Consider the following 115343-nt stretch of genomic DNA (forward strand, 5'->3'; position numbering starts at 1 on the left):
TACTGACTGAAAAAGAATCTAGCTTTTCTCCTTCACCATTCAAAAAGCAAACTTTCATATCAAACGAACTTACATCTAGACCAACAAATAATCTCACGTAAGAGACCTCCTTTCGATTTAGAATCATTGCTTGGACGTCTCGAGATATCTCTAGTGTGTACGCCGACCAACAACCTCGTGTATAAGAGCTAGTCCTGAATCGAAAGCCGCCCTAGAGCTACTAACATCTAGGTTCGAGGATCAGGCTGCTCAGCCTGCGAGTAGGGAGCCCCGCGCGTTCACTGAGAAACACTCTTTTCGTGTGGTAAATCCACAGGGGAATGCAGAATTGTCCCAAATGATCCTAAGACCATTATCTAGAAATATCTTGAGACGTCCAAGTATTTTCTTTATTACTGGACTCTTATTAGAGAGTAAAACTAAGCCTGAGATAGGGCTTAAATATTAATATACGAGGGGAATTAGATGTATTTCAGCGAGTACTCGGTATGACATTAGCAAGTTTACCATTTTGGTTTTTATTATCTGGTTACGAAGTATCAACAGGCGGATTACCGTCAGGTAGCCAAGTTTTTCAATGTTTTATTGTAGCAGTTAGCTCTGGGTTAATCGCGACAGTATTATTTTTCTTTGCAACAGATCTTGTGAAAGATGATCCGCAAAAATTAGCAACAGTGGAAGCGACGCAGTCTGGTGAAGTTTTATTTGCGCTAGTAGGAGAGTTGATCTGGTTATCTGCACCAATTCCATCATCATTATCTTGGATTGGTATGAGTCTCGTTATTATTGGAATGATACTTCATAGTTATGTGGCTGTCGTTGTAAAAAAAGAAGAAAAAATAACGGCGTAATGAGATTAGCTCTTTTTATTAAGAGCTAGTCTTTTTTCATAGAAAGGGATGAAAGTATGAATTTACAGTGTGTTAAACAAATTGAGAAAGATTCAATATTAAATGTGCTACAATATGTCGTCGGTCCAAATGAAATAAGCTTAAAGAAGGCAGTAATATTTTATCAAAGTAATAAAGGGACTTTGTACAAATATGAAGAAAAAGCTTGTCTAGGTATTGAAATAATCGGAGAAACTAAAGCACGCATATGTCATATAGCAGTGGCTCCAGATTATCGTCAAAAAGGAATTGCACTGCAAATGATTAAAGAAGTGGTAAGGATATATCAATTGACTTATATAGAAGCGGAGACAGACGATGGGGCGGTAGAATTTTATAAAAGAATTGGTTTTCAAGTTAAAAGTTTAGGAGAAAAATATCCAGGGATAGAAAGATTTCATTGTTACATGGAAAAATAGTATAAAAATATGCATATGGAGTATAGTTTGAAAAAATAGGATTTACATTTTTCTTCATTTCAAAAAAACTCTCGCTCATCATTATCTACGATTTTAATAGAGTTTTGAGGCTTCAGTATAATAATATACATATTTTTGTAGTAATGAATATGATTAAGTTAAAAATTAAGAAAAATATGATAATATATTTATATAAAAGTTTAAATTTACGTGGCTAGTGGGGGAACCAATATGAAAATGAATGAAATAGTAGCAAGTACACAATTTCCAAATACAATCGAAACAATAACAAAAGATTTAAAAGCATTAGGAGTCGAAAAAGGAATGACAATTATCGTTCATTCATCACTAAGTTCTATCGGGTGGATATCTGGTGGTGCCGTTGCTGTAGTAGAAGCATTAATGAAAGTTGTTACGGAAGAAGGAACGATAATAATGCCAACGCAATCTTCGGATTTGTCCGATCCGAAACATTGGTCAAGACCACCTGTACCGGAAGACTGGTGGCAAATTATCCGAGATAACGTCCCAGCATTTGATTCACGTATAACCCCAACAAGGGGAATGGGTGAAATAGTTGAATGTTTTCGTACATATCCGAATGTAGTACGTAGTAATCATCCGTTAGGAAGTTTTGCTGCATGGGGAAAACATGCAGTAGAAATAACAATGAACCATTCGTTATCAATGAGCTTTGGAGAAGAATCTCCATTAAGAAAAATATATGATTTAGACGGGTACGTATTATTAATTGGTGTTGGATATGATTCCAATACGTCTGTTCATTTATCCGAGGTGCGTTCTGGTGCATGTGAGTTAATACAAGTAGGAGCACCTATTATAGAAAACGGTGAAAGAGTGTGGAAAGAGTTTGTTGAAATGGATTACGAATCTGAGAAGTTTGTAGAAATTGGTGTGGAGTTTGAGCGAAAAGGAACTGTAAAAAATGGGAAGATAGGGAATGCAACGTGTCGTCTAATGAAACAGCGTGATATAGTTGACTTTGGAACAGAATGGTTTCGTAAGAAAAATTAGTAAGGGATGGTTACAATGAAGGGGAAAAAGGTATTAATTACGAGCGGTGGTTGTCTAGAAAAATGGGATCAAGTACGCGGGCATACGAATATGGCCAAAGGTACAATCGGAAGGATAATCGCAGAAGAACTTCTAGCTAAAGGGGCACATGTTATATATTTACACGGTTATTTTGCGGAGAAACCGAGTGATGTACATAGAGGGTTAGAATTACATCCATTTGAAGGAATCGTTGATTTACAAGATAAAATGAAAAGTATCATATCACATGAAAAGGTTGATGCAGTCATTATGGCAGCGGCTGGATCAGATTGGATTGTAGAGAAAATTTGTGATCAAGATGGTAATGTTCTTAATATGAACGGAAAAATTTCAAGTGATATAGCACCGATTATTCACTTTCAAAAGGCTCCAAAGGTATTAAAACAAATAAAAGAATGGGACCCAGAAACAGTACTTGTTGGTTTTAAACTTGAAAGTGATTTAAATGAAGAAGAACTGTTTGAAAGAGCAAAAAATAGAATGAAAGAAGCAAGGGCGAATGTAATGATTGCGAATTCACCACATTCTTTATATTCGCGCGGGGCTGTGCATTATGTAATTGGACAGGATGGTAAAGGGAAGTTGTGTAATGGGAAAGATGAAACAGCGAAAGAAATTGTCAAAAGCTTAGAGGTATTATGTAATCGTGTCACTGCTTTTTAAAATTAAGTTTTTAGATGAGAATGAATCCGCATAGTAATAAGTAAGCGAAACTTTAATTGGTGGGAATTTTACTTTTACACGAATGTGAAGCGTATACCAATCAAGAGCTATACACAGAATAATTGGTGAGGAGTGGATTCTATGGAACATTTATTAAAGCAAGCTATTAAACTTAGAAATGAAAAGAAATATGCGCAGTCTAAAGAGATGCTTATAGGATTAACAAACTTTACAAAGGATGCAGAAGTACTGTATCAGTGTGCGTGGATACATGATGTAATGGGGCTAGAAACAGAAGCAGTTCCGTATTATGAGCAGGCAATCGCAAATGGACTTGATGGCGAATCGCTTTGCGGTGCTTATATTGGTTTAGGAAGTACATATCGTTGTATAGGGGAATATGAAAAGGCAATTACAGTATTAGAAGCTGGGGTGAAAAAATTCCCAGAGAACGCTCCAATGAAAGTATTTTTATCATTAGCAAAATATAACGTAAACGATCACGAATCAGCGATGAAATTATTACTTGAAACTGTCGTGAAAGTAGAGGAAGTAAAAGAATTTGAACGTGCCATTTCATTTTATAAAGACCATTTAAATGAGGTTTTTAAATAAAGGAGTGAACGTATGAAGGTTACACTATCACGAAGGCGAAAAGGTACTTGGATTGGACTCGTCTCTTTAATTATGCTATCAAACTATTTATTGTATGCCCTTCCAATTGTACCAGTTGCGCCGAAAGAAGTTGTGCTTGGGTCATTATTAGATTGCATGTTTGTCATTCCAATCATCACGTATTTCTTCATTATTCGAAAAAGATACTCGTTAACATATATAGTTCCTGTTGTAATAGCTGGTTATATTTTTGCAAGATTTATTATTCCAAGTGACTATTTACAAACTTTTTCATTCATCTCTTATATTATTGTTGCGGCTGAAATTGCATTTGTAGGTTTAGAATTATTCCTTCTCTATAAAATTGTTAGAGTGCTTCCTAAAATAATAAAAAAATATAAAGAATATAGAAGAGAAAATTATTCCTTTTCTTATGCAATTGATGCAGCGTTTGACGCTACTATGAAAAGAGGTAAGTTAATAGATGTCATTCTAACAGAGTGTAAGTTAATCTATTATGCGTTTTTATCGTGGCGTGAAAAAGTACCAACAGGTAAATCTGTATACTCATATCATAAAAAGACTGGTGCTATAGGTGTGTATATCATGATTATTCACGCAACAGCAATTGAAAGCATTGGTTTTCATTATTTACTACATCAGTGGAATCCAGTAATAGCATGGATTTTACTTATTTTAAATGTATACGCGATGATTTATTTTATAGCTGAAATACAAGCGATGCGCAAAAATCCACTTGTCGTAACAGAAGAACAAGTAATCATTCAAATCGGATTAGGAAAGAAAATTGTTATGCCATTTACACAAATTGATAATATTGCGTTCTACAAGGGTGAATTGCTAACGGCAAAAGAAGGGAGACAGGTATTGGATGCAACTGTTATGGAGTTCATAAAAGAACCTGCTACTTTTGAAATAACATTAAAAGAGCCAGTGAAAGCGCAGTTGTTATACGGCTTTTCTAAAACAGTAAGTCGTGTTTACTTAAATGTTGATGAAGAACGAAAATTTTATGATGCGGTTAAGGAAAAGTTAAAACATGAGTAATAGTACTGTTAGTTGCATAAAAACAAATGAGCTTCCGTTAGAAGTGAAAAAATATGAAACATGGATAGTGAAAAACTCTTTCTAAATAAGAAGGAGTTTTTATTATGTACTTGTATAAATCATTATATAAAAAACTATACACTTCTTTATTACTACATAAATGGATATAATTGAGGATAGAACTAGCATAAGGGGAAACAAAATAATGAATAAGTTACTTACATCGAAAATTGAAATTATAGAAAGAAAAATCCGGTATAACTCAACAATAGTAGATCACAATTGCTTATTACTTGAAAAGCAATCACAAAGTATCGTTTTATTTCACGAGGTGCAGTATTCATTTACAATGACTGCAAATGATACTAAGTTAATAATCCCAAAAGGGAGTTATACAATCGCATATTACTGGAAAGATCGTCCGTACAATTTATACGTATGGAGAGATATAAAAGGAAAGTATTTAGGTTCCTATTTTAATATCGTAAAAAACACACAAATAAAAGATGAAGTGGTTTCTTTTGAAGATTTAATCATCGATATTATGGTACTTCCAAATGGAGAATACTTCATATTGGATGAGGATGAATTACCAGAACCATTAGGAAATTTCGAAGGTGGTTATGTGAAGAAAGCTCTTTATGGATTAAAAGAAATCATTCAAAAAGAGCTGCCACCAATAGTTTTGGAGACAGCCAGGGTGCAGAGGAAATAAAATTTAATTACATAAATATTTTGAATGGGAATGAGTAGTCTCAAGTTATATGATCTAACTTTTTTAATAAATCTAAGGTTAGTAGCATATCTCTTGAGATTACTCTTTTTTTGTAGAAATTTCGTCGCTTAGTTATTAAATCGATTTTAAATTTATGAAATAATATTGACTGAATCAAGTTCAGTCGTTTATGATTGAATCAGATTCAGTCGTGGTGAAAACATTGTAGGAGATGACGTATGAAAAGAATATCAAAAGAACCAGATGTAAGACGCCAAGAGTTAATGGATATTGGTTTTGAACTATATATGAAAAATGGTATGAAAGGATTTGGCATAAAAGATGTTGTGAATCATGCAGGTGTAGCAACGGGCTTATTTTATTATTACTTCAAGTCTAAAGAGAATTTTGTTGATGAAGTTTTAAATGACTTTATTGTGAAAAATATGGAGTTAATTGAAGAAATACTTATTTCAAATGAACGGTCTGTCATGCAAAAGATGAAAGATTCACTAGATATATTTTGGACATTTATTGAAAAGTTAGCACCCTATAAAAATGTGAGTTCGTTTCAGACGGAACAACATTTTCAACTGGAACAGAAATTATTCGCACGTATGCAACCGTTAATTAGACAAGTAATTGAAGAGGGAGTGAAAACAGGGATTTTTTATACTGATAACTCATTATTAGCTTCTGGGTTTATTTTATACGGTCTTAGCAGTATTGCTCATTCAGAAGTAAAGTTGAATCTAGATACAAAACAAGAAATGGTTAATTTAGTATTAACTACACTACGATACAATCAAAAGGAAGGAGAGAGTATATGAAGATTATTATCGATGGAAATAATATCTCACAAGAGCAACTTATAAAATGGAAAAGAGAACGGATAAAAAAAGTATTATATATATTAGGACATAAAGAGTCTGAAATAAATGATACAGACGTCATGATAAAACAGCTAACGGAAATAAAGTTGCGATATACATACAATGAAATGTACGAAAAGTTGAAATCAAAACTTAGATTAAGTGCAATAGGTATGCGTATCTGTACTCTTTTATCTGGCGATAGACGAAAATTTTCAAAAACTAGTATTTATTTAGACGGGATTACAGCAGAAGAAGCCATACATGGAATTGATAGTTTGATGCTTGAACAATCACGTGAAAATAACAAAGTGAATTTATCTGCTTGTCCTGATCACTATGTACTAAGGCCCTTTGGGGAAAATGAATTAGAGGTTATCGAAACTACTGGTAATTCTCCGTTTCCAGTTCAATTTTTCATTGTTTTTGGTGACGAAACTGGATTGAAAACACCAAGAGATAAATCTTATCAATATCAATCAACAGGTGTTGCACGTATGAAAGATGGTACTACTATTGGTGGAGTTCGACATCAATTTAAAGATACTGATACAGGGATAGAAGTAAGTCTAGTTGTTGAGTTCCCAGCCCTTTGTCCTAATAGTCTAATTAAATCCCATCAAATGCATTTAGCGTGTGAGTTTTCTTATTGGTTACAGTGGATTAAAGATCAGAAAAAATAGTAAGTAAACGATATCGTTAAAATAAACAAAAGTAAAATGTTCAAACAAATCATATGTATGTTTTAATAAAACCTAGTTGACTTATCGGAAATATTTGTATAATATGTACTTAATTCCATAACGTATTGCTGATTGGAGAAACCGAAGGCATTTTATCTATTGATAAAATGCCTTTGGTTTTTTTATTGCATAAATACTGAATCTGTTCATTTATATGAATCATTTCAAGGAGGCGAAGAAGTGACTGTTTCAATTGATGGAGTATCAAAATATTTTTCGAAACAAACTGCTACGGTTCAAGTATTAGAGAATATTAATTTTCAATTAGAAAAAGGGGATTTCGTTACAGTAATTGGTCCGAGTGGTTGCGGAAAAAGTACATTACTAAAAATCATTGCAGGTTTAGACAGCGATTTTGAAGGTGAGATCACTATTGATAGGGAGCGTATAACAAAACCGAGTAAGAAGCAAGGATTTATATTTCAAGAGCATCGATTGTTTCCATGGCTTACAGTGGAAGAAAATATTGCAGCTGATTTGTCGTTAAAAGATAAGTATGTGAAAGATAAGGTGAGAGAATGGGGTGAAATCGTTCGGTTAGATGGCTTTGAAAAATCGTATCCGAAAGAAATTTCAGGCGGGATGTCACAACGTGTTGCGATAGCGAGAGCGTTATTAAGAGATCCAAATGTATTATTACTTGATGAACCTTTTGGAGCGCTGGATGCTTTTACTCGAAGTCATTTACAAGAAGTATTGCTAAATATTTGGGAGCAGAAGAAAACAACAATGATATTCGTTACACATGATATAGACGAAGCGATATATCTTTCAAACCGAATCATCATTATGAGTGCAAAACCAGGGAAAATACATAAAGTGATTGAAAATAATTTGCCTTATCCGCGAAATAAAACTTCTCAATCGTTCCAACAACTTCGAACGAAAGTATTACAGCAGTTTGAATATGGAGGGTTGATTCAAACAAGTATATAGGAAAAGGGTGATTTTATATGTATAAAAAATTTAAAATTCTTTCTTTTGCTTTAGCTATATCAGTATGTTTATTAGGATGTGAAAAAAGTACAGCAAGTAGTAAGAAAGAAGATGTAACAATACAAATTGGTATACAGCAAGGGTTAAGCCCGCTATTACTAGCAAAGAAAAAGGGGTGGTTTGAAGAGGAGTTTAAAAAAGAAGGAGTTAAAGTGAAATGGACAGAGTTCCAAAGTGGACCTCCTTATTTTGAAGCAATCGCATCAAACCGATTAGACTTTGGTGAAGTAGGGAATTCTCCAGTCATTTCAGCGCAAGCAGCAGGTATTGGATTTACCGAAATCGCCAATACAAGTTATGCAAGAAAAGGAACTGGAATTCTCGTTCAAAAAGATAGCAAAATTGCGAGTGTAAAAGAGTTAAAAGGTAAAAAAATTGCAGTAGCAAAAGGAAGTAGTGCCTTTAATTTATTGTATCGAGCACTTGATAAAGAAGGGATTGATGCAAAAGAGGTAAATGTCATTCAATTACAACCAGATGAAGCGCAGCCTGCATTCGAATCAGGATCAGTAGATGCATGGGCGATTTGGGACCCTTTCATATCATTACATACGTTAAATAAAGGTGCGAAGGTGATTGCAGACGGTGAAACATTAAATGTCTCTTCGCCAGAATTTTTAATTACGAGAACAAAATTTGCGAAAGAACATCCAGAATTAGTTGAGAAATTCCTCGAAGTTTATGAGAAAGCACGTGTATGGCAAGATGCTAACTTAGATGAAGCAATAAAAGTATATACTTCTGTAAAAAAGATAGATGCGGAGATCGGAAAAGAAGTGTTTAATCACGACAAACCAATTTTAGTTCCGGTAACGAAGGAAATAATAGCAGAACAACAAAAGACAGCGGATTTTCAATATAAGCTCGGTTCTATAAAGAAAGAAATTAAGGTGGAAAAAGTTGTAGATAATTCTTTCGTAGAAAAAGCATTGAAAGCGAAGTGAAAAGAGGTTTTGTAAAGTGGAAAATACGAAAGCTGTTATGAAACCAGCGAGTATAACGATTGAGAAAAACAGCGTTAAGAATGTGCGAAAGTTAAATGTAAAAGTTTTAGTAAGGGCGATTACTATACCGGTTATTATATTAATAATTTGGCAGTTAGCTGGCGTATTCGGTCTTGTTTCTAAAACAGTTTTACCAACACCATTAGATATTTTTCTAGCTTTCCAAGAGCTTATTAAAACAGGAGAGTTATTCGGCCATTTAAGTATTAGTGTATTCAGGGCTGCGGCTGGTTTCTTTATTGGTGGGGGCTTAGGAATCATTTTAGGAACGATTGTTGGATTTTCAACGAGAAGTGAGCAATATTTAGATCCATCTGTGCAAATGTTAAGAACTGTACCTCATCTAGCTGTTGCGCCACTTTTCGTATTATGGTTCGGTTTTGGTGAAACATCGAAAGTGTTATTAATTGCAGATGGTGCATTTTTTCCTTTATACGTAAACGCATTTTTAGGTATTAGAGGTGTGGATTCAAAGTTATTTGATGTTGCGAGAGTGTTAGAGTTTAGCAAAAGAAAACTAATTACGAAACTCATTTTACCATCTGCATTGCCTAACCTTTTACTAGGAGCAAGGTTATCGTTAGGTGTTGCATGGGTGAGTTTAGTAGTAGCAGAACTTATGGGATCTACAGAAGGTATTGGTTATATGATTATGGATGCAAGGCAATTTTCAAATACAGATATCGTATTTGTCGGCATAATTATCTTTGCATTTGTTGGGAAGTTTTCTGACTCTCTAGTACGTTTACTAGAAGTGAAGTTTTTAAGATGGCGAGATAATTTTAAAGGTGAGACTGGGAATTAACATATAAATTATTAGGGGTAATTTATATAGAATGTGTTAGTATACGTTTCAAAATAAATAAGGGGTGTGTAAAGGTATGGAATTATTATGGTTTATTCCGGCTTATGGAGATGGTCGATATTTAGGAACGACAAAACGAGGAAGAGCAGCTGAATATGGTTATTATAAGCAAGTTGCTGCGGCAGCTGATTATTTAGGATATACGGGTGTTTTACTTCCAACTGGTCAAGGATGTGAAGACCCTTGGGTGTTAGCTTCAGCTCTTGCTGCTGAAACAGAAAAACTAAAATTTTTAGTAGCAGTGAGGCCAGGACTAATGTCACCTACAGTTGCAGCGAGGATGGCATCTACATTTGATAGAATTTCAGATGGGAGATTGCTTATTAATGTAGTAGCTGGAGGAGATCCAGTTGAACTACAAGGAGATGGATTATATCTTGATCATGATGAAAGATATGAAGCAGCGGATGAATTTTTAAAAGTTTGGAAATCGACATTGCAAGGTAAAACGATCTCTTTAGAAGGAAAACATATTAAAGTTACAGATAGTAAAGTTGTATTCCCACCAGTTCAAACGCCATGTCCTCCTATATATTTCGGAGGATCATCAGCTGCTGGAAAAGAAGTAGCAGCTGAACATAGTGATGTATATTTAACGTGGGGAGAGCCGCCAGAGCAAGTGAAAGAGAAAATAGAAGAAGTAAGAAAACTTGCAGAAGAGAAGGGGCGTACAGTACGATTTGGCATTAGATTACACGTAATTGTAAGAGAGACAGAAGAAGAAGCATGGGAAGAGGCCGAACGTTTAATTCAATATGTGGATGATGAAACAATTGAGCTTGCTCAAAAGACATTTGCAAGATATGATTCGGTTGGTCAAAAACGGATGACACATTTAAATAAAGGTACGAGAGAGTCGTTAGAGATAAGCCCTAATTTATGGGCTGGAATCGGACTTGTAAGAGGTGGGGCAGGTACTGCACTTGTAGGCGATCCGCATACAGTAGCAGAAAGGATAAAAGAATATGAATCGTTAGGAATTGATACGTTTGTTTTATCAGGATATCCGCATTTAGAAGAAGCGTATGAAGTGGCAGAATTGTTATTCCCATTATTGAAAGACAAGAAGAAAGAAGAAAATAAAATTGTTGGTGAAATGATTGCTGATGCATATGCATTAAAAAGATAGTGAGAAATAAAGTTTCACTTATTTATTGCTTCATTTTGTTTACTGCCTGTTAATACGGGATAAAAAATCCGCAAGTTATTCGCTTGCGGGTTTTCATCGTAAATTATTAGAAAATATGGTAAAATTAAAGGGTAACTTAAGGTGCGGTTGGTTGTTCAATTATCACTTCTCCGAGTAGGAGGGGGGTGATAATACGTGAGTGAAATAGCGTTGCTACTGCAAGGTGGACTGTTTCTCGTTGCATTGTTAACGTTCGTCGTCGTTTTAATAGACAAGCTCAAAAAATAACAACCCACCTATGCCTATAGAATGTGGGTTGTTTTGTTTGTAAGAAACAAATAGGATAAATGAACAATCCAATCTGCTAAGTTACGTGGACTAGTGTGTAGCCGCACACTAGTCTTTTTTATTTATATACAATTTATAATTGGTTTATGTGATTGTATTGTTCTTTTCATACTCATTATAACACAGTGTCTTGTCATCAAGAAAGGAGACCGTATGTTCTGGTCACTATTATATAGTAGGTGCTTTTTCTTTAAACAGCCCATCCATATACTGTTTTAAACTTTGGACATAAAATTTCTGTGTATTCACATTATTTACACCGACAATGGGTGATGGAAGGTCAAATCTTTTTTCTGATAAATGAACGACAACATCAAAGATGTCAAACAAGCGAATGAAGCAAAACAGACCGTCTTTATCGCTAAGTAAAATAAAGTAATGATTTTCACTACTTGTATTTAGCGTATTCCATAAAGAACTTTTGCTTAAATCACGTACAATGCTTTTTTCTTTTAGTTCCACGAAATCTGCATTTGAGAGAATGGTAGAAATATCAATTGCATCTTGATCTTCAAAGTAGCCATCAACTGCTTGTACAGCGAATGTATAAGCCATTTTTAATATACTCATTTTATATTTACGGTTATCTAATAGTAATTCACGTTGAATAGAACTCGCTACTTTCGTTACACGTTCCTCTTTCCAAATTTCATTATGTAAGGAAATATCGTGCTTTTTACATAGTTTCATAATTAATGCATTAGAATAAAGAATTTCGTCGCTTACTTCGACAACATCAGTCTCAGCAGCCGCAAGTTCCTCACCGTGCTCATTCGTATAGAGTGGGGAATCAATTTGTCTTTTCATTTGTTCAATCTTAAATTGACTCAATTTATGCCTAATTAAAGGACGATCAATATTTGTTGTCATTTGTTCATGACAAGTATCACAAATTGAGTTTGTGAAATAATATCCACATAATATTTCTGGAATGACATATTGTTCACTAAGTTCTTTCGTATCTTTTCTGCAAATGATGCATTGTGTCATTTTTATCACCTTTACCTGCAAATTTGTATGTAATCTCATTGTAGTGTATTTATCGGTATTTTGGAATATTGTAAAGGAAAATATTATGTGAAATTCATACTTATTTTGGTACAATGAAGAGAAGTGCTAGTTTAAAGGAGGCCATTTTTTTGAAATCAAAAGTGCACTTTTGGACATTAGAAGTGCTAATGGTTGTAGGAATCATATTTATTTGCACAAAAATATCATTTTTATTTCAACCGATTGGTATCTTCATATCAACATTATTTTTCCCAATCTTAATCGCGCTTTTTTTATACTTCATATTTAATCCTGTATTAATCTTTTTGGAGAATAAAAAAGTACCTAGAAATTTAGCGATATTGCTGTTATATCTTTTTATCATAACATTAACTGCGGTTGGCGTTGGAGTAGTTGTTCCTACGATTTCACAACAGCTAATGGACTTAGTAAAAAATATGCCAGGCTACATAAAAGAGGGAAAAGTATACATACAAGAATTATCACATCATAGGTTGTTTGAATGGTTATCTACACAAAACTACGTTTCCATTGAAACAATTGAAAAAAATGCGATTGAATACTTAAAAGATATACCAAATACAATTACGTCGAGTGCAACGGCTTTATTTGGTATTATCACGAACGTTGCATTAGTTGTATTTACTGTACCGTTCATTTTATTTTACATGTTTAAAGATGGACATGCCTTTCCAGGAAAAGCGGTAAGTTTATTACCAGAGTCTTACCGTGAAGAGGGGCTTCGTATCATTAAGGAAACGAACGAAACATTATCTGCATATATTCAAGGGCAAGCGCTCGTTTGTATATTTGTAGGTGCGTTTACTTTTATCGGTTATTTAATTATCGATTTACCGTACGCTTTCGTTTTAGGAATTATCGCAGCATTTACAAACATCATTCCTAACTTAGGTCCATTTATCGGGGCAGCACCAGCTGTTATTGTAGGACTGTTCGTATCTCCGATGCAAGCCTTGTACGTAATTATTATCGTAACAATTGTACAACAGTTTGAAAGTAATATTATTTCACCACGTATTATGAGCTCGAAATTAAACATCCACCCATTAACAATTATTATCCTAATTTTAGGGGTAGGAAACTTTGCTGGAATCATCGGAATGATTTTAGCAGTACCAGTTTATGCAGTAACAAAAACAGTTGTTTCGAACTTAGTGAGATTGTTTAAGACGAAGAGAAGTAACCGAAAATAGTAAAAACTGAGGAAGATACACCGCTTTTTAAGTGGTGTATCTTTTGTTTGTAAATAAATAATTAAAAGCGGGTTGATTTGATTTTATTATATATTTTTTATACATCAAATTCAGTGATAAACTTGTGTGATATAAGCTCTATAAAACTATGTGGAATCCCTCTGAACTATCCAAATCATTTCCTTACAGCGTGCTATCAACATCATAATCGACTCCTTTCAATTCTATATAGTTAAACGATTAAAGGTGAGTGTAGTACTTGCTTCTACGATCTCGAATTTCATCAATAACTTGTTTATATTGTCTTTCTTGTTTTAATTCATTTTGAGATATTGTTTCTTTTTGAATCGTAATCGTTAAAAAGAAAAGGTGAAACTTCATATGTGAATTCCTCCTTTCGAATTGGAATTACAGATGACTACAGTAATGACTTTGTCTTTCTTTTACAGAATTCATAGCCTGATTAATTTGTCGTTCATGAAGCATTTCAGACTCGGAAAATTTATTTTTTTGAATGGTAATGGTTAAAAAGAATACTTTAAATTTCATAAATTAATTACCCCTTTATAAGTGATTTAGAAAAGACGAGTGTAATAAGAAGATTGACGCTCTTTTACTTCGTCCATAATATTTTGAATGTGTTGTTCACGTAAAATCTCTTTCTGTGAGAGCTTACGTTTTTGAATAGTGATTGTTAAAAAGAATGCTTTAAATTTCATGAATATATTACCCCTTTAAAATATATTTTTAATACATTTGAGTGTAGTATGAACTTTTAATGTCAGTTATTTTATCAGTCAGTTGTTTTAACTGTTGTTTACGATTGATTTCAGTTTCAGATAAAGTATTTTTTTGAAGTGCAGTCGTAAAAAAGAAAATATGAAAAGTCATAAATGAATTCCTCCTTTCGAAAAGGAATTACAGGTGATCACAGTAAAGTGCTTGGCGCTCCTTAACATCATTCATAGCTTTTTCAATTTGCTCATTATGAAGAATTTCATCTTTGGAAATTGTATTTCTTTGAATCGTAATACTTAAAAACAATACGCTAATAGTCATTGAATGTTGCTCCTTTCTTAGAAAAATAATGTAAGAGACTAAAAAATCGCGCAAAAAAACCACAGGAAGATACAGTTCTCCTATGGCTGGGCGTGAAAAAGCCACAGGAAAGTATACGACCTCCTGTGGCGAATTTATGAATTAAATGAAATAAAGTACGATTTTCAATTCTCCATTAGGGTGGTCGAATTCATATTTAATTGTCCAGAAAACACAGGTGCAGTTAACGCTAAAGTTAATGCATGTAATTGTAATTTCATCATTTCCTTCGACCTCCTTTTAGAATTTTTTTCTTACGTTAGTAAGTATATACAATTAATGGATAATTGTAAACATAAAAAATGAAAATTTTTAATTTTGATTAAAATGCGTATATTTAAAAAGGGATTTGAAAGTAAATATTGTAATTAACGAAATATCAATAAAAATGGGGGATGCTAAATGAAATATATGCATCATAACATGATCGTTATGCTAACAATTTTTTTATTCATTGCGGCTTGTTCTAACGGAGAAAGAATAAAAGATATATATGATGTTAGGTCAGATGATTTTAAGAAATATACTGGGACATACGTTGGTAATAATTCAGATGTGGTTGCAATTGTTAATCATTTACCCGGTGGTGGAACAGTTCAAAGTATAAGTTTAGAAAAGTTTGGCGGGAAAATAATAATCATGCTATATGAAAACTTCTCATTTGAGAAGTTTTTTTATTTTTATAGGTAAGCAAAACAAGTTGTTGAAGGGCAGGCTATCATAGAATATGATACATATTATAATGAGGAAAAGTTGAGGGGATAAAAATGCGTACAATTTTACTTTTTCTAAACAACATGTCCATCGATAAAATAGAGAACATTAGACATAAACATGATCCTTTAGTTGGATTAATTCCACCGCATATAACAATCGTATTCCCATTTGAAAGTTCGATTTCAAATGATGAGCTGAAATTACATATTATAAATGTATCAAAACCGATACAGAATATAGAAATTGAATTTACGAATCAAATTACAAGTGAAAGAGAATATTTGTTTTTACGAGTTGAAAAGGGGAAAGAACAAATAGAGGAACTACATAATATTCTATATACAGGACCTTTATTACAATTTTTGAAAGAAGACATTCCGTACATCCCGCATGTAACAGTCGGAAGAAAAGAAAGTGCCGAATTAGCTGCTGAAGTAGTGAAGGAGATTCCTAGTTTTCATGGGAAGTTAAATTGTTTGATTGATAGAATAAGCGTGGAGCGAATTGGAGAGAACGGGGAATCAATTATTGAATTTGAAGTGCCATTTCTAAAAAGCTGACAAAAGTCAGCTTTTTATTTCGTAGCATGAAGTAATGCACCAATTGCACCGCTATTACCACCATCTTGTAAAAAGATTGGTGTTTTATTTTGATATTCGGTGTAGCTACTAATAATATGTTGAAGTTGTACGTTATTACATAAAGTCGAACCAATATAAATAATATGTTCAATGTTTTTTGTTTCAGCGAATTGAAGGCTTAATGCAGTAACGACTTCACCGACAAGTCCTTGTACAGTAGCTAGTATATCGGAGCTACTATTATTTGATTCTGTAATGGCTGCTTTTCCGAAGTTACTAGCAGTTAAGTTATTATCGATAGGGGAAAGAATACCACCATAAATATCTCCAACCGTAATATCTAGTTCTTTTCTAGATCCTACTTTTGTTAGAGGTATTATATCTTCAAAATAATCTATATTTGTTAACAATTTTGAGAGTCCCATAATAGTCCCACCGCCAACTCCGGTTCCACCAGCGCGAATATATTGTTCATTATAAACATAATGGATAGAAGTACCTGTACCGATATTGGTTAAAATAAAATTGTTTATAGTATGTTGTTCTTCTTTTAATATGAATTGGACACCTGCAAGAGTAGCTTCAAATTCGCTTAGCTCTATTATTTTATATGAACCTGTAAGCAGTTGTTGCTGTAATAGTTTCGATTTACCACCCGTAATACATATTTGTTTTATGCCATTGTTGTTTTTAATCCAATCTATTATTTTATGTTGTTCATGCGAATAAAATTTTTCAAAAGTTAATAGCTTTTTTTGTTAAAATAAGCTATTTTCGTTAATGTGCCTCCAGCATCGATACCGATAGTACGTTCCATTTTCCTGCTCCTAACTACGTAATATATTTTCCTATTTACTTAATTGGTTGAGAATAGATATTTCCAACTGATATAAGGAACATTTTAATCTGCTTGATATATTAATAGTTTTTCTATAGTTGCAATAGGCTGGTCGTTTACAGTTGCAATACCTTTACCAAGAACAAAACCTCGGCGATTGCGCGTTAGCTCATAATGTAAATCAAGTTTATCACCGGAATATGCTTTTCCGTGGAATTCAATTCCATCTAAAGAGGAGAGGAATCCTAGTCTTTCAGAATCACTTGTATGTACAAATGCACTAAGCTGAGCAAGTGCTTCTACAATTAACATATGAGGCATATGTTTGTGACTATCATTTATAAACCATTCGTTATTTGTAATGAGTTTATATCCTGTAACGAATTCATCTTGTTTTACATTTGTTACTTTATCAATCATTAAAAATGGATAACGATGGGGAAGTGTGTCTTTAATATGCATATGAAAGTACCTCCAATTAATAATACCCCTGCTAAAGTTAAGCAGGGGAGTCGGAATTAATTTTTAACTAATTCATTTACTTTTTCAAGGACGAAAATGCCGCTATTTCTAATGTTTTCAACAACTTGTTGCAACACTTCTTTATCTTGAACGAGTGCAATACGTACGAAGCCTTCTCCGTGTGGTCCAAATGCATGACCAGGTGTAACAACGACATTCGCACGATCCATTAATGCATAAGCGAAGTCTAGAGAAGTCCACCCTTGTGGAATTTCTGCCCAGACAAACATACTACCAGCTGGCTTATCGACATTCCAGCCAAATGTTCGGAATCCATCGACTAAAGTATCTCTCCGTTCTTGATAAATATTGCGGTTTTTCTCACAAAATGCAGCGCCATTTCTTAGTGCTGCAGATGCCGCTTTTTGAATTGGTAAAAATACACCGTAATCGGTATTAGATTTAAATTGAGTAAGTGCACGAACAATTTCTTCGTTTCCAATCATATATCCAATACGGCTACCCGCTAAACTATAACTTTTTGACAAAGAATTGATTTCTACACCAACTTCTTTAGCACCAGGTACAGAGAGGAAGCTAATTGGCTTATTACCATCGAAATAAAATTCAGCATAAGCAAAATCATGGACAACGATAATATTATGCTTTTTCGCGAATGCGATTACTTCTTTAAAGAAATCTTCATGAGCCATTGCTGGAACGGGATTCCCTGGGAAGTTTAAAATCATCATCTTTGCTTGATCGGCAATTTCTTCAGGGATGACTTCTAAGTCTGGTAAGAAATCATTCTCTTTCTTTAAAGGCATGTAGTAAGATGTTGCACCAGCCATTTGAATACCTGTTTCATAAGCTGTATATCCTGGATCAGGAACTAATATAATATCACCTGGATTTGCATAAACCATAGGTAAATGAACGAGCCCGTCTTGTGAACCCATTAATAATAAAACTTCTTTATCCGCATTTAATAAAACGTTATGAGTGTTGTTGTAATATTCAGTTACAGCTTCGTGAAATTCTTGAATACCTGATAATGTATACCCGTAGCTCTCTTTCTCACTCGCTGTATGTACCATTGTTTCTCTTACAAAATCAGCGGGCGGCATATCAGGATTTCCGATGCTCAAATCAATCATGTTATGACCTGCTGCAATTTTTTCTTTTTTATAGGCTCCTAATTCACTAAATATAGAAGATTGGAATGCTTTCATTCTAGTTGCTAACGTGTAAGTCATCAAAACCCCTCCTAAAACAGTGCTTTCATTCTGCGTTTTTAATTATTCTGAAAACACATGTTTATATTTTATCATTTTTTTATGAAAATTAAAACGATTGACAAATTTAGAGGAAGGATTAGCCTATTTTGAAAAGTATCGATGTAAATAGCGTAGATGTGTTAATTGAAATGTCTATTATAGGATTCATTTTATATAACTTAAGGTATTTTCTAGTTTTTATTAAGTATATTTCTCATGTTTTGAATGAAAAAGAATACGAAAACAAGGGCTATTTTTGTGGCCGATTTCTAAAGTGAAATAACGCAGAAAATATTTTCTGCGTCTCCTCTGAAATGTAATCATTTCTTTTTATATGTGCATAATTTTTCGGCTGTCAAAAAGTATACATTTAATGTACCGTCGGCAACTTTTAAAGTTTGGTCCGATGTAAATGAATTACCATAATCAATGTGATATACATTAGAATTTTTGACAAATGAGCCTTTATATAAATCGTCTTTATTCTTTGTTGTCTGCATTTCTACTAAATTTTGCACAATTTCCTCTTTATTTTCTTTTTTGACAACTGTTTCAAATTTATAATATACAGGGCATTCACCTTTTTTATTGTCAACGACTTCCCAAGAACCGTATATATCGTTATTGCTGCATCCACTAAGTAGGATGATTAGTATAGGAATTGTAAGTAGAACCTTTTTCATTTTGTGCTCCTTTCTTTTAAATTTGAATAAACGTGCGAATACGATAGGGATATTATAATAAATAAAGTTTAAATTTTTTTAAAGAATTATTTAATTTCATATAAAAATTTAAGAGAAATTAAATAAGCATGAATCTAGTGTAAAGTCAGATTCATGCTAGTACTATAGCCTATGTTATGTCTTTTTTGAGGATAAATAAAGAGGAAAGCAGAATCACTATTCCATTTAATATATATACGCTTGCGATCATAAAGGATAACGTACCTGCGCCAAATCCTGCTTTATCGAATATAGAAGCAAATGTTGCGATAGTCAAAAAAATAATGGGAGTCAGTAGTAAAAATATGAAACCTGCCACGATTCTTTTTTTAAAACTATGTCCAGATAAGGAAATGGCTAAAAAGTTTAGGATGCTAAACAGAGCAATTGCAAAGAGCAGGACAATAAATACTTCGATGCCATCAGACATTTTACCACTCCTTTTATAAAGAGTACTTTTTATAATCTATTCGAAATAAAAGGGGGATACTCCTTTAGGTAATTTCAATAAACGTAATAAATAGGCGTATTATAACACAAAGAAGTATGGATTCAATATTAGACCCATACTTCTTTGTTTATTTTATAAATTTGCAGATTGCGAATGCTGTTTTTCATAATGTTTCTGCTTAGAAAGGGAAATAGAAATAATCAATAATGAAACGACTCCAAAGATGAGAACCATATATTGTAACCCAATTGTATCTAAGAAGAAGCCTGTGCCAAGTAAGACGATTTGGAACATAACCCTCTCAAACATATTACGGAATGAGAAGAGGCGACCGTGATAACTTTTTTCCACTTTCGTTTGGAAAATCGTCGACATAATAGGGAAGAAGCAGCCAACACTAAACCCAAACAAACCAAATGATGTAAGAGCCATCCATTTTATATCGCTAAAGAACAATGACAGATGTGCAAAAGCAGTACAAACTGCGAAGAAATATAGTAATTTTTCAGGTTTGAAATGATCAGATAGACGTTTAATTACGAAGGCACCTAACATAAATGCGACACCTTCAATTGTATATATGAACCCTTTAATCGTAGGATCATGTTGCATTTCGCTAATGTTAATAACCATTAAATTAAACCCAGCTATAAATAATAGAGGGATGATACTTAATATAAGTGCTGTAAAAGCAATAGGAATTCCTTTTAAAATACGAAATACTTCCATAAAGCTATTATCTTTTGCAGCTTGTTTACTTGGTGTTGTTGATTTCTTGTCTTCGAATTGTAGGAAGAAAGTCGAGAGGAATAATAAGGCGTATGCTGCCATTGAGAAGGCATACATGTACTGTAAACTCATCACAACTAAAAGAATTCCACCTAGTGAAGTGCCTGCAATACGAGCAATTGTACCAATATTCATATGTACACCGTTCATTTGTAATAACTCATGCTCACGTACGATGAGTGGAATTACAGATTGTAATGCAGGGAAATAAAATGCTGCTGAAATTTGAAGAGCAACCATAAATGCGATCATAAATGCGATACTTTCAAATTGAATAGCAAAAAACATGAAAATAACACTTAAAACTCGACCAAACCCAGCGTAAAGAAGAACTTTTTTCTTTTCATACTGATCGATGACACGGCCAGCCATAGGTCCAACTAGAACACCGGCTAATAGTCCGATAAATAATATAACTGATTTCATGAAATCAGAAGGGACATATTTTTGCATAAATTCAAGGTTGCCAAGAATACCAAGCCATAATCCTAGACCTGCAATAAACTCCCCAATTAAAACAATCCAAACGTTTTTATTACGCCACATAACATTAAAACCTCTCCGTCTTTTAAAATGAAAAACTCGTATATAAAACCTCCTTATTTATGTATTCTTTTCATACGAACTTTTTTAGAGTCAGAGTCTATATTACGTGTTTCATAATTGGATTTCAATCTTTTTGATTGGTCAAAAATTTGATGTGTTAATTGATGAAATAAGTGAATCAAAACGTAAAAAAATTATGATTAAAGCTAATAGAAAGTAAGGATACATATAAAAAAGCAAGAACGTATAACTACGCCTCGCTTTTCTCAAGTACAAAATTAAATATTAGATTCACTTAGCAACATTTACGCTCTTGTCCAATAGCTAAAGCGCTAAAAGATAGTGGGCCAACAACTTCTGCGCTTGCACCACTAGTAAGGTTTTCTACAGTTAATGAATATTCGTGTGTTCCACTGCTAACGTTTTGATCTATAGCTTGAAATGTTTGTACGTAGAATTGTTCAGAATCTGTAGATTCAATACCTACTTGCGCATTAAAAATTTCAATGTTATCACGGAAAATTCGGAATAAAACTTGTGAAGTCTCAGTTATACCTTCTACACCAATTGTAGCGATTAATTCTACTCGATTATTACGTGAATCTCTACTTGAAATTCTCAATTTCAAATTTGCTAAAATTGCTTTATTTGGAGAAGCTGGGATTGCAAAAGTTATTTCACCAGTTTTACTAATAGGTTGAGTAGCTTGGTAATCAATGATATGAGTCATATTCTTCACCTCCTCATATACTAGAATATGAAAATAGTGAAGAATTAGCTTGGACAAATACTAGATTATTTAATAGAGTCAACAACAATTATTGAAAAGAAGAAATTCACATAAAAGCACTAAGAATATATCACAATAAGATGATATGCTTCTTAATGCTTTTTGTAATTAAGCAGAGTATTCTTCTTTACGTACTTCAAAAAATTCATTACGTCGTAAGTAATTATAAATTTTCTCTGAAACCTCTTCTTCTTCAGACACCAAGAAACGATGATCAAAAGCGTAGAAAGATTGACCTTTAATTAATTTTACGTAATACATATTAAACGCCTCCTGACACTAGATTATTACTTGCTTCATATTTATGATGGCCTATATGTCTGCTAAAAATACTTGAAGTTTCAAAGGGGATAAGCAGAGGGATGAAAGAGCTTACAATTCTGTAAGGTTTATGTCACCTTTTTCGATAGTTTACATTCGCTAATTTCTTCTATACTACAAATAAGTTACATAAAATAAGGGGGTAAAAAGATGGATGAAGTAATTGGAGAAGTTGTAGCAGGTATTTGTGAGTTTGTAGTGGAAGTAACAGCGGATGCTATAGGAAATTTAGTTTCCGGAAATGATGAGGAAAAAGAAACATTATAATAATTTGTAAAAGAATAAAGTTGATCGAATTATAAAGGCTGATTTCTAAAGGGGATTCAGCTTTTTTATTTTTTACATTATATTAACTTAATTTGAATATTCATTTGTTATCATATTTAAGAAGCCTATATAAGGAGGTGAATAAACAAATATGTCGAATTCAGGGCCTGATTTATCTGTTTCTCGTTTGATTGTGGTAAATATAGAGGAAAAAGAATATCATTTTATTGTTCGTGAACATCCGATTGTAGGGAAATTTATATCGCTATTTGAAAATGGAAAAGAATATGGTTTAATAGATAAACAAATCGCTAATAAAGATAAATTTATTACATCGGAGCTTACTAAGTTAGATTATTTTAATATAGATGTTTTATATCTTACACCTGGGTGGATATGGATTGGTATGGATCAATTTGGTTTACATGCTCGTGAGGCTACTTATAACGAAGTAGATGTTATTATGAAGTTGAAAGAGGATTTATATTATATAGATATATATGAAGAAATAAAAATGTAGTAAATATTTAGTCAGGTTAGGGGGCAAGTTCCCGTAGCCTTTTTTTGTTTAATGAAATAACGTATAATCATATTATTTTGATTATACGGGAACGTGATGAGAAGTGAGATGAAAAGAGGATTTGAAAATACATGAAGAGAATTGTAATAATTATATGAGTCGTATATGTAAATAACAATAGAAAGAAGATGATAATATGAGTAAAGAAGAGCTTGTGAAAAAACAGTTTGGCAGTAATGCAGATAAATATGTAAATAGTAAAATACATGCTAAAGGACTGGATTTACAATATGTAGTTCAACAAGTTGAGTCTCGTCATAATAATCGTCTTCTTGATGTTGCTACTGGTGGCGGACATGTGGCAAATATGTTAGCACCCATGTTTGAAGAAGTAGTTGCACTTGATTTAACAGAACAGATGTTAGAAAAAGCAAAAGTTTTTATAAAGCAGAATGGGCATGAAAATGTATCTTTTGTAGCAGGAAACGCAGAGGATTTACCATTTGCAGACCATTTTTTTGATACAATCACATGCCGGATTGCAGCCCATCATTTTACGAATCCGGCTCAATTTATTTATGAAGTAAATCGTACATTGAAGGATAATGGATTATTCATCTTAACAGATAATGTTTCGCCAGAAAATAATGAATATGATACATTTTATAATTTTATAGAAAAAAAGCGAGACCCAAGTCATGAACGAGCTCTAAAAAAGACAGAATGGCTTACTTTATTAGAAAAAAACGGTTTGCAAATGCAGTCATGTCTTACTTTTGATAAGAAGTTTGATTTTGACTGGTGGTGTAATATGATGGATGTCCCTTTACAAAAGCGTGAAAAATTAACAGAATGTATGATGAAAGCACCAAACGAAATGAAGGGATATTTTAATATTCAATTTAAAAATAATAAAGTAGAATCGTTCTATACTGAAATGGCTATGTTTATATGTAAAAAAAGTACAACGTTAAAAAGATAAATGTGTTGCAGTCTTTCTGAAGTACGATATACTTAGTACAGAGAAACTGAGAATTGAGGAATAGTTATAATGATTCGTGTACGCATTGAAGGTTCTGAGGAAGAAATGCTTGAATTTATGGGGAAAATGCCAGACATTCCTGGATTTGAAAAGACACATATGAGAGAGCCGAGAAAAGGAAATAACCCGAAATACGATTCAAGTAAAAATGTACTTGCATATTTGTCTTATAAAAAGATTGAAGTCGCCAATAAATAGGCGACTTTTTTAGTTTGCGCTGTTTCACCGCCTTGTCTTTTTCACATAATAATAATAGTAGATTATGCTTAAGAGGGGTGAGAATAGTTAATAAGAAAATTATCTTTTTTGGAGATTTTGGTATTGATGACGCCGTAGCGTTAATTTATGCAAATAAAACATGTAAATTAGATATTCTAGGTATTGTTGCTGAGTACGGGAATGTATCACGAGATATCGTTACGGAAAATGTTTATTTTTTAGAAAGGTACTATGCTACACAAGTGAAAATTATTGAAGGTGCGAGTAGACCGATGACAGCTGAAGAGCCTTTGTTTTTCCCTGAAATCCACGGGGATCACGGTTTAGGTCCTATTATTCCACCTGAGATGAGAATTTGTAAACGAGAAAATTTTTGTGAATTAATCAAATTAATCGAACCTTGTCCAGAAGATATTATAATTGTGGCGACAGGGAGACTAACGACGCTTGCTACGTTATTTTTATTGTATCCAAATATAATGGATCGTATTTGTTCGTATTATATAATGGGCGGCGCTTTCCTATTTCCAGGTAATGTTACACCAGTATCTGAAGCGAATTTTTATGGTGATCCAATTGCAGCAAATATTGTTATGAAATATGCGAAAAACGCTAGCATATACCCGTTAAATGTAACACAGGGCGCGCTTATTACGCCTGAAATGGCCAATATAATAGATAAACAAGGAACTGGACAGGCGAAACTCATTAAACCAATGATTGATTTTTATTATGAGAATTTCTATAAAAAAGAATATCCGGGTATTGGTGGAAGTCCTATACACGATTTACTACCGTTTATCTCGTTTATAAATGACAGTATTTTCGAATATAAAAAATCGGCAGTGTGGATTAGTACGACAAATGATGTGACTAGGGGCCAAAGTGTAGCAGACTTTAGAAAAATAGCTGAGCCAACAAGGTTTGATGATCGGCCGATTCAAAGAATTGCTGTTGGTTTTAACTATGCAGCTTTTAAAGAAGAGTTTATGCGAACAATATTGAAGCCAGATTGTTCTTAATGTGTGTAATAACAAGTCGGATAAATCGTTAGTTCAAAAAAAGGTTTAATCTGTGTGTATTATTCTCAAAAATCTTAAAGTTGAACAACATGAATAACTTATGAAAAATGTCACATAACTAATGGTAAGCAATTGTTTCTAATTATATTTTGATTGGTGAAATGTAAAGGAGGTTATTATATGATTTGGTCTTTAATCGTCGGTGGTATATTAGGATGGCTTGCGAGCTTAATTACTGGAAAGGACGTACCTGGTGGTGTAATTGGTAATATTATTGCTGGTATTATCGGTTCTTGGGTTGGTTCGAAATTACTTGGTAGTTTTGGTCCAGTCATTGGCGGATATGCAATTATTCCAGCTTTAATCGGTGCGATTATTTTAATTTTCATCGTAAGCTTCTTATTACGAGCAATGCGAAAATGAATGTAAGGACTGTTTACATTTGTAAGCAGTCCTTTTTATATGTTATGCTAGTATTATACAATCAGGAGGTGTCAGCATTGAAATCATTTACAGTAAATTTCCATCAAGAAGATAATGCAAAAGCGACAACAGTACATAAATTAAGTGAAGAGGACTTCAATAAAGCAACTGAAAAAGGTACTCGTCATTTATTTGATTTAGATACAAACGTTGGCTTCTTCGTATTCTTTGATGCAGAAGATGCAGAAGGAAATGATCAATACTTAATGTTACAATATGAAGGGGATCATGAAGAACCAACTGCATGCTACGGATTTGATTTAAAACTATACTATCAATTTTTAGCACTATACTTAAACGATCTTGAATTCCAAGGCGAAACAGATGAGGAAGAGGAAGAATACGGTCCAATTCATCATTTAGCGCATTTACTTTATCATATTGTTGAAGATGGTAAATCAATCGAAGTGTAATATACATATTTGAAGCTGCTCTTTTTGGGCAGCTTTTTTATATGACATTGAAATGGTGTACTGTAAGCTAAATAAGGTGAAATTTTAATCAGTGGGGGTTTTGTTCATTCCCACTGATTATCAGCCCTCACCAATTTAGCTTTTACGGGCAGCAGGGCCCCCACCTAACTGCTTTGTTTCCGCTGAATTTTGAGGTGGGGATCTTACTGCCCGGCAAATAGCGGGATAAATTAATAATAGAAATTTATTTATTACTTTCATGTTAGCGTCTTAAAACACCTGTTATAATGATTGTAATTAAATTCTTGGAGGCTAATTCTATGCTTGTAGATGTAAAAGCTTTTATTAAAGCTGCAGGTTTAACATGTATTTCATCATTAAGTGGAGATAACACGTTTGCTTATAATTTTGAAACAGTAAAAAACACTATCGCTACATTTTTTAAGAAGCTAAGATTTACCGTTTAATTTCATTTCAACCAGTAGGAAAAGAGTAATCACTTCCTACTGGTTTTTTTGTTTCAAGGAGCTGTTGTGACAGTATAGATAGAGGATATTATCATTGAGAAGAGAAGGTTTAAAGAAGGAGATGAATACGATGATTAACAATATAATTCCAAGTTTTTTAAAATTATGGGAAAGTGACGATTTAGAATTAGAAGTCCTTAATTAATACTATACTTCGCATCCGGTTGATTATCGAAATGAATAAAATACAATAGGGGGTAAAAATGATGAAGGTATATTTGAAAATAGTTATGTTATTTCTTACTTTTACATGCACATTTGCATTAGCAGCATGTAAAGGGACAGACGAAAAAAAGGAAGCAAATCCAGCCTCGGAAAATAATAAAAATGAACAAAGCAATTCTTCAGAAGAAAAGAAAAATCTTGAAGCAAAACCAAGTAATGAAAAAACAATAAAACCATCAGCTGAGCAAGATTCGAAAGATAGAACACTTAATCAAAAATCAATTAACCACGTTAAAGATTTGTTTGAACTAGCAAAAGAAGGAAAGGTACCTAATGTGCCATTTGGAGCCCATACAGGGGATATTGAAGAAATTGAAAAAGCGTGGGGGAAAGCAAATAAAACCGAATATGCAGGGAATGGAATGTACGCAACTTTTACAAATAAAAATGTTGTTTTCGGATTTAATAAAGGGTCACAAGTTTTTGATGTACGCTCATATCATGCAGAACTAAAATTGATTACATTACAAGAAATTGAAAAAGCATTAGGAAAACCATCTTCAGTTAAAGAGAATGGTGAAGATAAAATATATGTATACAAAGTAAATAACCAGTATGAATTGAAATTTGTCATTCCAAAATCGACTGGTAAGGTCGATCATATTTCCGTATTTTCGCCAGAGGATAGTATTAATAAAATGGCAGGATAAGAAATTAAGTGATTTCAAAAACACCTCACTTTCTTGAAGTGAGGTGTTTTTAGTTGTAAACAAGGAACGTCTCCTGTCATATAAAACATACTTTCATATGCAAAATACTTCACTTTTGTTTTTTAATATTCATCCAATAAGAAATATTGATCTACTGAAAAAGTAGTAACCTATAAATTATGTGTAGGATGGTTCACGATTTTTTTACGTTCCAAACTTTGAACAAATAGCGCTTGAACAATACCTCCAACTAATAAGAAGCTAGCACAAATATAAAACAGTATACTTCCATTTAACTTACTTAATATAACTGCACCAATAATTGGTCCACACGTTCGAGATATATCCCAGTGTATACCATAAATTGAAAAATATAAACCACGTTTATCATGAGGTGCAATTTCTGAAACGAATCGTAATAAATGGTTTAGAGCAATACTTTCTCCAATGACTAAAAAGAGTAAGGTGAAGAATAACGACAATATCGTCGTTGAATAACTAAAGCCAACTGCAGCTATTGTATAGCAGGCGTAAGAAATAAGGATGATTTTCGCCATAGAAAATCGTTCAGACCATTTTACGAGGAAGATTTGTAGAATGATTTCCAAAATGGCTTTGCATGTTGAAATAAATGCGAGTATGAATACGAGATTAGGAAATACATGTTCTGCAAAAATACGATAATTCGTCTCAGTTTGTGCATAAAAAAAGCTAATAGGAAGTGTAGAAACCATAAGACCGAATATGGCGTAATGTTTAAAAGCAAATTGCTTTGGTGAACTTGCCTCAACTGTTTGTTTCGACTTACTTATAGGTGGAACAGTTTCTGGGAGCTGGGTCCAAACAACAACGGCATATATCGTAAGAGTTACACTTTGCACGATAAATAAATATTCTGGGTGAGTATTATAAAAATTTGCACCGATTAAAGGGCCGACTACGGATCCGATTGCTCCCATCGTTTGTAGGAGAGCAAAAATTTCTGCTTGCTGCTCTTGTTTTGTTAAATCAGCAATTTGTGCACGTTGAGCTGGAATATATAAGGAACGGCCAATACCATTAATGACATATAACAGTGCAAATATAAAAACGGATTGAGCGAAAACGAAACTACCGATTGCAACACCTTGTAGTAATAATCCGAGTAACATAATCTTTTTTCGGCCATATTTATCAGTAATTCCTCCAGCAATAAGTGTAAATAAAATGTCTGAAAGTGGCTGTAATCCGAAAATTAGCATAGTTATTATTACATTGCCGTTTAACATTTTATTGACGTAAATAATCATAATGAGAGCTAACATAGATTCAGTCGTTCGGGTTAATAATTCACCACACAATCTAATAAAAATAGGTTTATTGTAACGAAGTAAGAGATAATTCAATATTAATTCCTCCTTTCTATATTGAAATGATAAGATGAAAGGAGAGTTGGAAAAAGGGTAGAAACTATAGGGAGGATTTTTCACCTTTTAGGGGGAGTATGATGTTTATTTTAGATCAATACATTGAACTATGGATTGCTTATGGAAAAGGAAAAAAAGAGGGAGAACGATTGGAAGTAACAGTGCAAAATATATCTGGTACATTATTTTGTACAGAGCGCAATAGTAAATTAATTATAAAAAAATTAGATGAGTTAAATTGGATTAAGTGGTTTCCAGGTCGCGGCAGAGGAAATCGGTCTAAGTTAATATTTCAAAAGCACCCGATATCTTTAATTTTAGATAGAGGAAAAGAAATAACGAAAAAAGGGGATGTGAAAAGCGGAAGTATATTTGTGGAACGCTATAGCTCACATTTTCCATCGGTAAAGGGAGAATATCATTCCTGGGTGGATTCAATATTTGGTCATAAGGTTGAAATGACATCTGAAGGGAGAAGAGATGTACTCCGGTTGCAAGTACAAATGAATTTAGATATCACATTAGATCCTGTATACGCTACAATGCGCTCAGAATGCCATATGGTAAAACATATATTCGACACACTCGTGTATGTAGACGGTAATACAAACATTATAGAGCCAAGACTTGCATTTCACTGGGAATATAATGACGCTGAAAAAATATGGACGTTTTACTTACGAAAAGGAGTTCACTTTCATAATGGAAAACAACTTACTGCACATGATGTTATATACTCGTTGAATCGATTTATGAAGCTGGAAAATAATGCACACGCATGGATGTTACAACACGTTGAAAGTATCCGTTCAGTGGATGACTACGTTTTCGAAATTCAATTACATACAGAAAATCGAATGTTTTTACATATGCTAAGTGCAGAACAGTGTTCTATCGTGAATGAAGATGAAGCAGGAGGGTTAATTGGAACAGGGCCTTTTCAATTATATAAAAGTAATGAAAATCTGTTCATTTTAGAAGGACATCCTTTATATTTTCGTGAAAGACCTTTTTTAGATCGTATTGAGTTGTGGAATGTAGAACAAGGTGTAAGTACATACGATGTTTTAGTAAAGGCGCAGTATAAAGATAAAGAAAAACATAATAAAGAATTGTCTCGGCTTGAGTCGAACGTGACATATATAACATGTAATCTTACGAAAGAAGGACCAATGCAAGATGCGTTATTTCGGAAAGCGTTATATAACATCATTCATGGTTATACAATCGTTCAAGAACTCGGCGGAGAACGTGGAGAAGTGGCAAAGAAACTAATATTAGCAAATGAAAGCATAGTAGATATTGACGAAGATATCGAAAGTTTAATTAAAAGGAGTACTTATCATAGTGAAGTGCTACAACTCTACACATTTACAGGACGAGATCATGTTGAAGATGCACAATGGATACAAAAAGAGTGTGCGAAGTACGGGATTCGTGTAGAAAATAATTTTCTTGAGATAGAAGAGCTATTGGAAGTAAGTACGATACAAAAGGCCGATATGATGCATGATAGTGCCACAATAAGTGAACGAATAGAAGATAGTTTATTATATATGTTTCTTACAAAAAATAGTTTTATTCATGGACAAAGCAGCATGGACTTTCATGAAAAGTTGTCTCCTTATTTTAGACAAGAAGAATTAGAGAAAAGAGTTACACTGTTACGCGATATCGAGGATACTTTGTTACGTCAAATTCATATTATTCCTTTATATCGTAATAAACAAGAGGTAAGTACACATGAAAAAGTTCAAAATATAATGATTAATTCACAAGGTTGGATTGATTTTTATAATATTTGGTTTAAATCTTGATATATAAGGGCTTTTGCACATTTTCATAAGATGTGTAAGAGCCTTTTTGTATGTGAGAATAGGTTTGTTTTACACATTGTTACGCTACTTGTGATAAAAGTCTATTTACAGCGTAACAGTGTTATGTTACATTGTTATCAGGAAGGAGTGTTATACAGTTGAGTACAGATTTAATTTCAAAAAAAGATTTATTAGAACTAACTGGTATTTCATACGGACAGTTATATAGGTGGAAAAGAAAAAATTTAATTCCGGAAGATTGGTTTGTACGAAAATCAACGTTTACAGGTCAAGAGACATTTTTTCCGAAAGAAAAGATATTAGAGCGTATCGATAAAATCCAAACGATGAAAGAGGATTTATCACTTGATGAACTAGCTAACATGTTTTCACCGAGTGTGAGAGAAATTCTTTTAACAAAGGAAGACATTTTATGCAAGGGAATTGCATCAGAACCAGTTTTACAATTTTTCATAGAACAAACGAATAAAACAGCAGAGTTTCAATTTGTAGACATTCTTTATGTGTACATGTTAGAAGAATTACTACAATCAGGAGAGATTAGTTTAGAAGAAGGAAAAATGGTCTTGCAAGTTTTACGTGAAAATTATGAAGCAATGAAACATAAAACTTGTGACTTAATCATCGTCCGAAAGTTAGGGATTTCTACATGTTTATTAGTTTCAAACGTGGACGATTTAATTTTTGAAAAAGGCACCAAAATCGTTTTACGCGAAGCGATTATGAAATATACCGAAGCATTAAAAACTAAATTGTTGTAGTGGAGGAGAAAGTATGCGTACAGATAATTTGATTATAAATGGTTACGGTTCATCGAATGGCGGCGAGTTTCATAAAGTGCAATTAAACGGAAAAGGAACTGTGAATGGAAATGTTGAATGTGAGCAATTTGAATGTAACGGTTACGGTGCAGTTACTGGTGATTTGAAAAGTAGCAGTGCACGAATTAGCGGATCTGGTAAAGTTGATGGTACAGTTCATGCTGAAACGATGCGAATTGATGGAAAAGCAACAATTACGCAAAATGTAAAAGCAAACAGTTTGAAAATTGCAGGAAAAGGTACGATAGGTGGAAATGTCACTGGTGAAGAATTTAAAGTCAATGGTCAAGCTACAATTGACGGTAATTGTGAAGTGGATACTTTTTCTTCAGAAGGACAATTTACAATTGGTGGTTTATTAAGCGCAGATGAAATTAATATAAATATTCACGGTACATGTCGAGCGAAAGAAATTGGTGGTCAAACGATTAAAGTAAGACATAGATCAGGTACATTTAGTAGGTTATTTAAAACAGTGTTTGGCTTGCAGTTAGAAGCTGAACTATTAGAAGGTGACAATATCGATATTGATTATGCTCATATAAGAACGGTAAGAGGAAACAATGTTACAGTAGGAGCAAACTGTGAGATTGAACTGATTGAATATACCGGTGTTCTTACTGTTGATAAAAATGCAAATGTAAAAGAAATTAAGCAGGTTTAACGGAAGGGAGAAATCAGTATGGAACATCCACATAGTCTCACAGTAAATGGTTCTGGTAATTCAGCAGGCGGAGATTATAATAAAGTGAAGATTCGCGGTGAAGGAACAATTACCAATGATATGAGTTGCAATGAGTTTAAAACGTACGGAACGAGTGATGTACACGGTAATGTGAAAGTGAAAAACTATGTCGTGTATGGAGATAACGAAGTACAAGGAAATGTAGATGCGGAATATGTAAAAATATATGGTAATACACAAATTCATGGTGATGCTCATATTGAAAAAACAAAAGTTAGAGGTATGATAGATATTGAAGGAAAGTTTTCAGGTGATTTCGTAGATGTAAAAGGTGCTTTAAATGTAAAGGGAGATATTGAAGTAGAAGATTTATCATTAACTGGTGGTCTTGAAAGTGATGGATTACTTAATGCTGAAAATATTCAAATCTCACTTCGTTATGAAGGCAGTAAGGTAAGAGAAATTGGTGGTAAAAAGATTACTGTTCGTAAAAAAGCGAGATTTATTCCTTTTACTAGTCATGCTGGAAACCTCCAAACTTCGATTGTTGAAGGAGATGATATCTATTTAGAACATACGATTGCTGAAGTTGTAAGAGGCAACAACGTCACAATTGGTCCTGGATGTGAAATTAGTGTTGTAGAATATCATACTAGTTTTAATCAAAAAGGTAATGCAGTCGTAAAAGAACATAAACAAATATAAGTAGTATGAGGGAGAGCAAGAGATATGGTTGAGAAGAATAATAAGCTCGGCTTTGTTGTGGCGGGCTTATTGCTAGGTATTTTAATGGCATCGATGGATAATACCATTGTCGTAACGGCGATGGGAACAATCGTTGGTGACTTAGGAGGCCTCGAAAACTTTGTATGGGTCGTTTCTGCCTATATGGTCGCAGAAATGGCAGGCATGCCGATTTTCGGTAAGCTATCAGATATGTATGGTAGAAAGAGATTCTTTATTTTCGGTTTAATTGTCTTTATGATTGGTTCGGCACTTTGTGGTACTGCTGAAAATATTACACAGTTAGGTATTTATCGTGCCATTCAAGGTATTGGCGGCGGGGCATTAGTGCCAATCGCGTTTACTATCGTTTTTGATATTTTCCCACCTGAAAAACGCGGGAAAATGGGTGGTTTATTCGGAGCGGTATTTGGATTATCTAGTATTTTCGGGCCATTACTTGGCGCATATATTACCGATTACATTAGCTGGCACTGGGTATTTTATATTAACTTACCACTTGGCATTTTAGCACTTATTTTTATTACATTCTTTTATAAAGAATCACGCGTTCATAGAAAGCAAAAAATTGATTGGTTTGGCGCAATTACTTTAGTTGGTGCAGTAATTTGTTTAATGTTTGCTTTAGAACTAGGTGGACAAAAATATGATTGGGATTCTAGCTTTATTTTAAGCTTATTTGGTGGATTCGCCATTTTAATCATCGCATTCATTTTTATTGAACGAAAAGTAGAAGAACCAATTATTTCATTTGAGATGTTTAAGCAGCGCTTATTCGGAATGAGTACAATTATTGCTTTATGTTACGGTGCTGCATTTATGTCAGCAACTGTGTACATTCCGTTATTTATTCAAGGTGTATACGGTGGTACCGCAACAAACTCAGGATTATTACTTTTACCGATGATGTTAGGATCAGTCGTAACAGCGCAGTTAGGCGGATTTTTAACAACTAAACTTAGCTACCGAAACATTATGATTATTTCTGCGGTTATTATGCTAATTGGACTATTCTTATTAAGCACGTTAACACCAGAAACAAGTCGTGCATTATTAACAGTTTATATGATTATTATCGGATTTGGAGTCGGTTTCTCATTCTCTGTACTAAGTATGGCAGCTATTCACAACTTCGGTATGGAACAGCGCGGGTCTGCGACTTCAACGAGTAACTTCATTCGTTCGTTAGGAATGACACTAGGCATTACAATCTTCGGAATGATCCAAAGAACAGGTTTCCAAGATCAATTAGAAGAAGCATTTAAAGGGATGAGCGGGGGAATGAATACAAACGCTTTAGGGGATTCAAGAGCTATTCTATCAGAATCGGCAAGATCTCAAATCCCTCCGCAAATATTAGATAAGATTATTGACGCTCTTTCTAGTTCAATTGTTCAAACATTCATGTGGGCATTGGTACCAGCTGGATTAGCATTCATATTCATTTTCTTTATGGGAAATGAGCGCATGGTAATTAAGAAACAACAAACGAATAAAAAGAGTGAAACATCAAAAGCGTAATGAAAAAGCTCCTTTCTAATTGGAAAGGAGCTTTTTCGTATGTACGGTGTTAGATTAGCCTTCGATAATTTCGTATTCTTCGTCTGCAAGTAATAAAATTTGCGTTTTCTTGCCTTTGTTTTGAACTTCGATTACATCGTATGCGCCTAAGTCTCTTACTTTGCTTTGAGAAGCGTTAACCATAACTTCAATAGAATCAATTAAGATATCTTCTTCAATATATGATTCAGGCAATGCCATATCTTCAGTATCTAATACACACGCATATAGATTTTGTAAATTTTCAGCAGTTGGGTTTTGTTCCTCAACATCAATGATGTTTTTTACTGCTTCCATATTTTCCTCTTTTGCTTGGTATACTTTAATTTTAGCCATTGTTTTAATCTCCTTTATAACGTAATCGTAGAGGCTACACCTTATTATAACGTTTTTTTCATGAAAGATGAAATTGTTATATGTATTTATAGTAAAAATTATGTTTCCTTACTCAAAAATGGTGTGATTTCCATATAAATGTACGATTAGGTAACGATATTGCTACGTTAACGTTATATTGTCCAAGCTTTTCTTATTTTCTTCTCATATATATGTAGTAGCAATTCTATATAGAGAAGGGATGGAGTGTAAGTGGGGTGTGAACCGAAACGTGATTGTGGGTGTTGCCAAAATAGTATATGTGAGTTTTTACAGAGTCTAGAACCGTATACAAAAGTTGAAAGTATCATAATAGCAGGAAACGAAATTGCTGTATCTTATTTTCTTTCATTTAATAAGAAAACAGGTATCGTATCATTCGTACAAGAAGACAATGAGGTTATATTTGTCGATTGTTCAAAGATTGATGCAATTCGAATAGGGAAAGTATGTAGTTGCAAAACAAAAGTTAAATATATTGAAGAGGACTTTAGCTTGCTAGGAAATGTTTGCCCGCATTGTTTAACAGAGGGGAGTACAATCTTTTTCGATTTTAACAATCCTGAATTAAATGTGTCTTTCCAAGCAACAACAATTAATCCACCTAGATGTACTGAATTTACAGATGATCTCGGGAATGTAGTAAAGCAAATTACTATAGTAGGTGAGGCGAGAGTTTCTAGAGATTTTGTTCAAGTACCTGAACTGGTAGGTTTTCGATTACTTTTATCACATCCAGCTGGAGACCCTTTAAACTACGGATTATTATTTATTAATTTTCCTGATACGATTTTTATTTTTATATTGGCATCAAGCGGATACCTTTCCATTTCGAACTGTTTAAAAATAGAGGGCGGAACTGGTGATGCCGAAATAGAAGAGATGAAAAAAATGATAGAGGATGACGTTAACACGTACAAATCAGTTGTTAAATTGACTAAAGTATATAAGAACGGTGAGACGGAATCTTTTATTTATAAAAATGAGTTATAACACATGTATTTAAATGCACCCTCAAACTATTGTTGAGGGTTGTTACATAATTAATTATGTTGGTCCTTCAAACCGTTTGTTAACGGGTAAGAAATATATTTATTGTTGACTTATTTTATATGTTGATCATTTCATAGTTAGTAGATGTTATAATCATTTTATGTTTACTGATATTTTATAAATATTCGAAGTTTTAATTTAATAGTCAATTGCTTTTATGATGAACAGGTGGGTATGTATATGAATACGAATTATGGAGCGCTCATGAAAATGTTAAGAGTAGTTGATTCTAAAGAAGGCGGGAATGTAAATGATATATGAAGCGAATATACATACAAGAAAAAAACTAGTTTCTATGTTTGAGGATTTCAATAACGTTGTTTTACTTTCTTATTTACAAGGGCATATGGGTACTGCTTGGGTAAATGATCTTGAAAATCCAAAAGTAGCACAAGTTACGGTAGGGATTTTTACATTTTACGCTGGAGACCCAAATACGAAAGAAACAGAAGAGTTATTACGTAATATTCCAGAAAGAATTTTAGTTATCGTAAATAGTGAAGAGTGGAAACAACGCTTAGAAACATTCCATGAAAGAAAAATAGATAAGTTTTTACGTTATAAATTCAAACGAAATCCAGAAGTTTTTAATCGTTCAAAATTAAAATCTTTTATATCAGCACTTCCAAAAGAATATGAGTTAAGAAGAATAGACGAGCATATCGCAAATAGCCCTACATTACATAAGATATCTGAAGATTTCACAAGTCAATTTCATTCGGTAGAAGATTATATAAACCGTGGTATAGGTTATAGCATTTTATATAACGGAGAAGTTGTATGCGGTGCATCCTCGTATAGTATTTATAATGATGGGATTGAAATTGAAGTTGCGACTGATCACAATCATAGAAGAGAGGGCTTGGCAACTGTAGTAAGTGCAGCTCTTATATTGGATTGCTTAGAAAATGGAAAGTATCCAAACTGGGACGCAGCGAATACTACATCTGCTAAACTAGCAGAAAAGTTAGGATATGAATTTGATAAGGCATATGATACTTATTTTGTGGATAATAGATGAGTGAAGGAGTTACATACTAAAAAATAAATGCGCCCTAGTACGTAAGTCTAGGGCGCATTTATTAGTTGGTAAATATCTTCATAACAATCATATCATATTTTATCTTTTGAATGTTTGGAATTAAAGATATTTATGTGACTTTTTGAAAAAATAAAAGAGCAGCTAGCAAAAGCCAACTGCTCCTCTCTCAGGAGGAATGGAGAAATACAATCATATTATCTATAGTATTGACAGAACATAGAGTTTTAATCAAAGCCCGATTGGTGAGGGGTTTGATTAAAACTCCCACTGATTAAAGTTTCACTTTATTACATTTACAATTTAAATAGTAGAACGTGTTTATCGTAGTTCTCCAAACACCAATTATATTTTTTTAGAATAATTGGATGGACTGCTTCTGTCGTAGTATCGACTTCAGTATATCCATATTTCTTATAAAAGTTTTCTAATTCCTCAAAAGGAAGACAATATACATTTTGTATTTGTGATTTTTTCGCAGTTTCTACTAAAAATGAAACAAGCTCACCAGCTAATTGAAGCCCTCTAAATTGAGGCAGAATAAAAATCCCGCCCATTTCTAAAGTATCTTCATCTATTTGGACTAATCGGCCAACACCTGCATACTCGTTGTTATATGTAATAATTGCAACTTTATCTCTTTTTAAATCACTTCGTACAAATCCTATTGAGTCATATTGATTATTAACCCATTCTAAATCGTTAGATGTGGCCAATTGAATACTCATATACATCCTCCTTGGAAATACTAGCGCTTTCTTCATTATATAGAACATAACATACTATATCAAAGGAACCTTGAGGTAGCCCATTTGTTTAAGTTATTAGTTAAAAGTGTGGGGTTGCTGGCATTGAAATGATGGCTTCACCAAACATAGGATAATAATCTTGTGAATTTAGTGTTACATAGTCAAAATAAAAATTAGTTCATGCGTTCGGTAATGCACGATGGTTTAAGTGTAGAGAAGATCATAGGGGTATTTTAATTAGTAGCTACTGTATTCATTGAAGTTATTAAGGAAATGTCGTAATCCCTAGCCTTAGTGATACAAATCATATTATGGTTTAGTAAAAAAACTCTTCCTGAAAAAGAGGGGGATTAAAGATAAGAGCACTTCGAAAAGTGCCCTTCAGTAAACGACTACTTATTCTAAAAAGAAAGGATGCAATATATTATATGAAGTTTAGTGTATTTAAGTATGGGTCTTTTATATAAAAGTTTTATTTTGTTCCGAATAAAAAGGCGGTTGTTTCCGCAACCACCTTTCAGTAAAACAAAGCACTTTTTATGAAATAAATTATGGATGGTCCCTAAAAAAGGTTATAGGATATACCCACATTTTTATAACTAAAGTGACGAACTCAGGTTATAAGGAAGGAACAATTATATTGTATGAAATCTATTCTAGAGTAGTCACAAAGAAAGTTGTCTTCTTATTAGAAGGCAGCTTTTTTTATTAGAAAAAGAAGTAGAAGATTAAGTTACTTGTCCAAACAAATTTTAAAAAAATACATAAAATGCTATTAGTTAGTCAATATTTTAATATTGCTAATTTTTAAGACTAAAAGGGGTGATTTTATGTGTGAATGTGAAGTTTGTAGACGAAAGAAAAATCGGGATCCATTAAACCGGGAGTTTGAGCCGAAAAAACGAGTTCATGAGCCAAAAAAAGAGGATTGTGAGCCAAAAAAAGAAGATTGTGAGCCGAAAAAAGAAGATTGCGAATCATTAAATGATTATTCGTTTAGTAAAAATGCAAATTTTTTAGAGGCAGCTATACAAACAGATGAAATCGATCAAATTTCTGAGGAATATATTGAAATAGTTGATTCAGCAGATGTACAAGTTACTACTACAGATACAAAAGCCGCGCTATCTATCCAAGCGGCATTACAAGCAGCTATCGTAGTTGTAGTAAGTATTTCTATAGCAGATAGTGAAAAGGCAGATAAAATAACACAAGAATTATTTCAAAAATCAGCTATTAAACAAATTAATAGACAAAAAACATTTATTAAAAATTCTAGAAACGTAACCGTAACAACTACTGATACAGATATTGCAGTGAATATTCAAATTCTCCTTCAAATTTTATTAGCTTTATTAGTTAAACTAAACATTTTATAAAGTGTCTATCCTATTGATATTTAGCTATAAGTTTTCACTCTAAGTAAATGTTTTTTGTTGTAATACGTGGTACAAGCTTGGACTTTTTATTATGACTGAATTAATATTCAAGATTAATGGTAAAGCAAGTGTGGAAAACTACAAATAAAGATAAAATACATGATTTAACAGTAATGAAACTTATATTTATGTGAAGTGAAGGAAAGCTGTCTTCTTATTAGAAGTCAGCTTTTGATTTTATTAGCAAAAAGAAGTGAAAATAGAAGATTAAGTTACTTGTCCAAGCAATTTTTATTTCATTACATATAATGCTCGTAGATATTTAAAATTTTTATAGAAAATTGATTGGAGTGAATATTGTAAATGGATGATTTAAACAAATTTTCTTCCTTTAAGTTTGATAAGGATCAAAAGAATATAATTATAGACCTTTTACTCTCAGATATTTTTAATAGGCATGGGATAAATGAAGAAAAATTAAAAAATTTATCACCAGAAAAAAAGCAGCAAATTAAAAGTATTGTTTCTGAAATACAATCACAAGTTAATAATTATTTAGATTGAAAGGGGGTGAACGCATGGACAAAACATGTCATTCAGATGAAAATAAAAAGTGGAGTGCATTAGATTCCTCAAATCCTCATCCATCTTTTAAAAATGCTAGCGTTTCAGAAGCAGCTGCGCAAGAAAGTAAAACGTATCAAATTTCTGAAGAATCTATTACAATTGTAGATTCAGCAGATGTAGAAGTTACTACTACAGATACAAAAGCTGCTTTATCTATTCAAGCAGCATTACAAGCAGCTATCGTGGTTATAATAAGTATTTCTATAGCAGATAGTGAAAAAGCTGACCGTGTAGCACAAGAATTGTTTCAAAAATCATCTATTAAACAAATTAATAAACAAGAAACTGTTATTAGAAATTCTAGAAATGTTACAGTTACGACTACGGATACAGACATAGCAGTAAATGTTCAAATTCTTCTCCAAATTTTATTAGCTTTACTAGTAAAATTAAATATTTTATAAAATGTTTAACTTGTTTTTATCTAGTGATTCTTACAGGTGAATATTCACTGTTTTAATTATAGTACAGGCTATAAATATTTATCATAACTGGACTAATATTCAACATCACCAAAGTATGAATGTAAACAAACAATGTGATGGAAAATAAAGTTTGGTTATTTTATGAAAATGTAAAAGCCATTTCCTTTATTGGATTTGGCTTTTCAATTTTAAACAGTATGAATTTGAAAAGATTATATTAAGATAAAGAATTAAAATATAATGATACAAAATACTTATAAAATTATTCGTGTTTTAGAAAAATAATAAGAAAAAGGTGTTTAAAATAGAATCATTTTCATTAACAGTTCAAGTTTTGAAGAATAGTGCATACAATATAAAGTGTTTTCCTTTCTTCATTTAAGTTTTACGTATATAATTTAAAAGTACTATTTTTATTTTATTATTTTATATTTATAACAGAATAGAGGTTTAAAAATGGGTGTTAAAATCATTACGGATAGTGCGGCGGATTTACCAGTAGAATTGCTGCAAGCATATGATATTGATTTAATTCCACTCCGTGTATATGATGAAGCAGAAACAGAGTATTTAGATGGAGTAACATTAGAGTCAGTTACATTATTGCAAAAAATGAGAGAAGGCGCTGTTTATAGAACGTCATTGCCTTCACTTGAAACGTTCCAAGAAAAATTTGTTTCTTATGCAAAAGAAGGTAATCCTTGTATATATTTAGCTTTTTCATCTGAACTGTCTGGTACATATCAATCATCAGTTGTCATTAAAGAGGAAGTAAAAGAAACATATGCTAACTTAGATTTAGAAATTATTGATACGAAATGTGCTTCGCTTGGTCAAGGTCTTGTCGTTTTAGAAGCTGCTAAAATGGCAAAAGACGGCGCATCAAAAGAAGATATTTTAAAGCGTGTTGATTTTCTAATGAGCCATATGGAACATATCTTCACTGTAGCTGACTTACAGTACTTAGTGAGAGGTGGACGTTTAAGTAAAGTCGCAGGATTTATCGGTGGTTTACTAAACATTAAACCGATCTTAAACGTGGAAGAAGGAAAACTTGTACCACTTGAAAAGGTACGAGGGAAAAAGAAAGTATTAAGCCGTATTGTTGATATTATGGAAGAACGTGGTAAAGACCTTAAAGGTCAAACAATCGGTATGACTCACGGTGACGATTTAGAAACAGCGGAAGCATTAAAATCATTAATTACGGAAAGATTTGGCTGTGAAGTATTTATCGTAAATACAATTGGTGCAGCAATCGGTGCACATACAGGACCTGGCGTTATAACGTTATTTTTCTTAAATGAAGTAGAGTAAAGGATTGATCTTTTGATCAATCCTTTTTTATTTTTTAATCTGTGATAATCGGTCGATATGGTATTGATGAAGATAAAATCTTTGAAGTTTTCCTATATCAAATGCAATCTTGTAGAGGGATTATTTTTTATATGTGTAATGATACTTAATGGTAGAAGAAAAGAGTATAAATAAGAATATATTTATAGGAATTTAAATATTTGAAGATATCAAAATTTTTCCATTTCATATATAATTGTGTGTGGAGAAATATCTGTAACTATTTGTAAAAATAGGAGGCGGCTATAAAAATGCAAGAAAGTGCTAGATGGGATTTAAATCGCTTGTATTTGAATGAGGATATTCTATTTCCGATTTTGGAGTTGAAAGAGCAATATTTTGTAACAAAAGATGTAGAGATTCTTTCAAAGCTTATACAAGCTATTGAAAAAGCAGAATACTATTTGTACTGTCGATCGGTTGAAGAAAGTGTTCCATCTGACCTTACTAAATTGACCGTGAAAGTGAAGGAACTAAAAAGTGAATTACAGCAAGTAATAAAACATAATGAAGTGGAAACTTCAGATAATACTAAGTTAATAAAAGATGAACTTAATGCGTGGGAAAATATGTACATACAATTACGGGATAGGATAGAAATAGAGCACAATAATAAACTATTATCCTTTGGACAAGCAAATACTATTGCAATGAATAGTGATAATGAAAAGGAAAGATTAGAAGTATTCGATTCATTAACATGTGCTTTACATAAGGAAAAAGAAATCTTTGCTACTGTATTAAATCAAGTAGGGAGATTGCGTAATGCAAAGAGTAATGAAATAGAAGATAGAGAGATTTTAACACAATCTTTTCATGCGAATGGCATTTCAGAAACTGTATTATTCCAAATGTGGAATGTGACAGAAGAAAACCTTGATAAATTAGTAAGTGCTTTAAACGTGTATAAGAAAGGGAAAGCTTCGATTACATGGCATGAACTTATGACAGTAAAGGAAAGTAATGAGGTCATGATTCCTTTTTCAGTAGCAGTACAAAACGTTTATGATGCATGTAAGAATATTGATCAAGAATTAGCAGAATTTGCACGTAATGCGATAGAAAGTGGATGGATAGATGCTGAACCGAGAGAGAATAAACCACCAGGTGGGTTTTGTGCTCCATTTTTCAGTGAGAAAGAATCGAGAATCTCCATGCGTTATGATGGGAGTATAGATAGTGTAAGAGTGCTCGCTCATGAATTAGGACATGCTTGGCATTTTTATAATATGAGTTTTGAACAATCTACATCTTTTTTAGATGATTATTTGCCGATGAGTACGGCTGAATCAGCATCTATTTTCTTTGAAACGGTACTCTTAAATTATCTAATTGAAACAACGGATAGTAAAGATATGAAAAAGTCATTACTTAGCTGGAAAATAAGAAATAGTTTTAATTATGTAATGGCAATACGAGCATCGTATCAGTTTGAAAAAACATTTTATGAAAAATGTAAAGAGGGTCCATTAAGTGCTGATGAAATTGAGAAATTATCTATAATGGCACAAAAAGAAGCTTATGGAAAAGCTTTAAGTGAATACCAGCCGTTTGTATGGATGAAATATATTCAATTTTATATAGCAGATGTTCCTTTTTACAATTATCCATACACGTTTGGATATTTAGTAAGTTTTAGTTTATTAGAAATAGCTCAAGAAGGTAAAAGTACTTTTCATTCGAAATATAAAGAGTTCTTACGAGAAACAGGAAAGGCTCCAGTAGAGGAGCTTATGAAAAAACATTTTAAAATAGATATAAGAAATTATGAATTTTGGAATAAAGCTTTTATTCAAATTTCTAAAGACATTGATGAATATTTGCAGCTTATATAAGGGGAGAGTATAGTGGATCAACAGTTTATAAAAGGTATACCTTTTTCAACTTTAGAATATGCAAAAGCTATAAGTTTATTAAAAGGTTGGGTACATGAACAACAAGAGAAACCAAGGTTTGTAGTAACTGCAAATCCTGAAATTGTTATGTCTGCAAAGGAAAATACGGAAAAATCAAAGGAGTTTAAAAAGATGTTACTATCTGCGGATTTAATAACAGCGGATGGGATTGGTGTCATAATTGGCTCGAAAATATTAAAAGGAACTTTGAAAGAACGTGTTACTGGGGCGGATTTAACTCACGATTTAATAAAATATTGTAACGACAATGAATATCGTGTCTTTCTTTTTGGAGCTGCGCCAGAAAGTAATAAAAAGGCATTAGAAAAATTAAATGAGCAGTTCCCAGGAGCACAATTTAAAGGACAGCATGGATTTGTAAATGGTGAAGAAATAGAAGAAATAAAAATGAAAATTAAGCAATTCAAGCCGCATTTATTACTTGTAGGACTAGGTTCACCAAAACAAGAAGAGTTCATTTATGAAAACATACAAACATTAAACGTTCCGCTATCTATTGGTATCGGGGGAATGATTGATATAATATCTGGTACTGTAAAAAGAGCACCGAAAATAATGAGGGATACTGGAACTGAATGGCTGTATAGGTTACTCTCACAGCCGAAAAGATTAAAGAGACAACTTGTACTTCCGAAATTTTTATTGTCGGTTATGTCAGAGAGGATTAAAGGGATTAATTAATAAAGGGGACTACATACATGAACAGAATCGGCATTATCGGAGCAATGCAAATTGAAATAGATTTACTTTTAGAAAAGCTAGTAATACAAGAAGAACAGACAATAGCGGGAATGCCATTTTATATTGGAGAATTCATGGGAACAGAAGTAATTATTGCACGTTCTGGTGTAGGGAAAGTAAATGCAGCTGCATGTGCGCAAACATTAATTCATAAATTTAATGTAGACTCTATCATCAATACGGGCGTTGCTGGTGGATTACATCCAGATGTAAAAGTTGGTGATGTAGTTATTTCAACGAATGTTACCCATCATGATGTAAGTAAAAATCAAATGAAAAAATTATTCCCGTTTCAAGAGGAGTTTATTGCAAGTAAGGAATTGATAGAGTTAGCACGTAAAGCATGTAACAGTAATAGTTCAAATATTCAAGCTCACGAAGGAAGAATTGTAAGTGGTGAATGTTTTGTTGAAGATTCAAAGTTAAAGGCAAAATTAATAGATGAATACGCACCTCATTGTACAGAAATGGAAGGTGCAGCAATTGGACATGTTGCCTACATAAATGATATACCGTTTCTTGTTATACGATGTATTTCTGACAGTGCAGATGATGAAGCTCAAGTTTCTTATGATGATTTCGCGAAAACTGCTGCGAATTATTGCTCAGAAATTATTATTGAGATGCTTAAAAATATATCTGGTAAAACTATAGTCCAAAAGGAGAGATAGGAATGTTACAAGCATTAATTTTTGATATGGATGGAACATTATTTCAAACAGATAAAATTTTAGAATTATCGTTAGATGATACTTTTGATCACTTAAGATCACTTCAATTATGGGATACGGTAACACCGATTGAAAAATACCGTGAAATTATGGGTGTGCCGCTACCGAAAGTTTGGGAAGCTTTATTACCGGACCATTCTATTGAAATAAGAGAACAAACAGATGCATATTTTTTAGATAGACTAATTGAAAACATAAAAAGCGGAAAAGGCGCTTTATATCCAAATGTAAAAGAAATATTTACATATATAAAAGAAAATAATTGTTCAATTTACATTGCTAGTAATGGTTTGAAAGAATATTTACGAGCAATCGTAACGTATTATGCTTTAGACAAGTGGGTGACTGAAACGTTTAGTATTGAACAAATACAATCGCTAAATAAAGGTGACTTAGTTAAAAGTATTATGAACAAATATGATATAAAAGAGGCAGCGGTAGTTGGTGACCGGCTATCTGATATAAATGCAGCGAAAGACAACGGTTTACTTGCAGTTGGGTGCAATTTTGATTTTGCGCAAGAAGAGGAACTTGCTCAGGCTGATATAGTAATAGATGATTTAATAGAGTTAAAGCGGATACTGCCTGCTGTACAGAGATAAATAAAGTGTGTGCATTTTTTCCAAGTCCTATATGTCTTATTTTATGGAGGGAGTATGCTTAAAAATAATTTTAAAATTAGTAATATTCCTGCGGTTTTATGGGGAGAGAAGAGTGAAAAAGTTTTTATTGCAGTACATGGAAATATGTCAAATAAGGAAGATATAGTTATTCAAATATTAGCTGAAGAAGCCAATCAAAAAGGCTATCAAGTATTAAGTTTTGATTTACCTGAGCATGGAGAAAGAAAAAATGATAACACTCCTTGCAAAGTACAGTTTTGTGTTAGTGAATTATCTATAATTATGAACTACGCAAAAGTACATTGGAAAGAAATAAATGTGTTTGCATGTAGTATGGGAGCGTATTTTAGTCTTTTAGCTTATCAAAATGATGTGCTAGAAAAGGCATTATTTTTATCACCAGTAGTTAATATGGAACGAATTATCGAAAATATGATGAAATGGTTTAATGTAACACCGGAGCTTTTACAAAAAGAAATGACTATAGAGACACCTATTGGTCAAAAGTTATATTGGGATTATTTATGCTATGTAAAAGAGCATCCTATTAGTACATGGAATACAGATACATATATTATGTACGGAGCTAAGGATGAGCTGTGCGAATTTGAAACTATTAACTATTTTACAAAAAAACATCGTTGTGAATTAGAAGTTATGGAGACGGGTGAACATTACTTTCATACTGAAGAACAGTTGAAAATATTTGAACAGTGGTTACACAAGCATATCAATTAACAAATTATAATTTAACTTATACCTGCTAGAGAAGAATGGTGAATTTATAAACTGATATTATATTTGAGAGACATTATAAATGTATATGTATTCATTTAAGTAAACAGGTGCTTTAGTTCAATAAGAATTACACAACTTTAAAGAGCCTTACCACACACTAGATTGTAGCAAGGCTCTTATATTTTCATAATAAAATTAATTAACTGTATTATCGATTTACATATGAAGTGAAGTATATGCATACTATGAATTAAATAAAGTAACAACCATAAAAATGCTCAGAATAAATGATTCTCGAGCATTTTTATGTATTTTCGTACTTAGGGGGAATGGACTTGAAAGATATACATATTCAACAAATAGAAAATTTAATGGAATATGAATTCAGTCATCTCGTTCAAGACAGTGAAGAAGAAGGGTTTAATTTCCTTATAAGACTAATAAATGAATATAAACACAAAGTAAATGTATTCAATAAAACTGGAGAATGTTTATATGGTATTTTCCAAGGGGATATGTTAATCGGAGTTGGAGGTTTAAATAAAGATCCGTACACAAAAGACAATAAGATTGGGCGGTTGAGGAGATTTTATATTTCCAAGGATTATCGGCGTATAGGGTTAGGGAATTTATTATTAAATCAACTATTATGTCATGCGGAAAAGTATTTTGAAGTGATTGTTTTACATGCTGACACGAAGCAAGGGGATGTGTTTTATACTTCAAATGGATTTGTAAAAGGGGGATTATATAAGGGATCGAGTCACTACAAACTATTATAGAGATTGCTATCCAAAGAATAGCTACGGAAAGATATTTTCGTTGATAAATCGATATATTTTAAAAATCCCTGATATATATGAAGGTGCGACCCTTATATTAAAAACAACTTTTATAATTTCATTTACCAAATTGTTATTATAAAAAAGAGCACCTTAGCTTTTAAAATTTAGCTTATAAGGTGACTCCTTTTCATTCAATTACATTTTAACCTTCATTTGTTTCAATAATAATCCTGGTTTACCTTTTACATAATAAAAATGCGGATTATTTTCATCATCATAAAGCATAATATAAGGCTTTTCTTTTAGTGGGAGTAGTATAAGTATTTCGTCTATTGTAGTGTGTAACCATTGATTAGTAATAGAAACCGGCTTAGATAAAGGGATTTTTATCATATAGCCATCTTTTGGAACGACATTTAAGTTTTTAAATGGACCAGTAATTGATTTAGCGTATTGAACTGCTTCTTTTTGGATTACTGGATCTAAAGATTGTTTTTGAATGACCATTTCTTTTTGACAATCAAATACTTCAATTTGTTGATTTGTATTTGCGAACGCATTTGTTGATAATAGAAATAGAAGAAGAGAAATGACCCCGATTTTTTTTATCATAGTACAACACCTCACCATTACTATCCCCTCAAAAGCTTTAAATATTTTTCTGTCACATTCATGTAACAAAGATGTTGTATGATACAATTGGTTTTTGTTTAAAAGCAATGGAGGAAAAAATATGAAAGTTTTAATTGCAGATGACGAACAAGATATGTTAAGGATTTTAAAAGCTTATTTTGAAAAAGAAGGATTTGAAGTTTTTTTAGCAAAAGACGGGGAGGAAGCACTTCAAATATTTTATGATGAAAAAATTGATTTAGCTATTTTGGATTGGATGATGCCAAAACATAGTGGTATTACTGTCTGTCAGGAAATAAAAAAGAATTCAAGCGTAAAAGTATTAATGCTTACGGCGAAAAGTGAAAGTGAAGATGAATTAGCAGCGCTTCAAAGTGGGGCAGATGAGTACGTGAAAAAACCATTTCATCCAGGAGTACTAATTACGCGAGCGAAAAAACTTATTCAGCATGATGATATTATTCAAGTACAAGATGTAAAGATAAATTTCGCCAAAAATAAAGTATATAAAAATGATATAGAGTTAGAAATTACAAAAACAGAGCTCGAATTAATAAAATGCTTTTTAAATCATAAAGGAACAATTTTAACTCGTAAAAAATTGCTAGATATTGTCTGGGGATTTGACTATTTTGGAGAAGAGAGAACGGTTGATACACATGTAAGAAGGCTACGTAAAAAAATTGGAGAAAATATTATTAAGACGCATCGTGGGCTGGGTTATAGTTTGGAGGAACAAAGTGAATAAACTTGGGAAAAAGTTATTTTTAAGTATTTCTGCAACTGTTATTCTCATCTTTATGATTTCATTATTATTCATTAACAATCTCTTACCGAACTATAATATTTATAAAACACGTGAAAACTTAAATAAATTTACAACACAAATACAAAATACAACAGTGGAAAATATAGAGGATGTTATTCATACAATTGAAAGTGAAAATAACGTTACAATTGCGTATACGCCAATTAATCAGTCGGAAGATGCTATGAACGACGCGTTACGCATGCAACTTACGAAAAAGAAAGTAACGTTAAATAAGCTTTGGATTACGAAAGACGAAGTTATGAAAGTGAAGGCGGAAGGGCAATCGAATAAACTGTACGATCAAGGAAAGGTAAAAGCGAGTTTTTTTGCTAAATATATTGCGAAAGATGATACGATAATTTTAATTGGGACTTCTATTGCGAATTCAAATGAAATTATAAATACGTTAAATACATTTTACTTATATATCCTATGTTTCTCGCTCCTTCTTATTATTTTACTTGTGTGGATACTTTCAAAAATAATAACGACACCACTGAAAGAGTTAAGTGATGTGGCTCAGGATATTTCACATTTGCAGTTTAAAAGAACGAAAGTGAAAACGAATGATGAAATAGGAGAGTTGGCCAATAGTATTAATATCATGAGTGAAAAACTACATGAAGCACATCAAGACTTAACTGATCGTAATGAACATTTAAAACGATTTATGGGTGATGTAACGCATGAATTAAAGACACCGATCGCATTAGTAAAAGCATACTCTATGGGGATTAAAGATGGATTAGATGATGGGACTTATGTAGATACAATTATTAAACAAACAGATCAAATATCAAACTTAATTGAAGAACTATTACGATTTTCTAAACTAGAAAGAGATATTTTACAAAAAGAAGAATTCCCCATTGAACCACTGGTTCAGAGTATATTAGATAAGCATCAGATTGAACTGGATTCGAAAGAAATTAACTTGCAAGTAAATTGTAATGCGGGCGATACAATCGTTTATGCAGATTTAAATAAAATGAGAATGGTGTTTCAAAATTTAATTTCTAATGCGATAAAATATACAGCAAATCAAAACATAATAATTACATTAGAAGATAGAAATAAAAGTATATATTTCCAAATAAAAAATGGCATTCCTACGGATAAAATTAAGGATATCGAGAAAATTTGGGAGCCTTTTTATGTACTAGAATCTTCTCGTAGTAAAGAAAAATCAGGTACAGGATTAGGTTTAGCGATAGTGAAAAGTATTTTAGAAAGGCATGGTTTTGAATATGGAGTTTCCTCTATAGATGGAGAAATTCAATTTTATATAAATGTGAAAAAGGACTAATGAAAATATTAGTCCTTTTTGCAGCTTTAGAGATTAGCGATACAGGATGAATCACCATAATTTTCAAAATTGATGTATTAAATGGAGAATTAGCAAATGTTCTACTTTCATTAAATTCACGTGAAGTTCACAGGAAAACGTTATATTTACATAGTTATATTTGAATTTAATGAAGTGAGGTATTCAGATTTGAAAAGAAAGAAATTAGTAATTGGTAGCATTTTAATGGGTATGACGTTATCTTTATCTGCATGTGGTTCATCAGATAATATTGTAACGACAAAATCAGGAAGCATTTCAGAAAGTGATTTTAACAAAAAATTAAAAGAAAACTAAGGTAAACAGAATTTATCTGAAATGGTAGTAGAAAAAGTATTACATGATAAATATAAAGTTACGGATGAAGAGGTAACGAAACAACTAAAAGAATTAAAAGACAAGATGGGCGATAATTTTAATACATATATGGAATCCAATGGTGTGAAAAATGAAGATCAGTTGAAAGAGAAATTAAAGCTTACTTTTGCTTTTGAAAAAGCTATTAAAGCAACCGTAACGGAAAAAGATATTAAAGATCATTATAAGCCAAAGCTTCAAGTTAGCCATATTTTAGTAAAAGATGAAAAGACAGCAAAAGAAATTAAAGAAAAATTAAATAGTGGCGAAGATTTCGCGGCATTGGCTAAACAATATTCAGAGGATCCAGGTTCTAAAGAAAAAGGTGGGGAACTATCTGAATTTGGACCTGGTATGATGGTGAAAGAATTTGAGGATGCTGCGTATAAGTTAGAAGTTGGTCAATTGAGTGAACCTGTTAAATCTTCTTTCGGATATCATATTATTAAGCTAACGGATAAAAAAGAGCTTAAACCGTATGAGGAAGAGAAAGAGAATATTCGTAAAGAATTAGAACAGCAACGTATACAAGATCCTCAATTCCATCAACAAGTTACTAGAGAACTGCTTAAAAATGCAGATATAAAGGTATCTGATAAAGACTTGAAAGATACCTTTAAAGAGTTAGAAAAATAATAAATGGAATGTAAGGCAAGCGATAGAAATATCGGTTGTCTTTTTCTCTATTTATCCCGCTATTCGCCGGGCAGTAAGACCCCACCTCAAAATTCAGCGAAAGCAAAGAAGTGGCCCTGCTGATCGTAAACGCCCAATTGGTGAGGGCTGATTAAAGTTTCACTTTATAAAGAAGGAGGAAGTGGGAAAATACTTTCATACCTGCATTAAATTTTACTTAATAAGAAATCTTTGAGTTTCTCAACTTTTATATAAAATAAAACTGAATTTTCAGTTATTTTGTTATATAGTAAAAGAGAACGAATAAGGGGAGGGAACATTTTGAGTAAAAAGAAAATGGCAATTACACTGTCAGCAATGCTATCTGCAACAATTATACCTAGCTTTACTATGGATGTGCATGCAGAGAAGAAGGAAGAGACTAAAAGTACGAAAATTGAATTAGAAAATGGGATGACAAAACCGATTTATTCTCTCGATGAAGCTATTATCGAAAATTTATATGTAGAGACAGAAGTTGATAGTGATCGAGACGGTAAGAAAGACAGAGTATCGATAAAAGTTATGCGTCCAAAGACAGATCCGAATGTGAAAGTTCCTGTTATTTATGAAATGAGTCCATATCGATCTGGATTAAAAGATGTTCCTGTATATAATGTAGATGAAGAATTGTATGCGTATGAAGGAAAACCGTATGGAGCGGTTAATCTTGGTTCGTATGGGAACTATTACGTGCCAAGAGGTTATGCAGTTATTCTAGGCGAAAGTATCGGTACTGGAAAATCAGATGGATGCCCTACAACTGGAGATGAACAAGAGATACTCGGGACAAAATCTGTTATTGATTGGGTAAACGGTCGCGCGAAAGCATTTACAGAACAGGGTGAGGAAGTTCAGGCAAATTGGTCTACAGGAAATGTAGGTATGACTGGAGTTTCCTATAATGGTACTTTACCAAATGCTGTTGCGACTACTGGAGTCGAAGGTTTAAAAACAATTATTCCAATCGCAGCAATTAGTAGTTGGTATGATTATTATCGTGCAAATGGTGCAGTCATTGCTCCAGGCGGATATCAAGGGGAAGATACAGATAATATGGCAGAAGCAGTACTGACAAGGGAAAACCCTGAAGTTTGCGGACAAGTTATAAAAGAGTTAACGACTGGACAAGACAGAAAAACAGGTAATTATAATGATTTTTGGGATAAACGTAACTATGTAAAAGATGCTAAAAATGTAAAAGCGAGTGTATTTGTTGTTCATGGTTTAAACGATTGGAATGTTAAAACAAAACAGTTCGCGCAATGGTGGGAAGCACTTGGAGAAAATAATGTTCCTCGTAAAATGTGGCTACATCAAGGTGGTCATGGTGGGACATCAAGTAATAACTGGCAGCAAACACAAAATAAATGGTTAGATTATTGGTTATACGGAATTGAAAATGGAATTATGGATGAACCAATGGTTGATGTGCAAAGAGAAAATAAAACGTGGCAAAAGATAAAAAATTGGCCAGATCCATCAGCTGTACCTTCAAAAATCCGTATGTATTTAAGTAATAAATTAGTCAATTTGCCATTAAGTATGGGATCGGCTAATAAAGTTTTCTCATTCTTAGATGATGCACAAATGAAATCAAACCAATTAGTAGCAAACCCAGAATTAGAAGTAGCAAATCGATTAGTATATACAATGCCTGTACTGCAAAAAGATACGCGTATAAGTGGTACACCAAAGATTTCAATTACAGGAAATATTGATCGATCTGTATCAAATTTAACAGCATTACTTGTTGACTATGGAGGAGCGAAGCCGGAAATCGTAACGAGAGGTTGGATGGATCCACAAAACTTAAAGAGTATAGAAAATTCAACAGCGATTCAACCGGGCAAAGATTATACATTTACATGGGACATGCAGCCAGATGATTATGTATTTAAAGCGGGGCATCAAATCGGAGTTGTTTTAATTGCAAGTGATTATGATTATACAATTAGACCGAAAGCTGGCACGAAACTTACAGTGAAATTAAGTGAAGTGACATTGCCGATTGTGAAATAAATATTTTTTCTAAAGAGCTTACTAAAGTAAGCTCTTTAGAATGTAGTCTGAATTTTTAATTTTTATATTTCAAATTGGAAGGTTATGTAATACAATATCATTATATTCTATGGAAAGTGAGTGATATATTATGATAGTCAGCTCTTTCGAAATCTCATTAAAATTAGAGGTACAGGAAGATTAGTTGAATTGAAATCTTCCGTACGTAAAAACGGAGGAGAAAATAAATGTTTAGCTTTTATAGTACACTTTGTACGGAACTGTATGATTACACAAAACCAGTCGGTTATTCTTTAAATGGTGATATTGAGTATTACAAAGAACTTTTAAAAGGTTGTAGAGGAAGAATCCTCGAAGCTGCAGTAGGTTCAGGGCGTGTCATCATTCCGCTTCTAGAGGCTGGTTTTAAAGTGGATGGGATAGATTATTCACCTGAAATGCTAGATTCTTGCCGTAAGCGCTGTAAAGAGAGAGGCTTACATCCTAATTTGTATGAAGGAAGCTTGCAACAATTTTCACTTCCGCATAAATATGACGCAATTATCATTCCTACTGGATCTTTTTGTTTAATTGAAAATCGTATGGATTCTATAAATGCATTGAAATGTTTTTATGAACATCTTAATCCAGATGGACAATTAATCGTAGATATTATGCTTCCGCATGACTGGAAGACTGGAGAAATTCATACATCGACTTTCTCTTTGCCGAGTGGAGACGGAATCACATTAGAAAATAAATCAATTGAAATAGATTGGCTGAACCAAGTTACTGTATCATATTTGAAATATGAAAAGTGGAGTAAAGGACAGCTCGTACAAACAGAGTTACAACGTTTTGCGCTGCGCTGGTATGGAATAGTAGAGTTTAAACTCCTTTTAGAAAGTTTAGGTTTCTCTAACATTACTTGCTCTGCTGAATATGTTTATGAAAAAGAACCGTCAAACGCAAATCAAATGATTACTTTTGAAGCTGTGCGAAAAGAATAGAACTAAAACTATGAATAAAAAATAAGGCAATCGTTTTAAAATCGGCTGTCTTATTTTTTATTTTATGTAATGGTTTATAGAGAAAGATTGGAGGGAAATAAATGAAACTTATATTAATATTTGGCCCACAAGCAGTTGGAAAAATGACAGTGGGGCAAGAATTAGCAACATTAACCGGTTTAAAACTTTTTCATAACCACATGACAATTGATTTAGTAAGTCCAATTTTTGATTACAGTACGAAAGAAGCAAAAAGGCTAGTAAGTTTATTTCGTTTTCGTTGTCCAAGCATTTTCCTATTAATTACATATACTATTTATGTTAAAGTCAGCTACTATTTTATATAGGGCTGTTATTTTCCTATAAATGCTATTTTAGTGAAGTGGGAGGAATCAATTTGGAAAACGTAGAACAAGATAGAATTGAAAATCAAGTGTATTCAAATCGTGTAGTAAGATCAGAATTTGATTCGAATTGGGAAACTTGTATATCAAAGAGTGGTTATGTAATTTATGTTGCAACAAGTAATAATGCTGAAGTAATAGTGCTTCTTGCAGATGGTTCAAGTAAATTATTAATTTTCGAAAAAGGCGGTAAAGTAGTAGTAGGTGGCGGTGGAACAAGTCATTACAGTAAGCCGCATATTGCAAGAAATATTTAAGATAGAACATGTTGTTAATTAAGAAGAAGCTGGAAAACGGTTGTCATTCATGTTTAGGGCATGATAGACGAACCGTTTTTTTATTTGTTTATAAATTTAGAAGAACTTCATTGATTACAAATACATCGGGATGACCAGCGAAATTAGAAGAAAACTTGGCGGCTAATGGTACAAAATATTATGTAGGTTTGCAAGAATCTTATAAGCGATATAAAAAGTATTTCCTATTTGGGGAAACACTATTTCTATGTTATAGTATAATAGTGTTTTTAGAGGGCGCTATTTTAATATATCTATAATTTTGTTATGTATTATTTTCATATTAAATAAGTGTCTAAAGTATTTTTTTATATAAGGAGTAATAATTAGAGAAATGAAAAATATAGACTTTATACTAGAAAGTGACGAGGCATTAAAACCGTCTGAACGATTAGTACTATTATTATTAGAGAAGCATAGAATGTTATATACGAACGATCTATTGGCATTATCAAATTTATCATATAAAACATTAACAGATTCATTAACGGCGCTAGTTTTAAAATCGTATGTGTTAAAGGAAACAGGTAAGGGAAGAAGACAGAATTGCTATAGATTAGTATGATAAGGCAGCTGTTTTAGAGACTTTTACATATGTTTTTTCAATCGTAAGGTGAAAGTGTATTTTTGTTTTCAAACGAAAAACTCACTATAAGAGGGGCTAAGATAGTAGTGTTTCATTTTTGTAAATGTAATTATTTCATCATCGAAAATACAAAAATAAAATAAACAGTATAAAAAAGAAATAAAAAAACAATCCATTCTAAAAAGGGATTGTTTTTTTATTGGAATAATATTATTTGATGCGTCGAAAGCATGAATAGCAGTAATAGACATTACCTGTTTTATTTCATGCAACTGAACAAATATGATGAAAACTATGTGTATAGTTTTTTGCTTGCTTTTTCAGTAACTCTAATGAAATCATGGTCTTCATTGTTTAAAGGCAGTATTTTTAACATTATTGCTATTCAGCATTAAGCACAAAAAAAGTGGTATATAATATTGTTATGTAAACTTAAGATTTTAAAAGGAAAATGTAATAATGAATAGAACATGTAGAAGTAGATGCTTAAATATTTTGAAGGATGGGAGATTATTATGGAGTATTTACAATCAATAGCACAAGCTGTGATAAGTGGTAATAAGGAAAAAGTAGTAAAGTTTATAAAGGCGAGTCCAAGTATTGTTAACGAATGTAGTGAAGATGGCTGGACACCACTTCATTTAGCAGCTTATTTTGGACAGAAAGAAATAGCGAGTTTTCTTTTAGAAAGCGGTGCAGATATACATAGTAGAGCGAAAAACGAAAATGAAAATACGCCTTTGCAAGCGGCAATTGCGAACAAGCAAAGTGAACTTGTCGCTTTCTTAATTGAAAAAGGATCAGATGTAAATATTATGCAAAGTGGTGGCTGGACAGGACTCCACGAAGCAGCATTATTGGGAAATGAGGAAATAATTATGTTGCTCCTTAAAAATGGAGCTAATAAGATGATTAAGAAAAGTGATGGGAAAACAGCGTATGATATTGCATTAGAAAAAGGATATGATCACCTTTTACATCATTTGAAACAGGAAGTGAACTTATGATGAATAAATGGAGTGTTGGTATATTTTTATTTAATGAAGTAGAAGTGTTAGACTTTGCAGGGCCATTTGAAGTTTTTTCTGTAACTGAGGTGAATGGAGAAAAACCCTTTACTGTTTATACAGTTAGCGAGAATGGGGAAATGATTACAGCAAGGAATGGATTGAAGGTACAGTCAGATTATAGTATTGAAAATTTACCACCAGTGGATATTTTAATAATTCCGGGCGGGCTAGGTGCTAGAAAATATGAAATAAAAAATGAAATAGTAATAAAATGGATTCGCCAACAAATGAAAGAAGTAAAGCTGATGACTTCAGTTTGTACAGGAGCGCTATTACTGGCGAAAGCAGGTTTACTAGAAGGTTTAAAAGCAACAACACATTGGGCTAGTATTGAAAAGTTTAAAAATGAGTTTCAAAATGTTGAAGTTATAGAAAATGTAAAGTTTGTAGATGAAGGACATATTATAACATCTGCTGGAATTTCAGCTGGAATTAATATGGCATTTCATATTGTGAAAAACTTGTTAGGTGTGCATGTTGCGGAGGACACAGCGAAGCGAATGGAGTATGATATTAGTTTCCCAAATTAAAAAGCCCGGATTGGGCTTTTTATATTGAATGGATATAGTTAAGCTCTTCATCACTCAACATAGGGCGAACAGATGCATTTGCATTTTCTTGTGCTTGTATTCCTGTTTTGGCACCAGGAATTACAACACTTACTGCCGGATGAGAGAGTACATAGCGAAGTGCAAGTTGCCCTAAGGTCTGATTTTTATTTGAGAGCAACCGAAGTTTCTCTATAGTTTGTAAGTCTTCTTGAAACCAAGTTTCATTTGGCCAATCTTTGCGTAAATCTCCATCCGGAAAAATTGTTTTATTTGTGAATTTTCCAGTTAAAATGCCCATTTTTAATGGACCACGAATAACAGCTCCTAAATTTTTCTCTTGTAAAAATGGTAATATATCTTTTTCTGGTTTTCGATTTAATATATTGTAATCAAGCTGTACGATATCAATTTCGTTGTTGTTATTGAAATGATGAATGTATTGTAAATCATGAGTCGAAACACCGACTGCTCTTACTTTGCCATCACGTTTTAATATGTCAAATGCACGTAGAAATGCTTCTGTTTCCCTACGATTATGCCACCAAATATGACAAAAATAAAGATCAATATAATCTGTTTGAAGACGTTGTAAACTTGTTTCGAATACGGCGATGATTTTTTCGGGAGTATCATATACAGGAACTCCATTAGGGTCGTAGTGATGTCCGATTAAACCACCTTTCGTTGATAGGATAATATCATTACGATGTCCTTTAATCGCGGTAGCCACCAACTTTTCACTATGTCCTAAACCATACACATCCGCAGTATCAATAAAATTCACACCACACTCAATTGCTTTTTTTATAGCGGTTATAGATTGTTTATCGTTAACAGGTCCCCATTCATCCCCACCGATTGCCCATGCGCCAAAACCTATTTCAGAAACAGTTATTCCAGTTTTACCTAATGTACGGTAATGCATATTCCCCCTCCTTGTAAGCATGTTATAACATGGATATGTGGGGAAGGAATTTTGTGTGTGAAAAAACTCTTCTACAATAGTAGAAAAAGAATTACAGAAACTACTATTTTATAGCAGCATGTATAAAAAAAAACGGTGTAAATATGGAAATGTCGTCGAATGCTATCTTTAATTGGTTAATTTATGGGATATTTTTGTGAAGGAGTTTATTTTATAAGAATAGAATTAATTTAGTAAGAAAACGTGCCGATGGTAGTGAAAAATATGGGTTAGGGGGATTTGAATGAGGAAACTCAAACGAGTAAATGTTCCTAATATACCAGAGCAATTATCACAACCTAGTGACAAGCGTAGGGTAAATAAAAAGAAGTTAAGGCGACTTATTTTAATGGTCCTTTTTATTGCGACAACTACTCTGTACGTTCAATATATTTTAACGAAACAACAAGAAGTAATTGATAAAAAGAAAGATACGATTACGGATCAAAAGAAGCAATTAGTATCTTTAAAGAAAGATAAAGATTCTTTAAAGACTAACATAGAAAATTTAACAGACGATGAGGAAGAAATTTTGAAGTTAGCGAGAAAAGAGTATCAATTTTCTAAGTCAAATGAAACTATATTTGTGATGCCAAAGTAATAAAAAACAGTTAGCCATTGAACTGCACCTCCAATTGTTAGGCAGCGTCTAACAATTGGAGGTGCAGTTTTTTATGTATGAATGTCATGGTACAAGGAACAATCACATATTGTAAAAATGAAGAGTTTAAGCTGTTTTCATAAATATGGAATATGCACTAAAATAAATGTTGTTAAAATTCTGTCAATTATATTATAATACAAGGTAAGCGGATACATTTTTTAATCCACGTTGAGTTCCTCGCTCATACGACTATTAAGAAACCCGTTATCCTCGTATAAGAAAGGAAGATAGCTGTGTACGCTTCAAATACAATTTATATCGTAGGGGATGCGAAAGCACCTCAAAATAATCCCATTACTGAAAAGTTTAAAAGCTATTTCGTAGCATTTATACTTGTGAAGGATACAGGGGAAATTGTAGATGCAGACTGCTCAGCGACAATTGCATTAACATCTCAATTTGTTAAATATTTATTTCTACATAAAAATATAAATGACCCGGCGTTAGTAATGGAACTAAAGAACCGATATTTCGGTTCTTCTCAAAAAGCGTTACTTGTAGCGCTAAAAGATGCACAGAAAAAATATAATCAGATTGCTGCTTTGTCTACTCAATCATAGACAAAATCCAGCCGTAAGAATCATTCTTATGGCTGGATTTTTTTATTTCACATTATCGTCCTACATCAAAAGCAAACGAAAATAAAGTAGAGAGATAGGAGAGTAAATGCCCAATGGGTTTACCTAATAATCCGTGGGTATAAATCTCCGGTGGATTAAAATTTCACTTCATTGGAGAACGAAAGGATGAACAAAATGAAAATTACAGATGTAAAAGTAAATCGTAGACGTGTAAAACTGCATACACCGTTTAAAACCGCGCTTCGTACTGTAACCGAAATTGAAAGTATAGATGTTTATATTCATACAGACGAAGGAGTGATTGGTAAGGGGGCTGCAGCCGCAACGCCAGTTATTACGGGGGATTTCACCAGCGGAATGGAAGAAGCGATTTTAGGGCCGATGCGTTCATGTTTAATTGGTCAAAATATCATTCAATTTCAGCAGTTACTACAGCGCATTCAAATGAGTTGTATTGGAAATTCAAGTGCAAAAGCAGCGGTAGATATCGCTTTATATGATGTATATTGCCAATATCAAAATGTGCCGTTATATGCATTGTTAGGCGGGAAGAAAGAAATTCATACCGATATTACAGTGAGTGTGGATGAGCCTGTATTAATGGCAAAAGAAGCGAAGAAACATATAGAAAAAGGATTTCAAACATTAAAGATTAAAGTGGGTAAAGAGGCGCATTTAGATTTGGAACGTATTGAGGCAATTCGAAATGTGGTACCAAGAAATACGACATTACGTTTAGATGCGAATCAAGGTTGGAGTCCAAAAGAAGCGGTCTCTATCATTCAAGAGATGGAAAATCGTAATTTAAATATAGAATTTATTGAACAACCAGTACACGCGAAAGATTGGGATGGGTTAAAGTACGTCAAAGATCGTGTGCAAACGCCAATTATGGCCGATGAAAGTATATTTTCAGCAAGTGACGCATTAAAGCTCGTTCAAGGAAGATATGCAGACTTCATTAATATTAAATTAATGAAATGTGGTGGCATACGTGAAGCATGGCGTATTGCTGATATCGCAGAAACAGCTGGTGTGAAGTGTATGGTGGGCAGCATGATGGAGTCTTCACTTTCCGTTAGTGCTGTTGCGCATTTAGCGGCAGCGCATCCTAATATTCATTATTTTGATCTTGATGCACCGCTTTGGTTAATGGAAGAGCCAGAAGGAATGACTTATTCTGGATCAAAGGTAAAACTTCAATCGACAGTGAATAGTAAATCTTAGGAGAAGAGACAAGTAAACTATCTTTTAAGGGGGATATATATGAAAAAAGTAGGAACTGCATTTTTAACAACTTTATTTATATTTTCATCGTTTACATCGGCAAATGCTGAAGAAAAGAAGGATAATAAAGCATTTATAGATGTATCTGCTGCAACGTTATGGACAGCACCTGATTCATTAAGACCAATCGATACACCGAGTGCAACAAATCCAGTGGATCTATGGAAATGGACGAAATCAATGACACTTGACGAGAAACTATGGTTAACAAATGCAAATAAATTAGAAACACAAGCTTTACTCGGTCAAGAAGTAACTGTTATTGATAAGAAAGGCGAATGGGTGAAGGTATTAGTGCATGGACAGCCAACACCACGAAATGAAGAAGGTTATCCGGGCTGGATGCCTGAAAAACAATTAACATATAATCAAGAATTTGCAGATAAAACAAATGAACCTTTTGTCTTAATAACCAAACCAACAGCGATTTTATATATAAATCCTTCTGAAAAACATAAATCACTTGAAGTCAGTTATAATACAAGACTGCCGCTATTAAGTGAAGACACAATTTCATACCGTGTATTGTTGCCAAATGGTCAGAAAGCATGGCTACGAAAAAATGATGGAACAGTTTACCGATCTCAAACTGATATTCCAACTCCGGCGGCCGATGATTTAATTAACACAGGGAAAATGTTTTTAGGCTTACCGTATATATGGGCTGGTACAAGTGGTTTTGGATTTGATTGCTCTGGCTTCACACATACGATCTATAAATCGCACGGCATTACAATTCCGCGAGATTCTGGACCGCAATCAAGAGCAGGGGTTGCAGTTGATAAAGAAAATCTACAAAAAGGAGATTTAATTTTCTTTGCACATGATCAAGGGAAAGGTAGTGTCCATCACGTTGCAATGTATATTGGTGATGGCAATATGATTCACTCACCAAGAGCTGAAAGGTCGGTAGAGATTATACCACTAAATACACCAGGATATATAGAAGAATACGCTGGTGCTCGTCGTTACTTACCTTAAAAATAGAAGGGGGTTTTTAAATGAAAAAAGTTGTTCGTTACTCATTAGTTAGTACTCTATTAGTTTCTTCATTTTTAGTTGGTTGCGCAAAAGAAAAAACTGCAACAAAGCCGAAAGATGAGAAGAAAGTATTACAGTTACTAGAAACAGGTGAAATTCCGTCGTTAAATTCAGGGAAAGTAACAGATGCAGTCTCGTTTAACGTTTTGAATAACGTAATGGAAGGACTATTTCGTCTATCGAAAAATGATGAAGTAATTGAAGCCGGCGCACAAAAATATGAAGTGAGTAAAGATGGAAAAACATATACATTCCAATTACGTGATGCGAAATGGTCTAACGGAGAGCCAGTAACCGCTCATGATTACGTATACGCTTGGAAGCAATTGGTAAATCCAGATACTGCTTCTCAATATGCATACATTGCGTACGATGTAAAAAATGCTGAGAAAATAAATAAAAAACAACTAGGTCTAGATGAATTAGGAGTAAAAGCGAAGGATGATAAAACATTCGTCGTAGAGCTAGAACATCCTGTACCGTATTTTACGAAATTATTAATTTTACCATCCTTCTATCCAATTAACGAAAAATATGCGAAAGAGCAAGGTGATAAATATGGATTAGAAGCAAATAAAGCGGTATATAATGGACCGTTTACATTATCAGAGTGGAAGCATGAAGCTAGCTTTACAATGAAGAAAAACGATAAGTATTGGGATAAAAAAGAAGTGAAGTTAGATGAAGTAAACTATCAAATTGTAAAAGAAATTTCAACTGCGGTAAATTTATATGAAACAGATAAAGTTGATAGAGCTGTTATTTCTACAGAATTCGTAGATAAATATAAAAATAATAAAGAGTTAAAACAATATACAGATCCAGTTATGTACTTCTTCCGATTTAATGAAAATGTACCGATTCTTAAAAATAAAAATGCACGTCTTGCGCTAAGTACAGTTTTTGATAAGAAGGGACTCGCAGATTCATTTTTAAATGATGGATCGGTTGCAGCAAACTATTACGTACCAAAAGGATTTTTAAAGGGCCCAGATAAGAAAGATTTTAGAAGTACGGCTGGTGAGTTTAATAAGACAAATGTAAAACAGGCGAAGGAATATTGGGAGAAAGCAAAACAAGAGACAGGTACAAATGAAGTGACGTTAGAACTATTAAATTATGACTTGGAAAACTTTAAAAAAGTTGGAGAGTACATTAAAGAGCAGCTTGAGAAAAACTTACCAGGATTAAAAGTGAATGTGAAATTACAACCACATACGCAAAAATTAGCACTTGAGAAGAAGAAAGAATATGAAATGTCGTTATCACGCTGGTTACCAGATTATCCAGATCCAATGACTTACTTAGAAGTATTCCTTTCTGGAAGTAGCGTCAATAATACAGAATATGCAAACCCAGAATATGATGCGTTAATTAAGAAGATTAAAACAGAATTAGGTAATGATGAAAAGGCTCGCTGGAAAGCAATGCAAGATGCTGAAAAAATGCTACTGGATGATGCGGTAATTGCTCCAGTATTCCAGCGCGGATTATCTTACTTACAAAAACCCTATGTGAAAGATTTATATGTACATCAATTTGGTCCAGCTACAAGTTTAAAATGGGCAGATGTACAAAAATAAAGTGATGGAGAAACAGACTTCATGTATGTGATAGTCTGTTTTTCTCATTTAAAGTTAGAAAAATAGTTCATGGTATAATTTATTAGTCTGTAAACAGTATTTGGAGGGGAAATGATGTCTATGTTTGAAGAAGAGAAAGTAATTTATACAAAAAGATTATTTATGAGGAAACCAATTGTAGAAGATATTAATCAGTTTTATAACATATTAAAAAAAGATACTGTTGGCAAATGGTTGGCTAAATCAAGAGGAATGTCGAAGGAAGAAACAAATGATTATATTGGGCAACTTATCTTACATTGGGAACAGTATGACTTCGGGGTATGGTTGTTATTTAATAGTAAAACAGGAAAGCTTTTAGGACATTGTGGTTTAAGAACGGTAGAGGAAACAGGTGAAATAGAAATTATGTATCTCCTTGACCCAGAACATTGGAGGAATGGGTATGCATTAGAAGCAGCAGAGGCTTCCATTAAATATGCAATAGAGACTTTGAATGTAACAAGAATAATTGCTAGAGTTAAAGTAGCAAATGAGAGCTCGAAAAAACTTTTACGAAAGCTCGGGTTTATATATACTCATGAAGTTAATCATAGCGGGCGTTTATTATCATATTTTGAACTTCATACATCATCCGAAGAATTCTAGACATTTCATATGTTTTTTTATTGTTAAAAAATAAAATTATTAATGAAATTCCAGTGTGAAATTTATGTAGAATCTTGTATAATTAACGTGTTTCTATGGAAATATTTTCTTGTGCTATTTATATAGGACTTAATAGACCAAGTAAGGAAATACATACATGTATATAATAGATAAATAGAATGGAACATGTATAGAGAAAAAGGAGAGAAAAGATGACGTGTCAAAAACAAGGGTTACAATTTAATAACGATAGAAAGAGGGACAGAAGATGAAAATGAAGCATGCTTTTGGTCCTATAATTTTAGCGTGTGTGCTTTTTTTCATTATCATTCTAATCCCATCGAAAAGTTTAGTATCGCTTATTAGTGATAAGAAGGTAGAAGATGCGGCAACTTCTTTACAAAAAGAGAAATTACAAAGTGTTTTCTTACAGCAAAAAATGTTAGAGAATTCACAGTATTTACCGATGTACGGTTCATCAGAATTTTTACGAATGGATGCATATCATCCGTCTAATTATTTCAAAGTAAACCCAGCTGGTTTTACACCGTTTTTAATTGGAACTGGTGGTACACAAAGTTTAGCTCATATTTTAAATATGACATCTACTATGGATGAATTAGAAGGTAAAAAAGTAGTCTTTGTTCTTTCACCACAATGGTTTACAAAGACTGGTGTATCACAAGGGGATTTCACTAATAATTTCTCCAAACAACAAGCATATCATTTTATTTTTAATGATGAGATAAATCCAGAAATGAAGAAGCAAATCGCGAAACGGCTATTAGATTATAAAGTTGTTCAAGAAGATGATATATTAAAAAATTCATTAGAAGGTATTGTATATAATGATTCGAAACATAACATAAAAGCAGGGTTAGTTAAACCACTTGCTTATATGCATCGAAATATTTTAGATCATAGAGATTTATTTAACTCTTTATTTAAAATCGAACCGATGAAAGAGAAAACAAATATCGGACTTCGTTCAATTTCTTGGGAAGACGCACGTAAACACGCAGAACAAGAAGGGAAAGCTGAATCTACTACAAATACATTCGGAATTGAAAATCCGTATTATCATAAGAATAATCTGAAGAAAAAACTAAAAGGTTTAAAAAACTTTAGAGCAAATGAAACATATGATGAATCACCAGAATACGGTGATTTACAAATTATTTTAGAGTTATTTAAAGAGAAAAATGTCAAACCACTCTTTATTTCTGTACCTGTAAATGGGCCTTGGTATGATTATACTGGCTTCCCGAAAGAACGCCGTGAAGTGTATTATAAAAAAGTTCGAGAACAGGTTGAGAAAGCAGGATATCCAGTAATTGATTTCTCTGGTCATGAATATGATAAGTATTTCTTAAAAGATACGATTCATTTGGGCTGGAAAGGTTGGATTTATTTTGATGAAGCAGTGCAGAAATTTTATTCTGAGAAATAAAGTATAGAAATCGGAATGGCTATGAGCCGTTCCGATTTTTTTAGTATAGAGGATTTTGGTGAGGACAATTTGGGAATGCATGTATATCTTGAATCTGTCTATAATCATAATGTTTCATTGCAAACTGAGCTTGATAAAGGTATTCATACACATATAATTGACCATCATGCGCTGAACATAATACACCAGAAGTTCCTTGTCCAGTTATGAAGGAAATGCCGATAGGGCGTCCGATTAAGTACGGTATTTTTTGCTGCCAATGCATAGGGGAACCACTCCTTTTTGAGATAATATACGAAAGAAATGATTAAATGGTTGCTTATCCATGTAAATGTAGATGGAAAGATGTTATATAATTCCTGAAGATTAATTCATATATAAATAAAAAACCGCTATAATTCCGAATGAATTTATAGCGGTTTTTATTATATTCTTAAGCGAGATTTTTACGCTTTTTTGTCCATTTTTTTATAACGAAGTATAAAAGTATAAGTACGACGCCACCAATTGCGAATGATTTCACATACGGACCAGCAATATCATTTATATTCTCCCAATTTTCACCTAGTTTTTCACCTAAATAAATGAAAATAATAGACCAAGGGATAATCGCAAGTGCTGTTAATGTAGTGAAACGTAGTAATGGCATTTTTGTAATACCAGCAGGAATTGAAATTGCATGACGCACTACTGGAATGAAGCGTGCTGTAAAAATGACGCCAGTTCCGTAACGATTAAACCAATCTTCTGCAGCATCTATTTGTTTTTTATGTATGAAAATATATTTTCCGTAACGTTCTAATATAGGGCGTCCGCCGTATCGTCCAAGCCAATAAATAAAGATTTGGGCAATAACACCGCCAATTGTACCGAATACAACAGCGCCTATAAATGAGATACTTCCATTGAATACTAAGTATCCTGCATAAGCAAGGACAATTTCACTTGGGATAATTTCAATCATAAGTCCAAGCATAATGCCCCAATAACCTAATCCTTCAAAAAACGTTAATACTGAATGAATAAAACTACTTAACATTGTTGCACCTTCTAGTTTATGAATTTTTGAGTATAAGAACCTTTTATTTAATGACGTAAAAGGTTCACTATATGTAGATTATACCTTATTTACATAGGGGATTGCTATTTCAATTCTTTTATGTCTCTCATAATTATTATAGTAAAAGATATAAGCCGCGTTTTCATGAAGGGTTAATGAAAAGATTATTAAAAATTTCTCATAAAAAAATAGAAGCATTTCTGCTCCTATTTTTTAAGGCTTCACATCTAAGTTCTGTAAAAATAAAGTTGCTGTTACGTAACGCTTTGCTAACATTTGTACATATGCGGTATGTACAGAAAGGGTCGCAATAATAATAGCGTTACGAATTGCTTCGCGTTGTTCGTTATTAATTTGATCGAACTTGCTTGCGATTTTATCAGCTTTTTCTTTTACGATGTTTTCAATTGTATGAACGGTATCTGTTGCATTTAATTGTAAGCAATTCCCTTGATTGAGTTCTTCAAATAGAGAAGAGTATGCTACATATAAATGAACAGGATTGATTAAATCATCACTTCGATCGGCTGGGTCATTTACAATAAGGCGTAATAGCTTACGAATGGATTCAAAATCAAGTGCTGTTTTTAAATCTTCGACAATAAATAGTAAGGCTGCTTGTTCAATTGAATATTTTTTCCCTTTTTGAGGAGAGCCAATCATTTCTTTTATATCTCGTTTCACCCAGTTTTGCATAGCAGTTACAGAGAAACTTGTGTTTTCAATCTGATTGCCAAGCGCAACTATTTCATTTAAAGAAAAACCGACATCAGTATCGTCAATTTTAATCAGCTTTTCAAAAATAGGTGAAAGTGCGGTAGTAATAAAAGCTGTAACGCTTTGTCCGCTTTCAATATCTTTTTTATGTGACTTTGCCCAAGCTTCTTGTAAAATACCGAGAGGCTTTTTCGTATTCCATCCTCTTAGTGATAGAAGAAGGGTAGCCATTTCGTTTCGTGTGAGATGAAATGTTTCCATCTTTTCACCTCCAAAATAATAAAAAGTTCTTATGAACTTATAATATGTTTTGTTTCATTTAAAGTCAATTCTGTTTTGCTTAATTTTTCCTTTGTGACCAAACTGTTGAAAGTAAATAATACTTGCATATTTCAACAAAAGTTCATATAATAAGTTCATAAGAACCTTTAAAATGTTCTTAAAAACAAATCTATCATTCTGAATTTACTAGAAAGATAGATTTCACATATATCTATATAAAAGGAGAATGGATATAATATGTTGAAAAAACTTGTAGCAGTAATGACAGCATTCATGGTTATCTTTGGGGCTAGCAGCTTTATGTTCGTAGATCATGCAGCAGCGAAAAGTTACAAATCTGGTAAAAAATCATTTACACCAAGTTCAGGTCAAAAGTCAAAAGTTGATTTAAACAAAAAAGACTCAAATGTAAATTCTCAAAAAACGACTCCAGATTCAAAAACGAAAGCAACAAACACGGCACCAAAAAGTAATAAAGGAAGCTTTATGAAAGGTTTATTACTAGGTGGTCTTGGTGGTTTACTAATGGGTAGCTTATTTGCAAATATGGGAGCTCTTGGTTCTGTATTAGCGTTTATGGTAAATATGTTAGTAATGGCTGGTATCGTAATGTTAGCAGTTCGTGCATTTAAATACTTCAAAGACCAACGTAAGAAGAAAGCAGATGAAGTAGCATGGAAACAATAAAAATTTCTGAACAAGAGCTTATAAATGCGCTTTGCGTATATATAGCTGAAAAAAGACAAGTGGGTCCAGAAGAAGTGTTAGTTGAACTCATGTATGATGACGACTACGGTTTCTCTGCGGAAGTAGAGGTAAATGGTCGCCAGCAAATTTTAATTCAAGCAAACTTAATCGAAGCTTTACGCTTATTGCTTGACAGAGAATATAATGTCAATCCATTCGCAGCGAGATTACAACTTGAATTAGATGATGAAGAAGGCATTTACGCATTAGCGAAATTTAATAACTCAGATGACTAGAAAAAAGAGCTGTTGAGAATAATCTCAACAGCTCTTTTTAGTATGTGCATATGTAGAAGAATAATCACGCCAAATTTCATTCATTTTTCGTCTACCGATATCTACCATAGGATTAAACTGAATTGCAGCTTTTTGACGAACAGAGTGAACGTTTTGAATGGCGTGAGATAATTGTTGGTCGACTATATCAGGTTTTTTACTTGCATATTTAGCAATAGATAGACCTGCAACTGTTCCTTGCGTCATCGCAATTTTTCCGCTTTCAATGCCTGTAATATTGCCGGCTACAAATAAACCGGGAAGAGGGGTTTCCATTGCTTCAGAATGGAGAGGAACGTGTCCACCTAATTCTGAAATGTAATGGAAGGGACAACCAGCTACAGCTGCAAGTTCGGCAAGTGGGTATAATCCCCCGGCAATACATACAAAATCTGCTTCGTATATTTTCTCTGTTCCATTAATAACATTTCCTTTAGAGTCAATATTAGCAATACGTACACCTTCAACTTGATCTGTTCCGATAATTTCAAGAGCTGCTTTCCGAAGGTGAAGTGGCGTTCCGTTTATTTTCATTCCGTTGTTTGGATAGAATGTTAATCCAGCTTTTCGAATCCAATCAAATTTCATAAAGTGGCTACCTATTCGCAAGAAAGCAGAAGGAGCGAGGTGAGCTGCATTTAAAAGAGAGTTTAAAACTTCTTCAGGTTCACCAGCTTTTTGACTTAACTCGCTTTTCTCAGGGAGTACAATATGATCCACTGTAATTCCCGCTAATTGTAATTCACTTAAAATGGCGAAAGACAAAATGTTAGCACCAATAATAATTCCTTTTTTTCCAACTTGCACGCGATGAACATTTGTCATAACTTGAGCTGCTCCAATTGACATCACTCCTGGAAGTGTCCAGCCAGGAAGGGGAATAGAATATTCCGCAGCTCCAGTAGCAAGTAGTACGAAAGGTGCTTCTAACGTACCGATATTAGTATGTACAAACCAATTGTTTTCATCTCTATCTAAATTATAGACCGAAACACCGCACCTGATATGTACTGAAAGTGATTCTGCTTCTTCATGAAGTCGCTTCGATTCTTCTATTCCGTTCCACCATTCTCCAGTAGGCTCTTGATGCAACTGTCCTAACAATCTCCCGCCCGGCTTCATAAATTCATCAATAACGAGCACTTTTAGTCCGAAACGAGCACAAGAGATAGAAGCAGATAATCCCGCTGGCCCTGCACCTATAATAATTACATCACTCATCGCTTTTTCACCATCTCTCTCACGATATTCGGATGCTGTTTCCCGCTTTCAACAACCATGTTTTCTTCTACAACAGTTAAGCATGCGCGTACATTTGTTTGATTATTTACTGTCACGCGGCATTCGGAACAGTGCCCGATATTACAATAAATACCTCGCGGTGTTCCGCTATCTTCATGAACTCTTAATGTCCTTATTTCATTTGCTAACAGGGCAGCAGCTATCGTTTCATGTTCATATGCTTCGTATTGATGACCGTTAAATTGAAAGGTAATACGCTCACTACTTTGTAAAGTACCTAAAATAGGGTGATGTGTAATTCTACTCATTTACTTTCACCTACTGATCCAAAAGTAACTGCACGTATTGGTGGTTGATATTTTAACGGTAGTTCATTAAGAGTTACGTCAGGATTCACATTTTCAATCATTCGATCTATCATTATTCTGCATGTGCGACCACCGCAAAATCCCATGCCAGCACGTGTTCTTAATTTTAATTCTCTTGCCGAGCAGTTATATTCAGCAATTGTCGATTGAAGTTGCCCATATGTAACCTCTTCACAACGACAAACGATTAAGTTGTTTTTATTTGTCATGTGTATTCCTCCTCTAGTTCGATTTTCACAAATTATACATGCAAAAATCATGCCAATATAGAGGAGGGAGAGAGGGCTACCTGTAAACGCCTGATCGGTGCATACTGATTCTTTATTGAAGTCCAAGTTTCTTTAAACGGTTATATAAAGTAGCCCTTGTTACACCAAGTTGTTTTGCGCATTCTAATTTATTCCCATTTAAAATTCGTAAAGCCCTTTCAATAACTTTTTTCTCATGCTCATCCATCTCTTCTTGTAAAGAAAGGATTGTATTATTGTTGCTGAGTAATAGGGAATGAGCTGTATGGTTGTCTAAAGTTTCAGTCGTATGAAATGGTAAATATTCTTGTTTTATAATTCCGTCTGTTGCGAATACCACAAGCCGTTCAACAACGTTTCGAAGTTCGCGAATATTACCTGGCCAATTGTAATGAAGCAGTTCATGCATAATGCTTGAAGGTAGGTCACGAATTGGTCTGTTGTAGTTGATTGAAAAATCGTTTAAGAAAGAATAGGTTAATTCAATAATATCCTCGCGTCTTTCGCGCAGCGGTGGAATCTGCAAACTAACTACATTTAAGCGGTAATATAAATCTTCTCGGAAAGTTCCTTTTCTCATTTCTTCTTGTAAATCACGATTTGTAGCAGCGATAATACGGAAATCAATATTAATTTCTTTTTCACCACCAACTCGGTAATACTTTCGCTCTTGCAGTACACGTAACAGTTTTACTTGCATATCAAGTGGCATTTCACCTATTTCATCAAGAAATAAAGTACCGCCTTGCGCGAGTTCAATTTTACCTTTTTTTCCTTTACTATTTGCTCCAGAAAACGCCCCACGCTCGTAACCGAATAATTCACTTTCAAATAACGCTTCTGGAATTGCCCCGCAGTTAATCGAAATGAAAGGCGCCTTCGCTGCCTCACTTGCTTCATGAATTGCTTTCGCAAATACTTCTTTTCCAACTCCGCTTTCCCCAAGTATTAAAACAGTTGATTTTACCGAACAAACTTTTCTAGCTAATTGTATCGTTCTTTGTATAACAGGACTTTTCCCATTCATCGCAAGGAATGGATCGGATTCATCTTTATACTTTGCCACTTCTTGTTCTAAACGGTGCATTTCATGTGACATATTAAATAGTTTTTCATTTAAAGCGACTTGATTTGTAACATCTGTTTCTGAAACGACTGCTCCTATAATTTCATCATTACAATAAACTGGATTTGAATTAATTAATACGAATAAATCGGGACGAGGCTGATGGAACTGAGCGACTATGCTTTTTCCATCATGTAAAGATTGTAAAATTTCCAAGTCTTTATAATCAAAAAAATGAGTAATCGGTTGCCCAATAATTTCATTATGGTTGACTGAAAATATTTTTTCAGCACCATCTGTCCAAGTTCGAACGCATTCTTTACTATCAATGACTGTAACAGAAGAGTCAGTTGTTTGTATTACGGTGTCATAAAATGACTGTAGTTCATTGTAGGACTTATAAAGAAATGGAATCATTTGCTGAGAAGTTATACAGCATATCGGCTCATCGTTTTCGTTAAGGATGATAACAGCTAATTCATAAGAAAAAGCGTCAATTAGTGCAGTGAATGAGTCATCTACATAAATAATGGCGCAATTATATTCATCTGTAGTAGAAGGGAGATAATAAAACCTTTCGTTTACTTGCTTAATGTGATTAAGGCTACATGTATGATCGATTAAAACACGTTCCAAAAACTCTTGTATAGTCGGAAATGAAAATGCCATAATGCCCTCCTGTTATGTATAAAAATTTTGACAGTGATAAAAAAATAATACACCTATTTACTGTAAATTTAAATTATTTTTACAAATAAAAATATTGTTTATGGAAATTGTATATATGAAAAATTGGCACGTCAATTGCATAAAAGAAAGTGAGAGGTTTAGGGAAAGGAGGAGTATATTGTGAGGCACTGCGACGTTTTAATTATAGGTGGTGGAATAATAGGGTGTTCTATCGCTTATTACACTTCAAAATACGGAAGAGACGTAACAATCATTGAAAAAGGGGAATTTGTCAGCGGGACGTCTTCACGGTGTGATGGGAATATTTTGGCCATTGATAAAGACCCAGGATTTGATAGTCAAATGTCTTTAGTAAGTCAAAAATTAGTAACTGATTTAAGTGAAGAATTAGAGCATTCATTTGAATATAGGGCACCAGGAAGTATTCTCGTATGTGAGTCAGACGAAGAGATGGAAGCTGCGCAGCAATGGGTAAATCGGCAAAAAGAAGCTGGATTACCGTTTCGAATGCTTGATAGGCAAGATATAAGGGAAGAGTCGCCTTTTTTTGCTGAGGATTTATTAGGCGGTTTAGAATGTGCGACGGATTCAACTGTGAATCCATATCTCCTTGCTTTCTCGCTTCTGTCAGAGGCACAAAAGTTTGGCGCAAAAGCTTTTAAGCAGACGGAAGTAAAGAGTATGGAAATAGAGACGGATGGTTCATTTGTTGTAGAAACTACGAATGGAACTTTTACAGCACAACAAGTTGTAAATGCAGCCGGTGTGTGGGCTCCTAAGATTGGTCAGATGTTAAATATAAATATACCAATTGAACCGAGAAAAGGGCATATTATTGTAGCTTCAAGGCAACAACACGTAGGATGCCGTAAAGTAATGGAATTCGGTTATTTAATTTCTAAATTTGGCGGAAAACGAAAAGTAGATGCTTTAACTGAAAAATACGGGGTTGCGCTCGTATTTGAGCCTACTGAAAGTCAAAATTTCTTAATTGGTAGTAGTCGTGAATTTGTAGGATTTCATACGAGGATAAATAATGAAGTCATTAAATGTATCGCAAATAGAGCAATTCGCTTTTATCCGAAAATGGCAGATATGATGGTAATTCGTTCTTACGCTGGTTTACGTCCGTGGACAGAAGATCATTTACCGATTATTTCACGAGTGGAACATATTCCGAATTATTTCATTGCCGCTGGACATGAAGGTGATGGGATTAGTCTTGCAGCAGTTACTGGAAAAGTAATTGAAGAGTTATTAAATGAAAAAGAGACAATTATTCCTATTGAACCACTTCGTTTGAGTCGTTTTACAGAAAGGGTGTTAAACAGATGAGGTCACAAAGAGTCTTTACGACGATTGATACACACACAGGTGGGAATCCAACGAGGACATTAATTAGTGGACTTCCAAAGTTGATTGGAGAGACGATGGCAGAGAAGATGTTACATATGAAAAAGGAGTATGATTGGATTCGAAAATTGTTAATGAATGAACCGCGTGGTCATGATGTAATGTCAGGAGCATTATTAACAGACCCGTGTCATCCTGAGGCTGATATAGGTGTTATATACATAGAGACAGGTGGATATTTACCGATGTGTGGTCACGATACAATCGGTGTATGTACAGCGTTAGTTGAATCAGGTTTAATTCCGGTAGTTGAACCGATTACTTCTTTAAAACTAGATACACCGGCTGGCTTAGTGGAAGTAGATATTGCTGTTCAAGATGGAAAAGCAAAAGAAGTATCTTTCTGTAACATACCAGCTTTTTTATTGAAAAATATTACTGTACAAGTGAAAGACATTGGGACTATAGAGGCTGATATTGCGTATGGAGGGAATTTTTATGCCATTATTGATGCGAAGTCAGTAGGCCTAGAATTAATACCAGAAAATGCATCTACAATCATCGATAAGGCGATTCATATAAGAAACACAATTAATGAGAAGTTTGAAATCATTCATCCAGAGTATTCGTTTATTAGAGGATTAACACATGTTGAATTTTATACAGATGCTACTCATGAATGTGCGCATGTGAAAAATACAGTTGTTGTACCACCAGGCGGAATAGATCGATCCCCATGCGGTACAGGAACATCTGCGAAGCTAGCTGTATTATACGCTCAGAAAGAAATCAAAATTGGTGAAGAGTTCATTCATGAGAGTATCGTTGGTTCTTTATTTAAAGGATATGTCGTGAATACGACACATGTTGAAAATATTGAAGCTGTCATAACGAAAATTACGGGATCAGCTAGGCTTATGGGTATGCATAAATTTTTTTACAATGAAATGGATCCACTCAAAGAAGGATTTTTGCTAATTCCGCCGATGGAACATGAAACGGAGGATATAAAATGAACATTCAAAAAATGTATACAGCAGTAGACGTACATGTAAATGGCGAGGCATTTCGTGTAATGAAAGACGTACCGTGCAAATACTACTACAGTTTGGAGCAATTAAATGAACAATTTTCAGGTGAATTAGCAGAAGAGATGAAGCTTTTATTAAATGAACCACGTGGTTTTATCGGTTTGAATGGGTGTATTGTCGTTCCATCTATCCATAATGAAGTGGATGCAGCTGTATTATTTTTTAATCATGAAGGTTCGATTCCGCTTCATTATGGGGGCATTGTTGCGGTAATAACGATGTTACTCGAAAGTGGGTATTTAAAAAAGAGAGAGTCCAATCAATACAAAATTGAAACGTTATCTGGAATATTTTTAGTTCATGCGTATGTAGAGAATGATGAAGTTATATCTGTTTCGTTTGAAAGCAAACTTTGCTATTTGATTGAGGAAAATTTACAGGTTGGTAATGTAAGTTATTCTCTCATACAAGCAGATAAAGTATATGCAGTTGTAGAAAAAGGTGCGTATTCGCCAGAAATTCGTGTTGAAAACATTTCAGAATTGAAAAGATGGGGAGAAGCTACACTGCAGGCTATACAAAAACAGTCGCTAATAAAAAGGCTTATTTTAGTAGATCCTTCGCAAAAAGAAAAGAACCATATAAAGTCGATTACATTTCATGAAGATAACTTTATCGTACGTTCGCCAGGTTTTGTTTCTACTATCGTTTCCTATGTTCATGCATTATTTAAAAATGATTATATGGCGGATAAACCTTTTAAAAATGAAAGTATATTTAATAGTTTTATAACTGTGGAAAAAGTGAAGAAGGAGGAACTAGGATACATTTTCCGTTTTGAAAGTAGAGGATTTATTACAGGGATGCAGACGTTTCTATTAGACCCTACGGATCCGTTTCCGGCAGGATTCTTATTAAAATAAAATGTGATAGGGAGAGATAAATATGCAAAAAATTAAAGGGGCATTTCCAGTATTAATAACACCGATGGATGAATTTCAGGAAATTAATTGGGATGGGGTAAAACAAAATGTAAATTACTTTATCGAACAAAAGGTTGCAGGTATTATCATTAATGGAAGTACAGGAGAGTTTGTAAGTTTATCAAAAGAAGAACGATTTAAAATGGTAGAAACTGTGTTGAAAGAAATTGATGGCCGTATTCCAGTCATTGTTGGAACTGCAGCAGAGACCACAAAAGAAACAATTGAATATACGAAACATGCAGAAGCGCACGGAGCGGATTGTGCATTAATTATAAACTCTTACTATTGTAAACCGAAGGAAGAGGAGATTTATTTTCATTTTAAAGAAATCTCAAACTCTGTAAATATACCAATTATGCTATACAATAACCCATTTACTTCTGGTGTCGATATGAGTACAGAGCTAATGCTCCGTATTGGAAAAGAGTGTGAAAATGTTACACATATTAAAGAATCTAGCGGAGATATTCGAAAAGCAAGAGATTTAGTAAGACAAAGTGAAGGGGCTTTCCAAGTCTTCTGTGGTTCTGAAGATTTAGTTATGGAATCATATTTAGTTGGTGCCTCGGGATGGGTTTCAGTAGCAGGAAATATCGTTCCCGGTCTCGTTACAAAAATGTATGAGCATTTTCAAAATGGTGAATTAGAAAAGGCGTGGGAAATAAACGATGCTATTTTACCACTTTGCGAGTTTCTTGAAGGATCAGGGAAATATGTTCAAATCGTTAAACGTTCTATGGAATTACATGGGCAAGCCGGAGGACCTTCTCGCTATCCAAGACTAGGGTTAACTGCTGACGAAGATCAAAAGCTTCAAATGATTTTATCAAATATTGCAGCTCATGCAGCTGTTTAAATAAGGAGGAGAACATAATGTTAAAGACAAATATTGAGCTGAAACCAAAAGTGGAAGCGTTCTTAAATGAAGAAATTAAAATGTTTATTAATGGCGAATTTGTTTCTGCTATTGGCGGAAAGACGTTTGAAACGTATAATCCGGCTACAGAAGATGTTCTAGCTGTCGTATGTGAAGCGCAAGAAGAGGATATTGATGCTGCAGTAAAAGCGGCAAGATCTGCATTTGAATCTGGTCCGTGGGCAGAAATGACTACTGCTGAAAGAGCGCATCTTATTTATAAATTAGCAGATTTAATTGAAGAACATAGAGAAGAATTAGCGCAACTAGAAGCTTTAGATAATGGAAAGCCATATCAAGTAGCACTTGATGATGATATTTCAGCGACTGTAGAAAATTATCGTTATTACGCAGGATGGGCTACAAAAATTATTGGGCAAACCATACCAATTTCAAAAGATTACTTAAATTACACGAGACATGAACCTGTGGGTGTTGTAGGTCAGATTATTCCGTGGAATTTTCCGCTCGTTATGTCTTCTTGGAAAATGGGAGCTGCACTGGCGACAGGTTGTACGATCGTATTAAAGCCAGCAGAGCAAACGCCTTTATCTTTACTGTATACAGCGAAACTCTTTAAAGAGGCTGGATTTCCAAACGGTGTTGTAAACTTTGTACCAGGATTTGGTCCTGAAGCAGGGACGGCAATTGTAAATCACCATGACATTGATAAAGTTGCTTTTACAGGATCTACTGTTACTGGAAAGTATATTATGCGTCAGTCTGCAGAAATGATTAAGCATGTAACGTTAGAGCTTGGCGGAAAATCACCAAATATCATTTTAGAAGATGCGGACTTGGAAGAAGCAATTAATGGTGCATTCCAAGGTATTATGTATAATCACGGTCAAAATTGTAGCGCAGGATCACGTGTGTTTGTTCATCGTAAACATTATGAAACTGTAGTAGATGCACTTGTGAAAATGGCGAACAACGTAAAACTTGGAGCAGGTATGGATAAAGAAACGGAAATGGGTCCACTCGTATCTAAGAAACAACAAGAGCGTGTGTTACATTACATTGAGCAAGGGAAGAAAGAAGGTGCTACAGTTGCGGCTGGTGGTGAACGTGCGCTTGAAAAAGGTTATTTCGTTAAGCCAACTGTATTCACAGACGTTACAGACGATATGACAATCGTTAAGGAAGAAATATTTGGACCAGTTGTTGTTGTACTTCCATTTGATTCGACAGAAGAAGTAATTGAACGAGCGAACAACTCATCCTATGGCCTTGCTGCGGGTGTATGGACGCAAAATATCAAAACGGGTCATCAAGTGGCAAATAAATTAAAAGCAGGAACAGTATGGATTAATGATTATAACTTAGAAAATGCAGCTGCACCATTTGGTGGATACAAACAATCTGGTATTGGCCGCGAATTAGGTTCATATGCGCTTGACAATTATACAGAAGTGAAAAGTGTTTGGGTAAATATAAAGTAATAGGGCGTTTTACTGACAAAAATTGAGGGATGAAATAATGAAAGATGCGGACAACTAGAAAGTTTGATAATAGTTGTCCGTTTTCTTATATACAAAATTGCTTTTTAAAAAAATGATAAGGGGGATTTGGATGGAGAATTTAGTAGAATGGTTAGTAGGGCAAGTGTGGAGTATCGGTTTAGTTGTTTTTGCATTAGGGGCAGGCGTATATTTCACGATTGCAACACGCTTTTTGCAAATTCGTTATTTTAAAGAGATGATTAAACTATTATTTGAAGGAAAGAGTTCAGAGACGGGGATATCATCTTTTCAGGCATTTTGTTTAGCCTTATCAGGAAGAGTTGGAATTGGTAATATTGCAGGGGTAGCGACAGCAATTGCTTTCGGCGGGCCTGGAGCTGTATTTTGGATGTGGGTAATGGCTTTGTTAGGGGCAGCGAGTGCGTTTGTTGAATCAACATTATCTCAAGTATACAAAAGTAAAGTAGGGAATGAATATCGCGGCGGTACTCCATATTTCATTGAGAAAGGTTTAAAAATGAAATGGTTTGCAGTCATTGTAGCGGTAGTTGTAACACTTTCATATGGCATGTTATTACCAGGTATTCAATCTAGTAGTATCGCAGTTGGATTCGAAAACTCTAATGGTATTAACAAATATATAACTGGTATATTTTTAGTCGTGTTACTAGCAGCAATTATTTTTGGTGGTGTAAAGAGAATTGCTGGCGTTTCTCAAATGCTTGTTCCATTTATGGCAATTGGTTATGTAATTGTTACATGTATCATATTAATTGCGAATGTAACGGAGATTCCAAGTATGTTTGCTTTAATTTTCTCTAGCGCATTTGGTGTAAATGAAATGTTTGGTGGAATTGTTGGTGCAGCTATTGCATGGGGTGTAAAACGCGCTGTATTTTCAAACGTTGCTGGTGTCGGAGAAGCAACGTATAGTTCGGCTGCTGCTGAAGTATCGCATCCTGCAAAACAAGGATTAGTTCAAGCGTTTTCCGTATATATTGATACAATTGTCGTATGTACAGCGACAGCTCTTATGATATTAATTACAGGTATGTATAATGTTATACCTGAAGGGAAAAGCGCTATTGTAAAAAACATAGGAAATGTGGAAGCAGGTCCAATTTATACGCAACAAGCAGTTGAAACTGTGATAACAGGGTTTGGTCCAATATTTATTTCAATTGCGATTTTCTTTTTCGCATTTACAACGCTACTCGCTTATTACTATATTGCTGAAACGACACTTACTTATTTAGATCGTCAATTGAAGTATGGCTGGTTAAAACCAGTTTTAAAATTTGGATTTTTAATTATGGTTTACATCGGTAGTGTTGAATCAGCGTCGCTTTTATGGAATCTCGGAGATTTAGGAATCGGTAGTATGGCATGGTTAAACTTAATCGCGATTCTATTATTAAGTAAAATCGCATTAAAAGTGTTAAAAGACTATGAAACGCAGAAAAAAGAAGGGAAAGACCCAGTATTTAATCCTAAAAATGTGGGGATTGAAGGATTAACATTTTGGGAAGAAAGAAGTAAAGAGGTTGAAAGAAAAAGTTCTAGAGAAAAAGTTATTGTAGATGATAATTTAAAATTATAATGTAAATTAACTGAAAATTCTTAATTTAAAAGAAGGTATATTGCCTCCATTTCATCGCATACTACAATAGGTATGGATAATATGACTGGAGGGAATAAGATGGAACATGAGCAACATAGTTCGATAAATGATATTCTACATCATTATAAAGAAGGTATAGGTAGTTTTACAAATCAAATTCCTGAAATCGCTGAGACATATAATGCGTTCACGCAAGCTTGTTTTCAAGAGGGTGCTTTAACAAAAAGAGAAAAACAACTTATTGCATTAGGAATTAGTTTAGCAACGCAAGATGAGTATTGTACAATTTATCATACAAAAGGTTGTCTTGATCAAGGATGTTCGGATAAAGAGATTCTGGAAGCATGTGGTGTTTCAGCAGCATTTGCTGGCGGAGCTGCGATGAGTCAAGCGGTAACTTTAGTGCAAGAGCGTTTAACAGAACTGAAAAATCAAAAGCATTGAATAAAAAAACGTTTTAAACTTTATGTTTAAAACGTTTTTTATGTGAAATTAAATTTGAGTATAAAAATTATCTAGGATGGGTTCAATTTATGGTTATATAATAATGGAAGAATTTTAAATTTAGTAGGAATGAGAAATAACAACTATTTAATCTTAAGGTTTTGTAAAAAGCTTCAATTGCTTCATATAGTCAATGGCTTTTGTTTTATTTTTCTGTTTAGAAACATAATGTGCCTCATTAAAATCTCTATAGTAACTGTTAACTACTTCTTCAGAAAGAGCACCGTCAGAGATAGCTCTTTTAACCGCGCAGTTTGGTTCATTTGTATGTGAACAGTTAGAAAATTTACATCTCATAGAAATCTCTTTTATATCTTCATATCCAAAATCAAAATTCCTCTCAAGGTTTATCAAGTCAAATCCTATTTTACTAATAAGAAATCCCTCCACTTTTGAAAGAGTTTTTTAGAAACATACATACAAATTTTATCGTATTCAATTTGTATTCAATTTAATATTCTATATCTTCATAAATAGATTTTTCTACATCAGGAAGAACTGTGTAGATACTCTTACCGATTAAAGCTTCTAATTCTTTCTTAATCGCATAAAACCCTTTCCAATGTAAAAATGTATGAGATGTTGTACCATGACGCAAACCAACAGAAATTAATCTTCTTTCCAGCGTAGTAAAGCCATTCGCATCAGCAAGAGCGTCACAAAGAGTAATTACTTTATTGTATAAATCGTAGTTACAATGTTCATTTAATATTTCAACTAACCGGCTTCTCATATGGTCAGGAACGAGACTCCACTCCGCTGCGATATTTATATGTTCATTTTTGCATGGGAATGAGTGTGTCACACAAATAACAGCGTTTCCTGTATACCCTAAATCATTCATATACATATAACCATCATAGGAATGAATAACCGATTTGGTAAAACCTTTGTATCTTCCGATATCATGCAAAAGGGCAGCATTATATGCTATGTCAGCATCTAGCTTGTACCCTTTTTTTATAAGTTCTATAATTATGTTTTCAGTTGCATGAGCAACATGTAGTGAATGTTCAAACCAAGGGCCCGGGTTTTGTTCATATGCCCATTCGAGTAATTCTTTTGCGTACGTTCTATCTAATATATATTTCATATCGTTATCCTTTCACAAAAAATCATATCTTTCTATAAATTCATCTTATTATTTCATTATTCCTTCTTTAAAAATTGTTACAATGAAACAAAAGGGGGAAAAGTAATGCGAAATTTAGTAATTGAAGAAATAAAGCAACTAGAAAATGATATGGAAGAACTTTCGAAACTTTTAAAAATGGTTGTAAATGATGGGGCATCAATTGGTTTTTTGCCTCCACTGGAACAAAAAGACGCAACAAAGTATTGGCGAACAGTATTAGCGCCAGAAGTGATATTGTATGTGGCTAAAATAAACAACGAAGTAGCAGGGAGTATTCAATTACAATTAGTTACTAAGCCTAACGGAATTCATAGAGCCGAGATTTGCAAATTAATGACTCATCCAAACTTTAGACGTAACGGCATTGGACGATCGCTTATGCAAAAAGCAGAGGAACGAGCAAAGCAAGAAAACAGGTCTCTTTTAGTATTAGATACTAGAGAAGGAGATCCTTCCAATAAATTGTATAAATCACTAGACTACCAAGAAGTTGGAACAATACCAGGGTATGCAATTTCTCCGAATGGAAAGTTAGATGCTACGGTTATTTATTATAAAAACATTTAAGGTATAATCAAACGGGGAGAGTGCTTAATTATTAGTAAGTGAATAATAAACGACTATTTTTAACACAGTCTATATTTTTCTGGCGGTGTTAAAATAGTTAATTATAATCTAATTAACGCACTAAATGAATTTGAGAAAGTTTTTAGAGGGTTCTTTTAGTAATGATTCTCGTCTTATAATAAATGTAGAGAAGATGACTAGCCAACTATAGTTATTTTCGCTTTATTATCGGAAGGGGATGAAAGTATGAAAAAGAATAGTTTACAAAAGATGAAGAAAGTTATTTTAAGTGGTGGAGTATTACTTACGGGATTATTAACATTTGGATTTTCAGAAAAGGCTTCAGCTCATGGATATGTAGAATCACCAGCGAGCCGATCTTATTTATGTAAGCAAGGGGTAAATGTAAATTGTGGACCGATTCAATATGAACCACAAAGCGTAGAAGGGATAGGTGGATTTCCGCAACTAGGACCTTCTGATGGAAAAATTGCAGGGGCTGGTCATTTTCCCGCTTTAGATGTTCAAACTGTAGATAGGTGGAAGAAAGTTACGTTAAATGGCGGGACGAATACATTCAAGTGGAAACTAACGGCTCCTCATAGTACAAAAGAGTGGAAATATTATATTACGAAAAAAGGTTGGAATCCAAATAAACCTTTAACGCGATCAGATTTAGATTTAGTGCCATTCTATGTGAAAAATGACGGTGGAGCTAGACCAGGGACAACAGTAACGCACGAAGCAAATGTACCAACTGACCGTAGTGGATACCATCTTATTTTAGCTGTTTGGGAAATTGCAGACACTGGAAATGCGTTTTATCAAGTTATAGATGTAAACCTTTTGAATAATGGCTTATCCTCAAATTTCGCTTTTAACAATGTAGTGCAAGCTCCTACACTATTTTAATTGAAACATACATTTCGATCATCTAATTCATTTTAGATGATTTTTTTTATGAAAATGATGAAAAATATAGAAGAAAGTGCAATTATTTATAAAAAAATATGCTTTAAATATTGTCATATTTGCTTCTTTAAGATATCCTTTTCATGAAGAGGTGGAAAACATGGAAAAAGTACTAGTTTTCGGGCATAAAAACCCAGATACAGATGCAATTTGTTCTGCAATTGCTTATGCAGAATTGAAAAAAGAATTAGGAATGAATGCTGAGCCTGTACGTTTAGGCGAAATCAGCGGTGAAACTCAATTTGCGTTAGACTATTTTAAAGTAGAAGGACCGCGTTTTGTTGAGACAGTAGCAAGCGAAGTGGACAACGTTATTTTAGTTGACCATAACGAGCGTCAACAAAGTGCTAACGATATCGAATCAGTTCGTGTGTTAGAAGTTATTGACCATCACCGTATTGCTAACTTTGAAACAAGCGATCCTATATACTATCGTTGTGAGCCAGTTGGCTGTACAGCTACAATCTTAAACAAAATGTACAAAGAAAATGGCGTAACAATTCGTAAAGAAGTTGCAGGTTTAATGTTATCTGCAATCATTTCAGATTCTTTACTATTCAAATCTCCAACTTGCACAGAACAAGACGTAGCAGCTGCTCGTGAATTAGCGCAAATCGCTGGTGTAGATGCAGATAACTACGGCTTAGAAATGTTAAAAGCTGGTGCTGACTTAAGCGGAAAAACAATGGAGCAATTAATCTCTCTTGACGCTAAAGAATTCCAAATGGGTAATGCGAAAGTTGAAATCGCACAAGTAAACGCTGTTGATACAAACGACGTTCTTGTACACCAAGCGGAACTTGAAAAAGTAATCTCTGCAGTAGTAGAAGAAAAAGGTTTAGACCTATTCTTATTCGTTGTAACTGATATCTTAACTAATGATTCTGTCGGTCTTGCGATCGGTAAAGCAGCAAACGTTGTTGAGAAAGCATACAACGTATCACTAGAAAACAACACAGCTACTTTAAAAGGTGTTGTATCTCGTAAAAAACAAATCGTACCAGTATTAACAGAAGCATTCCAAGCTTAATCGTATTGCGTACAGATGAACAGTAAGGACAAGTAGTCAGATTGGCTACTTGTCCTTTTTTATCTCTAAAAAACAGAAAATTAAAAACGGGAGGATTGTGTATGTTTAATGATTTGGAGAGTAAATTACAGTCACTTTTAGAACGAAATATTACGTCGGTTTCAGAATTAGAGAGCTGGCTCTCGGAGGAGCTACGTTTAAACGCTGAAATACAGAAGTTGCGTTTGACTTTTTAGAAGAAAGGATATAAAGTACTGCAAGGGTCATTCTAAATTTGATTAACGAATTAAAATAAGGATAGCGTTAGCTATCCTTATAATCGTTTATTCGTAAGATTTTTTCTTGTTTATATAAAATGTAATTATAGCAGTAATGAAGAAAATAGGTATCGCATACACTTGCCCAACAAATAACTTCCAGCCGACATAATTATAGCCTTCAGATGCTGGGATGATAACGGAAATAACGCAAACAATAAAATAGACTAATAGTGCAGGGATAATATTTTTCATTTTTATGGACCTCCTTCCTAATTTAATTAATAAATCATAATATTAAAATTTAATTATAATAATTTGAAGAAAAAAATGCAAAAATTTTTATGGTATTATAATATTTGCAATGAGAGTGATCCATAGTACATATATGGTAAAATGTGTAATTTAAACTTTTCAAAATTATTATATAGTATTTCGAGAGAAAAATGTACAAAATAACGAATTTTATTTACCAAAGTAAAGGGAGTAGAAATATATATGAAAAGGATATGTATAATTCCATGTGGAAAAAAGAAAATTTGGGATAAACATTCAGACTACGGACCGATGGAAGCAAAAGATGTGTATATTAGTCCGTTCGGAAAAGCATGTCAGGCGTACGCAACTATGTTTTTCGAAAACTGGGTTATATTATCGGCGAAACATGGATTTTTAAGACCAAATGATATTGTATTAGAAAACTATGATCTTGCATTTGATTCAAAAAGCGATGGAGTAATAAATATAGAGCAATTACAAAAACAGATGGTAGATAAAAGTTTATTACAGTTTGACGAAATCGTCTTACTAGCAGGGAAGAAGCATAAAAAAGTAGTGACAAAGTTATATCCAGAAGAAATGATTACATATCCGCTAGAGGGGTGTAAAGGGATTGGATATATGTTGCAGAGGTTGAAAGAAGCTGTGAAGGAAGGGGAGGAAATATAGGTGTAGTTTCAGTGATTTTAAACTCTATTTATTTAGGGAGCCGAAAAGTAAAATAGAGTTTTTAGGCATCGCCGAAAGGGTGATGCTTTTTTTGTTCGTGTCGTCATTCATGTAAAAGTAATTTAGAGAATAAATCATTCGATTTATGAAGCGATAGCTTTTTTATATCGAGAACAAATTGCTTCACTTCTAGAAAATGTAGGACATATGGGTACAGTTAAGATTGTAAGTGGGAATAGCAATAAGACAAGTTTTGAATAGGATATTAAGAAAGGAGATGTTGATAAATAATGGCCAAATATAGTTTGCACGGAGGACACAATAGTATTGTTCAAGGTGCTAATTTTGGGAATCGGAAAGAACACGTTTTAGATAGGCAAGTTAAAGATGCTGTGGCGACTAAGTTAAGATCCCTAGGACACACGGTTTATGACGATACGGACGAGGTAGGGGCAACTCAATCACAAAATTTAAATAATATCATTCGGAATAGCAATTCCCATGCTGTGGATTTAGTTATTTCTTTTCATCTTAATGCAAGTGATGGAAATGGACAGGGTGTTGAGGTTTTGTATTATGATCAGAAAGATTTGGCGGCTAAAATCTCAGCTCAACTAGCAAAAGATATTGGATGGCGTGATCGAGGTGCGAAACAGCGTACGGATTTAGCGGTATTAAATGGGACGAAAGCACCTGCTATTCTTATAGAATTAGGATTTATTGACAATGAATCTGATATGGCAAAATGGAATGTTGATAAAATCGCTAATTCTGTTGTATTTGCTCTTACAGGACAAACTGGAGGAGGTGCAGCGGATTTGCTCAAAGTAAAAACTGGTGGTGTAGCATTTAGTAATTTACAAGCTTTGGCTCAAGCTATGGTAGATGCGGGTATTGATGGACAAATTGTCGTTCAGAAAGATGGCATTGGTTATGCTATAACGAATGGCTATCCGTCTGGAAATATCGATAAATTTACAGCTTGGTTAGATGCACGAAAATGGTACTATGAGTACGTGAGATAAAATGAAAATTAGTTTGATTAAAAACTAACAATTGTCTTATATTTAGTTAACAAGTATATTAAGTAACTAATAATTATGTAACTATAAAAATATGGACAATGTATATGTAAATTAGTAAACAAAACCACCTGTCAGAAAGGTGGTTTTGTTTATCTAGCTATTTGTGGGCAGTAAAATTCTTATCTCAAAATTCGGATGAAGCTAAGAAATTAAGTGGGAATTTCACTGCTCGTAGCCTCCTACTAATTATAGTTTCACTTTATATAGTTTAGAGCTTTGTAAATCTTTACTTGTTAAACCTGTAATAATATTTTGTTTTCTCAATACATAAGCCGAATTTTAAATTATTACCCAATAATATACTACCTCTCATACTATTTATTAGTTGATAATAGCAAAAAAACAAGCTTTGAATATAATAATGAAAAAGGAGATGTTAAATAATGGGTTATATTGTGGATATTTCGAAATGGAATGGCGACATTAACTGGGATATCGCAGCACCACAATTGGATTTCGTAATTGCACGTGTGCAAGATGGTTCAAACTATGTAGATCCTTTATATAAAAATTATGTACAAGCAATGAAAGCACGGAATATTCCGTTTGGTAATTATGCGTTCTGTCGTTTCGTTTCAGTAGAGGATGCACGGATAGAAGCAAGAGACTTTTGGAACCGTGGTGATAAAAATGCAACAGTTTGGGTAGCTGACGTAGAAGTAAGAACAATGAACGATATGAGAGCGGGTGCACAAGCTTTTATTGATGAATTACGCAGATTAGGAGCTAAGAAGGCTGGTTTATATATTGCTCATCATATGTATGCTCCATTTGGAATGGCAAATTTCAATTCTGATTTTGTATGGATTCCTCGTTACGGTGGTAACAAACCGGCGTATTCATGTGATATTTGGCAATACACAGAAACAGGGAATGTGGCTGGTATCGGCAAGTGTGATTTAAATAAGCTGATTGGAAATAAGCCGTTAGCTTGGTTTACAAATCCAATTGTTGAGCCGATAAAAAAACAAGAAGGGGTTGGAATTATAGTGAATAAATATAACAAAGTAGTTACTTATGAATTTGGTGTAAATTTAGTTCCTGACATGATTCAAATGATGGATAAGCTTGGATATACTTCTAAAATAATATCTCGTGGAGATAACCAAGGGCTTGTGTATTTCGAAACAGATTATCGTCAAGGGAATGAACTGGACAAAGCAACTGCTTGGTTAGATACGAAAGGAATTAAATATTTTTATACAAAAGAGTAGTTTGCTAAATAAAAAGCCGTCATGTGACGGTTTTTTATTTTTATGTAATCTTTTAACTCTACTTATAATATGGAGAAAATAGACTAATAAACAAGCCTTTGTATACTTTTAAACATAGAATATGATGAATTCTATTAAGGAGGAAGCAGATTCATGGGAAATACTTGTCATTGTGGGCATTCCCGAAATTGTAATACATTTTGGGATAATTTAATGTTTGGGAGATGTAGATGTAAACGCAATGATTTTCACGAATGTTGTTGCAAAGAGAAACCGAAATGTGAGTGTGAAAAATGTCATTGTAAAACAAAACCGAAATGCCATTGTATTCATGAAGAGGAAGGGTATTAATAATAAAAAAGAGTACGATACGTACTCTTTTTTTGGGTGATTATATTCCATCTTGAACAGATTTCTTTACAATTACCCATGTGTCTTTCTTTTTAACCGTTATAGCTACATTAGTTCCATTAGATTCCTTATAAAAGATATATCCATTGTTTGAGTTTACATATGTTACTGGTTCGCCTATGCAATCTCGCGAACAGGATTTGTTGACCAGTTCAATTAGGGATAGTTCACTTGGATCGGTTTTGCTTGCTTCTATAACAGCATCAAGGCTTGTTTTTCGATAACCTTGCAAGTTTATATGAAAAAGCTGCTCTATTTCTCCTGTAATGCTAGTGTTCATTACTTCTACTGAATTCTTTTTTTCTTGAAGAAAGCCGTTTTCATAAAGTAATTTTGTATAGCCAATCCATGCTATTAACACTAGCATGAAAAACATACCCGTCATTTTAAGTATTCGAAGTCGTTTGCTTATAATTGTTTCTGAGTATTTCATTCACTCTAATCCTCCAATGTTTTTAATTTAAAATATGCTTGGATACATACTTTTAGAAGAGGATGAAAGTTAATGAGTTTTCAATAAAAAAGAAAACATCCAGAGTTAGATGCTTTCTTTTTTTGTATTTTTGGCTATCTGTTCGTTACTTGTTTCATAAGTGGTCTTATTTCTTTAACTGGTGGTTTCTTATCATAGGCATCAACGTAAGAAAAGTAGTAGTTTAAGTTTCTTAGAAGACCTTTTCCTATTTTTGCACTTAAGAAAGGAAATACTTGTCCGGTATAATCATCGAGAGATTTACAGTAATATTTTTCATCTAAATATATACTATATTTACATGTTAGTTCTACTAAAGGACTCCCTTCATCATCAAATACTTCTTTAGAATCAATAATATCTATTAGTGCAAATTTTTCATTTAAGTAAACTTTCTTTTTTTTCTCGTGTTTATTTGTAAGTATAAAAACGAGACCAATTGCGTTAATCAAACTATTTCCTCCTATAAAAAACGGATATTAATAAAATATATCGATATAAGCTAAATGTAAAGAGGAGAGGTGAAATATCATAGAGAGAAAACTAAATAAGCCGATTTATGTTTGGAAATCGACTTATTTTTATCAAGTACTACTTAGTAGTAATACCTACTCTGATTAAAGTTTCACTTTATTGAAATACTTGTGGGAATTGTTTTACGATTGCGTTTGTTATCATGTCGGCCATTTCCAATGCTTCTTTTTCAATTTTATCGTAAAGTTTTACTCCTGCTTCATAATCTTTATTTAGGAAGGCAAGTGCTTCTGCTTTCGTTAGTGCTAAATGTTCATAAAACATTTTTCTAAATTCTTCTTTATCTATATATGGGTTGATACTGTTAAGAAATTCAATAATTTCATCACCATTAGCGTACCATTTTTTCTCTATAGCGGCCGCTGCATTTTGATTACCAGCTTTTGCGGCTTTAACAAGATCCGCTGCAATTACTAAGTGATCTTTAATTAATGCACTATATTTTTTCACTGCATCCTCACCGTAAAATGGTTCAAGTGATAGTCCCATATGTGTTGCGTTTTGTAGAAGTCGTCCAACAGTAACGTTAACATCTGGTAAATTAAAGACTATACTTATAATAGCCAATCTCGTCCAAGCGACGTGTTGTTCCCATAAAGAACGCATATACCCTTTTAAAAAATTCTCATTTTTACTAATTCGGTAGTTCCGTACGGATAAATCATAGTTTACATAAGGGTTATGGTAGGGGGAGTAATACGATTGCCAATAAGAATACATAAATAGTAACACTCCTTTGAACATGTATAACTCAAAGTATGATGAAGATTTATTTTTAGTTACGTGTCCTAGATTATTTTTAGGAAATTTGAAATGGAGAAATTAGGTGAATGATGTTGTGGTATATATGAATAAATTGAATATAAAGTAAAAGAGGGTCTGCAAGGGAAGTTGCAGACCCTCAAAAGGGTATTGCCGAGATGTCGGACTCGACTACGTAATGTTATCATAAAATTCTTTTGAAAAAACCTGGTAAATGTGTCCAAATAAAATTAGGACCTTCATACAGTCAAAGGGACCTGCTTCCCGCGGCAGGCCCCAATAACTAGATAATGTCGATGAGCAAAAAACTCATCTGGAGTACTTTTATAGTAACAAGTAAAATATCTTTTGTGTATTGAGAAAGAAGAATTGCATAATTATATGTGAACAATTTAACTCCCAACAATTCATGATAATCATGAATTGTTGGGAGTTAAATATGGTTATAAAATGGAGAAAAGACTTGGAAGTGAGATCGAGGTACACAGAAGTATGTAATCATGAAAAAGACCTGCTAATATAAGCAGGTCAACTTAAGGGGTTTATCCAACAGATTATTATATATGGTAACAACTGAATTGTAGTAAGTCTATACATTTAATATTGAGAAAAATTTTGTGAATGATATATTTTTTGCGCATATATTAACGTCTAAAAAGTTGAGAAAGAAAATTAAAAAGCTTTTTATAAGAGAATAATGGCTGATACTTATAGTATGATTCATATTTCCACGCATCATTATTAGAGAATTGGAGTTTTTGTGTTTTCGTTTTCGCCGTGATGGAACTCATATTACGATGCTTCATATAGTAACCTCCTGAATTTATATGTATACGATTAGTAGTATTCAAGAAAGGGAAATAAAATGAACGTTTAAATTGAAACTCTTTCTTCTTGTGTACTGGATTTATATTATAAATGTTGTAAAACATATAAAATAATGATGCTAGTTAGTATTAAATAGGTGGAGAAACATAGAATAATGAAAAAACAATAAGCATCTAATCATCCCTTTCAAGTCGCATAAGTGATTGATATAATAGAAGTAGATGAAAGATAAAGAAAAGCAGGTGACTCTTTTTTGTTTACTAAAGCACAAGAACTTTTAGCGTCCTACTTTGGTTATTCTTCGTTTCGAAGAGGACAAGATGAAACAATTAAAAACGTATTAGATGGGAAAGATACGGTTTGTATTATGCCAACGGGTGGCGGTAAGTCGATTTGTTATCAAATTCCGGCATTAGTATTTGAAGGAACGACGTTGGTTATATCACCTTTAATATCACTTATGAAGGATCAAGTAGATACATTGGTACAGAATGGCATTTCAGCTACATATATTAATAGTTCTATTTCTATTGCTGAAGCAAATCAGCGAATTCAATTAGCGAAACAAGGACATTACAAATTACTTTATGTCGCGCCTGAGCGTCTTGATTCGATGGAGTTTGTTGACCAACTTATCGATATGAAAATCCCTATGATTGCGATTGATGAAGCACACTGTATTTCACAGTGGGGACATGATTTCCGTCCAAGTTATTTACATATACATCGCATATTAGATTATCTTCCAGAAAAGCCGCTTGTATTAGCATTAACAGCAACAGCAACACCGCAAGTACGTGATGATATTTGTAATACACTTGAAATTAATCAAGAAAATACAATTATGACAACGTTTGAGCGTGAGAACTTATCGTTTTCTGTTATTAAAGGGCAAGATCGAAATGCATATTTGGCGGATTATATTCGTCAAAATCAAAAGGAATCTGGGATTATATATGCAGCTACTAGAAAAGTAGTCGATCAGTTATATGAAGATTTAATGAAGGCAGGAGTTTCTGTATCAAAATATCACGCTGGTATGAGTGATATTGATCGAAATGAGCAACAAGAACTCTTTTTACGAGATGAAGTAAGTGTAATGGTAGCAACATCTGCATTCGGGATGGGTATTGATAAATCGAATATTCGTTACGTAATTCATTATCAGCTTCCAAAAAATATGGAAAGTTACTATCAAGAAGCAGGACGTGCTGGTCGTGACGGATTAGATAGTACATGTATATTGTTATATTCTTCTCAAGATGTACAAGTACAGCGTTTTTTAATTGATCAATCAACTGGAGAATCACGTTTTTCAAATGAACTTGAAAAATTGCAAAATATGACCGATTACTGTCATACAGAACAATGTTTACAATCATTCATTTTGCAATACTTTGGAGAAGAACCGAAAGAAGATTGTAGACGCTGTGGTAATTGTACAGACAATCGCGAGAGCATCGATGTGACAAGGGAATCACAAATGGTTTTATCATGCATGATTAGAACGAACCAACGCTTTGGAAAGCAAATGATAGCGCAAGTATTAACTGGGTCGAAGAATAAGAAAGTTATTGAATTTAATTTTCATACTTTACCAACGTATGGGCTTTTATCGAACCGTAGTGTAAAAGAGGTCAGTGAGTTTATCGAGTTTTTAATTTCAGAAGAGTTAATTGCAGTTGAACATGGCACTTATCCGACGTTAAAAGTAACTGAAAAAGGGAAAGAAGTATTACTTGGTAAAGAGAATGTTTTACGAAAAGAACGAGTAGAGACAAGACAAATTGTTCAAGACCATCCTTTATTTGAAGTGCTTCGTGAAGTACGTAAAGAAATTGCACAAGGAGAAGGTGTACCTCCGTTCGTTATTTTCTCTGACCAAACATTAAAAGATATGTGTGTGAAAATGCCGCAAAGTGATTCCGAATTGTTGACGGTAAAAGGTATCGGAGAACACAAACTTGTGAAATATGGTTCGCACTTCTTACAAGCAGTTCAGCATTTTATTGAGGAAAATCCAAATTATGCTGAAACGATTAAGACAGAAGTAGTTTCAGAGCGTAAAAAGTCAGGAAAAGCGTCCGCAAATTCTCATTTAGAAACGTATGAAATGTATAAACAAGGTATTGATTTGAATGAGATTGCAAAAGAACGTAACTTATCAAGACAAACAATCGAAAACCATTTAATTCGCTGCTATGAGGATGGAATGGAAGTAGATTGGCACAGCTTTGTTCCAGCAGAGTATGAATCTCTTATTGAAACTGCCGTTCAAAATGCAGATGGTGGTCTGAAATCTATTAAAGAACAGCTTCCGAATGAAGTGAGTTACTTTATGATTCGTGCTTATTTACAAATAAGAAAGTAGAGGCATATAAAGGGGATAAGAATTTATGTATCATGTTTTCGTTTATGGCACGTTAAGAAGAGGACAAACGAATGCTCATTATATGCTAGGTGCAACATGTATCGCAGACAGAGCTTGGACATATGGAAAATTATTTGATACGAACGAAGGATATCCGGCCATGACTTATTCGATTGAAGAACAGGTGTATGGAGAAGTTTATGTAGTAAATGATGAGATATTGTGTAAGTTAGATGAACTAGAAGAATATAGAGGCAATGCGGAGACTGATTTATATGATCGAATCACGCAAACAGTATATGTTGCTGATGGGGAAATTGAGGCATATGTGTATATCGCTCAGGATAAAAAGATGTTAAAGAAAGTGATAGACTCTGGTGACTGGCTTATGTATCAAAAAATATAATAAGGTAGTTTTAAAAATTGGAAAGCAGATAATGACGAATTCATTATCTGCTTTTTATTGTGTGAATAATTGTCGTTCTCTTTTTATTCTTATAGTTCTTAGTACGGTTCCAATTCCGAGAAATAAAACAGTAGCAGTGACCCCGCTAGTAGGATTTAACCAAAAATCACTACTGTTTGTAAGAGTAATAATCCCTGTTATTGTAACTAAAACAGTAGGAACAGCATCCTCGATCGCATGCATGATAACACATGGCCAGACGGATTTTGTAAGTCTATATATTTCAACATACATAATTGACCAACAAACCATAAGGATACAGCCAGATAGAAGCATATTTAATCTTGAGATAGATTCAAAATATTCATTTGAAGAGCCTCCTTTACTTTTATTTATCCTACTATTTATGGGCAGTAAAACGCCCATTGATTAAAGTCTTTAATTTTTACAATGTTTTTTAATAGATAAATTAAATAGGAGACAAATAGAAAGAAGTATCTTTTACATGCATCACTATACTATATGTGTATGTGTGTGATTTAGATGTTGCATATTCTTTTTAAATTAGAAAGATGAAAAGTAAGTTTTTTCGGAAAATTTAAATGGAAACTATTGACTTTATGATTGGATTTTTAATACAATGATACTTCGACTGAAAAATTAGAACGGACAGGAGGGAATCGTCGAAATGAGCAACATATTTGAAGATGAGTTACAAAAAATGAAGGATACTTTACATACGATGGATGAGCAATTGGATAGGCTTGAAAAAATCCCGGTTTATTATGGAGAAGATTTTAAAGAGCAAATTCTTGAAAGTATGAGGGAGTCTAATAGACAAAACTTACGTATTGGTGTGCAAGAGCCGTACTTTGGAAGGTTAGATTTTCAGGAAGATGGAAAAGAAGAAGTTATGCCGATTTATATCGGAAAAGTAGGGGTTTCGGATATGGACACGATGAAGCCAATCATTATTGATTGGCGAGCGCCTGTCGCAAGTATGTTTTATTCATTTACCGGTGGAGAAGAATTAGCATTTTATCAATCACCAGATGGGTTAGTAGAAGGTGATGTGTATTTAAAACGAAACATTTCCATTCGAAAAAGAGAACTTGAACGTGTTGTTGATACATATGTAAAAGGAAATGAAGATGTATCACATGCCGATGATTTTCTTCTATATCGATTAGGTGAGAATAAAGATAATAAGCTAAAGGATATTGTTTCAACGATTCAATCGGAACAAAATGATATTATTCGAGCGGAAAGAAATTTACCATTACTTATTCAAGGGGTTGCAGGGAGTGGAAAGACAACAATTGCTTTACATCGCCTTGCTTTTTTAATTTATGAATATCGTGAACAACTAGAAGCAGAAAGAATGATCGTATTTGCACCGAATAGTCTGTTTTTAGACTATATTTCGAGTGTACTTCCTGAATTAGGTGTAGGGAATATTAGTCAAACAACGTTTCCAGATTGGGCATTACGTACGTTAGATGATTCAGTGAAACTAAAGCAGACAGAAAAAAAATTGAAAGAAGCATTTTCAATTAATCGTGATGAAAAGAAGGTAATGCTAGGTAAATTAAAGGGTACGTTGGAATTTAAGACGTTTATTGAAGAGAGAATGATCCAATTTGAAAATGAGTTAGTTCCGACAAAAGATTTTGAGGCGTGGGATAGAGCGATTATTCCATTAGAAGATGTTAAAAAATGGATGCAAGTTGAATATAAACATTATCCTTTACAGAAAAGAAGAGAACGATTAGTAGGACGAATGAAGCGCTGGATTGAAATTGAACTTAAAAAATTCGGGGAAACAAACGAGAAAAAATTACTAAAAAAAGAAGCGACTAAGAGACTGAACGCATATATGAAGTTTTGGCCGAAAATGAGTGCTCTTTCACTGTATAGTTCAATAGTAAAAAGTAAAGAAATACTTGAGGTATTACCTGAAGAACTTGTTAAAGAAACAGAAAAGAGTTGTCGTAAAAAAGAAGTGTGTGTAGAAGATTTACCAGCTTTAATATACATACATCATCGTATAACAGGGATCGAAATCGGGCAGAAGTTTCATCACGTTGTTATTGATGAAGCGCAAGATTTTTCGCCTTTCCAAGTTTATGTATTAAAAGAAATTACATTAGGTAATTCTTTCACTATATTAGGTGATTTATCGCAAGCGATTTATGATTACCAAGGAATTGAAGATTGGAATGCTTTTAAGGAAGTATTCCAAGAAACCGGTTATTATGAATTGACAAGAAGTTATCGTTCTACAAAAGAAATTATTGAATTTGCAAATGAAATAATTAAAAATGCAGAAATCCCAGTAGGACTCGCAACACCAGTCTTCCGCAGTGGAGAAGATGTGAAAGTAATTCATGCAGAAAATCAATTTACTGAAATTGTGAAGACGGTAAAACATTTGCAAAATGCAGATGTGAAAACAATTGCGGTAATCGGAAGAACAGAAGATGAATGCCGTGATATATATGTGAAATTAACAAATGCAGGATTAACGGTAAACGTAATTGAAGCAAACCAAAGTAAATATGAAGGTGGTATATCAGTAGTACCTGTCTATTTAGCGAAAGGTTTAGAATTTGATGCGGTGCTTTTAATTGATGTGGATGAAGAACATTACAAAAACACAAAACATGATGCAAAGTTACTATATGTCGGATGTACGAGATCACTTCATGACTTATGGATTTTCCATAGTGGGGAAGCGTCACCTTTAATTAAAGGATTAAAATAAAGTAAAACTATAATCAGTGAGGAATTTTACTGCAAGCTAATGTGGGATAAATATAAAAAGAGGATTTCTATTACTGTCTACTTAACAGGGAGATGACCATGAAGATCCTCTTTTTATATTGAAATTAATGTTCAATTTTAAACGAATAAAGCCATTAATATTAAATCTTGATAGCCACCATCCAATTTTACACCCTTTGCTTTTTTACCCTCTTCAAAGAAGCCTAGATTCTTATATAACTGGATTGCACCTAGATTATCTTCCATTACCTCAAGACAAACTTTTTCAATCTTACTGTTATTTTTAGCCCAATTGATTAACGTTTCTAGAAGAGCTCTTCCAATACCATAATTTCGATATTCGGGTAGTATGGTCTTCGCAAAAGCCCCTTGATGACTAATTTTTTCTTTGTTTCCATTCTTAAAATCTATTGTACCGACTAACTTACCATCAACTTCAGCAATAAACTGTACATAATTTGGATTTTCATGATAAGCTTTTAACGTTTTTTGAATAGCATCGATACGCACCTTTTTTACATCCTCAACCGTACTTAGCATGTATGGAGCGTTTATTAAAGCTTTTGAAGCAGAATCTAGTATTCTTTCTGCATCCCGTTCTTTAGCTTCTCTAATTATTATTGTTTTTCCATCCTTAGATTTATAAGTAAAAACATTAGTTGATAAGATACTACACACACCCTTTCGGAATATAATTAGTTGAATTTTTTAACTATCGTGCAATTATTAAGTAAGAAAAAGTCGTATCACCTTTTTCTGCAATCGCTCTACTTCAACTTAATGACGATTATTTCAAATATTTTTAATTTTTACAAGGATTTATTCCGTTATATAGCCCGATTGTTGAATAACATGACTGGCGTTTTTTAAACAACTTTATTATCTCTGTACACGATGAATTAACGACTTGAGCTGTTGTTTAAATGATATACGATGCTTTTTTCTAATTCCTTAGTTTGTTCTTTTTCCCATATACGAACAGCATCTACTGGAATTTGTGTATGTTTTAACCAATCTAGAATTAAGTGTAGTTGTTCTTGTATTTGCCCAATGTTTTGCTCCTTTATGTTCTTATTCTGAATTCTATTAATTAATTGCAGCATATAGGGAAGTTTTTCTATACATTCGCCTAAATCCCCGCAATAACCTGACGGTAATTCATGTGTACCAAAATCTAAAGTATTGATGTAATTAGAAACTAGGTATATCATGGCTTCTTGTTCGGTATCACCACCTAATTCAATCGCTTTTCGAAGGGATTTTTCTAAATCGTCTTCTTTATTGCTAGAGTCCATATAAATTCCTATCCATTTAAAAGGTCTTGAATCAAATGGGGTGTTTTCTGTCCATCTATATAGAATGTCAATTAGAAAACTATTTAGTGAGAAAGTTAACACCTCATCTTTTTCGTTTGATGCATCTAAAATAGTAAACAGTGAAATGGCAAACTCCTCTTGATCTTTTGATTCCCATTTCTTTGCATTTGTAATAAATGTCTCTAAATGTTTATAAGCTAATTTTCGAAGTCCCGCTTCGCGATGCTGACAGTAACAAATAAAATCATGCCAATGCTCAGTTGTATTCATATGTATAATAATAGTTTGTAATGCAGTGAGAGGTTTATCCATTATAAGTCCCCAATCTATTAAGCACGTGTTGAAAATTTAGTGTTATTATATCATTACATAAATTAAAGTGGGAAGAATTTAAGGTGGATTTTATTGGTCACGGGATCCAATCGATTGGTAATGTAGCGGTTCTAACAGGACTCATTATTGACTTTGAAGATGAAACGTAAAAAAGTTATTATATTTATCTGAATATTAAGGGAATACAAGGGTTTTATTTATTTAATTTTTAGAAAAAATAGACTATAACATTAATAAATGGTATAATTTCCTTGTTATTGGAATTAAAAAGAAAATATTTGAAGAAAAAGGATAGGGTTGGTTTTAATGGGGGATTCTGATCACAAAGAAACAAAGGCAATATTAAAGTTATGGTTTATTTATATACCACTTGCATTTGGAGAGTTTGTCTTTTCGAATATCATAGATTATTTAAAAAAATAAAGATTTTGCATTTGAAAAACAATTAACCTAATTTAATTGTTTTTTTTCTCTAATAAACCAAACAAAAATAAAGATTTTGAACAAGATGAAGTTTATGAAGGAAATAACGTTGATTAGGTGCTGAAAACGGTGTGAAATCAACAGTGCCTAAAGAATAAAACAGGAATCATTCAACCATGATAATTTTCCGTTTTATTAGCTTCCTATAGTGAGATGTTATGTTCACATCATATGTATACGATAGTTGTCACTTAATATAGCATTACTGCAACTTCAAAATTAGTAGTTAAGGTTGCTATCTTTTAGAGTGTTATATATATAACTTAGCTAAAAAAGTACAAATCATATAATTTGCGCTTTTCATTATCCGTTTTTCGGTAAAAAATATAGTTTTTGTCACATTAATACTGTACGATACATAGTATAAAACACATACTGTATGACATATAGTAATGGAAATGAGGTGAGTAAATGGATACTTTATTAAACTCGTTAATTACTGAGTTAAGAAGAGGGACATTAACGTTAGCCGTTTTAAGTCAATTAAGAACGCCGCAGTACGGATATTCACTTGTCCAGTTATTGGAGCAATCAGGGATTACAATTGATCAAAGTACTTTATATCCGCTACTTCGCCGATTAGAAAAACAGGAATTAGTGACGAGTAGTTGGGATAAAACGGAGAGTAGACCTCGTAAGTATTATGTTTTAAGTGATTATGGATTAGAAATATTTTTGCAGTTAAAAAAAGAATGGATAAAGGATTCGAAAGAACTTTATAACTTATTAAAGGAGGAAGAGAATGAATTTAATTGATCTCTATATCCAAGAGGTTGCGAAGAGATTACCTGAAAAAAATAGTGAAGATATTACACTTGAACTAAGGTCAACTATAGAGGATATGTTACCTGAAGATTATAGTGAGGAGGATGTAAAGAGCGTTCTCAAAAAATTGGGGAGTCCGGTTTCATTGGCTAATGGTTATTTGGATAGACCGATGCATTTAATTGGACCACGTTATTTTGATGTATATACAACGTTGTTAAAAATGATTATACCAATCGCAGCTGTCATTGCACTCATATCAATGGTTGCAGAAAATTTTATAGGCTATAGTGGTGATCAAGCGATATTAAATGTTATTTTGCAATTGATAGGTAAAGGCATTGGGGAAATTTTTGAAGTGGGCCTCCATGTATTTTTCTGGTTGACACTTGTGTTCGTTATTTTAGAAAGAACAGATAAAGACAAAGGTATCGAGCCGTTGACGACAAGTTTAAAAAAATGGACACCAGATGATTTGAAAAACATCTCGTATATCCCAAAGAAAAAAGCAATCTCGAAGTTTGAAGTTTTTGCAGGTTTAATGTGGACAGCAGTTTGGGCTACACTTTACTTTTATGCGAATCATCTTGTTGGCGTATATAACGGTACGGCAAATGGACTGAAGTTTGTTTCGCCAACTTTTAATCAAGATGTTTTATTGCAGTACTGGCCAATCGTTATAATTATGATCGTTTTTGAAATATGTATATCCCTTTATAAATTGGTGCAGGGACAATGGACTCAAAGATTGGCGATTGGGAATGCTATTCTTCAAATAGCTGGGACGATAGTATTCATTGTAATTGTAGTAAATCCACATGTATTTAACGCAGGGTTTATTACGTATTTGGCAAATGCATTTACTATTTCCCCAGAGGGATTTAAAACGTGGCTCATTGGGGGAGGAATTTTCTTCTACACATTATCTGCTGCAATAAATATATTTGATGGTTTCCGAAAAGCTAGTATTCGTATGTAGATAAAAATCGGAAATTTCGATAAAATAAAACTATTAAAAAGATAGTGAAATAAGATGAACATGATGAAAGGAAGAAAACAATGATAAGGGAAGCAACGAAAAGAGATTTAGCATACATTTTAGATATTTATAACGATGCGATACTTTATACAACAGCTGTATATGCGTATAAACCTGTAACCCTTGAAAATAGAATAGATTGGTATGAACAAAAAAAGGCTGACGGTTATCCCATTTTCGTATACGAATTAGATAATAAAGTAGTAGGATTTGCGACATTTGGACCATTTAGAGCCTGGCCTGCTTATAAATATTCAATTGAGCATTCGGTGTATGTTGATAAGGATTATAGAAAAAATGGGATTGGGACGTCTTTAATGAAAACATTAATCGAAATTGCAAAGGAAAGAGAGTATATGACCTTAATTGCTGGAATTGATGCAGAGAATGAGAAAAGTATTGCCTTGCATCAAAACTATGGATTTGTTCATGCAGGAACAATAAAAAAAGCTGGTTATAAGTTTAATAAATGGCTAGATTTAGCTTTTTATCAGCTGGAACTTAACGGTCCTGAAAATCCTATAGAAGAATAAATATTTTTCGGTAGCAAGAAAAAACTCATGCTACCTTTTTCTTATTTAAATAGCTGATATGAGCTGCCGAAAAGTTTTTTATATTCGATATTGAATTTATTGGTATAATAGGAATGTTTAACGAATTTCCGCTTCTTTATGTGATGGGGGGAAAAGATTTACCGAATCGACGTGAAAATAAAGAGGTAGATGAAGCTTTTGCAGCAGTTTTAAAGTACATATACAAAGAATATAGTGAAAGCATGCTAGGAGTGAGCGATTGAAAAGAAACTTAAAGACTTCAACAATCATTATTTTAATTTTAACGATTATTGTTCTTGAAGTTGGAATCGCACTATATGATCACAATTTGTCATTAGATACAATTTACTTTGCAGCGATCCTTATTTGTATTGTATTGCTTTTTGGCACACGTGTTTCTGAAGAGAAAGAAAGTACATCGAAACGAGGACGAAGAAAAATAGCTGTTATATTTTGGCCATCTATTTTATTGTCTATCGCTTGTTTTGCAGTTATAAGTTACATAAGGGTAGGCTATGTCTCTGTACCAGGGATAATTGGCTTTTCATGCTTTGTTACATATGGTGGATTCGTTTTGATTAGTATTTTAAAGGGGAAAAACAAAATGTAGCTTACTAAGTTGAAAGGAAGCAATGTATATGAAACATATAGAGAACGGTACACGTATTGAAGGAGAATACATTAAAAATAAAGTTATTCAATATAATATGTCCATCTTAACAGATGAAGTAAAACAGCCGATGGAAGAAGTAAGCCTCGTAGTAAAAAATGAAGAAGGAAAAATATTTGGTGGTGTAACAGGTACGATGTATTTTTATCATCTTCATATCGACTTTTTATGGGTTGATAAATCAGTTCGTCATGACGGTTATGGTAGCCAACTTTTACATAAAATTGAAGAAATTGCGAAGGAAAAAGAGTGCAGATTAATATTGCTAGATTCATTTAGTTTTCAAGCGCCAGAATTTTATAAAAAGCACGGTTACAGGGAGTATGGTGTCGTTGAAGATCATCCGAAAGGTCATAGTCAGCACTTTTTTGAAAAGAGATTATAATAGTATTATGTATACTGGTTGATGGGAGAAAGCATATGTACACGTATAAATTGCAACAAGAACAACCAATCTGTGCAGAAAAAATAAAGAAGCTTTATGATTCTGTCGGTTGGTGGCCAGAAAGAAAAGAAGTCGATATTGAAAAAATGTTAAAGAATAGTATAGGCATTGGAGTATGGGAAGAAAATGAATTAGTTGGATTTGCTAGAGTCGTTTCTGATGGTGCTTTTCGAGCATACATTGAAGATGTTGTCGTACATGAGAGTGTAAGAAATAAAGGTATTGGAGAGAAAATGCTTACAATATTACTTCGAGAAATATCTCATATTGATATTGTTAGTTTATTTTGCGGTGAGAAGCTAATAAAGTTTTACGGTGAGCAGCAATTTCAAGCAACGAAGCAAATTGTGATGCATCGTAATCAAACAGGGAAAGAATAAGAGGTGCCAATTAAAATGAATGCAACAAGAGCGTACTGTTTATCGAAAAGAAAAGCGACAGAAGATTCTCCAGATGGCTGGAGTGCAACATGTATGAGGCTTAATAATAAAATATTTGCGATAGTAAATCATGAAGAAGGCGAAAAAGCTGCGATTACATTGAAGTGTGATCCAGAAGTCGCATTAAGAATAAGAGAAGATTATCCAGAAACAATTATTCCAGGGTATCATATGAATAAAAAACATTGGAATACCGTTTATATTCATAAGGGTATAGAGCAGGAGCAAATTAATAAAATGATTGATTGGTCGTATGATCTAGTACTACAATCATTTTCAAAGAAAAAGCAGCAGGAGTTAATGGATTAATATGTATTAGGAGTGTGTGTAATGAAAGATTCGATTAAAGATACGTATGATAAATTAGCGAGTACATATAAAGAAAATCTAGATTTTGCAAATCCATATAACAGTTATTATGAAAGACCGGCGATGATGGAGCTTATTCCAAGGGAACTAGAAGGAAAAAAGATATTAGATGCTGGATGTGCAGCTGGATGGTATACTTCTCAATTCATAGGAAGAGGAGCAAATGTTACAGCAATTGATGTAAGTCCTGAAATGGTAAAAGCAGCAAAAGAAAATATAGGAGAAGAAGCAACGTTCCTTTGTCATGATCTGCAAGAAACATTGCCATTTGAAGATAATACGTATGATGTGATTGTAAGTTCGTTAACTCTTCATTACTTAGAAAATTGGAATCAAGTATTTCAAGAATTTCGTCGTGTATTGAAGCCAGGTGGGGAACTTATTTATTCTATTCATCATCCTTTTATGGATTTCACAAAGTTTCCATGTGAAAATTATTTTGAAAAACAGTTATTAATAGATACTTGGGTTAAACCGAATATTACTATTGAAGTCAAGTTTTTTAGAAGATCATTACAAGACATACTAAATGAAACTACAAATTATTTTGTATTAGAAGAGATAGTAGAACCGAAGGCAATTGAAAAAATGAAAGAAGTAGACGAGAAATCATATTATTATCTAAATACGAATCCACATTTTCTTATCATTAAAGCAACTAATAAATAGCTAGTAAAATAACTTTGTTTTACTAGCTATTTACAGTTTTACATTACATATTAGGGGACTTTAAAATGAATACGAAACGAAATAGAGTAGTATATGCACTATTTACTATAGTTATTATTATTTTAGGTCTTAGCTCAAGAAAGTTTGCTTTTGCACTACCACATCTATTAAATGATTATTTAGGTGATGCTTTATGGGCATTAATGATTTTTACTGGCTTTGGATTTTTGTTTCCTAAAACAGAGACGAAGAAGTTGGCTTTTATTAGTTTAATGTTTTGCTATGGGATTGAAGCTAGCCAATTGTATCATGCGGAATGGATAGATAGCATTCGTGCAACGACTTTGGGCGGACTCGTGTTGGGATACGGTTTTTTGTGGAGTGATGTAGTGGCTTATACAATTGGTGTTGGAGTGGGAATACTGTGTGAGGTTATTTTTCGGAAGAAATAAGAATTGTAAAAGGGGTATTTGTAAATGGAACAAGCAATGGAAATTGCAAAGCTTTGGTTTCGAAATGAACATGTCACAGCTGCTGTAATGCAACCAAAAGTAGCGAAGGTTTTATGCAAGAATAAAGAGTACATTTTAAAGAGAACGGGATCGATAAAGCAACTTCTAGTTGAATTCGATGTTTTGAAGCAACTGTATGAAAAGGGAATTAAAGTACAGAAAGTAGTAAAGACAGAAAATGATGAACAATATGTATTATATAAAGAAAAATATTATTGCTTATATGAGTATGTTGCCGGAAGTGTTTTAGAAATAAAAGATACGAATAAGCTGGAAAGGCTAGCAAGTACAATTGGAGAAGAAATAGCTAATCTGCACAAAGCATTACATTCGGTGAATAGTGACCATGAGTTAATAAAAAGAGATTTATATAAGATAGTATTTGAATGGGCTATACCGATTTTAGAAAAGAACGAGCATGCTCATCGAGAGGTAATTCAAAAGATGGAGCGAATGCACACAGCTTTCAAGGAAACGGTCCATCCATTACCGAGACAAATTATTCATCGTGATATGCATCTATCAAATGTAATCTTTAAAGATGATAAACTGGAAGGGTTTATAGATTTCGAGATTTTAGAAAATAATGTAAAAATATTTGATTTATGTTATTGCTGTACAAGTGTATTAAGCGAGCTATTTAGTGATGAAAGATTAAGAGAAAAATGGTTACATATCGTTAGCAAAGTCTTTGAAGGTTATTATAAACAAAATGATTTAACGAAAGAAGAACTAAAAGCTATTTGGTATGTTATGCTTTCAATTCAAATTATCTTTATTGCTTATTTTGTCCAGTTACCAGATTTATTAAAGTTAAATGAAGAAATGTTCTTCTGGATTTTTGCTAAGAAGGAAGATATTGAAGAAATTATAGAAGGTATCGTAAAGGTATGAAAAAAATAATATTAATTGGTTCTGGCGGTTCAGGAAAATCCACATTAGCAAGGCAGTTAGGAAATAAATTAAATATTAAGGTGCATCATCTTGATGCATTATTTTGGAAACCGAATTGGGAAGGTGTTCCGAGAGAAGAACAAATAGCAGTTCAAAATAACTTAATTAAAGATGAGAAGTGGATTATTGATGGGAATTATGGCGGGACGATGGGTATCAGACTGAATGCAGCTGATACAATTATCTTCCTTGATATGCATAGAACAATTTGTATTTATCGTGCTTTTAAAAGAATTGTAAAATACCGGAATAAAACAAGACCAGATATGGGCGCGGGATGTGAAGAAAGATTTGATTTGCAATTCTTTAAATGGATATGGGAATATCCTAATACTAAACGACCTACAATTTTAAAAGGGTTAGAGCAATTGTCCGAAGAGAAAAAGGTTATTGTTTTAAAATCTCCAAATGAGGTTCGGAAATTTTTAGAGCACATATAATAATAGAATGTGACACAACAATTCTTTTTGGATCTTACCGATTAGTTTAATTAAACTAATCGTTTTTTATTATGAAAAATTTAACGCTTTTTGAAAATTGTATTTTGTAATGAGTATATGACTATAAGTTCATATAAAATGAACGTTTGGAGGAATAGAAAATGACTAATGATTTAATTCAAACAATCGATTCATTAATGGTAAATATTCCAGTTGGAGAGGTAGTATTAAGAGATGATCGAATAAAAAAAGAATGGATAGTGCAAATTCAACCATTTTTTCTTGCAAAGTATGCTGTAACAATGGAACTATATGATGCTATTACAAATAGTACATTAAATAATTTTGATAAAAATCATAAACCAGTTGTCAATATTTCATGGAACGATGCCATTGCGTTTTGTAATGTACTTTCAAAAAAAGTGGGATTAAAAGAATATTATTCTATTAGTGATGATAGTCAAATTGTGAAATGTAATTTAGATTCAAATGGCTACCGATTACCATCTGAGGCAGAGTGGCAATATGCATGTAAAGCAAGTACAACCGGATATACATACGGGAAACTTCATGATATAGCATGGTATAATGAAAATTCAAATGGAGAAATTCATGACGTTGGCCAAAAAGAACCGAATGCATGGGGACTTTATGATATGCTAGGGAACGTTTGGGAATGGTGCTATGATTTGTATGATGAAAAAGTATACGGATCATACCGCATTTTTCGTGGTGGTAGTTGGGCTGAAGCAGCGAGAGGTTGCGGCGCTACTTGTCGTCGTCGAAGCCATCCTACATTTCATATAGATGATCTCGGTTTTAGACTCGCTAGGTCAATTTAGTAGGAACATGCTACGAACAACTAAGAAAAGAGTATGGAGAAAATCCGTACTCTTGCCAACATAGAAACGATTTAACGTAAGGAGTGTTTATTATGGCGCGTGTTTTATTTATTAACGCTGGATCAGTAGGACATATAAATCCAACTTTACAAGTTGTAGAAGAATTGATTTCTCGTGGTGAAGAGGTCGTTTATTTTTCAATAGAAGCTTTCAGGGAGCGGATTGAGAAGACAGGTGCTACTGTACGAACGATTGATGATCAAAAATTTATAAAAGCGTTTCTATCTGGAGGCAGAAATTATTTACAGGAAAGAATAAATGGCCTTCTACATACAGCGGATATTGTAATACCTAGCGTTCTAGAACAAATTGAAGGTGAACATTTTGATTACATAATTCATGATTCTATGTTTGGCTGTGGCCATTTAATTGCTCAAATCCTTAAGCTGCCAGCCATAAATTCATGCACATCTTTTGCGCAGGATGAAAAATCCTTTGGGCAAATGTTAGGTCATCTGTCAAAAAATATCCCAGTAGAAATTCATGATAAAATACAGAATGATTTTCAAAACTTAACGGAGGGAATTGCTGAAAAATATGGTGTTGAAATAAAATCATCGTATGAAGTTTTCTGTAATCCTGCACCCCTTACTATTGTGTATACAATTAAGGAGTTCCAGCCTTTTGGTGATACGTTTGATGAAACATATAAATTTGTAGGACCATCTATCTCTGCACAAATGAAAAACAGAGACGTTGATTTTACTTCAATTGAAAAAAAAAGTCCGATTTATATTTCATTAGGTACTGTTTTTAATGAAGCGATTGACTTTTATAAACTGTGTATGAAGGCCTTTGAGAATAGTGAGCATACAATTGTTATGTCTATTGGTAGTAAAACAAAAATAAGTGATCTAGGCGAAATTCCTAAAAACTTCATTGTGAAAAACTATGTACCCCAAACTGAGCTGCTTACATATACGAAACTATTTATTACACACGGCGGGATGAACAGTGCGCATGAAGGACTGTATAACGGGATTCCGCTCGTTGTAATACCGCAAAGTGCAGATCAGCCAGTAGTCGCAAAGCAAGTGGAGAGTCTTGGAGCAGGAATAAAATTACAAATGCAAGGATTAACTGCGGATCAACTAAGTGAAAGTGTAGAAATGGTATTAAATAATCCGTCATTTAAAGAAGTCGCTTTGAATTTGAAGAAATCTTTCCAAAAATCAGGTGGATATAAGGAAGCTGTTGATGAAATTTTTATATTTGTAGGTCAGTGAAAAAATGAAATTATACATTAGAAAAGCATCTAAATAGGATGCTTTTTATTTAACTTTATAATTCTTATTTTTAATATTTAGTATGGTTAAAACTAAGGCACTGAGAGATATAAGTATAAGAATAAAAGTTAACTAGTTAAATGTATTGTCAATTATGAAGTAAAGATGATAGATAAATATATTCAAATTTTATTTTAAAATGTTAGGACTTAGTTTTACATGTTAGTAATAATTTCACTGTTTCTGCACAACTTCTGCACATACTCAGGTAATTTCTATGTCATGATATATTCATAAAGTGAAATATTTTACAAGGAAAATATAATTTCACTGCGGTGTATGCATAATTAACACATACATCGGTACAAGTTTGTCTCTTGTTATTCTTTTACATCAAAGCCCACATTCCACTACAAAGTATAACAAGAAGGAGACATGAACATGAATAATCGATTTTTAAAACAACTACAAAATATGAAAATGAACAAAAAAAGTTTAGGAGCTGTAGCATTAACAGCTGGAATTATTAGTACGACACTTATTCCTCAAAATGCTTATGCGCACGGTTTTGTTGAAAAGCCTGGTAGCCGATCTGCTTTATGTAGTCCAACTTATGGTGCGCTAAATGTAAACTGTGGAAGTGTTATGTATGAACCACAAAGTTTAGAAGCTCCAAAAGGGTTCCCACAAGGTGGTCCAGTAGATGGACAAATTGCTTCAGCAGGCGGAAAATTTGGTGGTATTTTAGATCAACAAACAGCAAATCGTTGGTTTAAAAATACAATCACTGGTGGGGAAAATACATTTACTTGGAAGTATACTGCGCCTCACTTAACGAGTAAGTGGCATTACTATATTACTAAAAAAGGATGGAATCCAAATAAAGCGCTAACAAGAGCAGATTTTGAACCAATTGGAACAGTACAACATGATGGTTCTGCAGCTTCAAATAATTTAACTCATAAAATCAATGTACCTACTGATCGTAGTGGATATCATGCGATTTTAGCAGTATGGGATGTAGCTGATACAGCAAATGCATTCTATAATGTAATTGATGTTAATCTTATTAATGATGTGAAACCAGACATAGAAGCGCCAAGTATTCCAAATGGACTTCAGACGCAAAAAGTAACAGCGAATAGTGTAGAACTAACATGGAACGCTTCTACGGATAATGTAGGGGTAAAAGGATATCAAATCTTCCGTAACGGAGAGATGATTGATACAGTACTAGGCACTCATTTTATTGATAAGAAATTACAACCAAGTACAGAATACTCTTATACTGTAAAAGCAATTGACGCAGCTGGAAATGTATCGAAAGAAAGTGCAGCGCTTACAGTAAAAACGACAGTTGAGACTCCTGATACAGAAGCACCAACACAACCAAAAGGATTACATAGTATGGGAACGACAGCGTCAAGTGTGGATTTAATGTGGAGTCCATCTGACGATAATATTGGTGTAGACCATTATGATATTTATAGAGAAACAGAAGGGGCAATGAAAAAGATTGCAACATCCAATACAACTTCTTATTTGGATAAAAATCTGCTCGCTAATACTACTTATAAATATGTAGTGAAAGCTGTTGATGTAGCTGGAAATGAATCCGTACAGAGTGATATATTCACAATTACTACAAAAACTGAAAACGCTTCATATGAAGCGTGGGATGCAAAAAAAGCATATAAAAAGGGAGATAGAGTTCTGCACGAAGGAAAAGTATATGAAGCAGTCCAGAGTTATCAAGGAAATGGTGATCCAAACTGGATTTATGCATTATCATTATGGAAAACAGTGTAAGCTTTACTTAGGTATGAACTAAGAGATGATGGGCTTTGATGCAAAAGGGAATCTTGAGAATTCACTTTTCTATTAATAAAAAAAGTAGTGTATGAATACATAAGATTCATACACTACCTTTTTATTATGATAATACTTTCGTCATAAGTATATGTGGAATGCCATCTTCCATAAATATATCAGAAGAAGTTTGATAACCTAGTTTTGTATAAAATCCTTCAGCTTGTGTTTGACCGTGTAGTTTCACTTTTGTAACTTGTTTGTTACGAGCAAGTTCTTCTAACGTTTGAATGATGACTTTACCTAATCCGTATGTACGATAATCTTTTAAAATACAAATACGTTCTAATTTTCCGACACCATCAACAAATCGTATACGCCCTGTGCCTACAGGAAGCTCATGATAATAAACTAAAATATGTTTACATTGCTCTCCGATTTCATCGAATGTATCAAATTCATCTGCAAGAGGGACACCTTGTTCTTTTACAAATACTTCTTTTCGAATATGAAAGGCAGTTTCTAAATCAGCAAGTTCTGTTATAAGTTTGGATTGCAAAATGTTCAGTCCTTTCTAGTGTAATCAGTTTACGTTTTCCTAGTATATCATAATAAAGCACTATTAAGAGAAGAAGAACATACTAAAAAGCCAACTTTAAAAAGTTAGCTTTTATTACAATTTCTTTATCCCATTTTTAGTACCAATAATTGCTGTACTCGTCATACTTATAAACAACCCTGTTTCAACTACACCAGTAATCATTTTTAATTGAGTGTGTAAATGGGCAGGATTAGAAATATGATTAGGGAATATACAATCGATAATCATGTTATTGTTATCGGTTATATAGGTTTCATTGTTTTTCAAACGTAATGTTGTTTGACATCCTAAAGACTGAATTTTATTTTCGGTTTGTTTCCATGAAAAAGGGATGATTTCAATAGGTAATGGAAAAGTACCTAAATGTGTTACAAGTTTCGATTCATCAGCAATGATAATTAGTTTTTTAGAGGAAGAGGCAACGATTTTTTCACGAAGTAATGCACCGCCACCGCCTTTTATAAGTTGTAAATTTGAATCAATTTCATCCGCTCCATCAATTGTAAGATCAAGACTTTGTACGTCGTTTAACGAAATTAGGGGGATATTTAGTTGCTGTGCTAATGCTTCAGTTTCCTTTGATGTTGGTACAGCTTGAAATGATAATCCTTCTTTTACACGCTCACCTAATTTTTGTATTGTCCAATATACAGTAGAACCTGTACCAAGCCCAATTTTCATGCCATCGTTTACAAAGTTAGCAGCATATTCGCCAGCGAGCTGTTTTAAATTCATCGCTTTACTCCGCCGGACGTGGCCCAGCATCAAGACCTGAATTTTCAACTGTAAGTACCGGACGAACGACTATATCTTTATGTACACGCATTTGACAAGATAATCGTAAATGATCTTCAATTCCTTTTTCCGTCATTGCATGTTTCTCATTCGCACTCGCTTCACAGAAATCACCTGCTAGTATTTCTACTCTACAAGTTGTGCAACGTGCATTCCCGCCGCAACGATGAAGAATGTTGACACCGCTATCTTCAATTGCTAATACTAACTTTGTTCCTTCTTTCACATCAAAAGTTCCCGCACCTTCAATTGTTAATTTTGGCAAATTTGTTCCTCCTCACGTAAAATTGTACATAACATATTTATGACCGCGAATTATTGAACATAAACATTATTTTTTTATATCCCCGTAACTTTTTTTAATGTTGAATCGTTTATTAAGTAAGCGCTGAAAAGGAGTGGTTATTTTGTGCACAAAAGTAACTCATGTTTTAAAGAACCATATCGATATGAATCATTCAAATATAAACTTTTTAATTGAACAATATGGAGAGTTAAAAAGATACTGTACTTTTTTAACGAAAAACAAATGGGATGGGGAAGATCTCGCCCAAGAAACAGTGTGTAAAGTGCTTCAAAAATATAGAAATAAAGATATTTGTATGACACTCGTCTATAAAATAGCAAGAAATCGTTGGTTAGATCAGATAAAGTCTAAGTCTGTTCATGAAAAAATAAGAGAACAAATCACTTTTGAAGAACCACATGAGAACATTGCAGATTTGCATGAAATGGTAGGGAAAGTATTGTCTTCATTAAATGTACAGCAATCCGCAATTTTATTATTAAAAGATGTTTTTCAATATAGTATCGCTGATATTGCTAAAGTGTGTTTTGTATCAGAAGGTGCAGTAAAGGCTTCTTTATTTCGAAGTAGAAATAGGCTGAAAACTGTAAGTGAAGAAGGGATTGAGATAGTCGAATTCACAGAGGATATTGAAGTTGTTGTAACATCTATTCGTGAGGAAAGACCAGAATTGTTAACGAAACTTCTTCCGACAATAGATTTTACTAAGTTACCATCTAAACAGCCAGTGTTATTATTTAATGTGAAAAACCCTTCTTCCTACAGTTGTATGCTTTGCGCAGCATAACAAGTATTGGAGGAATTTAAAATGAATACAATTCCATATGTAGTAGAACAAACAAAATTAGGAGAACGTTCCTATGATATATATTCAAGGTTATTAAAAGACCGCATTATTATTATCGGCTCAGAAATTAACGATCAAGTAGCGAGTAGTGTCGTAGCGCAATTATTATTTTTAGAAGCAGAAGATGCAGAAAAAGATATATATTTATACATCAATAGCCCAGGAGGTTCAACGACAGCAGGTTTTGCAATATTAGATACGATGAATTTAATTAAACCAGATGTGCAAACGCTATGCATGGGCTTTGCGGCATCATTCGGTGCATTGTTATTATTATCAGGAGCAAAAGGAAAACGGTTTGCGCTCCCTAACAGTGAAATTATGATTCATCAGCCGCTTGGTGGTGCACAAGGGCAAGCAACAGAAATTGAAATAACTGCGAAAAGAATATTAAAGTTAAAGCATGATATTAATAAAATGATTGCAGAAAAAACAGGCCAACCGATTGAAAGAGTAGCACATGATACAGAAAGAGATTATTTTATGACTGCAGAAGAAGCGAAGGCATATGGGATTGTAGATGACGTTGTTACGAAAAAATAAGATGAAAAAGGCTAGAGGATATATTAATTCTCTAGCCTTTTTATTAATCCTTTACCCATTCATCAACTAATGCTTGATTTTTTTTAATCCATTTTCGCGCAGCCTCTTCAGGATCTTTTGTTTTATTTAACATGACCATTAACGTACCGAGCTGTTCATCGTTCATTTTCCATTTATCAAAGTATTTTATAACATCTGGGTGATCTTTTTCGAAACCTTTACGAACGGAGTAATAAATGTCATCTTTTTCACCATATACTTTCTTAGGGTCTTTTAAATATTTTAAGTCAAATTCTGAAAAACCCCAATGCGGATTCCAAAGCGTAACAGCGATTGGTTTCTTTTTTGTATATGCTTTCTTTAGTTCACTCATCATCGCAGCTTCAGAAGATTGGACAAGTTTTAGTTTTATATCATATTCTTTCATTGCTTTATTCGTTAAATTCATAAGACTACTACCGGGTTCGATACCGACAATTTTATTATCTAGTTCATCTTTATGAGCATTTAAATCTTCGATACTGTTTATGTTTTTCATATAAGAAGGGACGACTAAACCTAGTCCAGTACCTTCGTACCATTTTGATTTTAAGACAATATCATCTTTATAACGATCGTTTAGCGGTTTATCTGTAACTGGTAGCCATACTTCTAAATTCGCATCAACATCGCCACGAGCGACACCAGTCCAAATTGCGGCTTTTTCTAAATACATGAGCTCAACTTTGTAGCCTTTTTCTTCTAATAAAACTTTCCACATGTTTGCAGTTGCAATATTTTCTTTCCAACTTGTTACACCAAGTTTAATTTTTCCTTTCGAATTTGCATTTGTTGCATTACATGAAGTGAAAATCATAGTAATAAATAATGCAAGGCATATAAACCAAATTTTCTTTCGCATCGAAAACCTCCTAAGTAACGTTTGCCTTATAAAATAAATGTATAAGTAAGCATTCTTATTATGAACGGAAACGAGAATTTTAAAGAAATCTTATGAATGTCATTTTTATGTAATATTTCTTTGTAAAATCGCAACACTATGTGAATAGATGGGTAGAAAAGGAGTAGTGACATGGATAATACAAAGGTGCGTGTTGAAAACGTAACAAAAGTATTCGGGAAACATCCGCAAAGAGCCCTTTCCTTATTAAAAGAAGGAAAAAGTAAATCGGAAATTTTAAAAGAGACAGGAATGAACGTTGGGGTGAAAAAAGCAACGTTTGAAGTTTACTCTGGAGAGATTTTCGTTATTATGGGTTTGTCTGGTAGCGGGAAATCTACGCTAGTTCGTATGTTAAATCAATTGATTAAACCAACTGCAGGTCATATATACATAGATGGTGAAGACATCGCAACGATGGGAAAAGAAGAGTTACGGAGAGTAAGAAGAACGAAAATGAGTATGGTATTTCAGAAATTCGCTCTATTTCCGCATCGTACAGTTATACAAAATGTTGCATATGGTTTAGAAATACAAGGAGTTCCGGTTGAAGAGCGAGAGAAAAAAGCGTTAGAATCGCTACAGTTAGTAGGACTCGATCATCATAAAGATAATTATCCAAGTCAACTTAGTGGTGGTATGCAGCAGCGCGTTGGAATCGCAAGGGCACTAACGAATAATCCAGATGTATTACTAATGGACGAGTCATTTAGTGCATTAGATCCACTTATTCGAAAAGAAATGCAAGATGAATTGTTAGAGTTACAAGATAAAATGGAAAAAACGATTATATTTATTACGCATGATTTAGATGAAGCGCTTCGAATTGGAGATCGTATCGCATTAATGAAAGATGGAGAAATCGTCCAAATTGGAACGCCAGAAGAAATTATGATGAGCCCCGCAAATGAATTTGTAGAAAAGTTTGTTGCGGACGTGAATTTAGGAAAAGTAATTACGGCTGAGTCTATTTTAAAACGACCAGAAACTTTATTGATTGATCGTGGACCTCGTGTGGCCCTTCAAATTATGAGGAATGCAGGCGTCTCAACTGTATATGTTGTAAACAAAAAGTATGAGTTTTTAGGTATATTAACTGCGGATGATGCGAGTAAAGCAGTACAAAAACAGTGGCCGATTGCTGATTTATTACTTAATGATATTCCGCATGTGTATTTGGATACTTTACTGGAAGAGACATATGCAAAAATGGCAGAGATGAAATATCCGTTACCGGTAATCGATGAGAAGAAAAGGCTAAGAGGAATTATTAAACGTGAAAGTGTCATTCAAGCTCTTGCAGGAAACATTGAGGAAGAGGTGAAAGACGATGAATAGTATACCACGTATTCCATTAGGGGAATGGGTCGACTCATTTGTTGCAAGTTTATATGAACACTTTGAAGGCTTATTCCGAGGATTCTCTTATATTATTGGTGGATTCGTTGATTTACTCACTAATTTTTTAACAATAATACCTGCCATATTGATGATTATTATCTTGTGTTTCTTCATTTGGTACACAACGAGGAAATTATCTTTAGTCATTTTTACGCTTATTGGATTATTATTCATTTTGAATATTAACTACTGGGCACAAACGATGCAAACATTAGCACTCGTACTTACGTCTGTTATTATTTCAATTATTGTCGGAATTCCAATTGGTATATTAGCATCTCAAAATGAGCGTTTCTCAAAATTTTTAAAGCCAACATTAGATTTTATGCAAACAATGCCGGCATTCGTATACCTCATTCCAGCGATTACATTTTTCGGAGTTGGTGTAGTACCTGGAATTATTGCATCGGTAATCTTTGCAATGCCACCGACAATTCGTTTTACTGACTTAGGGATTAGACAAGTTCCAGAAGATTTAATTGAAGCAGCGAATGCGTTTGGATCCACAGCATCACAAAAACTATTTAAAGTACAATTACCACTTGCAACCGGAACGATTATGGCTGGTGTGAACCAAAGCATTATGCTTTCGTTATCGATGGTTGTAACAGCATCACTTGTAGGAGCTCCAGGGCTTGGAGTTGATGTATATCGCTCTGTAACACAAGTTAATATCGGAATGGGATTTGAAGCTGGATTAGCTATCGTAGTAATCGCAATTATATTAGATCGAATTACACAAGGGTTCCATACGAAAAGAAAATAATGACCAAAAAACACACTTTTATAATACAAAGTGTGTTTTTTATTGCATCTAGATTACATATGAACGATAACAGAACCTCCAGCTGGTGTACAAACTTGGTGTTGTTGTTGTTGTTGTTCCATTGATTTGATGAATTGATTATTTTCCTCGATTAATGAGATTAATTTAGTTAATTGACTTTCAAGACTTGCGATATGCTGCATCATATATTGTGAATCATGATGCAATGTATTCCTTGCGGGATGGGGGGAATAAACATACTGTTGATTTATATTTTGATTCCAATGAGGATACATTTGAATTGTTCCTCCTTCAATAAATTACGAAGCTTTCTTATAGTAAATGCCTATGTATAATTAATAGTTACTTGAAAATTTTTCAATATAAAAGGAGTATGTACAGAAAATGGAAAATATTATATGTGAAGTTAAAGTACATTTTTTTGAAATGTTCAAGTGAGATAGTGAATATATTAATACATTCAAGTAAGTGTATGTTGTTTAGCGAGAAATGATGGGAGGAGATGCAATTTTGGCTAAAAATAAAAAAAGAAATGATGCTTTGGCAATAGGTATTGGTATAGGAGTTGTAATCGGTGTATTCCAAGGTTATTATACAAATAATTTAGTAATCGGAATTGTGATTGGGATCGTAATTGGGATTGCGTTTTTGAAGAAATAATGAGGTTTAAATTCATTTCAAAAATTGCTGTATCAAAAGAGTGAATCTTCGGAA

133 protein-coding genes and 8 pseudogenes are annotated in these 115343 nt (G+C 33.4%); 100 read left to right on the forward strand and 41 right to left on the reverse strand.

The genetic code is table 11. From position 1 onward, the window contains the following. Nucleotides 1-452 precede the first annotated feature (452 nt). The 14 genes and pseudogenes from MR168_RS01085 to MR168_RS01150 all read left to right on the forward strand — a co-directional run. Nucleotides 453-851 (forward strand): annotated as a pseudogene (locus MR168_RS01085) (multidrug resistance efflux transporter family protein); the annotation flags it as partial. 56 nt (nt 852-907) lie between these two features. Then, complete coding sequence (locus tag MR168_RS01090; protein ID WP_086411656.1) at nt 908-1309, forward strand: GNAT family N-acetyltransferase; 402 nt, start codon at nt 908-910, stop codon at nt 1307-1309. A 231-nt stretch (nt 1310-1540) separates the two neighbouring features. Then, nucleotides 1541-2344, forward strand: coding sequence for an AAC(3) family N-acetyltransferase (locus MR168_RS01095; RefSeq protein ID WP_000783346.1), 804 nt, complete (start codon nt 1541-1543; stop codon nt 2342-2344). A 15-nt stretch (nt 2345-2359) separates the two neighbouring features. Then, nucleotides 2360-3049 (forward strand): phosphopantothenoylcysteine decarboxylase domain-containing protein, encoded by a 690-nt coding sequence (locus MR168_RS01100; protein WP_000676726.1) that lies wholly within the window; start codon nt 2360-2362, stop codon nt 3047-3049. A 141-nt stretch (nt 3050-3190) separates the two neighbouring features. After that, nucleotides 3191-3664: a tetratricopeptide repeat protein gene (locus MR168_RS01105; protein ID WP_000400636.1), complete on the forward strand. Its 474-nt coding sequence runs from the start codon at nt 3191-3193 to the stop codon at nt 3662-3664. Nucleotides 3665-3676: 12 nt separating this feature from the next. Continuing rightward, the gene (locus tag MR168_RS01110) at nt 3677-4732 is read left to right on the forward strand and encodes a hypothetical protein (protein WP_086411657.1); all 1056 of its coding nucleotides are present in this window, start codon (nt 3677-3679) and stop codon (nt 4730-4732) included. 205 nt (nt 4733-4937) lie between these two features. Further along, nucleotides 4938-5447, forward strand: coding sequence for a ribonuclease FAU-1 family protein (locus tag MR168_RS01115; RefSeq protein WP_001037874.1), 510 nt, complete (start codon nt 4938-4940; stop codon nt 5445-5447). Nucleotides 5448-5686: 239 nt separating this feature from the next. Continuing rightward, nucleotides 5687-6277, forward strand: coding sequence for a TetR/AcrR family transcriptional regulator (locus MR168_RS01120; RefSeq protein WP_000822633.1), 591 nt, complete (start codon nt 5687-5689; stop codon nt 6275-6277). Further along, nucleotides 6274-7002: a hypothetical protein gene (locus MR168_RS01125; RefSeq protein WP_000691333.1), complete on the forward strand. Its 729-nt coding sequence runs from the start codon at nt 6274-6276 to the stop codon at nt 7000-7002. The genes MR168_RS01120 and MR168_RS01125 overlap by 4 nt, the downstream gene beginning before the upstream one ends. A 312-nt stretch (nt 7003-7314) precedes the next feature. Further along, the gene (locus tag MR168_RS01130) at nt 7315-7998 is read left to right on the forward strand and encodes an ABC transporter ATP-binding protein (RefSeq protein ID WP_481747024.1); all 684 of its coding nucleotides are present in this window, start codon (nt 7315-7317) and stop codon (nt 7996-7998) included. 17 nt (nt 7999-8015) lie between these two features. Beyond that, nucleotides 8016-9002, forward strand: coding sequence for an aliphatic sulfonate ABC transporter substrate-binding protein (locus MR168_RS01135; RefSeq protein WP_086411659.1), 987 nt, complete (start codon nt 8016-8018; stop codon nt 9000-9002). A 16-nt stretch (nt 9003-9018) separates the two neighbouring features. Then, complete coding sequence (locus MR168_RS01140; protein ID WP_000432131.1) at nt 9019-9867, forward strand: ABC transporter permease; 849 nt, start codon at nt 9019-9021, stop codon at nt 9865-9867. Between the two features lie 76 nt (nt 9868-9943). After that, nucleotides 9944-11056, forward strand: coding sequence for an FMNH2-dependent alkanesulfonate monooxygenase (gene ssuD, locus MR168_RS01145; protein ID WP_086411660.1), 1113 nt, complete (start codon nt 9944-9946; stop codon nt 11054-11056). 195 nt (nt 11057-11251) lie between these two features. Further along, a complete protein-coding gene (locus tag MR168_RS01150; protein WP_001289320.1) occupies nt 11252-11344 on the forward strand; it encodes a putative holin-like toxin in 93 nt (30 codons plus the stop codon). Nucleotides 11345-11572: 228 nt separating this feature from the next. Here MR168_RS01150 and MR168_RS01155 read toward each other — a convergent pair whose 3' ends face one another. Continuing rightward, the gene (locus tag MR168_RS01155; RefSeq protein ID WP_000189709.1) at nt 11573-12394 is read right to left on the reverse strand and encodes an HNH endonuclease; all 822 of its coding nucleotides are present in this window, start codon (nt 12392-12394) and stop codon (nt 11573-11575) included. A 149-nt stretch (nt 12395-12543) separates the two neighbouring features. Here MR168_RS01155 and MR168_RS01160 point away from each other — a divergent pair, with 149 nt between their 5' ends. Next, nucleotides 12544-13629: an AI-2E family transporter gene (locus MR168_RS01160; RefSeq protein WP_000837892.1), complete on the forward strand. Its 1086-nt coding sequence runs from the start codon at nt 12544-12546 to the stop codon at nt 13627-13629. 240 nt (nt 13630-13869) lie between these two features. Here MR168_RS01160 and MR168_RS01165 read toward each other — a convergent pair whose 3' ends face one another. The 5 genes from MR168_RS01165 to MR168_RS01185 are packed head-to-tail and all read right to left on the reverse strand — an operon-like array spanning nt 13870 to nt 14688. After that, complete coding sequence (locus tag MR168_RS01165) at nt 13870-14010, reverse strand: YrzI family small protein (RefSeq protein WP_000668497.1); 141 nt, start codon at nt 14008-14010, stop codon at nt 13870-13872. 27 nt (nt 14011-14037) lie between these two features. Beyond that, the gene (locus tag MR168_RS01170) at nt 14038-14178 is read right to left on the reverse strand and encodes a YrzI family small protein (protein WP_000669806.1); all 141 of its coding nucleotides are present in this window, start codon (nt 14176-14178) and stop codon (nt 14038-14040) included. A gap of 26 nt (nt 14179-14204) precedes the next feature. Continuing rightward, nucleotides 14205-14348, reverse strand: coding sequence for a YrzI family small protein (locus tag MR168_RS01175; protein WP_000668963.1), 144 nt, complete (start codon nt 14346-14348; stop codon nt 14205-14207). Between the two features lie 28 nt (nt 14349-14376). Further along, a complete protein-coding gene (locus tag MR168_RS01180) occupies nt 14377-14520 on the reverse strand; it encodes a YrzI family small protein (RefSeq protein ID WP_000142708.1) in 144 nt (47 codons plus the stop codon). A gap of 27 nt (nt 14521-14547) precedes the next feature. Next, complete coding sequence (locus MR168_RS01185; RefSeq protein ID WP_000156193.1) at nt 14548-14688, reverse strand: YrzI family small protein; 141 nt, start codon at nt 14686-14688, stop codon at nt 14548-14550. A gap of 441 nt (nt 14689-15129) precedes the next feature. Between MR168_RS01185 and MR168_RS01190 the strand changes: the two are divergent. Both MR168_RS01190 and MR168_RS01195 read left to right on the forward strand, forming a co-directional pair. Beyond that, nucleotides 15130-15360, forward strand: a pseudogene (locus MR168_RS01190) (DUF4825 domain-containing protein); the annotation flags it as partial. Nucleotides 15361-15494: 134 nt separating this feature from the next. Continuing rightward, nucleotides 15495-16004, forward strand: coding sequence for a 2'-5' RNA ligase family protein (locus MR168_RS01195; protein ID WP_001259210.1), 510 nt, complete (start codon nt 15495-15497; stop codon nt 16002-16004). 14 nt (nt 16005-16018) lie between these two features. Here MR168_RS01195 and coaW read toward each other — a convergent pair. From coaW to MR168_RS01235, 8 genes and pseudogenes are all read right to left on the reverse strand, one after another. Continuing rightward, nucleotides 16019-16842 (reverse strand): annotated as a pseudogene (coaW, locus tag MR168_RS01200) (type II pantothenate kinase). An 84-nt stretch (nt 16843-16926) separates the two neighbouring features. Further along, nucleotides 16927-17325 (reverse strand): 3-hydroxyacyl-ACP dehydratase FabZ family protein, encoded by a 399-nt coding sequence (locus MR168_RS01205; protein WP_086411661.1) that lies wholly within the window; start codon nt 17323-17325, stop codon nt 16927-16929. A gap of 56 nt (nt 17326-17381) precedes the next feature. Next, the gene (locus MR168_RS01210) at nt 17382-18581 is read right to left on the reverse strand and encodes an LL-diaminopimelate aminotransferase (protein WP_000222697.1); all 1200 of its coding nucleotides are present in this window, start codon (nt 18579-18581) and stop codon (nt 17382-17384) included. A 341-nt stretch (nt 18582-18922) separates the two neighbouring features. Further along, complete coding sequence (locus MR168_RS01215; RefSeq protein WP_000757017.1) at nt 18923-19285, reverse strand: hypothetical protein; 363 nt, start codon at nt 19283-19285, stop codon at nt 18923-18925. Nucleotides 19286-19454: 169 nt separating this feature from the next. Beyond that, nucleotides 19455-19754: a hypothetical protein gene (locus MR168_RS01220; RefSeq protein WP_086411662.1), complete on the reverse strand. Its 300-nt coding sequence runs from the start codon at nt 19752-19754 to the stop codon at nt 19455-19457. Between the two features lie 153 nt (nt 19755-19907). Further along, entirely contained in the window at nt 19908-21110 is a 1203-nt protein-coding gene (locus MR168_RS01225; protein WP_016122690.1) for an MFS transporter, read from the reverse strand. A gap of 295 nt (nt 21111-21405) precedes the next feature. Then, nucleotides 21406-21840 carry an exosporium protein ExsC gene (exsC, locus tag MR168_RS01230; protein WP_086411663.1) on the reverse strand — a complete coding sequence of 145 codons (435 nt, stop codon included), beginning with the start codon at nt 21838-21840 and terminating at the stop codon, nt 21406-21408. A gap of 168 nt (nt 21841-22008) precedes the next feature. Then, complete coding sequence (locus tag MR168_RS01235) at nt 22009-22161, reverse strand: YqbF domain-containing protein (protein ID WP_000291905.1); 153 nt, start codon at nt 22159-22161, stop codon at nt 22009-22011. Between the two features lie 478 nt (nt 22162-22639). Here MR168_RS01235 and MR168_RS01240 point away from each other — a divergent pair, with 478 nt between their 5' ends. The 8 genes from MR168_RS01240 to MR168_RS01275 all read left to right on the forward strand — a co-directional run bounded on the left by MR168_RS01240 (nt 22640) and on the right by MR168_RS01275 (nt 27589). Then, on the forward strand, nt 22640-23008 hold the full coding sequence (locus tag MR168_RS01240; RefSeq protein WP_000071478.1) for a hypothetical protein: 369 nt from the start codon (nt 22640-22642) through the stop codon (nt 23006-23008). Nucleotides 23009-23204: 196 nt separating this feature from the next. Continuing rightward, entirely contained in the window at nt 23205-23990 is a 786-nt protein-coding gene (locus MR168_RS01245; protein ID WP_000031301.1) for a class I SAM-dependent methyltransferase, read from the forward strand. A gap of 69 nt (nt 23991-24059) precedes the next feature. Beyond that, nucleotides 24060-24248 (forward strand): DUF3970 family protein, encoded by a 189-nt coding sequence (locus MR168_RS01250; protein ID WP_000621873.1) that lies wholly within the window; start codon nt 24060-24062, stop codon nt 24246-24248. 77 nt (nt 24249-24325) lie between these two features. After that, on the forward strand, nt 24326-25291 hold the full coding sequence (locus MR168_RS01255) for a nucleoside hydrolase (protein WP_001223682.1): 966 nt from the start codon (nt 24326-24328) through the stop codon (nt 25289-25291). Nucleotides 25292-25471: 180 nt separating this feature from the next. Then, the gene (locus tag MR168_RS01260; RefSeq protein WP_000638306.1) at nt 25472-25714 is read left to right on the forward strand and encodes a GlsB/YeaQ/YmgE family stress response membrane protein; all 243 of its coding nucleotides are present in this window, start codon (nt 25472-25474) and stop codon (nt 25712-25714) included. 77 nt (nt 25715-25791) lie between these two features. Next, nucleotides 25792-26187 carry a hypothetical protein gene (locus MR168_RS01265; RefSeq protein WP_000834883.1) on the forward strand — a complete coding sequence of 132 codons (396 nt, stop codon included), beginning with the start codon at nt 25792-25794 and terminating at the stop codon, nt 26185-26187. A 320-nt stretch (nt 26188-26507) separates the two neighbouring features. After that, nucleotides 26508-26654, forward strand: coding sequence for a hypothetical protein (locus tag MR168_RS01270; RefSeq protein WP_000959548.1), 147 nt, complete (start codon nt 26508-26510; stop codon nt 26652-26654). Nucleotides 26655-26917: 263 nt separating this feature from the next. Continuing rightward, nucleotides 26918-27589 (forward strand): YjgB family protein, encoded by a 672-nt coding sequence (locus MR168_RS01275; RefSeq protein WP_002204763.1) that lies wholly within the window; start codon nt 26918-26920, stop codon nt 27587-27589. Between the two features lie 170 nt (nt 27590-27759). Here the strand turns inward: MR168_RS01275 and MR168_RS01280 are convergent, their stop codons facing one another. Next, nucleotides 27760-28974, reverse strand: coding sequence for an MDR family MFS transporter (locus MR168_RS01280; protein WP_086411664.1), 1215 nt, complete (start codon nt 28972-28974; stop codon nt 27760-27762). Nucleotides 28975-29075: 101 nt separating this feature from the next. Here MR168_RS01280 and MR168_RS01285 point away from each other — a divergent pair, with 101 nt between their 5' ends. The 5 genes from MR168_RS01285 (at nt 29076) to MR168_RS01305 (ending at nt 34604) form a co-directional block, all read left to right on the forward strand. Then, a complete protein-coding gene (locus MR168_RS01285) occupies nt 29076-30812 on the forward strand; it encodes an ABC transporter substrate-binding protein (protein ID WP_016122689.1) in 1737 nt (578 codons plus the stop codon). A 158-nt stretch (nt 30813-30970) separates the two neighbouring features. Then, nucleotides 30971-31594 carry a YhbD family protein gene (locus tag MR168_RS01290; RefSeq protein ID WP_000102241.1) on the forward strand — a complete coding sequence of 208 codons (624 nt, stop codon included), beginning with the start codon at nt 30971-30973 and terminating at the stop codon, nt 31592-31594. Nucleotides 31595-31607: 13 nt separating this feature from the next. Next, a complete protein-coding gene (locus MR168_RS01295) occupies nt 31608-32318 on the forward strand; it encodes a bactofilin family protein (protein ID WP_001258384.1) in 711 nt (236 codons plus the stop codon). An 18-nt stretch (nt 32319-32336) separates the two neighbouring features. Further along, on the forward strand, nt 32337-33044 hold the full coding sequence (locus MR168_RS01300) for a polymer-forming cytoskeletal protein (RefSeq protein WP_242291171.1): 708 nt from the start codon (nt 32337-32339) through the stop codon (nt 33042-33044). A gap of 24 nt (nt 33045-33068) precedes the next feature. Next, a complete protein-coding gene (locus MR168_RS01305; protein WP_000229612.1) occupies nt 33069-34604 on the forward strand; it encodes an MDR family MFS transporter in 1536 nt (511 codons plus the stop codon). Between the two features lie 54 nt (nt 34605-34658). Here the strand turns inward: MR168_RS01305 and MR168_RS01310 are convergent, their stop codons facing one another. Next, nucleotides 34659-34979: a hypothetical protein gene (locus MR168_RS01310; protein ID WP_001062733.1), complete on the reverse strand. Its 321-nt coding sequence runs from the start codon at nt 34977-34979 to the stop codon at nt 34659-34661. Between the two features lie 252 nt (nt 34980-35231). On the opposite strand from MR168_RS01310, the gene MR168_RS01315 reads away from it, so the two are divergent. Continuing rightward, nucleotides 35232-36011: a BC_2878 family exosporium-associated protein gene (locus MR168_RS01315; protein WP_000501710.1), complete on the forward strand. Its 780-nt coding sequence runs from the start codon at nt 35232-35234 to the stop codon at nt 36009-36011. A gap of 310 nt (nt 36012-36321) precedes the next feature. Then, nucleotides 36322-37092, forward strand: a complete 771-nt coding sequence (locus MR168_RS01320; protein WP_000638727.1) for a GNAT family N-acetyltransferase — start codon at nt 36322-36324, stop codon at nt 37090-37092. Nucleotides 37093-37406: 314 nt separating this feature from the next. Here the strand turns inward: MR168_RS01320 and MR168_RS01325 are convergent, their stop codons facing one another. Then, nucleotides 37407-37838 (reverse strand): GNAT family N-acetyltransferase, encoded by a 432-nt coding sequence (locus MR168_RS01325; RefSeq protein WP_000027163.1) that lies wholly within the window; start codon nt 37836-37838, stop codon nt 37407-37409. 851 nt (nt 37839-38689) lie between these two features. Between MR168_RS01325 and MR168_RS01330 the strand changes: the two genes are divergently transcribed. The 10 genes from MR168_RS01330 (at nt 38690) to MR168_RS01375 (ending at nt 47177) form a co-directional block, all read left to right on the forward strand. Beyond that, complete coding sequence (locus tag MR168_RS01330) at nt 38690-39238, forward strand: spore coat protein (protein WP_016122685.1); 549 nt, start codon at nt 38690-38692, stop codon at nt 39236-39238. Nucleotides 39239-39601: 363 nt separating this feature from the next. After that, nucleotides 39602-39802 carry a spore coat protein W gene (locus MR168_RS01335; protein ID WP_000342253.1) on the forward strand — a complete coding sequence of 67 codons (201 nt, stop codon included), beginning with the start codon at nt 39602-39604 and terminating at the stop codon, nt 39800-39802. A gap of 14 nt (nt 39803-39816) precedes the next feature. Beyond that, nucleotides 39817-40269, forward strand: coding sequence for a spore coat protein (locus MR168_RS01340; protein ID WP_000361676.1), 453 nt, complete (start codon nt 39817-39819; stop codon nt 40267-40269). A gap of 477 nt (nt 40270-40746) precedes the next feature. After that, nucleotides 40747-41607, forward strand: coding sequence for a DegV family protein (locus MR168_RS01345; protein WP_000538278.1), 861 nt, complete (start codon nt 40747-40749; stop codon nt 41605-41607). Between the two features lie 290 nt (nt 41608-41897). Further along, nucleotides 41898-43481, forward strand: coding sequence for a M3 family metallopeptidase (locus MR168_RS01350; RefSeq protein WP_086411666.1), 1584 nt, complete (start codon nt 41898-41900; stop codon nt 43479-43481). Nucleotides 43482-43493: 12 nt separating this feature from the next. Next, on the forward strand, nt 43494-44243 hold the full coding sequence (locus MR168_RS01355; RefSeq protein ID WP_006922103.1) for a WecB/TagA/CpsF family glycosyltransferase: 750 nt from the start codon (nt 43494-43496) through the stop codon (nt 44241-44243). A 17-nt stretch (nt 44244-44260) separates the two neighbouring features. Further along, complete coding sequence (locus tag MR168_RS01360; protein WP_001079720.1) at nt 44261-44974, forward strand: 5'-methylthioadenosine/adenosylhomocysteine nucleosidase; 714 nt, start codon at nt 44261-44263, stop codon at nt 44972-44974. 2 nt (nt 44975-44976) lie between these two features. Continuing rightward, nucleotides 44977-45636, forward strand: a complete 660-nt coding sequence (locus MR168_RS01365) for an HAD hydrolase-like protein (RefSeq protein ID WP_006922102.1) — start codon at nt 44977-44979, stop codon at nt 45634-45636. Between the two features lie 54 nt (nt 45637-45690). Continuing rightward, nucleotides 45691-46395 carry an alpha/beta hydrolase gene (locus MR168_RS01370; RefSeq protein WP_000916870.1) on the forward strand — a complete coding sequence of 235 codons (705 nt, stop codon included), beginning with the start codon at nt 45691-45693 and terminating at the stop codon, nt 46393-46395. 287 nt (nt 46396-46682) lie between these two features. Further along, entirely contained in the window at nt 46683-47177 is a 495-nt protein-coding gene (locus MR168_RS01375) for a GNAT family N-acetyltransferase (protein ID WP_116344779.1), read from the forward strand. A 198-nt stretch (nt 47178-47375) separates the two neighbouring features. Here MR168_RS01375 and MR168_RS01380 read toward each other — a convergent pair whose 3' ends face one another. After that, nucleotides 47376-47792: a hypothetical protein gene (locus MR168_RS01380; protein WP_006922097.1), complete on the reverse strand. Its 417-nt coding sequence runs from the start codon at nt 47790-47792 to the stop codon at nt 47376-47378. A gap of 121 nt (nt 47793-47913) precedes the next feature. Between MR168_RS01380 and MR168_RS01385 the strand changes: the two genes are divergently transcribed. The 10 genes and pseudogenes from MR168_RS01385 (at nt 47914) to MR168_RS01430 (ending at nt 56898) form a co-directional block, all read left to right on the forward strand. Beyond that, nucleotides 47914-48561, forward strand: coding sequence for a response regulator transcription factor (locus MR168_RS01385; protein ID WP_000865970.1), 648 nt, complete (start codon nt 47914-47916; stop codon nt 48559-48561). Beyond that, a complete protein-coding gene (locus MR168_RS01390; protein ID WP_242291172.1) occupies nt 48554-49930 on the forward strand; it encodes a sensor histidine kinase in 1377 nt (458 codons plus the stop codon). Before MR168_RS01385 ends, MR168_RS01390 begins: the two co-directional genes overlap by 8 nt. A gap of 189 nt (nt 49931-50119) precedes the next feature. Continuing rightward, nucleotides 50120-50962 (forward strand): annotated as a pseudogene (locus tag MR168_RS01395) (peptidylprolyl isomerase PrsA). A gap of 321 nt (nt 50963-51283) precedes the next feature. Next, nucleotides 51284-53023 carry a Xaa-Pro dipeptidyl-peptidase gene (locus tag MR168_RS01400; RefSeq protein WP_016122684.1) on the forward strand — a complete coding sequence of 580 codons (1740 nt, stop codon included), beginning with the start codon at nt 51284-51286 and terminating at the stop codon, nt 53021-53023. Nucleotides 53024-53250: 227 nt separating this feature from the next. After that, complete coding sequence (locus MR168_RS01405; protein WP_016122683.1) at nt 53251-54012, forward strand: class I SAM-dependent methyltransferase; 762 nt, start codon at nt 53251-53253, stop codon at nt 54010-54012. Nucleotides 54013-54113: 101 nt separating this feature from the next. Continuing rightward, a pseudogene (locus tag MR168_RS01410) lies at nt 54114-54287 on the forward strand (DEAD/DEAH box helicase family protein); the annotation flags it as partial. A gap of 122 nt (nt 54288-54409) precedes the next feature. After that, the gene (locus tag MR168_RS01415; RefSeq protein WP_000432429.1) at nt 54410-54673 is read left to right on the forward strand and encodes a hypothetical protein; all 264 of its coding nucleotides are present in this window, start codon (nt 54410-54412) and stop codon (nt 54671-54673) included. 373 nt (nt 54674-55046) lie between these two features. Beyond that, nucleotides 55047-55277, forward strand: coding sequence for a hypothetical protein (locus MR168_RS01420; RefSeq protein ID WP_000789031.1), 231 nt, complete (start codon nt 55047-55049; stop codon nt 55275-55277). Between the two features lie 536 nt (nt 55278-55813). Beyond that, nucleotides 55814-56305 (forward strand): ankyrin repeat domain-containing protein, encoded by a 492-nt coding sequence (locus tag MR168_RS01425; protein WP_000456154.1) that lies wholly within the window; start codon nt 55814-55816, stop codon nt 56303-56305. Next, the gene (locus MR168_RS01430; RefSeq protein ID WP_000981438.1) at nt 56302-56898 is read left to right on the forward strand and encodes a DJ-1/PfpI family protein; all 597 of its coding nucleotides are present in this window, start codon (nt 56302-56304) and stop codon (nt 56896-56898) included. The genes MR168_RS01425 and MR168_RS01430 overlap by 4 nt, the downstream gene beginning before the upstream one ends. A gap of 19 nt (nt 56899-56917) precedes the next feature. Here the strand turns inward: MR168_RS01430 and MR168_RS01435 are convergent, their stop codons facing one another. Next, nucleotides 56918-57844 (reverse strand): aldo/keto reductase, encoded by a 927-nt coding sequence (locus MR168_RS01435; RefSeq protein ID WP_016122682.1) that lies wholly within the window; start codon nt 57842-57844, stop codon nt 56918-56920. A gap of 283 nt (nt 57845-58127) precedes the next feature. Between MR168_RS01435 and MR168_RS01440 the strand changes: the two genes are divergently transcribed. The 7 genes from MR168_RS01440 to dltD all read left to right on the forward strand — a co-directional run bounded on the left by MR168_RS01440 (nt 58128) and on the right by dltD (nt 65137). Continuing rightward, complete coding sequence (locus MR168_RS01440) at nt 58128-58484, forward strand: FtsB family cell division protein (protein WP_001228729.1); 357 nt, start codon at nt 58128-58130, stop codon at nt 58482-58484. A 296-nt stretch (nt 58485-58780) separates the two neighbouring features. Beyond that, nucleotides 58781-59107: a DUF3870 domain-containing protein gene (locus MR168_RS01445; RefSeq protein ID WP_086411668.1), complete on the forward strand. Its 327-nt coding sequence runs from the start codon at nt 58781-58783 to the stop codon at nt 59105-59107. 186 nt (nt 59108-59293) lie between these two features. Continuing rightward, nucleotides 59294-60355, forward strand: coding sequence for a dipeptide epimerase (locus MR168_RS01450; protein ID WP_016122681.1), 1062 nt, complete (start codon nt 59294-59296; stop codon nt 60353-60355). 39 nt (nt 60356-60394) lie between these two features. Next, nucleotides 60395-61396, forward strand: a complete 1002-nt coding sequence (locus tag MR168_RS01455; RefSeq protein WP_006921880.1) for a C40 family peptidase — start codon at nt 60395-60397, stop codon at nt 61394-61396. 20 nt (nt 61397-61416) lie between these two features. Next, nucleotides 61417-63039 (forward strand): peptide ABC transporter substrate-binding protein, encoded by a 1623-nt coding sequence (locus MR168_RS01460; RefSeq protein WP_000758260.1) that lies wholly within the window; start codon nt 61417-61419, stop codon nt 63037-63039. A gap of 114 nt (nt 63040-63153) precedes the next feature. After that, the gene (locus tag MR168_RS01465) at nt 63154-63687 is read left to right on the forward strand and encodes a GNAT family N-acetyltransferase (RefSeq protein ID WP_000061618.1); all 534 of its coding nucleotides are present in this window, start codon (nt 63154-63156) and stop codon (nt 63685-63687) included. Nucleotides 63688-63955: 268 nt separating this feature from the next. Then, nucleotides 63956-65137: a D-alanyl-lipoteichoic acid biosynthesis protein DltD gene (dltD, locus tag MR168_RS01470; RefSeq protein WP_000782297.1), complete on the forward strand. Its 1182-nt coding sequence runs from the start codon at nt 63956-63958 to the stop codon at nt 65135-65137. A 40-nt stretch (nt 65138-65177) separates the two neighbouring features. Here the strand turns inward: dltD and MR168_RS01475 are convergent, their stop codons facing one another. The 3 genes from MR168_RS01475 to MR168_RS01485 form a co-directional block, all read right to left on the reverse strand. After that, nucleotides 65178-65402, reverse strand: a complete 225-nt coding sequence (locus MR168_RS01475; protein WP_000558695.1) for a hypothetical protein — start codon at nt 65400-65402, stop codon at nt 65178-65180. Between the two features lie 168 nt (nt 65403-65570). After that, entirely contained in the window at nt 65571-66176 is a 606-nt protein-coding gene (uptA, locus tag MR168_RS01480) for an undecaprenyl phosphate transporter UptA (RefSeq protein ID WP_000952913.1), read from the reverse strand. Nucleotides 66177-66410: 234 nt separating this feature from the next. Then, on the reverse strand, nt 66411-67175 hold the full coding sequence (locus MR168_RS01485) for a DUF1836 domain-containing protein (RefSeq protein WP_000447231.1): 765 nt from the start codon (nt 67173-67175) through the stop codon (nt 66411-66413). 258 nt (nt 67176-67433) lie between these two features. On the opposite strand from MR168_RS01485, the gene MR168_RS01490 reads away from it, so the two are divergent. Continuing rightward, nucleotides 67434-67883, forward strand: coding sequence for a hypothetical protein (locus tag MR168_RS01490; protein ID WP_000914478.1), 450 nt, complete (start codon nt 67434-67436; stop codon nt 67881-67883). Then, nucleotides 67871-68179: a YxcD family protein gene (locus tag MR168_RS01495; RefSeq protein WP_000447758.1), complete on the forward strand. Its 309-nt coding sequence runs from the start codon at nt 67871-67873 to the stop codon at nt 68177-68179. The genes MR168_RS01490 and MR168_RS01495 overlap by 13 nt, the downstream gene beginning before the upstream one ends. A gap of 24 nt (nt 68180-68203) precedes the next feature. On the opposite strand, the gene MR168_RS01500 is transcribed toward MR168_RS01495, so the two are convergent. From MR168_RS01500 to MR168_RS01515, 4 genes are all read right to left on the reverse strand, one after another. Continuing rightward, nucleotides 68204-69439 (reverse strand): NAD(P)/FAD-dependent oxidoreductase, encoded by a 1236-nt coding sequence (locus tag MR168_RS01500; protein WP_001286091.1) that lies wholly within the window; start codon nt 69437-69439, stop codon nt 68204-68206. Continuing rightward, complete coding sequence (locus MR168_RS01505; protein ID WP_000087063.1) at nt 69436-69768, reverse strand: (2Fe-2S)-binding protein; 333 nt, start codon at nt 69766-69768, stop codon at nt 69436-69438. The genes MR168_RS01500 and MR168_RS01505 overlap by 4 nt, the downstream gene beginning before the upstream one ends. Next, nucleotides 69765-70037, reverse strand: a complete 273-nt coding sequence (locus MR168_RS01510) for a (2Fe-2S)-binding protein (RefSeq protein WP_000182620.1) — start codon at nt 70035-70037, stop codon at nt 69765-69767. The genes MR168_RS01505 and MR168_RS01510 overlap by 4 nt, the downstream gene beginning before the upstream one ends. 112 nt (nt 70038-70149) lie before the next feature. Further along, entirely contained in the window at nt 70150-71811 is a 1662-nt protein-coding gene (locus tag MR168_RS01515; protein ID WP_000885731.1) for a sigma-54 interaction domain-containing protein, read from the reverse strand. A 180-nt stretch (nt 71812-71991) separates the two neighbouring features. Between MR168_RS01515 and MR168_RS01520 the strand changes: the two genes are divergently transcribed. The 7 genes from MR168_RS01520 (at nt 71992) to MR168_RS01550 (ending at nt 79646) form a co-directional block, all read left to right on the forward strand. Next, complete coding sequence (locus tag MR168_RS01520) at nt 71992-73167, forward strand: NAD(P)/FAD-dependent oxidoreductase (protein ID WP_001215265.1); 1176 nt, start codon at nt 71992-71994, stop codon at nt 73165-73167. After that, on the forward strand, nt 73164-74201 hold the full coding sequence (locus MR168_RS01525) for a proline racemase family protein (RefSeq protein WP_242291173.1): 1038 nt from the start codon (nt 73164-73166) through the stop codon (nt 74199-74201). Before MR168_RS01520 ends, MR168_RS01525 begins: the two co-directional genes overlap by 4 nt. Next, entirely contained in the window at nt 74198-75139 is a 942-nt protein-coding gene (locus MR168_RS01530) for a proline racemase family protein (protein ID WP_001025560.1), read from the forward strand. Before MR168_RS01525 ends, MR168_RS01530 begins: the two co-directional genes overlap by 4 nt. A 22-nt stretch (nt 75140-75161) precedes the next feature. Further along, nucleotides 75162-76058 (forward strand): 4-hydroxy-tetrahydrodipicolinate synthase, encoded by an 897-nt coding sequence (gene dapA, locus MR168_RS01535; protein ID WP_001169448.1) that lies wholly within the window; start codon nt 75162-75164, stop codon nt 76056-76058. 17 nt (nt 76059-76075) lie between these two features. Next, nucleotides 76076-77560, forward strand: a complete 1485-nt coding sequence (locus MR168_RS01540; protein WP_000920975.1) for an aldehyde dehydrogenase family protein — start codon at nt 76076-76078, stop codon at nt 77558-77560. Between the two features lie 130 nt (nt 77561-77690). Further along, entirely contained in the window at nt 77691-79181 is a 1491-nt protein-coding gene (locus tag MR168_RS01545; protein ID WP_025709486.1) for an alanine/glycine:cation symporter family protein, read from the forward strand. Between the two features lie 72 nt (nt 79182-79253). After that, nucleotides 79254-79646 (forward strand): carboxymuconolactone decarboxylase family protein, encoded by a 393-nt coding sequence (locus MR168_RS01550; RefSeq protein ID WP_174402549.1) that lies wholly within the window; start codon nt 79254-79256, stop codon nt 79644-79646. A 153-nt stretch (nt 79647-79799) separates the two neighbouring features. Here the strand turns inward: MR168_RS01550 and MR168_RS01555 are convergent, their stop codons facing one another. Both MR168_RS01555 and MR168_RS01560 read right to left on the reverse strand, forming a co-directional pair. Then, entirely contained in the window at nt 79800-80096 is a 297-nt protein-coding gene (locus MR168_RS01555; protein ID WP_000398282.1) for a P-loop NTPase family protein, read from the reverse strand. A 61-nt stretch (nt 80097-80157) separates the two neighbouring features. Next, a complete protein-coding gene (locus MR168_RS01560; RefSeq protein WP_242291174.1) occupies nt 80158-80799 on the reverse strand; it encodes an HD domain-containing protein in 642 nt (213 codons plus the stop codon). Between the two features lie 105 nt (nt 80800-80904). Between MR168_RS01560 and MR168_RS01565 the strand changes: the two genes are divergently transcribed. From MR168_RS01565 to MR168_RS33275, 4 genes are all read left to right on the forward strand, one after another. Then, nucleotides 80905-81408 (forward strand): GNAT family N-acetyltransferase, encoded by a 504-nt coding sequence (locus MR168_RS01565; protein WP_016122672.1) that lies wholly within the window; start codon nt 80905-80907, stop codon nt 81406-81408. Between the two features lie 246 nt (nt 81409-81654). Further along, entirely contained in the window at nt 81655-82320 is a 666-nt protein-coding gene (locus tag MR168_RS01570) for a lytic polysaccharide monooxygenase (RefSeq protein ID WP_086412051.1), read from the forward strand. 160 nt (nt 82321-82480) lie between these two features. Then, nucleotides 82481-83410, forward strand: a complete 930-nt coding sequence (gene ppaC / locus MR168_RS01575) for a manganese-dependent inorganic pyrophosphatase (RefSeq protein ID WP_000416873.1) — start codon at nt 82481-82483, stop codon at nt 83408-83410. Between the two features lie 101 nt (nt 83411-83511). Next, nucleotides 83512-83646, forward strand: coding sequence for a hypothetical protein (locus MR168_RS33275; protein WP_000481362.1), 135 nt, complete (start codon nt 83512-83514; stop codon nt 83644-83646). Between the two features lie 87 nt (nt 83647-83733). On the opposite strand, the gene MR168_RS01580 is transcribed toward MR168_RS33275, so the two are convergent. Then, entirely contained in the window at nt 83734-83922 is a 189-nt protein-coding gene (locus MR168_RS01580) for a DUF4017 family protein (protein ID WP_000789485.1), read from the reverse strand. 243 nt (nt 83923-84165) lie between these two features. On the opposite strand from MR168_RS01580, the gene MR168_RS01585 reads away from it, so the two are divergent. The 4 genes from MR168_RS01585 (at nt 84166) to MR168_RS01600 (ending at nt 87305) form a co-directional block, all read left to right on the forward strand. Then, nucleotides 84166-84615 carry a DUF6884 domain-containing protein gene (locus MR168_RS01585; RefSeq protein ID WP_000820904.1) on the forward strand — a complete coding sequence of 150 codons (450 nt, stop codon included), beginning with the start codon at nt 84166-84168 and terminating at the stop codon, nt 84613-84615. Nucleotides 84616-84905: 290 nt separating this feature from the next. Then, entirely contained in the window at nt 84906-85640 is a 735-nt protein-coding gene (locus MR168_RS01590; RefSeq protein ID WP_086412050.1) for an N-acetylmuramoyl-L-alanine amidase, read from the forward strand. A gap of 443 nt (nt 85641-86083) precedes the next feature. Continuing rightward, entirely contained in the window at nt 86084-86914 is an 831-nt protein-coding gene (locus tag MR168_RS01595; RefSeq protein WP_086412049.1) for a GH25 family lysozyme, read from the forward strand. A gap of 217 nt (nt 86915-87131) precedes the next feature. Then, entirely contained in the window at nt 87132-87305 is a 174-nt protein-coding gene (locus tag MR168_RS01600) for a hypothetical protein (RefSeq protein ID WP_000503004.1), read from the forward strand. On the opposite strand, the gene MR168_RS01605 is transcribed toward MR168_RS01600, so the two are convergent. From MR168_RS01605 to MR168_RS01620, 4 genes are all read right to left on the reverse strand, one after another. After that, the gene (locus tag MR168_RS01605) at nt 87306-87758 is read right to left on the reverse strand and encodes a hypothetical protein (RefSeq protein ID WP_000877572.1); all 453 of its coding nucleotides are present in this window, start codon (nt 87756-87758) and stop codon (nt 87306-87308) included. Nucleotides 87759-87892: 134 nt separating this feature from the next. Next, entirely contained in the window at nt 87893-88249 is a 357-nt protein-coding gene (locus MR168_RS01610; protein WP_086411308.1) for a cytoplasmic protein, read from the reverse strand. 178 nt (nt 88250-88427) lie between these two features. Continuing rightward, a complete protein-coding gene (locus tag MR168_RS01615; protein ID WP_000287728.1) occupies nt 88428-89051 on the reverse strand; it encodes a hypothetical protein in 624 nt (207 codons plus the stop codon). A 686-nt stretch (nt 89052-89737) separates the two neighbouring features. Continuing rightward, nucleotides 89738-89899 (reverse strand): hypothetical protein, encoded by a 162-nt coding sequence (locus MR168_RS01620; RefSeq protein WP_000682743.1) that lies wholly within the window; start codon nt 89897-89899, stop codon nt 89738-89740. Between the two features lie 275 nt (nt 89900-90174). Between MR168_RS01620 and recQ the strand changes: the two genes are divergently transcribed. Both recQ and MR168_RS01630 read left to right on the forward strand, forming a co-directional pair. Continuing rightward, entirely contained in the window at nt 90175-92292 is a 2118-nt protein-coding gene (recQ, locus tag MR168_RS01625) for a DNA helicase RecQ (RefSeq protein ID WP_086411309.1), read from the forward strand. A gap of 25 nt (nt 92293-92317) precedes the next feature. Next, complete coding sequence (locus MR168_RS01630; protein ID WP_000274907.1) at nt 92318-92698, forward strand: gamma-glutamylcyclotransferase family protein; 381 nt, start codon at nt 92318-92320, stop codon at nt 92696-92698. A 54-nt stretch (nt 92699-92752) separates the two neighbouring features. On the opposite strand, the pseudogene MR168_RS01635 reads toward MR168_RS01630, so the two are convergent. Beyond that, nucleotides 92753-93067, reverse strand: a pseudogene (locus MR168_RS01635) (CPBP family intramembrane glutamate endopeptidase); the annotation flags it as partial. 319 nt (nt 93068-93386) lie between these two features. On the opposite strand from MR168_RS01635, the gene MR168_RS01640 reads away from it, so the two are divergent. Next, entirely contained in the window at nt 93387-95462 is a 2076-nt protein-coding gene (locus MR168_RS01640) for a HelD family protein (RefSeq protein WP_048558472.1), read from the forward strand. Between the two features lie 137 nt (nt 95463-95599). On the opposite strand, the gene MR168_RS01645 is transcribed toward MR168_RS01640, so the two are convergent. Both MR168_RS01645 and MR168_RS01650 read right to left on the reverse strand, forming a co-directional pair. Next, nucleotides 95600-96160 carry a GNAT family N-acetyltransferase gene (locus tag MR168_RS01645; RefSeq protein ID WP_242291175.1) on the reverse strand — a complete coding sequence of 187 codons (561 nt, stop codon included), beginning with the start codon at nt 96158-96160 and terminating at the stop codon, nt 95600-95602. Between the two features lie 221 nt (nt 96161-96381). After that, on the reverse strand, nt 96382-97110 hold the full coding sequence (locus MR168_RS01650; RefSeq protein WP_086411310.1) for a hypothetical protein: 729 nt from the start codon (nt 97108-97110) through the stop codon (nt 96382-96384). Nucleotides 97111-97202: 92 nt separating this feature from the next. On the opposite strand from MR168_RS01650, the pseudogene MR168_RS33875 reads away from it, so the two are divergent. The 16 genes and pseudogenes from MR168_RS33875 to MR168_RS01725 form a co-directional block, all read left to right on the forward strand. After that, nucleotides 97203-97277 (forward strand): annotated as a pseudogene (locus MR168_RS33875) (DUF6944 family repetitive protein); the annotation flags it as partial. Nucleotides 97278-98025: 748 nt separating this feature from the next. Further along, on the forward strand, nt 98026-98370 hold the full coding sequence (locus tag MR168_RS01655; RefSeq protein WP_000380294.1) for a PadR family transcriptional regulator: 345 nt from the start codon (nt 98026-98028) through the stop codon (nt 98368-98370). Continuing rightward, entirely contained in the window at nt 98357-99358 is a 1002-nt protein-coding gene (locus tag MR168_RS01660) for an HAAS signaling domain-containing protein (protein ID WP_025709481.1), read from the forward strand. The genes MR168_RS01655 and MR168_RS01660 overlap by 14 nt, the downstream gene beginning before the upstream one ends. 80 nt (nt 99359-99438) lie before the next feature. Then, a complete protein-coding gene (locus MR168_RS01665) occupies nt 99439-99951 on the forward strand; it encodes a GNAT family N-acetyltransferase (protein ID WP_025709479.1) in 513 nt (170 codons plus the stop codon). A gap of 98 nt (nt 99952-100049) precedes the next feature. Continuing rightward, nucleotides 100050-100214: pseudogene (locus MR168_RS01670) on the forward strand (serine hydrolase); the annotation flags it as partial. Beyond that, nucleotides 100211-100582, forward strand: coding sequence for a hypothetical protein (locus tag MR168_RS01675; protein WP_025709477.1), 372 nt, complete (start codon nt 100211-100213; stop codon nt 100580-100582). The pseudogene MR168_RS01670 and the gene MR168_RS01675, both read left to right, overlap by 4 nt. A gap of 28 nt (nt 100583-100610) precedes the next feature. Continuing rightward, nucleotides 100611-101027 (forward strand): GNAT family N-acetyltransferase, encoded by a 417-nt coding sequence (locus tag MR168_RS01680; protein WP_000680416.1) that lies wholly within the window; start codon nt 100611-100613, stop codon nt 101025-101027. A gap of 35 nt (nt 101028-101062) precedes the next feature. Then, nucleotides 101063-101467 carry a GNAT family N-acetyltransferase gene (locus MR168_RS01685; protein WP_025709475.1) on the forward strand — a complete coding sequence of 135 codons (405 nt, stop codon included), beginning with the start codon at nt 101063-101065 and terminating at the stop codon, nt 101465-101467. Between the two features lie 15 nt (nt 101468-101482). Continuing rightward, nucleotides 101483-101836 (forward strand): MmcQ/YjbR family DNA-binding protein, encoded by a 354-nt coding sequence (locus tag MR168_RS01690; protein WP_000994622.1) that lies wholly within the window; start codon nt 101483-101485, stop codon nt 101834-101836. Between the two features lie 21 nt (nt 101837-101857). Further along, nucleotides 101858-102565 carry a class I SAM-dependent methyltransferase gene (locus MR168_RS01695; RefSeq protein WP_025709473.1) on the forward strand — a complete coding sequence of 236 codons (708 nt, stop codon included), beginning with the start codon at nt 101858-101860 and terminating at the stop codon, nt 102563-102565. A gap of 65 nt (nt 102566-102630) precedes the next feature. Then, nucleotides 102631-103017, forward strand: coding sequence for a ribosomal maturation YjgA family protein (locus MR168_RS01700; protein ID WP_065224855.1), 387 nt, complete (start codon nt 102631-102633; stop codon nt 103015-103017). 24 nt (nt 103018-103041) lie between these two features. Continuing rightward, on the forward strand, nt 103042-103971 hold the full coding sequence (locus tag MR168_RS01705; protein ID WP_086411311.1) for a phosphotransferase enzyme family protein: 930 nt from the start codon (nt 103042-103044) through the stop codon (nt 103969-103971). After that, nucleotides 103968-104471 (forward strand): DNA topology modulation protein, encoded by a 504-nt coding sequence (locus MR168_RS01710; protein WP_016122657.1) that lies wholly within the window; start codon nt 103968-103970, stop codon nt 104469-104471. The genes MR168_RS01705 and MR168_RS01710 overlap by 4 nt, the downstream gene beginning before the upstream one ends. Before the next feature lie 161 nt (nt 104472-104632). Continuing rightward, nucleotides 104633-105313 (forward strand): formylglycine-generating enzyme family protein, encoded by a 681-nt coding sequence (locus MR168_RS01715; RefSeq protein WP_086411312.1) that lies wholly within the window; start codon nt 104633-104635, stop codon nt 105311-105313. Between the two features lie 92 nt (nt 105314-105405). Continuing rightward, nucleotides 105406-106599: a macrolide family glycosyltransferase gene (locus MR168_RS01720; protein WP_086411313.1), complete on the forward strand. Its 1194-nt coding sequence runs from the start codon at nt 105406-105408 to the stop codon at nt 106597-106599. A gap of 441 nt (nt 106600-107040) precedes the next feature. Then, nucleotides 107041-108408, forward strand: a complete 1368-nt coding sequence (locus MR168_RS01725) for a lytic polysaccharide monooxygenase (RefSeq protein WP_086411314.1) — start codon at nt 107041-107043, stop codon at nt 108406-108408. A 124-nt stretch (nt 108409-108532) separates the two neighbouring features. On the opposite strand, the gene MR168_RS01730 is transcribed toward MR168_RS01725, so the two are convergent. The 3 genes from MR168_RS01730 to MR168_RS01740 form a co-directional block, all read right to left on the reverse strand. Then, nucleotides 108533-108967, reverse strand: coding sequence for a GNAT family N-acetyltransferase (locus MR168_RS01730; protein ID WP_001190865.1), 435 nt, complete (start codon nt 108965-108967; stop codon nt 108533-108535). A gap of 114 nt (nt 108968-109081) precedes the next feature. Then, complete coding sequence (gene rpiA, locus MR168_RS01735; protein WP_044306431.1) at nt 109082-109744, reverse strand: ribose 5-phosphate isomerase A; 663 nt, start codon at nt 109742-109744, stop codon at nt 109082-109084. A 4-nt stretch (nt 109745-109748) separates the two neighbouring features. Next, the gene (locus tag MR168_RS01740; RefSeq protein ID WP_001125388.1) at nt 109749-110069 is read right to left on the reverse strand and encodes a 2Fe-2S iron-sulfur cluster-binding protein; all 321 of its coding nucleotides are present in this window, start codon (nt 110067-110069) and stop codon (nt 109749-109751) included. 142 nt (nt 110070-110211) lie between these two features. Between MR168_RS01740 and MR168_RS01745 the strand changes: the two genes are divergently transcribed. Together MR168_RS01745 and clpP are read left to right on the forward strand one after the other, a co-directional pair. Continuing rightward, nucleotides 110212-110898 carry an RNA polymerase subunit sigma-70 gene (locus MR168_RS01745; RefSeq protein WP_016122653.1) on the forward strand — a complete coding sequence of 229 codons (687 nt, stop codon included), beginning with the start codon at nt 110212-110214 and terminating at the stop codon, nt 110896-110898. A 21-nt stretch (nt 110899-110919) separates the two neighbouring features. Continuing rightward, a complete protein-coding gene (clpP, locus tag MR168_RS01750; protein ID WP_001092372.1) occupies nt 110920-111501 on the forward strand; it encodes an ATP-dependent Clp endopeptidase proteolytic subunit ClpP in 582 nt (193 codons plus the stop codon). Between the two features lie 43 nt (nt 111502-111544). Here clpP and MR168_RS01755 read toward each other — a convergent pair whose 3' ends face one another. Beyond that, nucleotides 111545-112402 (reverse strand): glycine betaine ABC transporter substrate-binding protein, encoded by an 858-nt coding sequence (locus MR168_RS01755; protein WP_001227615.1) that lies wholly within the window; start codon nt 112400-112402, stop codon nt 111545-111547. A gap of 171 nt (nt 112403-112573) precedes the next feature. Between MR168_RS01755 and MR168_RS01760 the strand changes: the two genes are divergently transcribed. Beyond that, nucleotides 112574-113779 carry a quaternary amine ABC transporter ATP-binding protein gene (locus MR168_RS01760; RefSeq protein WP_000370606.1) on the forward strand — a complete coding sequence of 402 codons (1206 nt, stop codon included), beginning with the start codon at nt 112574-112576 and terminating at the stop codon, nt 113777-113779. Continuing rightward, on the forward strand, nt 113772-114608 hold the full coding sequence (locus tag MR168_RS01765) for an ABC transporter permease (RefSeq protein ID WP_001084759.1): 837 nt from the start codon (nt 113772-113774) through the stop codon (nt 114606-114608). The genes MR168_RS01760 and MR168_RS01765 overlap by 8 nt, the downstream gene beginning before the upstream one ends. A 53-nt stretch (nt 114609-114661) precedes the next feature. Here the strand turns inward: MR168_RS01765 and MR168_RS01770 are convergent, their stop codons facing one another. Next, on the reverse strand, nt 114662-114904 hold the full coding sequence (locus MR168_RS01770) for a hypothetical protein (RefSeq protein ID WP_140159317.1): 243 nt from the start codon (nt 114902-114904) through the stop codon (nt 114662-114664). A gap of 217 nt (nt 114905-115121) precedes the next feature. Here MR168_RS01770 and MR168_RS01775 point away from each other — a divergent pair, with 217 nt between their 5' ends. Next, complete coding sequence (locus MR168_RS01775) at nt 115122-115289, forward strand: glycine zipper domain-containing protein (protein ID WP_140159318.1); 168 nt, start codon at nt 115122-115124, stop codon at nt 115287-115289. Nucleotides 115290-115343 lie beyond the last annotated feature (54 nt).

It is taken from the genome of Bacillus cereus group sp. BfR-BA-01356 (assembly GCF_022663635.1).
Classification (GTDB): domain Bacteria; phylum Bacillota; class Bacilli; order Bacillales; family Bacillaceae_G; genus Bacillus_A; species Bacillus_A cereus.

Bases quoted from the DNA above. Each gene is read 5' to 3' on its own strand.
- MR168_RS01325 (WP_000027163.1), bottom strand. From the start codon at position 37,838: ATGAGTATTCAATTGGCCACATCTAACGATTTAGAATGGGTTAATAAT.
- MR168_RS01655 (WP_000380294.1), top strand. From the start codon at position 98,026: ATGGATACTTTATTAAACTCGTTAATTACTGAGTTAAGAAGAGGGACA.
- MR168_RS01090 (WP_086411656.1), top strand. From the start codon at position 908: ATGAATTTACAGTGTGTTAAACAAATTGAGAAAGATTCAATATTAAAT.
- MR168_RS01650 (WP_086411310.1), bottom strand. From the start codon at position 97,110: ATGGATAAACCTCTCACTGCATTACAAACTATTATTATACATATGAAT.
- MR168_RS01100 (WP_000676726.1), top strand. From the start codon at position 2,360: ATGAAGGGGAAAAAGGTATTAATTACGAGCGGTGGTTGTCTAGAAAAA.
- MR168_RS01580 (WP_000789485.1), bottom strand. From the start codon at position 83,922: ATGAAAAATATTATCCCTGCACTATTAGTCTATTTTATTGTTTGCGTT.
- MR168_RS01335 (WP_000342253.1), top strand. From the start codon at position 39,602: ATGGATGATTTAAACAAATTTTCTTCCTTTAAGTTTGATAAGGATCAA.
- MR168_RS01385 (WP_000865970.1), top strand. From the start codon at position 47,914: ATGAAAGTTTTAATTGCAGATGACGAACAAGATATGTTAAGGATTTTA.
- MR168_RS01365 (WP_006922102.1), top strand. From the start codon at position 44,977: ATGTTACAAGCATTAATTTTTGATATGGATGGAACATTATTTCAAACA.
- MR168_RS01305 (WP_000229612.1), top strand. From the start codon at position 33,069: ATGGTTGAGAAGAATAATAAGCTCGGCTTTGTTGTGGCGGGCTTATTG.
- MR168_RS01205 (WP_086411661.1), bottom strand. From the start codon at position 17,325: ATGCATATTAAAGACACACTTCCCCATCGTTATCCATTTTTAATGATT.
- MR168_RS01525 (WP_242291173.1), top strand. From the start codon at position 73,164: ATGAGGTCACAAAGAGTCTTTACGACGATTGATACACACACAGGTGGG.
- MR168_RS01360 (WP_001079720.1), top strand. From the start codon at position 44,261: ATGAACAGAATCGGCATTATCGGAGCAATGCAAATTGAAATAGATTTA.
- ppaC (WP_000416873.1), top strand. From the start codon at position 82,481: ATGGAAAAAGTACTAGTTTTCGGGCATAAAAACCCAGATACAGATGCA.
- MR168_RS01565 (WP_016122672.1), top strand. From the start codon at position 80,905: ATGCGAAATTTAGTAATTGAAGAAATAAAGCAACTAGAAAATGATATG.
- MR168_RS01705 (WP_086411311.1), top strand. From the start codon at position 103,042: ATGGAACAAGCAATGGAAATTGCAAAGCTTTGGTTTCGAAATGAACAT.
- MR168_RS01115 (WP_001037874.1), top strand. From the start codon at position 4,938: ATGAATAAGTTACTTACATCGAAAATTGAAATTATAGAAAGAAAAATC.
- MR168_RS01500 (WP_001286091.1), bottom strand. From the start codon at position 69,439: ATGAGTGATGTAATTATTATAGGTGCAGGGCCAGCGGGATTATCTGCT.
- MR168_RS01460 (WP_000758260.1), top strand. From the start codon at position 61,417: ATGAAAAAAGTTGTTCGTTACTCATTAGTTAGTACTCTATTAGTTTCT.
- MR168_RS01515 (WP_000885731.1), bottom strand. From the start codon at position 71,811: ATGGCATTTTCATTTCCGACTATACAAGAGTTTTTGGAACGTGTTTTA.
- MR168_RS01135 (WP_086411659.1), top strand. From the start codon at position 8,016: ATGTATAAAAAATTTAAAATTCTTTCTTTTGCTTTAGCTATATCAGTA.
- MR168_RS01120 (WP_000822633.1), top strand. From the start codon at position 5,687: ATGAAAAGAATATCAAAAGAACCAGATGTAAGACGCCAAGAGTTAATG.
- MR168_RS01425 (WP_000456154.1), top strand. From the start codon at position 55,814: ATGGAGTATTTACAATCAATAGCACAAGCTGTGATAAGTGGTAATAAG.
- MR168_RS01695 (WP_025709473.1), top strand. From the start codon at position 101,858: ATGAAAGATTCGATTAAAGATACGTATGATAAATTAGCGAGTACATAT.
- MR168_RS01510 (WP_000182620.1), bottom strand. From the start codon at position 70,037: ATGACAAATAAAAACAACTTAATCGTTTGTCGTTGTGAAGAGGTTACA.
- MR168_RS01225 (WP_016122690.1), bottom strand. From the start codon at position 21,110: ATGTGGCGTAATAAAAACGTTTGGATTGTTTTAATTGGGGAGTTTATT.
- MR168_RS01710 (WP_016122657.1), top strand. From the start codon at position 103,968: ATGAAAAAAATAATATTAATTGGTTCTGGCGGTTCAGGAAAATCCACA.
- exsC (WP_086411663.1), bottom strand. From the start codon at position 21,840: ATGACTCATATCATTGATTACCAAGCTACTCAACCTATTAGTAAAACT.
- MR168_RS01110 (WP_086411657.1), top strand. From the start codon at position 3,677: ATGAAGGTTACACTATCACGAAGGCGAAAAGGTACTTGGATTGGACTC.
- MR168_RS01430 (WP_000981438.1), top strand. From the start codon at position 56,302: ATGATGAATAAATGGAGTGTTGGTATATTTTTATTTAATGAAGTAGAA.
- MR168_RS01680 (WP_000680416.1), top strand. From the start codon at position 100,611: ATGAAACATATAGAGAACGGTACACGTATTGAAGGAGAATACATTAAA.
- dapA (WP_001169448.1), top strand. From the start codon at position 75,162: ATGCAAAAAATTAAAGGGGCATTTCCAGTATTAATAACACCGATGGAT.
- MR168_RS01590 (WP_086412050.1), top strand. From the start codon at position 84,906: ATGGCCAAATATAGTTTGCACGGAGGACACAATAGTATTGTTCAAGGT.
- MR168_RS01180 (WP_000142708.1), bottom strand. From the start codon at position 14,520: ATGACTTTTCATATTTTCTTTTTTACGACTGCACTTCAAAAAAATACT.
- MR168_RS01720 (WP_086411313.1), top strand. From the start codon at position 105,406: ATGGCGCGTGTTTTATTTATTAACGCTGGATCAGTAGGACATATAAAT.
- MR168_RS01660 (WP_025709481.1), top strand. From the start codon at position 98,357: ATGAATTTAATTGATCTCTATATCCAAGAGGTTGCGAAGAGATTACCT.
- MR168_RS01475 (WP_000558695.1), bottom strand. From the start codon at position 65,402: ATGCATTGGCAGCAAAAAATACCGTACTTAATCGGACGCCCTATCGGC.
- MR168_RS33275 (WP_000481362.1), top strand. From the start codon at position 83,512: ATGTTTAATGATTTGGAGAGTAAATTACAGTCACTTTTAGAACGAAAT.
- MR168_RS01295 (WP_001258384.1), top strand. From the start codon at position 31,608: ATGCGTACAGATAATTTGATTATAAATGGTTACGGTTCATCGAATGGC.
- MR168_RS01485 (WP_000447231.1), bottom strand. From the start codon at position 67,175: ATGGAAACATTTCATCTCACACGAAACGAAATGGCTACCCTTCTTCTA.
- MR168_RS01540 (WP_000920975.1), top strand. From the start codon at position 76,076: ATGTTAAAGACAAATATTGAGCTGAAACCAAAAGTGGAAGCGTTCTTA.
- MR168_RS01585 (WP_000820904.1), top strand. From the start codon at position 84,166: ATGAAAAGGATATGTATAATTCCATGTGGAAAAAAGAAAATTTGGGAT.
- MR168_RS01440 (WP_001228729.1), top strand. From the start codon at position 58,128: ATGAGGAAACTCAAACGAGTAAATGTTCCTAATATACCAGAGCAATTA.
- MR168_RS01105 (WP_000400636.1), top strand. From the start codon at position 3,191: ATGGAACATTTATTAAAGCAAGCTATTAAACTTAGAAATGAAAAGAAA.
- MR168_RS01310 (WP_001062733.1), bottom strand. From the start codon at position 34,979: ATGGCTAAAATTAAAGTATACCAAGCAAAAGAGGAAAATATGGAAGCA.
- MR168_RS01760 (WP_000370606.1), top strand. From the start codon at position 112,574: ATGGATAATACAAAGGTGCGTGTTGAAAACGTAACAAAAGTATTCGGG.
- MR168_RS01505 (WP_000087063.1), bottom strand. From the start codon at position 69,768: ATGAGTAGAATTACACATCACCCTATTTTAGGTACTTTACAAAGTAGT.
- MR168_RS01775 (WP_140159318.1), top strand. From the start codon at position 115,122: ATGGGAGGAGATGCAATTTTGGCTAAAAATAAAAAAAGAAATGATGCT.
- MR168_RS01665 (WP_025709479.1), top strand. From the start codon at position 99,439: ATGATAAGGGAAGCAACGAAAAGAGATTTAGCATACATTTTAGATATT.
- MR168_RS01465 (WP_000061618.1), top strand. From the start codon at position 63,154: ATGTCTATGTTTGAAGAAGAGAAAGTAATTTATACAAAAAGATTATTT.
- clpP (WP_001092372.1), top strand. From the start codon at position 110,920: ATGAATACAATTCCATATGTAGTAGAACAAACAAAATTAGGAGAACGT.
- MR168_RS01455 (WP_006921880.1), top strand. From the start codon at position 60,395: ATGAAAAAAGTAGGAACTGCATTTTTAACAACTTTATTTATATTTTCA.
- MR168_RS01245 (WP_000031301.1), top strand. From the start codon at position 23,205: ATGAGTAAAGAAGAGCTTGTGAAAAAACAGTTTGGCAGTAATGCAGAT.
- MR168_RS01690 (WP_000994622.1), top strand. From the start codon at position 101,483: ATGAATGCAACAAGAGCGTACTGTTTATCGAAAAGAAAAGCGACAGAA.
- MR168_RS01605 (WP_000877572.1), bottom strand. From the start codon at position 87,758: ATGAAATACTCAGAAACAATTATAAGCAAACGACTTCGAATACTTAAA.
- MR168_RS01170 (WP_000669806.1), bottom strand. From the start codon at position 14,178: ATGAAATTTAAAGTATTCTTTTTAACCATTACCATTCAAAAAAATAAA.
- MR168_RS01345 (WP_000538278.1), top strand. From the start codon at position 40,747: ATGGGTGTTAAAATCATTACGGATAGTGCGGCGGATTTACCAGTAGAA.
- MR168_RS01770 (WP_140159317.1), bottom strand. From the start codon at position 114,904: ATGTATCCTCATTGGAATCAAAATATAAATCAACAGTATGTTTATTCC.
- MR168_RS01725 (WP_086411314.1), top strand. From the start codon at position 107,041: ATGAATAATCGATTTTTAAAACAACTACAAAATATGAAAATGAACAAA.
- MR168_RS01240 (WP_000071478.1), top strand. From the start codon at position 22,640: ATGTCGAATTCAGGGCCTGATTTATCTGTTTCTCGTTTGATTGTGGTA.
- MR168_RS01550 (WP_174402549.1), top strand. From the start codon at position 79,254: ATGGATAATATGACTGGAGGGAATAAGATGGAACATGAGCAACATAGT.
- MR168_RS01300 (WP_242291171.1), top strand. From the start codon at position 32,337: ATGGAACATCCACATAGTCTCACAGTAAATGGTTCTGGTAATTCAGCA.
- dltD (WP_000782297.1), top strand. From the start codon at position 63,956: ATGAAAATGAAGCATGCTTTTGGTCCTATAATTTTAGCGTGTGTGCTT.
- MR168_RS01640 (WP_048558472.1), top strand. From the start codon at position 93,387: ATGAGCAACATATTTGAAGATGAGTTACAAAAAATGAAGGATACTTTA.
- MR168_RS01620 (WP_000682743.1), bottom strand. From the start codon at position 89,899: ATGAAGCATCGTAATATGAGTTCCATCACGGCGAAAACGAAAACACAA.
- MR168_RS01765 (WP_001084759.1), top strand. From the start codon at position 113,772: ATGAATAGTATACCACGTATTCCATTAGGGGAATGGGTCGACTCATTT.
- MR168_RS01220 (WP_086411662.1), bottom strand. From the start codon at position 19,754: ATGTCTGATGGCATCGAAGTATTTATTGTCCTGCTCTTTGCAATTGCT.
- MR168_RS01560 (WP_242291174.1), bottom strand. From the start codon at position 80,799: ATGAAATATATATTAGATAGAACGTACGCAAAAGAATTACTCGAATGG.
- MR168_RS01260 (WP_000638306.1), top strand. From the start codon at position 25,472: ATGATTTGGTCTTTAATCGTCGGTGGTATATTAGGATGGCTTGCGAGC.
- MR168_RS01595 (WP_086412049.1), top strand. From the start codon at position 86,084: ATGGGTTATATTGTGGATATTTCGAAATGGAATGGCGACATTAACTGG.
- MR168_RS01405 (WP_016122683.1), top strand. From the start codon at position 53,251: ATGTTTAGCTTTTATAGTACACTTTGTACGGAACTGTATGATTACACA.
- MR168_RS01215 (WP_000757017.1), bottom strand. From the start codon at position 19,285: ATGAAAAAGGTTCTACTTACAATTCCTATACTAATCATCCTACTTAGT.
- MR168_RS01380 (WP_006922097.1), bottom strand. From the start codon at position 47,792: ATGATAAAAAAAATCGGGGTCATTTCTCTTCTTCTATTTCTATTATCA.
- MR168_RS01570 (WP_086412051.1), top strand. From the start codon at position 81,655: ATGAAAAAGAATAGTTTACAAAAGATGAAGAAAGTTATTTTAAGTGGT.
- MR168_RS01490 (WP_000914478.1), top strand. From the start codon at position 67,434: ATGTTGAAAAAACTTGTAGCAGTAATGACAGCATTCATGGTTATCTTT.
- MR168_RS01330 (WP_016122685.1), top strand. From the start codon at position 38,690: ATGTGTGAATGTGAAGTTTGTAGACGAAAGAAAAATCGGGATCCATTA.
- MR168_RS01195 (WP_001259210.1), top strand. From the start codon at position 15,495: ATGCGTACAATTTTACTTTTTCTAAACAACATGTCCATCGATAAAATA.
- MR168_RS01495 (WP_000447758.1), top strand. From the start codon at position 67,871: ATGGAAACAATAAAAATTTCTGAACAAGAGCTTATAAATGCGCTTTGC.
- MR168_RS01165 (WP_000668497.1), bottom strand. From the start codon at position 14,010: ATGAAGTTTCACCTTTTCTTTTTAACGATTACGATTCAAAAAGAAACA.
- MR168_RS01715 (WP_086411312.1), top strand. From the start codon at position 104,633: ATGACTAATGATTTAATTCAAACAATCGATTCATTAATGGTAAATATT.
- MR168_RS01270 (WP_000959548.1), top strand. From the start codon at position 26,508: ATGCTTGTAGATGTAAAAGCTTTTATTAAAGCTGCAGGTTTAACATGT.
- MR168_RS01630 (WP_000274907.1), top strand. From the start codon at position 92,318: ATGTATCATGTTTTCGTTTATGGCACGTTAAGAAGAGGACAAACGAAT.
- MR168_RS01185 (WP_000156193.1), bottom strand. From the start codon at position 14,688: ATGACTATTAGCGTATTGTTTTTAAGTATTACGATTCAAAGAAATACA.
- MR168_RS01125 (WP_000691333.1), top strand. From the start codon at position 6,274: ATGAAGATTATTATCGATGGAAATAATATCTCACAAGAGCAACTTATA.
- MR168_RS01210 (WP_000222697.1), bottom strand. From the start codon at position 18,581: ATGACTTACACGTTAGCAACTAGAATGAAAGCATTCCAATCTTCTATA.
- MR168_RS01350 (WP_086411666.1), top strand. From the start codon at position 41,898: ATGCAAGAAAGTGCTAGATGGGATTTAAATCGCTTGTATTTGAATGAG.
- uptA (WP_000952913.1), bottom strand. From the start codon at position 66,176: ATGTTAAGTAGTTTTATTCATTCAGTATTAACGTTTTTTGAAGGATTA.
- MR168_RS01375 (WP_116344779.1), top strand. From the start codon at position 46,683: ATGATTCTCGAGCATTTTTATGTATTTTCGTACTTAGGGGGAATGGAC.
- MR168_RS01370 (WP_000916870.1), top strand. From the start codon at position 45,691: ATGCTTAAAAATAATTTTAAAATTAGTAATATTCCTGCGGTTTTATGG.
- MR168_RS01275 (WP_002204763.1), top strand. From the start codon at position 26,918: ATGATGAAGGTATATTTGAAAATAGTTATGTTATTTCTTACTTTTACA.
- MR168_RS01435 (WP_016122682.1), bottom strand. From the start codon at position 57,844: ATGCATTACCGTACATTAGGTAAAACTGGAATAACTGTTTCTGAAATA.
- MR168_RS01340 (WP_000361676.1), top strand. From the start codon at position 39,817: ATGGACAAAACATGTCATTCAGATGAAAATAAAAAGTGGAGTGCATTA.
- MR168_RS01755 (WP_001227615.1), bottom strand. From the start codon at position 112,402: ATGCGAAAGAAAATTTGGTTTATATGCCTTGCATTATTTATTACTATG.
- MR168_RS01235 (WP_000291905.1), bottom strand. From the start codon at position 22,161: ATGTATTACGTAAAATTAATTAAAGGTCAATCTTTCTACGCTTTTGAT.
- MR168_RS01155 (WP_000189709.1), bottom strand. From the start codon at position 12,394: ATGACACAATGCATCATTTGCAGAAAAGATACGAAAGAACTTAGTGAA.
- MR168_RS01700 (WP_065224855.1), top strand. From the start codon at position 102,631: ATGAATACGAAACGAAATAGAGTAGTATATGCACTATTTACTATAGTT.
- MR168_RS01545 (WP_025709486.1), top strand. From the start codon at position 77,691: ATGGAGAATTTAGTAGAATGGTTAGTAGGGCAAGTGTGGAGTATCGGT.
- MR168_RS01285 (WP_016122689.1), top strand. From the start codon at position 29,076: ATGTTTATTTTAGATCAATACATTGAACTATGGATTGCTTATGGAAAA.
- rpiA (WP_044306431.1), bottom strand. From the start codon at position 109,744: ATGAATTTAAAACAGCTCGCTGGCGAATATGCTGCTAACTTTGTAAAC.
- MR168_RS01685 (WP_025709475.1), top strand. From the start codon at position 101,063: ATGTACACGTATAAATTGCAACAAGAACAACCAATCTGTGCAGAAAAA.
- MR168_RS01095 (WP_000783346.1), top strand. From the start codon at position 1,541: ATGAAAATGAATGAAATAGTAGCAAGTACACAATTTCCAAATACAATC.
- MR168_RS01450 (WP_016122681.1), top strand. From the start codon at position 59,294: ATGAACAAAATGAAAATTACAGATGTAAAAGTAAATCGTAGACGTGTA.
- MR168_RS01420 (WP_000789031.1), top strand. From the start codon at position 55,047: ATGAAAAATATAGACTTTATACTAGAAAGTGACGAGGCATTAAAACCG.
- ssuD (WP_086411660.1), top strand. From the start codon at position 9,944: ATGGAATTATTATGGTTTATTCCGGCTTATGGAGATGGTCGATATTTA.
- MR168_RS01615 (WP_000287728.1), bottom strand. From the start codon at position 89,051: ATGTATTCTTATTGGCAATCGTATTACTCCCCCTACCATAACCCTTAT.
- MR168_RS01250 (WP_000621873.1), top strand. From the start codon at position 24,060: ATGATTCGTGTACGCATTGAAGGTTCTGAGGAAGAAATGCTTGAATTT.
- MR168_RS01320 (WP_000638727.1), top strand. From the start codon at position 36,322: ATGATATATGAAGCGAATATACATACAAGAAAAAAACTAGTTTCTATG.
- MR168_RS01175 (WP_000668963.1), bottom strand. From the start codon at position 14,348: ATGAAATTTAAAGCATTCTTTTTAACAATCACTATTCAAAAACGTAAG.
- MR168_RS01530 (WP_001025560.1), top strand. From the start codon at position 74,198: ATGAACATTCAAAAAATGTATACAGCAGTAGACGTACATGTAAATGGC.